The following is a 114531-nucleotide window of genomic DNA, read 5'->3' as shown; positions in this document are numbered from 1 at the left end:
GGGCAGTCTGGCGTTCGACTTCGAGGACATGAACGTCCTCGAGTTCTTCGACGGGACCGACCCCGCCCCGACCGCCGGTTTCCGCCGGATCCTGGTGACGGAACCGGAGCACCCGTACGTCGCGGCGTGGTGGCCCCCGGGCCACGGGCTCGGCTACGAACACGGCTTCGTCCACCAGGTCGTGGACCTGGTGAACGCCATCGCGTCCGGTGAGGACCCGGCGCCGTCCTTTGCCGACGGGCTACGGGTCCAGCGCGTGCTCGACGCCGTGCAGCGCAGCGCCGCGGCACACAGCGCGTGGACGGAGATCCCCGCTGACGGCCGCTAGCGCACACACCGTGTCCGACGCACCACCCGAAACTTCGAGCCCCCGTGACGAAAAGAGGCGACCGCATGCCCCGACCGATCACGCTGTTCACCGGCCAGTGGGCCGACCTCCCCTTCGAGAAGGTCTGCGCGCTGGCTTCCGAGTGGGGATACGACGGACTGGAGATCGCCTGCTGGGGCGACCACCTCGACGTCCATCGCGCCGCACACGACGACTCCTACGTCGAGGAGCGCAAGACGCTGCTCGACCGCCACGGTCTGTCGGTGTGGGCGATCTCCAACCACCTGGCCGGCCAGGCCGTCTGCGACGACCCCATCGACGAGCGGCACCGCGGCATCCTCAACGCCCGGGTCTGGGGCGACGGCGACCCGGAGGGCGTCCGGCGGCGCGCCGCGGAGGAGATGAAACTGACCGCGCGTGCGGCGGCCAGGCTGGGGGTGCGTACCGTCGTGGGCTTCACCGGTTCCAAGATCTGGAAGACGGTCGCCATGTTCCCGCCGGTCCCGGAGTCGATGATCGAGGACGGATACGCCGATTTCGCCGCCCGCTGGCATCCCATCCTGGACGTCTTCGACGAGGTCGGGGTGCGCTTCGCCCACGAGGTCCATCCCTCGGAGATCGCCTACGACTACTGGACCACCTGGCGCGCCCTCGAAGCCGTGGGCCACCGGGCGGCGTTCGGACTGAACTGGGACCCGAGCCATTTCGTCTGGCAGGACCTCGACCCGGTGGGCTTCCTGTGGGACTTCCGGGAGCGGATCTACCACGTCGACTGCAAGGACGCCAAGCGCCAGACCGGCAACGGTCGCAACGGACGCATGGGATCGCATCTGCCGTGGGCCGATCCCCGGCGCGGCTGGGACTTCGTCTCCACCGGCCACGGTGACGTGCCGTGGGAGGCCTGCTTCCGGATGCTCAACACCATCGGCTACCAAGGTCCCGTCTCGGTGGAGTGGGAGGACGCCGGCATGGACCGGCTGGTCGGCGCGCCCGAGGCGCTGGAGTTCGTGCGCCGACTGGCGTTCGACCCGCCCGCCGCCGCGTTCGACGCGGCGTTCTCCAGCGGCGGCTGAGCCCTGGCCCCGCTGCGAGCACCGGCGTACGGTTTCGGGGGAAATCGCAGGCGTGGGTGGTGGCCTGTCGCTGGCCGGCCCACGGTCAGGGGCTGGGCGAGATCGCTGATGCACCAGCCGGCGGGGAGCCGTCCAGGACGTTACATGCGCAGACCCGGCGGCGGCACGCTCGTCGCCGGCCCTGCTCGGCCGTCAGGTCGTCGCTGGCGCCCGCCCACCGGGGCCGCCGACGCCCCTCACCTGGCGCGACCGACCCGACGCCGGTGACCAGGTCTGCGTCGCCCGAAGCCCTGCCGTTTTCGGCTCTGCCCCTATACTTTCGGCGTGTCCAGGACGAACGACAGGCAGCTGAAAGCTCCCGGAGTGCGCGCCCCCCGCCAGGAGCGGAGCCAGCGGTCCTTCGACCTGGTTCTGGACACTTCGCTCGAGCTGCTCGCCGAGAAGGGCTACAACGGCTTCGCGCTCACCGAGGTCAGCCGCCGGTCCGGAGTCTCGACGGGTTCCATCTACACCCGCGTCGATGGCAAGGACGACCTGCTTCGAGCCGCGCAGGATCGCTTCCTCGAGCACATGGGACAGGAGCACCGCACCCTCACGGACCCCGAGCGGTGGGCGGGCATGGGGCTCGCGCAACTGCTCCCGCGGCTCATCGTGGAGACGGCCGACATGCTGCAGCGCAACGGAGCGGTCCTGGGCGCGTTCCAGCAGCGAGGCGCGCTGGACCCCGAGGTCGCACGCGCGGGCAAGGGCTCCTATCACGACCTCCGTGACCGCTTCATCGCTCTGCTGTTGCGCCGTTCCGAGGAGATTCACCGGGACGACCCCGTCCGCGCGGTCGGCTCGTGTTTCGTCACCGTCTACTCGGTGCTCGCACGCGCGCTGGCGCTCGACGTGGCCGCCGAGGCCGCCGAGGGCAGCCAGCTCGACACCCTTACGGAAGACCTCAGCGCCATGATGCTCGCCTTCCTCACCACCGGCGCCTGAGCGACGGGGACAGCCGGAGCGGGACCCTTGTCCTGCCTCACGGCGCCGGGCCTGCCTCACGTACCTCCGTGCCCCTCTGTGGAGTCCGGTGGTCATCGGCTCGGTACGGGCGCGGCGCCGGACGCATGGCGGTGGACCGCTGCTCCTGGACCACCATCCTGCGCCCGGGTCAGATGAGCACCGGCTCCGGTCCGTGGATCGGCGGAAAGTCGCCCCACCTGCCGCCCACGGGGTTGAGACCTGGCGTCGGCCGCGTAGCGTACTCATATGCAGAATGTTGATTCTTATGCGCGGATCCCGAAACAGGAGCGCAGCCGGCAGTCGTTCGACAAGGCGGTGGACGCCGCGGTGTCCCTGCTCGTCGAGCGCCAGTCGGACGCCTTCACGCTCGCCGAGGTGGCGGCCCTGGCCGGAGTCTCCACCGGGTCCATCTACTGCCGGGTGAACAGCAAGGACGACCTGCTGCGGACCGCGCACGCCCGGGAGATGGCGCGCATCGCCGAGGAGACCGAGCGCGTCTTCGCCGCCGAGCCGCCGCAGAACGAACCATTCGGCGACGCCGTCGGCCGGGTGGTGGGGCAGATGGGCGGCCTGCTGCGCGCGAACGCGCCCAGTCTGCGCGCGTTCATGCTCCGGGCCCACCAGGACCCGGTCATCGCCAAGGCAGGCAAGGCGGGCCACGCACAGATGGCCGGCCGTTTCCGCAGCGCACTCCTCGCCCGTCGCGCGGAAATCAACCACCCCGACCCCGACCACGCGGTCACCTGGAGTGGCACCGTCACCTACAGCGTGCTCGCCCGCTGGCTCGGCCTCGGCACCGCCCTTGACGCCGCCGGAGAGGGGGAGTGGGAGGAGATTCTCGCCGACCTCACCGAGACGGTGACGACCTTTCTCAGTCACTCGGGGCGCAGCAGCCGGCGTTGAGGCCGGATAGGAGTGGCGGCAGCACGGCACCACCCTCCGGATTTGGGTCTTGGTAGTGCCCGGGCCGTTTGCCTGGGCGCGTTCGGATCCTCGGCAGGCCAGGCCGGGGCGGCACCGCCGAATCGGCGCCCCGGAGTCGACGCAGGCCGTTGTCGCCGCGCCTGGAATGCGGCAGGCCGCCGATCGCCGGACGGAACAGTTCACTTCGGCTTCGCCCTGTCCGCACGTCACCTCACACACCGACGACGTGAGCGCGGATGCTTCCACCTCTCACCCAACCCTTGGCGGCGGCGTACGTGAGCATGGCATCCCACTGCTCGGCCCACTCCGGCGGTGCCCCGAAGGGCTCGGCGAGGGCGCGCAGGGAGCGGGTGGCCAGCCAGGCTCGGCCGGATGCGTCCATCCGGCCGAGCCCGGCGTCCGCCAGAGCGGCTGAGGCCGCCGTCGCGTCGAGGCCGGTTACCTCGACGTGCAACCGGTGGAAGTCATGCGGTTCCACCACGCTCACAGAAGGCAAGCCGTTCTGAACCAGGAGTCGCACGGCGATCACCGCCTGCCGGCCAACGGCAGTCTCTGGCGGCCCGGGATGCGGAACCCAGCGGACAGCACCTGTTGGTACGGCGAGTGGACCGGTGCCAAGCGGCTCATGGCGGACTCCTGGGGCGAGGGCGCTTTCAGCGCAGAATCAGTATCAGCATCTTGATTCTCTTATTCGGAGGTGTCAACGTGTTGCCCACGCCTTACGTCGCGAGAGAGGACGGCGATGCCCCCGCCGGACCGCCAGATCACAGAAGCCGTGTCCCCGGCCGACTTCCGCCGGGCCCTGGGCCACTACCCCACCGGCGTGGCCGTGGTGACCGCATGCCGGACCGACGGCGATCCGCTCGCGATGGTCGTCGGGACGTTCACCTCCGTCTCGCTCGACCCGCCGCTCGTCGGCTTCCTGCCCAGCCTCACCAGCACGACATGGCCTGACATCCGGGCGACCGGCGGCTTCTGCGTCAACGTGCTCGGCGCCGACCAGGAGCAGGTATGCCGCGCGTTCGCCAGCAAGGCGCCGGACCGGTTCACCGCCCACACCGACGGTGGCCCGGGCAATCCGCGTCTGACCAGTGCCGTACTGCGCGTGGACTGCGACATCTTCCAAGTCCTGCCCGCAGGCGATCACGAGATGGTCCTCGGTGCGGTCCGTCGTATCGAGGTCGCCGAGGAACCCGGTCTGCCACTGCTCTTCCTGCGCGGCGGGTACGGAGCACCCCACCTCGCCTCCATCCAGGCCGAGAGCGCTGGGCTCGCGGACCAGTTGCGCCTGGCGGACCTGATCCGCCCCGAAGCCGAGTCGATCTCCCGTGACCTGGGCCTCGAATGCCTGGTCACCGCCCCGGCGGACGACTCCATCGTGGTGCTGGCCGCCGCCGGAATCGGCTCCGAGACCCGTCGCAGCACCACACGCGTCGGCACCACCTTCCCGCTGGCCGCGCCGTTCGGCCCGCTTTTCGTCGCGTGGGCGGCGGAAGCCGAACGGAAGGCATGGCTGACGCGCGGCCAGACGCTCACCGGTATCACCGACCGTTCGCTCGCCGTCGCGCAACTCGCCGCGGTCCGGGAACTCGGCTACGGCATCACGACCGGCCGCGAGGCAGCGGACCACTTCGAACGCGTGGTCACCGGCATGGAGGAACCCGCGGCCATCGCGGAATTCCTCACCGCCCTCGAACGACGCGGGCCCGAGCCCGGACTGCACAGGCCGGTGGAGAAGCTCACCGACGTCACCTCCATGCACGTTCCCGTCCGCGACGCCACCGGGCAGGTCGTACTCGCCCTGCACCTCATCGGGTTCACGGGCCAGGAGACCCCGGGCCGGCTGCGCGCCTGTCTGGACCGGCTTCGCTCAGGAGGCCGCTCAGCCGACGCGCTGCTGAGCCGGAGCAGCCATGACGACGGAGCATGAGTGCGTGGAGACGCTGACAGGCGATGCGAAGCCGTCGGCCACACCGGACGAACGTCTCGTCGCGATGCGGGTTGATCGGGTACGTGGGCGGACTGGCCCCAAGGCAGACCAAGCGGAAGCTGTGGTCCCCTGAGGGTGCGTAATATCCACGGTCATCCACAGCGTGGATTGCGCGGATACGAGATTCGGATCGCTCGAGGGATGGCAGCGGGGCCGCGGGCGGCCCATAGTCGTCCCGACGCGCACGCCGCTGTCCAACCAGCGGCCGACGTCCGGCCATTCTCAGCATGCCGTGCGCTCTCGATGCCCACAGAGGCATGCCCGCTTCCGTACGCCGCCCCATGGAGTCGCCATGCCTGGTTCCGTACAGCCGTCTGCCGCCGTGGCAGACGATGTCGCGTCGTCGCCCGTCGCTGTCTCCGGCCCGGCCCATCTGCTGCGCCTGACACTGCTGATGGCGGGCAGCTGTCTGCCGATCCTCGGGGCGGTGCTGATCGCCCCGGTGCTGCCGAAGATGCAGGACCACTTCGAGTCGACCCCCGGAGCCAAGGCGCTGGTTCCCCTCGCGCTGACCACCCCGGCGCTCGCGCTGGCGCTGCTGGCGCCGTTCGCCGGAGTGATCGTCGACCGGCTTGGCCGCAAACGGCTGCTGATCGTGACGACTCTCCTGTACGCGGTGTTCGGAACAGCCCCGCTCTATCTGGACTCCCTGGGCGCCATCATCGCCAGCCGTGCCCTGGTCGGTCTCGCCGAGGCCGCCATCATGACGTGCTGCACCACGCTGATCGGCGACTACTACTCCGGGCACCGGCGGGTGAAGTACCTCGCCCTGCAGACCATGTGCTCCTCGGCGTCGGCCACCGTCTTCTTCGTGATCGGTGGGGCCGCCGGGTCGGCGGGCTGGCGGGTGCCCTTCTGGGTGTACGCCGTGAGCCTGGTGCTCGCCCCGCTGATGGCGACCGCTCTGCCCAACCCGGCGCCCCGCGCGACCGTGGACGAGCTCCCGGCCGAGGCCGCGCCCCGCCGCGTCTTCCCGTGGCGGCAGTTGCGGGGCATCTGCGCCCTCACCTTCTTCGGGGCGATGGTCTTCTACACCGTCCCGGTGGAGATGTCGTACCTGCTCGACGATCTCGGGGTGAAGAACTCGGGTGTGATCGGCCTGGCCACCGCGGTCTCGAGCGCCGCCACCGTGGGCGGAGCCGTCACCTTCGCTCGGCTGAAGCGCTCCCCGTCCTCGATGCTGCCCGCAGTCCTCGCGCTCTGCGGGGCCGGCTTCGGGGTGATGTTCCTGTCGGGCACTGCCCCGCTGCTGGTCATCGGGGCAGTGGTCAACTGTGTGGGTACCGGCATGCTGCTGCCCGCCCTCCTTACCAGCGCCATGTCGCGTCTGGCGTTCGAGCACCGCGGCCGGGGCACGGGGCTGTGGATGGCTGCCTTTTTCGGCGGTGAGTTCGTCTGCCCGCTCGTGTTGCTGGCCGTGCAGTCCGCGGTCGGAAGTCTGGCCGGTGCGGTGGGCGTGCTGGGGCTGGCCGCCGCTCTCGTCGCGGCGGGTCTCTTCGCGGCCCGCCGTCGCACCGGTGCCGTCGCCCCCCGGCCACTGCCGGAGCAGACGGCCTGACGGCCATACGCTCCAGGACTGCCACGATGTGCCGTGACGCGGTTGCGGTGCCATCCCGGCCGGTGCTGCGGCAGGCAACGTCCGCAGACGCTGCCTGCCGCGGCACTGAGGTGTCAGCGCGGCGCGGCCGCACGCGACGCACCCTCGCGCTGCTTGAGGACGTTGCCGTCGCCGTTGGCCGTCAACATCGCCCCCACCTCCGCCGCCTTCTCCCGCAGCCATATGTGCGCCGCGTCCTGGGCGTGCACGGGGTGCCACCACATCGCCTCCCGCACCGGCACCGCTTCGAACGGGCAGGGCAGGACGCGTACCGCGGCGGAGCGGACCGCTTTACGGGCGAGGCGTTCCTGGATCATCGCGATCCGGTGGGTGCCCTCGATCATGTGGGGAAGCAACTGGAAGGTCTGTACGGAGACCTCGACCCGGGGGCTGATGCCGATCATGCTGAGCTGGCGGGCGGCCGGAGCGTCGTAGGGGCGTTGGTAGACGGCCCAGGGCAGCCGGGCCAGATGGTCGAGAGTGAGTTCGTCGCCGACCTCGGGGTGGTCGTCGGCGACCAGGCACAGCCATCGGTCGCTGAAGAGGTCGACCGCGGGCAGACCGTCGATGACACCGTGCGGCATCAGCAGTCCGTCGACGGTGCTCAGCACGGTCGCGGTGTTCTCCACGACGGAGGGCGCCGGGTGCTGGAAGACAAGCCGGATCCCGGGCGCCTCCCGGTGCAGGGCGCGGGCGAGGGCGGCCCCGAAGACAGCCGCGCCGTAGTCGGAGGCGAGCAGGGTGAACTCGCGGGTCTCGGCCGCCGGATCGAAGTCGGCCTGGCTGGCGAAGACCCGCTCCAGCAAGTCGCACGCGGTGGCGCTGCGGTCACGCAGGGCGACGCCCAGCGGGGTCAGTTCGTAGGCGTTGCCGGTACGGGCAAGCAATTCGTCGTCGAAATGGCGCCGCAGCCTGGACAGCGCCGCGCTCATCGCGGGCTGGCTGAGCCCGATGCGCTCGCCGGCCCGGGTGACGTTGCGCTCCTCCAGCAGCGCGCGGAGGGCGACGACCAGGTTGAGATCGAGTCGGGACAGGTTCACCGGGCACCACCTGGAAAGAGACACATATTCGCGGCGTGGATGTGCGTCATCCACAGGATTCATTTCCGCGATCCGCGGATCCAGGCCAGAGTAGACCGCAACCCAGCGGGAGGAAATCTCATGGCAACACTCGCGCAATCCGCCGGTCCGTTCGCACTCGGCACACTGTCCACCCCGGACGGGAACCCGTTCCCGGGCCTGGTGGTCCGGGACCGGGTGCTGGACCTGAGCCAGGCCCTGGCCTGGAAGCCGGCCGATGTGCGGTCCGTGCTGGAACGGTGGGAGGAGACTCTCCCCGTTCTGCACACCCTCGCGGGCGAGGACACCCTGGAGTGGCAGCCGCTCGACGGTCTGCAGGTGCACGCGCCGGTCGAGCCCCGGCAGATCTTCCAGTCCGGCGCCAACTACCGCCAGCACGTGATCGACCTGGAGGTCGCCCACCGCTCCCCGGACGACCCGCGCACCGTCGAGGAGGCGCGCGCGGAGATCGCCGCGGTGATGGACCGGCGGGCAGCGGAGGACCTGCCGTACGTGTTCATCGGACTGGCGAGTGCGATCACCGGTCCGTACGACGATGTCGTACTCCCCGCCTGGGCCGAACAGCCCGACTGGGAGCTGGAGTTGGCGGCTGTCATCGCCAAGCCTGCCTACCGCGTCCCCGTAGAGGCGGCGCTGGAGTACGTCGCCGGGTACACGATCGCCAACGACCTCACCGACCGGGCCACCGTCTTTCGCCGGGACATGAAGGCCATCGGCACGGACTGGCTGCGCAGCAAGAACGCCCCTGGCTTCACGCCACTGGGCCCGTGGATCGTCCCCGCCGGATCGATCGCGGACCCGGGCGACCTGCGGGTGACGCTGAAGCTGAACGGCGAGACCATGCAGGACGAGTCGACCAAGGACATGCTCTTCGGCATCGCCCGCCTGGTGTCGTACGTCTCGCAGACCGCCCGGCTGCTGCCCGGTGACCTGGTGCTGACGGGATCCCCGGCCGGAAACGGCATCCACTGGGGACGGCTGCTGCGTGACGGCGACGTCATGGAGGGCTCGATCACGGGCCTGGGCGCCCAGCGCACCCGCTGTGTCGCCGAGGAGGCCGACGCGTGATCGACCGTACGGATCCCGAGGGTGCGATAGCCGAAGCCGCCAAGTCGTACTCGAACTGGGGCCGTTGGGGCGAGGACGATGTTCTCGGCACCCTGAACTTCCTCGACGAGGCCAAGCGGCGTGAGGGCGCGGCCCTCGTCCGGCGCGGGGTGAGTTTCTCGCTGTCCCAGCGGTTCGACATGAACGGTCCGCAGAAGGGCTGGCGTCGGCGCACCAACCCGGTGCACACCATGCTCGACACCGGCACCGACGCGGCCCTCGGCAACCAGGGCTTCCCGCACGGGATCGGCGGTGCCGACGACGTGATCGCGATGCCGTTGCAGTGCTCCACCCAGTGGGACGGGCTCGGGCACATCTTCGACCACGGCAAGGCGTGGAACGGGCGGGCGGCGGAGAAGGTCGTCACCTCCGACGGCGACCTCGTCACCGGCATCGAGCACATGGCGCCGTACGTCGCGGGGCGCGGCGTACTCCTCGACGTGGGACGGGTCAGGGGCACCGACGGGGAGCTGCCCGACGGCTTCGCCATCACCGAGGAGCATCTGACCGCGACCGCCGAGGCCCACGGCGTGACCGTCAGCCGCGGCGACATCGTCCTCGTACGGACCGGACAGCTGGCCCGCGCCAAGCGCGACGGCTGGGGCGACTACGCCGGCGGAGACGCGCCCGGCCTGTCCTTCACCAGCGCAGGCTGGCTGCACCGCACCGAGATCGCCGCGATCGCCACCGACACCTGGGGCTTCGAGGTACGGCCCAACGAGTTCGACCACGCCTTCCAACCCCTGCACCAGGTCGTCATCCCGAACATGGGCCTGCTGCTCGGCGAGATGTGGGACCTCGACGACCTCGCCGCCGACTGCGCGGACGACGGCGTGTACGACTTCTGGCTCGCTGCCGCGCCCCTGCCCATCACCGGAGCCGTCGGCTCACCCGTCAACCCCATCGCCGTCAAATAGCCCCCAGCGTCGGCCGGATGCCTCCTCCCCGGACAGCAGCGACGCATCCGGCCCTCACCCGCACCACCCGCCGACGGGTGATTCATCACAGCCCCTGGCCCGCCCTGGCGGCGGGCGAGCCGCACCCCGCCGCCCGAAGCCGCGCGGCCCAACCTCGGGAGGATCCCGACATGGCACACAGCCCCACCCTCCCCCACTCTCGGCTTCGCTCGAGCGGGGGGACCCCCACCGTCCTCGTCATCGGCGGCGGCGCCTCAGGCAACGCCGTGACCATTCTGCTGCGCCGCGCCGGCATCACCGTCGACCTGATCGAGGCCAAGCCCGACTGGAACGCCACCACCGGTTCCGGCATCACTCTCCAGGGCAACGCCCTGCGCGTGCTGCGCGAACTGGGTGTCTGGGAACGGGTGAGCGCCTCCGGTTTCCCCTTCGCAACGCTGGGCATCGTCGCCCCCGACGGCACCGTGCTGCACGTCGCCGAGGACATCAAGACCGGCGGGGACGATCTGCCCGCCACCCTCGGCATGCAGCGCCCCCAACTTCAGCAGATCCTCATCGAAGCCGTCCGCGCCTCGGGCGCCACTGTCCGGCTGGGTACCACCGCCGAGGCCCTGGAGCAGGACGCCAGCGGCGTCTGTGTGCGCTTCAGCGACGGCACCGAAGGCCGCTACGACCTGGTGATCGGCGCTGACGGTCTCAACTCCGCCACCCGCGCCGCGATCGGCATCGCCGAGAGACCCGAGCCGACCGGCATGGCCATCTGGCGCATCGCCGCCCCGCGCCCCGAGGGCGTGGAACGCAGCGACCTCGCCTACGGAGGCCCGGCCTATATCGCCGGATACACCCCCACCAGCGAGAACACCATCTACGCGTTCGTCGTCGAAGCGTGCCGCGACCGCGCCTCCATCGACCCGGCCACCTACGCCGACGAGATGTGCCGCCTGGCGCAGGCTTATGGCGGAGCCTGGCCGGAGATCACCAAACACATCACCGACCCCAAGAAGGTCAACTACACCTGGTTCGACCGGCTGCTGGTGGAGGGCTCCTGGCACCGTGACCGGGTCGTGCTGATCGGCGACGCCGCCCACTGCTGCCCGCCCACCATCGCGCAGGGGGCTGCGATGTCCCTGGAGGACGCCCTGGTGCTCGCCGAGTTGCTCACCAGCGGACGGGACTGGGACGGCGAGCTGCTCCAGAGCTACTACGAGCGCCGCATTCCCCGGGTGCGGACCGTCGTCGAGGCCTCCGTGCAGATCGGACAGTGGCAGCTGGACGGCGTGCGTGACGCCGACGTCCCCGGGCTGATCGGGCGCACGATGAACTTCCTGAAGGAGCTGCCGTGACAGTGCCCACCGTGGATGTGCACGCCCATGTCCTGCTGCCCGAGGTCGACGCCCTGGTGGCGGACCTGCCGGGACTGGCCGAGGCCCGGGCCCTCGACGCCCGCCGCAACGGCCCGGCGGCCCTCGCCGTCAGCGGCCCCATGGTCCGCGAGCGTGCCCCCAGGATGACCGACGTCACCGCACGGCTGGCCGCGATGGACGCCCAGGGTGTGGACGTGCAACTGGTCAGTCCGTCCCCCTCGCACTACCACTACTGGGCGGACGAGGAGACGGCCGAGAAGGTCTTCCGACTCGCCAACGAGGCGACAGCCGCCCACTGCGCCCAGGCTCCTGCGCGGCTGCACGGACTCGGCCTCGTCCCCCTGCAGCACCCCGAGCTGGCCGTACGCGCCCTCGAACATGCTCTGGAACAAGGTCTGTTGGGCGTCGAAATCTCCAGTCACGCCCCCGGCCGTGAGCTGTCCGACCCGACATACGCACCCTTCTGGTCCCGCGCCGAGGAGACGGGCGCCGTACTCTTCCTGCACCCCTTCGGCTGCACGCTCGACGAGCGCCTGGATCGCTGGTATCTGTCCAACGTCGTCGGCCAGCCCGTGGAGAACGCGGTGGCGCTGTCGCACCTGATCTTCTCCGGCGTGCTGGACCGGTACCCGGGGCTGAAGCTGATCGCCGCCCACGGCGGCGGCTATCTGCCCACCCACATCGGCCGTTCCGACCACGCGTGGTCCGCCCGTTCGGACGCGGGCGCCGGCTGCGCCCATCTGCCCAGCAGCTACCTCAAGCGTCTGTACTTCGACTCCCTCGTCCACGACCCGCAGGTGCTGCGGGAACTCGTCCGGGTGGCGGGCGCGGACCGGGTGCTGCTCGGCTCCGACTACGCCTTCGACATGGGCACCGGCGACCCGGTCGCCGGCCTGCGTGCCGCCCGGCTGCCCGACTCCGACTTCCACGCCATCCGCGGCGGAAACGCCGCCGCGCTTCTCAACCTCTCCTGAGGGGGCCCCACATGCCCAACCGCCTGCTTACCCACCTGCGGCACGTCGACCTCGCCGTGCCCGACTACGACAAGCAGCTCGACTTCTACGCCGGTGTCTGGGGCCTGACCAAGGTCGCCGAGGACTCCGGCATCTCCTTCCTGGCCGCAGAGGGCAGCCCCGAGCAGTACGTCGTGCGGCTGCGCAAGGCCGACGAGAAGCGCCTCGACCTGGTCTCCTACGGAGCCGCGAGCGCCGCCGACGTGGACACGCTCGCCGAGCAACTCCTCGCAGCCGGAGTGCAGTTGATCTCGCAGCCGGGCAAGGTCGACACCCCTGGAGGTGGCTACGGCTTCCGCTTCTTCGACGTGGACGGGCGCACCATCGAGGTCTCCGCGGACGTCGAGATGCGGCAGCACCGCAAGATCGAGGAGAAGGAGTCGATCCCGGTCAAGCTGTCGCACGTCGTCCTCAACTCCACGGACCTGGACAAGACCAAGGCCTGGTACGAGAAGCACCTCGGCTTCCGGCTGTCCGACACGCTCGGCCATCCGCACATCGGCGACGTCATGCACTTCATGCGGATCAGCAACCAGCACCACTCCATGGCCATCGCCAAGGGACCGCACACCTCCCTGCACCACATCTCCTTCGAGATGCGCGGCATCGACGAGTACATGCGCGGCTCCGGCCGCGTGATCCGCGCCGGCTTCAAGAAGATCTGGGGGCCGGGCCGGCACATGGCGGGCGACAACACCTTCACCTACTTCCTCGACCCGCACGGCAACACCGTCGAGTACACGACCGAGCTGGAGATCCTCGACGAGGACACCTGGCACCCGCACGTCTACGACTTCTCCCAGCCCGAGAACACCGACCAGTGGGGCACCGCCAACCCCATGAACGAACTGGTCACCAAGGAGTCCTTCAACGACGTCGACCGCGGCGTGTTCGTCGCCCCGCCGGTCTGACCGGCCAAACCCCAGTCCCCGGGGGGGGGGGGGGGCGGTTGCCCTGTCAACTGCCCTGACTACCATGCCGCGCCCCCGGCCTTCATGCCCGCCCCTCACGCCGACAGCCGACAGGAAGCCGCCATGCGTTTCGCCGCGTACGAGTACCACAACCGACGCCACGTGGCCGTCGTCGAAGAGGACGGCACGCTCTACCCTCTCCCGGCTGTCGGTTCCCTGACCGGCCTGCTCGCTCAGGGCGGCGGCCTGCCCGCGCTGCTGGAGGCGGGCTCCGCCAGCCTTGACGTCCCGGCCGGGCCAGATGTTTCCGAGGTGCTCCTGCTGCCTCCGCTGCAGCCGCCCACCGTAAGGGACTTCGTCACCTTCGAGGAGCACGTCGAAGGCGTACGGCGGTCGGTGGACGGGTCCGCGGGGGTTCCGGAGCAGTGGTACGCCGCCCCGACCTTCTACTTCACCAATCCCTACGCGGTGTACGGCCCGCACGACGACATCCCCATGCCGCCCGGCTCGAACGTGCTCGACTTCGAGCTCGAAGTGGCCGCCGTGATCGGCACCGAGGGCCGAGACCTCACCCCCGAGCAGGCCCGCGACCACATTCTCGGCTATACGATCTTCAACGACTGGTCGGCACGCGACCTCCAGTCCGCCGAGATGAAGGTGGGCCTCGGCCCCTGCAAGGGCAAGGACACCGCCACCACCCTGGGCCCGTACCTGGTCACCGCCGACGAACTGGACAAGTACCGCGACCACGACGGTTTCCTACGGCTTGCGCTCACCGCCTCGGTCAACGGCGAGGTCGTCGGCGAAGACCTTCTGACCAACATGAGCTGGACCTTCGAGGAGATGGTCGCCTACGCCTCACGCGGAACCTGCGTGCGTCCCGGCGACATCCTTGGCTCCGGCACCTGCGGCAACGGCGGCTGCCTCGCCGAGCTGTGGGGCGTGCGCGGGAGACAGGACCCGCCCCCGCTGAAGCCCGGCGACACGGTCACACTCACCGTCGAAGGCATCGGCAGCGTCTCCAACACGGTCGTCGCCGGGGCCGCCCCGGTACCGTTGCCGACCGGCCGGCGCCGCACGCGGGAGCGGCCGTGACCGACCTCCACCCCAAGAGGCTTCTCGGCAAGGTCGTCGTGGTCACCGGCGCGGCCCGGGGCCAGGGCGCCGCCGAGGCCGAGGCGCTGACCCGCGAGGGCGCCCGGGTCATCGCCACCGACGTGACCGACACATCGGGCTGCCGCCGCCTCGACGTCACCAGCGAGCAGGACTGGGCCGAACTCGCCGCCGAGCTGGAGGAGGCGTACGGACAGGTGCACGGCCTGGTGAACAACGCCGGTGTCACCTGGCGCGCCCGCCTCGACGACGTACGCCCCGAGGACATGGCCAGGGTCCACGCGGTCAACGTCACCGGGCCGCTCCTGGGCATCCAGCACCTGGCACCGCTGATGCGCCCCGGGGCATCCATCGTGAACGTCGGCTCCTCGGCGGCACTGACCGCCCACTACCCGGTCGCCTACACCGCCAGCAAGTGGGCGCTGCGCGGCCTGTCGGCCACGGCCGCCATGGAACTGGGGCCACGCGGCATCCGCGTGAACACCATCCACCCCGGTTACATCGACACCGAGATGACCGCCTCCGCCGCGCCCGCCTTCCGCGAGGCCAACCTCGCCGGGACACCGCTCGGCCGCACCGGAACCGTTGACGACGTCACCCCGCTCGTCACCTTCCTCCTCTCCGACGAGTCGTCCTTCATCACCGGAGCCGAGATCCCCGTGGACGGCGGCCTCACCGCACACGGCGGCGCCAAGCCGATCTCCGACGCCCTACGGCAATAGCAGCAGGTTCAGCAGGAACTGCGTAGGACACGGACGGTGGCGAGTTGCACGGGCGATAACCCAGGGTGTCCGTCGTGCGAGTGCCAGGCCTCGAAGCCCTTGTCCCGTCACAGTCCGTCCAGCCGGTCGTGTACCAACGTCGCCGTCGTCGCGCGGGGGTTGCTCGAGGGCGGGAATCTGTACACCGGAGCGGGGAGGGACGGACACCAGGCAGCTCGACGACGGTTGTTCATCTTCGAAATCGAGCCAAGCACGCCGGTTGACCACGCCCAGCCGTAGAGGATTCTCAAGATCCCAGACAGAGTCGCTCAGTGCGGCGAATCGGCCTCTCAGGGTGACGGGCAGGCGGGCGCGGCCACGGTCAGGCCAAGTTCTCGCAGTGCCGATCTCGCGGCGTTGTGGCCGCACATGCCGTGCACGCCCGCGCCCGGTGGCGTCGCCGCCGAGCACAGGTAGACGCCGGGGATGCCCGTTGCGTACGGGTCGAGGGCAGGGCGTGGGCGGAATGCGAGCGAGGCGAGGGAGTTGGCGCCGGTGAGGATGTCTCCGCCGACGTAGTTGGGGTTGTACGCCTCCAGCTGGACCGGGGAGCGGGTGGACAGGCCGACGACGCGGTCGCGCAGTCCGGGGGCGTACTGCTCGATCCGGTCCAGGACGGCGGCCGTCGCATCGCCGTCGTAGCCGTGCGGGACGTGCGCATATGCCCAGACGGGGTGGATGTCGCCGGCCGAACGCCCGGGGTCGGCGAGGTACTGCTGGGCGACCAGAACGAAGGGACGCCGGGGCATCCGCCCGCGGGACGCCGCCTGTTCGGCCTCCGCGATCTCCTCCGCAGTTCCGCCGAGGTGGACGGTGCCCGCCTTGCGGCACACCTCGGCACGCCATGGCACACCTCCCTCCACCGCCAGGTCGACCTTGTACGCGGCGAGCCCGTGCCGGTAGCAGGTGTAGGCGCGTCGGATGCGGGCGGGAAGACGCGGACCGCACACCCGCGCTGCCGCGCGGGGAGCCAGGTCGAGCAGGATCGTGCGGGCGGGAGGGGAAGGTCTCCCAGGGAACGAACGGGGGTGCCCGTTTCGATGGTGCCGCCGAGTTCAACGAGACGGGCGGCGAGCGCGTGGGCGATGGCCTGAGAGCCCCCACGGGCGACGGGCCAGCCGTGCCGGTGCGCGGCGGCGGTGAGCATGAGTCCGATGGCGGCGCTGCCTGGGGCGGCGAGCGGCTGCAGCGCGTGGGCGGCGATCCCTGCGAACAGGGCACGGGCCGCTTGGCCCCGCCATCGGCGCAGGGTCCACTGCGTAGGTTGGGCCGCCAGAAGCCCGAACCTGCCCGTCAGGACGGGGTGACGGGGCAGCCGCGCCAAGGGGCGCATGAGGTCTTCGCTCAGGGCGTCGTAGTGGGCGGTCAGGGGTGAGAAGAGACGACGCCAGGCCGGGCCGTCGACGCCGAGACCCCGCACGGTCGCGGCCAGATCGCGCTGGAGCACGGCCGCGTGGCCGCCGTCGAGGGGGTGGGCGAGGGCGGTCTCGGCGTGCTCCCAGCGCAGTCCGTGGCGTTCGAGGCCGAGAGTGCGCAGGTAGGGCGATGCGACGGCCATGGGATGCACCGCGGCGCAGTGGTCGTGGAGCAGGCCGGGCACGGTGACCTCGCCGCTGCGTGTCCCGCCGCCGATGGTGGCGGCGGCTTCCAGGACGGTCACGGAAAGGCCCGCCTGGGCGAGCGTGACGGCGCCCGCGAGACCGTTCGGCCCCGCTCCCACGACGATGGCGTCGGCGGTCACCGCAGGGCGCCCTTGGTGTGCTGGAACCAGCGCAGGTATCCCGGGGCGGGGGAGCCCAGGCCCGTGGCGTCGTCGTAGCCGCGGTGCGCGGACAGGCCGAAGTCATGGCCGAGCGTGTAGAGGATGTAGCGCTGGGCGCCGGTGGAGGTGTCGGTGTCGGGGCCCTCGTCGCGGACCACGGTGAGGGCGAGGATCCGGCGTTCGCGGGCCGGTCGGTGACGTCGTGGAAGACCTGGGTGCGGGAACCGGAGAGTACGTACAGGAGCGGGTTGGCGAAGCCGATCCGGTGCCCGGAGGCTTGTTCCGCGTCGGCCTGCAGGGCGGCGAAGGCGGGGGTCGCCGCCGATGTGCCGCCGAATCCGATGAGGTGGAAGGTTCCGGCGTCGGTGAACCCGACCAGTACGGGCAGTGCCCCATCACCCTCCATCGCGACGTCGGGTGTCGTGCGGTGCCCGGTGTCGCCGGTGCCGCGGTCGCGCTGGTACCAGGGCTGCGGGAAGTCGCTCGGGCCTCCTCCGCCGCCGAAGGCGAAGACGCCGGGGATGGGTCCCCAGGGTCCCTTGCCCGTGTCGGTGCGGATGGACAACTCGTCGCCCATGCTGGTCTCCCAGGCGTGGTCGCCGTGCCGGTCCAGGGCGAGGGTGGTGCCGCCGACCGAGGTGACCCACGGGGAGCCGCTGGGGAAGTCGGCCTGGGCACGGGTGGTCTTCGGGTCGCAGTTGACGCCGGTCTGAGCTGCCTGGGGCGAGGAGTCGCCGCAGTCACCCGCCGCGAAGTAGACCCCGATGCCTTCGGCGGCGGCCTGTTGGAACAGCAGGTTCCACGCGGCGACCAGAGTAGGGGTGAGATGCCCCGGGTCGGAGTGGATGATCTCGGCCCAGGAGTTCGAGATGATGTCCGCCCGGCGGCCGTCGATGACGTACGACTCGGCGTTCATCAGGTCGTTGTCGAGGCAGGAGTTCGCGCCGACGTAGAGAACGTTCGCGTCCGGGGCGAGGCCGTGGGCGAGGTCGATGTCGAGAGCCTGTTCGCCGGCCCAGGTGCGCGGAGGCGCGCACGCGTCGCCGATCTGCCACTGTGAGGGGGTGACCTGCTCGCGGTACTGGCCCGGCCGGAAAGGACGGTCGCCGGTGGCGCGGGCGTAGCGGGTCGTGTCGGCGGCCATGTCCGGTGATCCGTAGGCGTCGACGACGGCGACGGTGGCGCCGCGGCCGGTGGCGCAGCTGGGCGGGGATGTAGGGACAGGGCGCGTAGGTGGAGGTCCTGCCGTACGCCTCAGGCATGTTCGTGGCGGGCTTCTGACCGAAGTGGCCGGAGCAGACGGCACCGTCGGCGGGTACGTCGAGGGCGGGCGCCGGGGTGGACAGCGGGCGGGCCGCGCCGGGGAGGGACAGGCCGGTGACACCGAGCACGGCGGAGCCGAGGGAGGCGGGCACGCTGAGGTCGGCCGAGGGGGCGTCGATGGTGTCGCGTCCGGTGCGGTAGCGATGCAGGCTCGTGCCGAAGGCCTGCCGGACGGCGCGGGCGGGGCCCCCGATCCGCAGATAGTGGGGGGTGCGGCCGGTGACGATGAACCCGGACCTGGCCAGCCATGCCGTGACGGTCTGGATCTGACGGTCGGCCGGGCCGAAGCGGCGCTGGTACTGCGCGGGGGTGAGGAAGTGCCGGTAGTGCGGGCTGCGGGGGTCGGTGACATCGCGCAGGAACGCCGCCAGGCCTCGCGGGTCACGGGAGTTGAGGTAGAGCCGTGCGCTGACGCGCCGGTCGCCGGGCACTGGTCCCGCGTCGGCGGCCGGCGTCGCGTAGGCGGGCCGGGATCCCATGAGCGGATGCCGGTCGGCGGCGTGGGCGGTGGGCAGGAATCCGGCGGTGCACAGCCGGGCGGCACAGGAAGCCGCGACCACCGAGCTGCGCAGACGGCGCAGCGGGCGTATGGGGGCATGGAGGGGCACGGGTGAAGACCTTCTGGTGAGGGGGTGCCGAGGACGCGCAGGACGTGACGAGGCGGCCCGGGCCCGGGCACGTCGTCCGTGCGGGCCGGAGGGCTGCCTGCCGTGATGAAGGGCGTGGTGTGGTCTACGAGCGGACGGTCCGGCCCCGGCACAGCGGGCCCGAGACCCCCTCGAACTCCAGGTCGAGGCCGACGCCGTCGCGTTCGGCGTGGATGTGCAGGTGCGGCTCGGTGCTGTTGCCCGAGTTGCCGACCTCGCCGAGCACCTGCCCGGCGCGCACGGTGTCGCCCTTGGCCACGGTCACGGTGCCGGGGCGCAGATGGACCAGCTTGACGATCTCGGCGCCCGTGTCGATCCACACGTGGTTGCCGTAACGGGGCTGGTAGCGGATGAGGCCGGGTTCCTGGTCGTCGATGTGGTCGGCGGCGGAGACGACCGTACCGTCGCAGGGGGCGTGCACGGGCTGCCCGTACACGAGATAGCTCATGTTCTTTCCGCCCGCGCGGTCGCCTCGGGCGCGGTGGCGCGCCCGTGCACCGCCGGAGCCGACCTGGAGGATGTCCAGGGCACCCCGCTGTTCGAGGAAGGCGAAATGGTGGTTGAGGCCGCGCCCTCCGCCCTGCGCGATGTACCAACTGCCGCCCCGCAGGGGGAACACGAGGGGGTGGGAGACGGCCGTTCCCCAGCGGTGGCGTCGTGCCCGGACGAGCAACGCGCCGAAGACGCCGACCAGGACGAGGCCCACGACGGGTTCGGCGGCATTGCCACCGGAGACGGGCAGCCCGGGGAGACGCCACGCGGAGGCAAGAGCGACGAGCGCCCCGGCCTCCACGGGCCGGCGGATCCACCACGGGAGCCGAGCGGGGGTGAACCGGCCCTCCAGGGCCACGTAGCCGGCCACCACCATGAGCACCCTCCCGCACCAGACGATGCGGGAGGGTGCATCCCAGCACGCTTCGATGCGCAGGACGAGCAACAGTGCCAGGACGATCCACCCGAACGCTCCGCGTACCTCCGGCGGGATGCGCAGGCGCGGTGGCCGGTACGCCCCCGGCTGGATCAGGAACTCGTCCAGTCGCAGGCCGTCCTGGCTGACGGCGAAGGCGAGGGCTCGGCCGGTGGTGCCCTCGATCACCAGGCCGTCGCGGCTGTCGCGTATGCCGGTGACGTCTCCGATGCGCGCGAGCGTGACGTCCACGATCTCGGCGAGCCGTGCGCGGCCCACGGCGGCGACCACGCGCGGCGCGAGATGCTCCCGGTCGGCGGCCTCGGCGGTGAGGAAGCGGTACAGGGCTTGCGCCGCGGCACCTGCCGGTCCGGGATACGGCCGCCCCGCCTGGCGGGGCGTCGCCGATTCCCCGGTCGTGTCACGCATCGGGCGCACCGTCCTGTCCGGCCAACATGGCCACGGGGGTCATTCCGCCTTTGGGTAGCGGTGCCCAACGACGTTGCGACAGCAGGTCCTTTACGGACCGGAAGCGCCGGGCAAGCGACCGGTAGTCGTCGTCACGCAGGCCGGTGCAGTCCGCGCCGATCATCAGCAGGCCGAAGCATATGAGGCCCATGAAGGCCATGATGCCCAGGTGCAGGCCCTCCAGGGCCACGGTGTTGGCCTTCCGGACCCATGGGCGGGCGGACAGGATGGCGAAGGGCAGCGCGAGTTCGATGAAGATCGTGAAGTAGCAGACGGCGGTGCCCACGAAGGCGTTGTTCATGAGATGCGCATAGGCCGACGACATCTCGAAGCCGGTGATCCGGCTGATGTAGTACATGGCCACGCCGTCCTGCCACATCTTCCCCGTGATCTTCCAGTAGCCGGCGGCGAAGTACAGCACCGCGGTCTGGAAGACGATGAGAAAGGCGGCCAGGTTGTGCAGCACGGTTGGGACCGTCGGCTGTTCCTGCTCCCGCATCCGTGCGCGCCGCTGCTTCGCGCCGGGCGCGAAGTAGGCGTTGGAGACGGTGAAGACCATGAACAGGATGAGGATCTGGGCGAGGTTGTCACCGCCCTCCAGGATGTCCTGGTTGCGGTTGTGCAGCGACCACATCATTACGGCCTGCACCAGGGTGAGCGCCCGGCCGCCGAAGATCATGAAGGCCAGGGCGACCAGGATCGCGGCGTGGAAGACGATCTCGAACCAGAGCGTGGAATGACTCCACAGGAAGATCGAGAAGTTCCAGCGCGGCAGGGCGGCCTTCGCCGTGGAGATCGAGTCGTAGGAGTCCGGTCCCCACAGGAAGCGCCGCTTCGAGTAGTCGGACAGGCAGTACAGAACGGTGGCGAAGCCGATGACGCCGGTATGTAGGTCAGCCACGACGTCGCCAGGACCCGGTGCTCGTGCTGCGACGGCTTGGGTACCGCGTACCGCGCCGAGAACGGAACGATGGGCCGGGTTTTGAAGGTCGCCTGGACGGCGCCGATCCGCGCGCCGGGGTAGAGCGTCTTCGCCTGTACGGAGAAGAACCGCTGCATCCGCGCCCCCGAGCACGAGTTGCCGGCGGCCGAAGCCACCGCACCGGCCCTCTCGTAGCGCCACAAGGAGACGATCCCCGATGGCCATGATCCTGACGATCTCGGGAAGTCCCGCGCCCAGCTCCGCCACCGCGCACGTGCTGTCCTCGTACGCCGTTCCCCGGCTCGCGGCACACAGCCACGACGTCGTCCATCTCCCGCAGCTGGATCTCCCCTTCGCTCCTCTGCTGGCCCAGGACGCGGACCATCCGCGCCTTCGGCAGGCGGCCGGACTGCTCGCCGGAGCCGACGGCGTCGTCGTCGCGACGCCCGTGTACAAGGCGGCGTACTCAGGACTACTCAAAGCGTTTCTGGATGTCATGCCGCGGTACGGCCTCGAGGACAAGCACGTCCTGCAACTCGTGGTGGGGCACGATCCCGCCCAGGGGCGCCTGACGCACCGGGCCCTGCAGACCGTGCTGCTCTCCATGGGCGCACAGGCCCGCCCGGTCCGCTGCTTCCTGACCAGCACCGCCGCGCGGGAGCCGTCCCGTCTCCGGCACACCGAGGCCGTGCGGGAACTCGACGAGGCACTCGGTCGGATCTGCGCCCACTGGCAGGCTCCGTGCGAACGGGGGGCGGCATGACGGCCGGGCCGGAGCGCCGGGTCCGGCCCGGCCTGTGGGTTCTCGGCGAGGATACGCGGCCTCCGATCGTGCTCGTGCACGGCATCCGCCTCTCGGCCTCCATGTGGACCCCGCACGCCCGTTGCCTCACCCCGGCTTCCGGGTCAGCGCCGTGGACCTGCCGGGCCACGGCGCGCTGCAGGACTGTGCGTTCACGCTCGCTGCGGCCGTGCGCGAGCTCGACGACGCCGTCCAGGAGGCGGTCGCCAAGACGGGCCGGCGTCCTCTGGTGGCCGGCCTGTCCCTGGGCGGCTATGTGGCACTGGCCCACGCCGTGGCACGCCCGCACCACGTGGGCGGGCTCGTCCTGTGCAGTTGCACGGCACGCCCACGCGGCTGGAAAGGGCTCGTCTACCGTACGGCCGCGCGCCTGAACGAGCTCATGGGGCCGGAACTCAGCAGCGCGCGGGATGCCCGGCTGCTCCGGCGCAACGCCACCGCGGAGTGCGCGGACGCCGCCCTGGCCGGAGGACTGGCCGTGCACTCCTTCGGCGAGGCCGTGAGAGAGCTGCATCAGGTCGACTTCCTCGGCCTCACCGCACGTCTACGCTCACCCACCCTCTTCGTCAACGGACGATCGGACTTCGTCTTCCGCCGCGAGGAAGCCGACTTCGTGGCCGCGGCCCGCCGCGCGGGGACCCAGGCCGAGCTCCTGCACCAGCGCGGCGGCCACATCTTCCTGATGCAGCACCGCGAGCGCTTTGCCGCTCTGCTGGACCGCGTGCATGAGGGATTCACGGGCAATCACTGAGGCTGGTCAGGAGGGGCGTGACGGTTCATTTCCCGAGAGCCTCCCGGAAGTGTCATGGGGTGCCGCGTGAGCCGGCCGGTCATCTGCTGCACCGTCGGCGGCCGGGGCGGCGCCTCGGACCGAGCCCCGGCCTCGAGCTCCTGGGCGCCCGCAACTACGACCCCACTCAGGGCCGCTTCCTCACCCCCGACCCGATCTTCGAGCCCGACAACCCCGCAAGCGGAAGCGATCCCAGTGGGCTCAAGCTCAGCAGCAACGACGGTAGCAACGGTACGCAGTGCCACTGGAGCTGCACCAAAAAGAAAAAGGGCGACAATATCAAAACCTCCAGCGGCAGTGGTGGGAGCGGCGGCTCACCCGCACCCTCCACGCCGGCGCCTCCCATGGGTCCGACCCCGGCGTCCACGCAGACCCCGACACCGACGCTCGGTGAAACCCCTCGCCAGCCTGAGGATTTCGGCACTAACCGATGCCAGAGCTACGACGGCGGTCAAATCATCTACATGGCCATCGGGATCGTGGCACGGCCGCCTGCCGCGATGTGCATCGCTACTCTCCTGGAGTCGGGCGGAAGTGGCAGCCTGGGAAGCTGCAAGGAAGTCAAGTAATAAGGTTGAGCAGATTGATTTCCATGCGCCATACCGGGAGCTGTGTTCCAATGTTCGCGACAACTTCTATAGCAGGGATAAACTGTCGCTTAGTAATCCGGAATCAATGTGGTCGATGGTGATCGATGGCTTTGAGTAGCTGAACCCATTCGGTCCTGACCTTAGTCTTTCGCCGGTCGTCCCGCGGCTTCGTTTCGGAGTCCGATTGCCCGGACAGCGCTTACGTCCCGGGACTCAGGGGGTGCCACGGTGCGGGTGAAGGCCTTCGGGCCGGTCCACCGCTGCCGCCAGGTCATCGCCGATCGTCATGCACGCTCACCGTGGGTGATGATCTATGGTGCTGTCGCCACCGGTTCGGGTCCTCTTCCAGGGCCGCCCGGTCCCAGCCGCCGCGTTCCGCAGCAGCCTCGTAGGTCGTGTGCAGGAAACCAGCCAGTACCCGGTCCGGGTCGGCTGCAGTACGCACCGCCTCGTACGGGAGAAGGAACTGACCGTGGTCAGGGCTGTAGAACGCGTCGGCCGGGGTGACCGGCTGCGCGGCGAAGCCATCCGGCTCAGGATAGGCGTACGAGTAAAAGGCCCCCTCTTCACCGCCGCCGGGCCAGAAACCACAGCTGCTCAACTCGCGGGAGTAGCCTTCCACCATCACCCAGTCACCGCAGTTCGGGGCGCCGCCAGGATGCGGCGGCGCCGCCCGTCCAGAGAACCTCGTGCAGGCCAGGTCCATGGCACCCCAGAAGAAGTGCACTGGGCTGACCTTGCCGGCGAAGCACGAGCGGAATTCCCCCAGCACCCGGTTGGCCTGCAGCAACTGCTGCCAGAAGAGCTGTGCGGCGCTCGGATCGTAGGAAGCGTGCTGGTAGTCCTCGTCGAAGGGGATCGCCGGGTCCACCTCGTTCGGAGACGCCTGGATCTTTGTCTCAATTCCCAGCTCACCCAGGGCGTGCATCGTCTCGCGGTAGAAGTCAGCCACCGGTCTCGGCTCCAGGTCCACGCTGCGGCCGGCGCCGTCGCTGCTGCGGACACACAGCTGATGGTCGAGGAAGTCGAACTCGATGTCGAAGACCCCTGAGCGGTAGGGGATCGCCGACGTGGTCAGGCCACGCGGGCTGACGTACATGGTGACCTGCCACCAGTGGTTGACCAGGGGCGCGTGGGCCAGCCGGATCTTGCCGACGATCTGGGTCCACATGTGCAGTGTTTCCCGGGTCTCGGTCCAGTCGGCGACCCGCAGCCGCGGCCACATCGTCCGCGACGCCCCATGGGAGACCATGGCCACAGCACACTCCTCCCAGCACAGCTGACCGATACCGACCACGCTGCCCTCAGCCGAAGAATCAGGCAACCCGGCGCGCCTCACCGGCCATCGGTCCGGAACGCTTGGCATGCTCCACGAGCAGCCGCTGCGCCTGCCTCGCCAGGACAGTGATCCAACGGCCCGGACTCACCAGAGGCGGCGAGGCCCTGTAGGGCCGATTCGGAAGGAGTCTTCATCATGAATGTCGACCAGCCGGTGCTGGTACTGGGATCCACCGGGGGGCAGGGCAGTGCCGTCGTCAGCGCGATGCTGTCCCGCGGTGTGGCCGTCCGTGGCATGGTCCGCAACCTTCGATCCGCTTCGGCCCGGCGCCTGGCCGCCCGCGACGTCGAGGTTGTCGGCGGAGATCTCGGGGACCGCGAGTCCCTGGCCTCAGCCATGCGGGGAGTAGCCGGCGTGTTTGCGATGACCACGCCCTTCGAGTCAGGACCGGCCGCCGAGATCGCACAGGGCCGGGCCATTCTCACCGCAGCCCATGAGGCCCGTGTGCCGCATTTGGTCTTCAGTTCCGTCGCGGGTGCCGACCAGGACACTGGCGTGCCGCACTTCGAGACCAAGGCAGTGATCGAACGGGAACTGGCCGCCGGCGAGGTGCCCTACACGATCTTGGGTCCCACCTATTTCTTCGACAACGCCCTCGGAGACATGGACCGGATCCTCCAGGGGGTGCTCGATCTGCCGCTGCCCCCGGACCGCCCCCTGCAACAACTGGCACGCCCCGACCTGGGCGAGTTCACCGCTGCCGTCTTCGCCGCACCTGACACGTTCATCGGACAGCGCATCGAGCTCGCCGGCGACGCCCCCACGCCCGGTGAAATGGCTGCCACCTTGAGCACGGCGCTCGGTCGGACCGTTCGCCACAACGAAATGCAGCTCGACGAGATCGGCAACGACGACATGCGAGCGATGTGGGCATTCCTGCGTGGCCACGGCTACCGCGTCGACGTGCCGGCGCTGCACGCCGCCCATCCCGATCTGCACTGGACGTCGTTCGCCGACTGGGCCGAGAGCACCTTCTCATCGGCACCATGACAGGTCGCCTCGCAGGTGACGAGCACCGCCACCACTGGATTCAGCGGGACCAAGGACCCAGACGAGCGACTGAGCGCAGGCCGCAGCTGTGCAGCCGGGGCCACCAGGCCTGATGGGCCGGATGCCGAAGCCCTCGAAGCTGTGGAGGGCGTTGGCCCTCATACGCCGTTGACCGACAGGGATGCCCTGGGGCGCGCTCAGTCGAAGCGCAGATCGGAGAGAGCGCCGCCGACCTCAACCGCATAGTCTGGGCGGGCTCCTCCTGCCACCCGCTGCCCCTCAGCTTCGGTGTGACCTCCGCCCCATACGCGGACACAGACGCCTGCACCGCCTGCTCGAAGCTGTCACGGGTCCTGCGACGGGCCCCCATGCCGCCCCCGGTCACGCAGAGGCCTGCCAAGCAGCGGAATCTCCACCTCCGCGCGCCCGGGTGGGAATTCCCGGTCCGAGTGATCTGCCGACCGTACCGGTAGCCAGGCATCACAGCGTAGACACTGGTGCCAGCGAAGTCCGTCCCCGAAGTCCTTGACCAGGACGCCGACCTCGGGACGTACATGGGCCGCGTGCGTGCCTTCCAGGTGGTGACCGCGCCGCGCGCACCCGAGAAGTTCGGACCAGCACAACTGGTGTCGCTCGGAGCCGATGCCCGGGGGCGGATCCATACCAGTGTCTTCAGTCATGGTCCGTATCGTCTTGCCGCCAGGGGCGTCTGCGTAGCACACGTGGCCGTGACTCACTCTGCTTTGTCGGTAGCACCGCCGACCGTTCAGCCCCGACTGGGCGCGGTACATCACCCCATGCAGGGCGGGTAAACGCGCTGCGCGCGCGTCAATCACGGATCTGGGAGGTCGGGCCCATGACTATGTCGGACACAGTCGGCAACAAGTCTCTTGAAACGGAGGGCGGGGCCTGACCAGATCGAAGGGGGCGTCGCACCGGCCGGAGAAGGGACCAAGGACGCCGTCCGGGACATCCTCGACGAGGATCGAGTCCTCCGAGCGGCATCCGGACGAAGGCCGGCGGCAGGCAGGCGGACATCCGGCCGCCGCTCTGACGCCGGCCATCAACGCACCGCATACGGTGGTGGATGCCGGGATGCGACGAGAGGGCGGCCGGCGTCGGCCGCTGGTGGAGGGGGCGTGGACAGTGGGCAGCGAGAGCATCCGCGCCATGCGCAGGACCGGCAGCAGGATGGGCCAGTGGTGGGCTGCGCTGCGCCGGACACCTGTGGCGATCTGGAACGACGACGTGACGGACTGGGCCGCCGCTTTGACCTACTACGCGGTCCTGGCGCTGTTCCCCGTGCTGCTGGTGCTTCTCTCGGTGCTGGGGCTCACCATGCCCACGGCGAAGCCGGAAGTGATCGACCGGCTCACCCGCATGGCGCCTGCCGCATCCCGGGACTTGCTGCGCAGCGCCCTGGAGCAGATGGCCGGCCAGTCCTCTGCAGCCTGGCTGCTGGTCTTCCTCGGCGGGGCCGGGGCCCTGTGGTCGGGCTCCAGCTATCTGAGTGTCTTTCGCCGGGCCCTGCACGCCATGCATCACGTCAGCTCGCACCGGCCGGTGTGGCGGACGGCCCCACGCATCATCGCTACGGCCATCGTGCTGATCGCCCTTCTCCTGACCACGACGCTCGCCCTGCTGCTGAGCGGCAGCCTGGTACGACGTCTGGGCCGAGCGCTGGAGATGGGCAGCCTTCCCCGGGCTGCATGGGACACCTTGCGCTGGCCTGTTCTGGCAGCGGTGGCCATCGCCCTGGTCCTGGTGCTCTATCGTTCCGGTCCCGCGGCGTCGCGTCCGCTGCGAAAGATGGCGCCGGGTGGGGGGCTGGCGATCGTGCTCCTGCTGTCGACCTCCCTCGGTTTCACCGTCTATGCCTCTCATGTGAGCACCTACCACCGCCTGTACGGCTCCCTGGCCGGGGTCGTGGTCTTCCTCATCTGGCTGTGGCTGTCCAACCTGGCACTCCTGGCAGGTGCCCAGTTCAACGTCGAGCTCGCGCGGCAGGCCGTCAACGCTCATGCGCGCGGACATCGACAACCCTGATGGTCGGTGCCTCCCGGCGTAAGGCGCGCGTGAGCCTGGTGCAGAGCGAGCAAGAGCGAAGATCGGTGTGTGACGCGGACCGATCGGCCCTGCGGGCCGATGTCTTCCCCGGCACCGGCCATTTGACGGAGACGGACCAACTGATCGCAGAGTGCGCCAGTGTCGGGGCTACTGGTCAGAGAAAGTACGCCGTAAGGCTCAGGCCGCACGCCGCAGCCTGCACGTACCAGGCACCGGCAGATTTGCGGCGGGCTCATGGCGCCATCGTTGAGCAGACCACTTCCGGTGCCAAGTACGCGCCGGGGGACGTCTGGTCCGGTCGAGCAGCCGGCCTGACGCCGGCGAACGCGCCGTGTTTCGGTTGCCCCGCACGGGGGACTGCGACCACGGCGTTCATTCCCTCGTCCGTCCGCACAGGTGGCCGGTTCGGTCCCGGACCCGTGGGGTCAGGCCGTGGCCTCGACCAGTCGCTTCATGCCGGGCTGGTCGGTCACGCAGCCCACCAGGCCGAGGGTCCGGGCCAGCGCCAGGTCGCGCTCGTCGTTGACGGTCCAGGCCATCACGTCGATGCCGGCGGCGCCGCACTTGTCCACGATGGCCCGGTTCAGCTGGCGCAGTTCCACGCTGACCAGTGTGGAACCCACCTTCTGGGCGCGGCCGACGAAGGTGTCGCGGTGCGCGCTGGGGCCTGCCACCAGCACGGTGCGGGCCTGCGGCAGCAGGTTGTGGATCTCGATCAGCGCCGCGTCGTGGAACGACAGCACCGAGACCCGGTTCAGCAGGCCGCGGTCGGTGAGCACCCTGGCCAGCGACCGGGCGGCCGCCACGTCCTTGATCTCCGCCTGGATCGGCAGCGTCGGCCCGACGGCGTCCAGCACCTCCCCGAACGTGGGGGTGGGCTCGCCGAGGCCGGCGTCGAGCTTCTTGAGCTGCCGCAACTCCTGGTCGGCGATGGGCCCGGAGCCGTCCGTGGTGCGGTCGAGGGTCTCGTCGTGCATGACGACCAGCTCGCCGTCCCTGCTCAGGTGCAGGTCCAGTTCGATGCCGTCCAGCGCCTCGCGTTCGGCCCGCAGGAAGGAGCGCAGGGTGTTCTCCGGCTCGGCGGCCATGACACCGCGGTGGCCGATGGTGAAGAAAGACACTCGATTGCCGTCCTTGGGTGCGGTGGTCCGGGGCAGCCGCACGAGGGCCCTACCCCCGCCGGGCCCGAACGACCGCCCGTCGGAAGGCCCAAGCCTAACGGGCCCGTCCGGCCGCGCGCCCGGCCCGCCTGGAACCACGCCGGAGCGAGCCCCCATGGTGTTGCCACAGCGAGCCAGGAGACGCTGCCGGGGCCGCGAAACGCGGCCGCAGGTCAGCGAGTGGCACATCACCTGGGCATCCGTCACTCATGACGCCGGACGGCTCCCTCCCGCAGGACCGCTTCTTCAAGGACATCAAGTGACACTTCGTGCGGACCGGCGGCGCACAGCTCAACAGCGGCGGCTACGCCACCAGCCTCGCCGACTACCAGACCTGCTGGAACTCGCCCCTGACCCAGTACAAGCAGGCCGCCGCCCTCGGCGCCACCTTCGTGCTGATGCCGCACGACATGGCCGGCGGCAACGACGTCTCCGCCACCACCATCCGGCGCTGGCGCTACGAGCTGATCACCTTGCTGGCCGCCAAGGCCCCACGGCTGGACCGCGCCTTGAAGAAGATCGCCCGGCGGGGCGGCGAGGTCGTCCTGATCGACGGCACCCTGATCCCCACCCAGCGCGCACCGGGACGGCGAACCGGCCGAACTCCTCGGGCTGTGAGGATGATGGCCGTGTCGTTCCGGCCGTGGCCTGACTCGTACTCTGGCTGGCTGCTTGTGCCTTGTGTTTGATCTGTCGGCCCGGCCGGAGCGACGTGTACCGGCACCGGGCCGGCGGAGTGTGTCCCGATAGGGGCCTTGGCCTAGAAGGCACCGTCACAGTCCTGACCGCTCCACCGACCGGCGCTGGCCATCGGCACCACGTCGTCGAACAGGAGCACCGTGACCACCCTCAGCATGCCCGCTGCCGTCCGTGCCGTCCAAGATGCTGAGGCTCCGGCTGCGCCGCGTTCGGTGATGCTCGGCGTCGACACCCACAAGGACGTGCACGTCGCCGCCGTCCTTGACCACCTTGGCGCGCTGCTGGGCACCGGAGAGTTCCCGGCCGGTCGGCTACCGCCAGCTTCTGGACTGGGCAGGCCAATGCGGGACCGTTCTGCGGGCCGGGGAGGAGTGCACGGGCTCCTACGGAACCGGAAAGTCATATGCGGCGCGGTACGGCTCCGTCCTGCCAGCGGTAGAGGTCGCGCAGCAGGGAAATCTCGGCGCCGTGATGGATCAGCTCCCTGTTGACGTGCAGGACCCTGTTCTCCATGGGAAACCGCTCGGGACCCAACCTGGGCGGATTCTCCAGGTCAGCGTCCGAGAGCTCGCGGACCCCCGCGTTCCATCTCCCGTACATCTCATCGAGCTGTTTCAGCGCCTCGTCAGCGGTCCCCGCGTAGGCGAATGTCTGGGAGTCGACGTCCTGGCCGCCGAAGTACCATCCGACCCGATAACCCAGGCAGGAGACGATGATGTGCGCCAGCCGCCAGGCAATCGTGGTCACCGGCGCCGGCACCGGGTCAGGGGACGCGGAGTCCATCGTCCACTCCCCCGAACCTGCCGACATCGGTGCGGCCGACGTGCCACGTGGGCGGATGCTCCAGCAGCCGCGCACCGGCTCCCAGAAGTACTCCTCATCGGCAAGACCGTCCAGCCGCGGCCGCAGGTTCTTGTGCCAGTACCAGTCCACCTGCTCCGCGAGCCGCTCGCTTCTTGTCATTTCCGCACACTACATACAACGGAGACCTGGCTGCGGCCCTCGCGGACGCCGTCGCCGGCCTGGGCCGCGAGAGCGTACCGCACCGGGAGATGACGCTGGGGGCTGATGTGCCCCCGGGCCGCGCCGCCGCGAGCGGCTGTTTGACATAAACGACCCGGCTGGCTGGGTTGGGGTCAATGGCCCAAATGTGACAGCCTCGACCGATGACATGACGGATGATCAAGACCGCAGACTCCCGCCCGAAATCAGCATGAGTATCCCGAGCGAGCGCCACGCCAGAGCCTCCGACCTCCGACCTGCATGTTCGAAGATGGCGAAGACTCAAAGGAGGAACACGACGGCATGATGACTGATCCGTCCTCTTAAACGCCACTGGCGTGCGCAATTGGGTGGCATCCCCAGTGGCCCGGGAGCTGGATACGACTCCCGGGCCCCGCCACGTTCCTGCGGCGCGTGCGGCGGGTGGTACACGCGGCCGTCAGTTCACACCGTGGTCACCGTGACGATGCCGTTGTCCGTCTTGCCCAACCGGCCCAGCCACTGTCGGCCCACGTGCGCGGTCGCCGTCCCGTCCTTGCGGTCCCCGGAGCCGTCGATCACGATGACCCCGCCCTCGTGCGGAGCCGTCGCCCGCTGCTCGCGCAGCAGTGCCTCCGGTCGTTGACCTGCCCGACCTCCCAGGGAGACTCGGACAAGAGGAACTGCAGCCGCTGCACCCCCGCATCCCCGTACCCGCCATCGGCTCCGCCCCTGCCAGACAGGTGATCGTCTTGTTCCGCTCCCGTGGCGCCAGGGCCAGGTACTCGCGAGAACCCCGCCGTTGCGGCGGGCTGAAGAAGAGGTCGCCGAACCGGGCCGCGTACTCCTCCAACGGCCCCGGCGCAGGCGGATACGGACAGCGAGCGGTCATCTTCAGCCTGCGGTGAGGCAGTTGACTCCTTCCACCGGCCTGCGACCCGGGTGCGGGGTCGCTGGGTGGCCCGTTGAAGGGTGTCGCAGACCTACGACAGTGCGTGCCACGCCTTGGACAACGCTTGACGGAACTGGTCGGCTTGGTGCGGTGTGAGGTCGTGGATCATCCGCTCCTCCAGATCCCGTACCGGAGCCGCGAACCGGTCGAGCAGTTCGCGCCCGGTGTCGGTCAGCAGGATCAGCAGTTCGCGGCGGTTGCGAGGGTTGCGCTCCCGCCGTACGAGCCCCCGCGCCTCCAGCGACCGTACTAGATCGGCCATGGACTGTGCCGTGACGAACGAGTCCCGGGCGAGCTGGGCCGCCGACAGGCCGTCATGACGCTCCAGCACGGTGAGGGCGGTGTACTGCAGAGCCGTGATCCCCGCGGGCTTGACGAGCTCGTCCAGGTGCGAGCGCACGACGAGTTCCACCTGCTTGACCATGTAGAGCAACGACGGGTGTGTCCGTGTATCGACCATGCGTGCACCCTAGGCCATTGACAGGAAACCTGTCTTTAATCAGACTGCAGAACCAACAGGAATCCTGTTTGTTGAAAGCTTGCCGAACGACGCTGGGGAGTCGGTCATGGCCACCACCTTCGACACCGGTCCGGGACAGCTGTTCATCGGCGGCCAGTGGCGCGAAGCCGCGGACGGCGCCCGCATGGACGTCATCGACCCGTCCACCGGTCGTCTGATCACGACCGTCGCGGAGGCCGGCGCCGGCGACGTCGACGCCGCCGTGGGCGCGGCCAGGGATGCCTTCGATTCCGGGCCGTGGCCCCGGATGAGCGGGCGCGAGCGTGGGCGCGTGCTGCACCGGGTCGCGGAGCTGATCCGTGCCAACGCCGAGGAGATCGCGGCTCTGGAGAGCCTCGACGTGGGCAAGCCGATCTCCCTGTCCGCCGCGGTCGATGTGACGAACGCGGCCAGCGACTACGAGTACTACGCCTGCCTCGCCCAGAGCCAGGACGGCGCCACCCGCGACACCCCGCTCAACGCCTTCGCGTACACCAGACGCGAGCCGCTCGGCGTCGTCGCCGCCATCACACCTTTCAACTTCCCGCTGATTCTTGCCGGTTCGAAGCTCGCACCGGCCCTTGCGGCCGGCACCACCGTCGTCCACAAGCCCGCCGAGGAGACTCCTCTCAGCGCCCTCTACATGGGCCGCCTGCTGAAGGAGGCGGGCGTCCCCGACGGCGTGGTCAATGTCGTCACGGGTACAGGTCCGGTGGCGGGCGAGGCTCTGCTGCGCAACCCCGGCATCGACAAGGTCGCCTTCACCGGATCCACCGCCGTCGGCCGGCACGTGGCGAGTGTGGCGGGTGAAGGGCTGAAGACCGTCGTGATGGAGCTGGGCGGAAACGCGGCGCACATCGTCTTCGAGGACGCCGACCTGGAGAAATCGGTCGGCGCGATCATCAAGGCGCTCGTCTTCAACACCGGCCAGTTCTGCATGGCCGGCCCCCGGCTGCTGGTCGCCCGCCCGGTGCACGACACCTTGGTCGCCATCCTTGCCGAGGCCGTCGCGCAGGTGCCCGTGGGCGATCCACGCGATCCGGGGACCGTCGTCGGGCCGATGGCGGCACTGAAGCACCTGAAGAAGGTCGAGGAGTACGTCGAACTGGCGCGCAAGGAGGGTGCCAGGGTGGTCGCCGGCGGCGAGCGGCTCGACCTGGGCGGCGGCTACTACTACAGACCCACCGTGATCACGGGCCTCGCCAACGATTCCCGCGTCGTCCAGGAGGAGATCTTCGGCCCCGTCCTCACGGTCCAGCCCTTCGACACCGAGGACGAGGCCGTGGCCCTCGCCAACTCCACGCCGTACGGCCTCGCCTCGGGCATCCAGACCACCAGCCTCGCCCGCGCCCACCGCCTCGCCGAGCGGCTGCAGGCCGGCATCGTCTGGATCAACGACTGGGCCATGCTCGACCCGGCGGTCCCCTTCGGCGGCGTCAAGGACTCCGGCTTCGGCCGCGAGTACGGCCCCGAGGCCCTCGCCGCCTACACCAAGGTCAAGTCCGTGGTCGTCTCCCTCGACTGAGCGCCGGCGCAAAGGAGTTCACCGTATGACCACCACCACGCACGCCGCAGTGGTCGAGTCCGCAGGAGCGCCCTTCACGCTTTGCGACGTCGAACTCGACGCCCCCGGACCGGGTGAGGCCCTCGTGCGCCTGGTCGCCACCGGCCTGTGCCACACCGACCTCGCCGTGGCGAGCGGCGCTCTGCCCTTCCCGCTGCCGGGCGTCCTCGGCCACGAAGGAGCCGGTGTCGTGGAGGCCGTAGGCCCGGACGTGACCGGCGTCGAACCCGGCGACCACGTCGTGCTGTCCTTCACCTCCTGCGGCGACTGCTGCAACTGCCGAGACGGACACCCCGCGTACTGCGCCACCTGGCTCCCGCTGAACCTCATCGGCGGCCGGCGCGCCGACGGAACCAGCACCATCAGCCGCGACGGCAGCCCGCTCGGCGGGCACTTCTTCGGCCAGTCCTCCTTCGCCGAATGCGCGTTGGTGGACCGGCGCAGCCTGGTGAAGGTCGACCCGGATGTGCCGCTCGAGCGCATCGCCCCGCTCGGCTGCGGTGTGCAGACCGGGGTCGGTGCCGTGTGGAAAGTCCTCAAACCCCGGGCGGGCAGCACGCTCGTGGTCCTCGGCGCCGGAGCCGTGGGCCTGTCCGCGGTGATGGCCGCCGCCCTCACCCCGGCTGCGCGGATCATCGCCGTGGACCGGTTCGCCGAACGCCTCACCATCGCCGAGGAGTTGGGCGCCACCCACACCGTCAACGCGGCCGAGTCCGACCTCGGCGACACGCTCGCGGCGCTGACCGGCGGGCTGGGAGCCGACGGAATCGTCGAGACCACGGGCAACGTCGCCGTGCTGCGCCAGGGCGCCGACGCGCTCGCCGCTCGCGGCACCCTGGTCGTCGTCGGCGCCCCGCCCTTCGGCACCGAAGTCGCCCTGGACGTCAACGGGTTGCTGCCAGGCAAGCGGATCGTCGGGCTCACTTTGGGGGACAGCGAAACCCAGACCTTCATCCCCGCCCTCGTCCAGCTGGTCAAGGAGGGACGGCTGCCGCTGCACCGCCTGATCAGCACCTATCCGTTCACGGGCATCGACCAGGCGGTGCGGGACATGAACGCGGGCAAGACGATCAAGCCGGTGCTCACCTTCTGAACCGTCCCGACAGTCCGCCGAAGAGACCAGCGTGCCCGTCCGAGGCATGGCCTGGTGCCGGTCGTGCAGTGCGGCCACCGTCCGGACGGTTCCGTCCGGGCTGCGCAGTGGGTCTCCGGGCCGCAGGTCGGATGCCAGGGTCCAGCCGTGGCCGGCGACGTAGAAGCGATGTCCGGGTGTGCTGGTGAGGCGTCCGCCGTCGGTGAGATCGACATCGACCAGGTCGACGGCGGTGTGGTGGAAGGTCCGGGTGACCGGCTCGCCCTGGACGCGTCCGGTCGCCGGGTCGGTGGCCAGCAGCAGGTCACCGAGGCGCACGTCACGCAGCGCCTTGTGACTGCCGCCGGCGAGAACGACCTGGGTGGTGCCGGGGAAGCTGTTGAGCTTGCACGCCGTCCGCGCCTCCTCGTACACCTCGACCTGGTGCTCGATGTCCGCCAGCGTCTCGGCGTCGACGTCCAGCGTCTTGAGGGCCTTCAGCGCGTCGGCCACGCCTTCCCCGGACCGCAGGGCGGCGTCCACGCCTCGGATCGCCTCGGCGATCTTCCCGAGCGGACCGCCGAGCGGAAGCCAGGTGGCGGCCCAGGCACAGTCGCCGAGGCTGCCGTCGCCGTCACCGGTGACCTTGTGGTAGCAGCCGGTGAAGTCCCCCGCGATCGACTTGGCGATGCCCTTCCAGAGATCAACGGTCACGTCCCACGCGGAGATCTTGACCTTCTTGCTCAGGCCCTTGACCGTCACCGTCTTGAGGAAGACCGTGTCCTCGGCCGGGCAGCCGGACTCGGTGGCGGGAACGTCCGGGTTGAGGCACAGGTAGTAGCTGACCACCGCGTCGAAGTGCGCGATGTACACCAGGGTGTTGCAGTTGAAGTTGTGGCACTCGTTGGGGAGTTGTTCGGGATCCCCATCTTGCTTGATGTCGTCGATGACGGAGAACACTCCGCCGACACCGGTCGCCGCGCCCGTCTGGACCTGCTGGTTGGCCTTGTTCCGTTCGGCCTGGTCGGCGGCGTCCTGGGCTTCCTTGGCGTATTTGTCGGCGTCCTTCGCGGCTTGTTCGGCTTCGGTTGCGGCGGTGTCGGCGCGGTCGGCGGCGGCGCGGGTGTCCTTGGCGTCCTGTTCGGCCTGGCTGGCGGCGGTGCGGGCGGCGTCGGCGTCGAGTTCGGCGGTGTCTGCGGAGTTGCGGGCGTCCTTGGCGTAGCCGTCGGCGGTGTCGGCCGCGGTGCCGGCGGCTGCGGCGTCGTCGGCGGCCTGTTTGTCGTAGTCGACGGTCCGCAGGGGGCTGCACCGCATCCCCACCGAGGCAAAGCCCGAGAAGACCGCCGCCCCGGCGTAGCGGACCCGCGATCCACCCCGGACGGGGCCATCGTGCGGAGTGGCCCCCGTGTGCGCCGCCCTACGGGTACGGCAGGCGCACACCACCAGGGCTCGGCGACGGTACCTTTCCCCCGGGGGCCGTCGCCGAGCCTCTTGGCAGACGTCCCGCCGACCACGGAAACCGATCGGTTTATATTTCTCCCGAATCGAGTTAACCTCACAGTATGAGCACCGAAGTGAAGGCAAGTCCCCGAGAGCGGCTCCTGGAGGCGGCGGCCACGCTCACCTACCGAGACGGCGTCGGCATCGGCATCGAGGCGCTGTGCAAGGCGGCGGGCGTGTCGAAGCGCTCCATGTACCAACTGTTCGAGAGCAAGGACGAACTGCTGGCAGCGAGCCTGGAGCAACGCGCTTCCGCCTTCGTGACGACACTCCTGCCCGCGGCGGACGACGGCCGTTCATCCCGCGAGCGGATCCTGCACGTCTTCGAACAGGTGGAACTGCAGGCGGGTGCGCCCGAGTTCCGAGGCTGCCGGTACCTGGCCGTGCAGATCGAGCTCAAGGACCGGAGCCACCCTGCGAGCCGGGTGGCCCACCGGATCAAGGGAAACCTGACGGCCTTCTTCCGGGACGAGGCCGAACAGGGCGGTGCGAGCGATCCCGACCTGCTGGCCCGACAGCTCAGCCTGGTCTTCGACGGTGCCAGCGCCCGCGCGGGGATCGGAGCCGACAACCTCACCGGGCTCATCGCCCCCACGGTGGCCACCCTGCTCGACGCGGCAGGCGTGCGCTGACACATCACCTTTTCGGGGATGTCCGGCGACCGGTGCGCCCTCGGGGCTGACGCCCACCTCCGGCACCCGGGACAGGTCCGGCGGCCTTACCGCCCGGCTTCCCGGCAGTCGGCGGGAAGCCCGATGACCGTAAGGGTGTTGATCAGCATGCCGTGGGCGAGGAAGGCCGTGGCCTCGTCGGCATCCGCGCCCAGCGGCAGGCGCACGGTTTCCCAGAGCCTCGTCCAGCCGGCCCGGACGAGCTTGCCGATCCGATCATCGCCCTGCGCCTCAGTGGCTGCCACGAGGGCGTATCCCTGCATCTGCATCAGCAGCGTCTCTGGATGCGCCGAGCGTAGCCGCGCGTAGGCGCCTGCCATGGCGTAGAGGGCCTGCTCGCTGCCCTCTGCCCCTTCGGTCGCCCGCTCGAAAGCCAGCCGGGTGTCCTCCATGCTCCGCGTCAAGGCGGCGACGAAGATCGCCTGCCTGTCAGGAAAGAGCGGAAGAGGTACGGCTGCGTGACCCCCACGCGTTTGGCGATCGCCTCGGTGGAGGTGCCGTAGTAGCCCCTGAGTGCGAACTCGGCGATGGCCGCGCGGATGATGCTCTGACGTCTCTCCTGTGAGCTTGTCCTGCCCATGCCGCCCTCCTGTCCGATGCCGGCCCGACGGTATCTCCTGGGCTTGCGCGTTGTAAACCGATCGGTTTACGGTGGGCGAAACCGATCGGTTTCTAGTGTTCGGGAGTCCCTGATGAGCACGCATCGACCAGTAGCACTCGTGACGGGTGCGTCATCCGGCATCGGGAAGGCGGCCGCGCTCGCGCTGGTCGAGGCGGGATTCGAGGTGGTCGGCACAAGCCGCGACACCTCCCGCGTCACCCCGCTCGACGGCGTGACCTTCCTCGACCTCGACGTGGCCGAGGACACGTCCTGACACCAATCGAAGGCGCCACCGTCCTTGTCACCGGAGGCGGCCGGGGCATCGGCAAGATGCTGGTCGAGGAGCTCTACGGGCGCGGTGCCGGCAAGGTCTACGCCACGGCCCGTGACCCGCGCACGGTGACGCACCCCGATGCCGTTCCGCTGGCTCTTGAGGTCACCGACCCCGCATCCGTGACGGCCGCCGCCGAGCAGGCCCAGGACGTCACCATCCTGATCAACAACGCCGGCGCCTCGGTCCGCGCCTCGTACCTCGACGCCCCGATGGAGGACGTGCGCCGGGACCTGGAGACCAACTTCTACGGGCCGCTGCTGGTCACCCGGGCCTTTGTGCCGATCATCGAGCGCAACGGCGGGGGCCACATCCTCAACGTCCACTCCGCGCGGTCCTGGGTGGCCGACACCACGGCCTACGGCGCCTCCAAGGCCGCCCTGTGGTCGCAGACCAACTCAGTGCGTCTGGAGTTGCAGCCGCGCGGCATCGCGGTGACCGGACTCCACGTGGCCTACGTGGACACCGCTATGGCGGCGGGTGTCGACGGGCCCAAGGCCGACCCTCGCGACGTGGCCGTGGCCGCGCTCGACGGCATCGAGGCGGGGGCACACGAGGTGCTGGCCGACGACCTCACGCGCTGGGTCAAGTCGCAGCTGTCCGCCGATCTGGACGCCCTGTACCCGCAGTTGAACCAGTAATACCCACTCACCGATGACAAGGAAATTCCCGTGGAAAGTTCACTCACCCACCGCTTCGTCGACGTGAACGGAGTCAGACTGCACATCGCCGAGCAGGGGCAGGGGCAGGGGCCGCTGGTCCTGCTGCTGCACGGCTGGCCGGAGAGCTGGTACTCCTGGCGCCACCAGTTCGACGCGCTGGCAGCGGCCGGCTACCGGGTCGTCGCCCCGGACCAGCGCGGCTATGCCCGCAGCGAGCAGCCGCCGGATGTCACCTCCTACACCCTGCTCCACCTCGTCGGCGACGTGATCGCACTGATCGAGGAACTCGGCGAGGAGCAGGCGATCGTCGTGGGGCACGACTGGGGCGCACCCGTCGCCTGGACCGCGGCGATGCTGCGCCCCGACAAGGTCCGTGCGGTGGCCGGGCTCAGCGTTCCGCCCATCCTGCCCGGCGGGATGGTCCCTCCCTCGATCACCCGCACCCAGTACGGCGAGGGCTTCTACCAGGTCTACTTCCAGCAGCCGGGAGTCGCCGACGCCGAGTTCGCCAAGGACATCGCGGAATCCTTCCGCCGCCTCCTGGTGGGCGCCTCCGGCGACAACCCGCTCGGCAGGGAGCCCCGCCCGTTGGTCATACCCGACGGTCTGGGCCTCCTGGACACCATGCCGCAGGCGCCCGACCTCCCGGCCTGGCTGACCGAGGAGGACATCCAGGCATACACCGAGGACTTCGCCCTCCACGGCGAGCAGGCGTTCACCGGAGCCTTCAACTGGTACCGGAACATCGAGCGCAACAACGAACTGCTCGCTGCCTTCAAGGGGCGCGGGATCGACGTCCCGGCGCTGTACGTGGTGGGAGACCGCGACATGGTCACCTCACTGCGCTACCCGGAAGGGGGCCCCTCGCTGGGCGAAATCTTCCGAGGTGAGGACGGGTCGGGCAACCCGCTGACCGCTGTCGCGCCTCAACTGCACGATGTGGTGGTGCTTGAGGGCTGCGGGCACTGGACGCAGCAGGAACGTCCGGCGGAGACCAACGCCGCGCTCCTGGACTTCCTCGCCCACATCGACGGCCCCACGCCCCGATGACACTGCGCAGAGTCCGCCTGCCCGGCACGGTTCGGCGGGAGCAGGGCCCAAGGCCCGCGTGGAGGCGGCCGGCGAGCCAGGCGGCTTCGCCGTCATCGACCGCTTCCGGCGGGCCGGGTCACCTCCACGAGTCCGACCGAGACCCTGGCCTGCCACCGCGCCGCACGGCAGCGTAGCCGCCCCAGGCGACCGAAGCGGGCCAAGACGGTCGCCGACCACATCCTGTGGCCTTCCTTACAGCTGGCCCACCCCGACCAGACAGAGGAATCACCGATGTCCGAGCGCCATCCCATCCTGATCACCGGAGCCGCCGGCCATATCGGCGGCGTGAGCCGAACGATCGTCGACATGCTGCTCGAACAAGGGCACCCGGTGCGCGCGTTCGTGCGGCAGGAGGACGACCGCGCGCAGGCGCTCCGCGAGGCCGGGGCCGAGGTCTTCGTCGGAGACCTGCTCACCATCGCCGACGTGACAGCCGCGCTGAAGGGCGTCCGGCGCATCTACTTCAGCATGAGCCTGTCGCCGTACTACACCGACGCCGTCAGCCTGATGGCCGCAGCCGCGCGGGCCCAGGGTGACATCGAGGTCTTCGTCAACATGTCCGAGTTCGAGCAGTCGTTCATGACGTTCGAGAAGATGACCGCGCCGGACGAGGAACGGCGTGCATGGCTCGGCGGACTCGTCGCCAACTGGTCGCCGCAGCAGCGCGCCCACTGGATCGCCGAGCGGGTGCTGGAGTGGTCCGGCCTCCCGACCGTCAACGTACGGGCGGCCATGTTCGTCGAGAACCCCCTGATGACCTGGCTGGCGCTGGGCCCGCTGAGCAACGGCGAACTGCGCCTGCCCTTCGGCCACCACCGGCTCGCCCCCGTCGCGGGTTTCGACGTGGCGGAGGCGTGCGCGAAGATCCTCGCCGACCCGGCGCCGCACATCTCGAAGTCCTACGAGCTCAACGGTCCGGAGCTGAAGGACATGCACGGCTTCGCGGAGGACTTCGGGGCCGTGCTGGGACGCCAGGTCAGCTACGTTCCCGAAGAGGTCGAAACCTGGAACGAGACCTACGTGGACCCTGCCCTGGCCGATTTCCCGCACACCGCGGAGCACATGAAGACCCTCACCCGGCTGATCGGCGGCGGCGGGTACCGCGGCGTCACCGACCAGCTGGAAACCCTGCTCGGGCGCGCGCCGAAGAGCGTGCGCTGGGCCCTGGAGAACCATCCGCGCATTCAGAAGCTGGCGGCTGCCAGATTCGCCGAGCGATCGAGGAACTGCGGTCATGAGCGAGGTGTCGAGCGGTGAGGCTGCGGAGTCTGCGGAGGGACAACCTTCACACGGGTGGTTGGAGCGCGTCGACTTGGGAGAAGTACCCTACGCGGCGGCGCAGACGGACATGGCCCGCTGGGCTGAGGAGCGCAAACAGGGGCTCGCGGCCAACCGGCTGTTCCTGCTCACGCACCCTGCGGTGATCACCTACACCGCCCGAACGCCGAACGACCAGCTGCCCGACGCCGCCTCACCCATCGACCTGGTGCAGACGGACCGCGGCGGACATGCCACCTACCACGGTCCCGGCCAGCTCATCGGCTACCTCGTTCTCAACGTGCGCGAGCTCGGTCCCCGTGGCCTCATCCGCCGTGTTGAGCAGGCACTGATCGACGCACCGGACACCCTCGGCTTCCCAGCGGTCCGCCGCGAGACGCCGCCGGGGGAGGAGAGCCTGGTGGGCGTATGGACCCCTGATCAACGCAAACTCGCCTCGATCGGCATGCGCATCAGCGGGAGCAAGCCTCGTCTTCGCTGGTCAGACACCCTGACCGAGTTGATCACCTGCTGGTGGTCCGCCTCCGTGAAAGCCCAAGGCCAGTGGCAGGCGCTGCCGCCGACCAGTTTGCCCTTGGTGCCGGAACGAGGCCGTCTGCGGCATGAACGCTCTTCCTGCGGTGGCTCAGGGCTCCGCTTGACTTCGAGTGCACTTGAATCCGTAGCGTTCGGTGTATGAGCACTGCACAGCACAAGATCGGATCCGGTTTCGGTGCCACCAGCACCGCCGACGACGTCCTGCAGGGCGTCGACCTGACCGGAAAGCTTGCCCTCGTCACCGGCGGTTACTCGGGGATCGGCCTGGAGACCACCCGGGCGCTCGCCAAGGCCGGGGCCCACGTGGTCGTGCCCGCCCGCCGTCCGGCCACGGCCGAACAGGCGCTGACCGGCATCTCCGGAGTCGAACTGGACGAGCTGGACCTCGGCGACCTGGAAAGTGTGCGCGGCTTCTCCGAGCGGTTCCTCGCCTCCGGACGGACCATCGACATGGTGATCGACAGCGCCGGGATCATGGCGTGCCCGGAGACACGGGTGGGGCCCGGCTGGGAGGCCCAGTTCGCCACCAACCACCTCGGTCACTTCGCCCTCGTCAACCGTCTGTGGCCCGCGATCGCACCGGGCGGTGCCCGGGTCGTCTCCGTCTCCTCCCGCGGGCACCATTTCTCCGGCATCCGCTGGGACGACATCCACTGGCGGCAGGGCTACGACAAGTGGGAGGCCTACGGCCAGGCCAAGACCGCCAACGTGCTGTTCGCCGTCCAGCTCGACAAGCTCGGCCGCGATGCCGGCGTCCGCGCCTTCGCCCTGCACCCTGGCGGCATCATCACCCCGCTCCAACGGCACCTGCCCAAGGAGGAGATGATCGAGCGCGGTTGGATCGACGAGGACGGCAACGTGCTCAACCCCGAGGGTTTCAAGACGCCGCCGCAGGGTGCGGCCACCCAGGTGTGGGCGGCGACCTCGCCGCAGCTGGACGGGATCGGGGGCGTCTACCTGGAGGACTGCGACATCGCCGAGCCCGCGCCGGAGGACGACGCCGAGCGCTTTGGTGTGAAGGACTGGGCGATCGACCCGGAGCAGGCGGCTCGACTGTGGGAGCTGTCGGCGGAGCTGACGGGCGTCAACGCGTTCGCCGGCTAGAACTCCCGGGAGCCCGTGGCAGGTTCGCGGAGCGCCCGGTTCTCGGGGCCGGTACGGCGCGACTGGTGCGGCCGTCGCCAGGGCCCCGTGGGAATCGCCGGGGGTTCGGTCCCACCGTCGGTTGGGTGGTTGATCAGGCCGGCCACGCACAGTGCCGTACCCGGCGGCACGCGGTTGGCCCCGCCCGGTCGCCGTGCCGTGGTCGTCCAGCCTTACGGATACAGTACGGCGGTTGCTGGCCGTCCTGCGGGGCATGCCCGACGACCGGGCCGGAACGTTTGCCAAGGATGCGCCGACGATGGGAGTCATCCCCCAGGTTCTGCGGATCGGGCGCAGCCCCTGCTCGATGGCCTTCGAGCCCGGCGGCCGGCAGCCGCGACGAATGACGCCGCCCGAGGCAGGAGCCGGGCGACCCGGACGAGGCGCCCGGCGTCGAGGCGATGACTGACCAGGAACTGCGCGAGCGCCGGGACGGATGCGTACACCGATCAGGTGGCTTGGCCGGCTCTTGGCGTGCGCCGACAGCGATCTCAGAAGGTGAGGTTCCAATGTGGCGCCATGACCATATCGTCCACGGTCAACTCGCTCGGACACAGAGTCGCCCTGCCCCCTGTTCGTGGGCAGGGGACATCGGCACCCGCTTCCGGCTCACGGCCGGGGCGGGTGTTCGTCGTTGCGGTGCCTTGAGCCTGGCTTTTCCCCTGCTTCGGCGGTTCGGTGGGCTTCGGTCAGCTGATGGTGATTCCTTCTGCCTCGGGTGTGCCCGCGGTCACGGTTCTGGTCGCGGGGTCGTAGGTCAGGCTGATCTCCTCGCTGCAGGTGGGCGAGTGCCTGGGCCGCCGGGTCATGGCTCAGGGTCACCCACCCCGCAGCATCCAGGTGTATTGAGCTGAAGCGTCGTTCAGACGGCTGAGACGGAGGACTGCCGCGCCGGCCGCCACCTCCGAGTCGGCGGGGACTACCCCGTCGGGTCCAGCACCATCACCGCCCGTACGGATCACCTCCGCGTCGGCGGGGTCCACGAGCTCGTCCACGTCGAGGGCATGGCGTGGGACGGAACACCCCGCGTCGGCGGGACGGACTGGTCGAGCCTGAACGACCCGCCCTACGGCGACGGAGCACCCCCGTGTCCGGTCCCCGCTGGGCTGCGGCGAGGCCCCGTGCTCCTGACGCCCGCCGCTCAACACGTCTGGATCGTACGGCCGGTGGCGGCTCAGCCCCGGGGACCGCGGCCGAAGGCCCGGCGGACGAGCCGGACCAGGAACCAGACCAGCAGGGCGATGAAGAGGATGACGAGGACGACGACGACCAGGAGGAAGATGCCGAGTTTCTTGAAGAAGCCGCTCTTCTTCCTGGTCTTCTTGGTGTGGAACCGGGCCGACGAGGCGTGATGCCGGGACGTGTGGTGGCGGAGACTGACGTCGGACGCGGTGTTCGGAGACTCGGATCCACTGCGTACGGTGGTCACTGCGGCCGTCACCCGTTGCTGTGCGTCGGTTGCGGCGGCCGCCGGTGTCACCGTCAGGCCCAGCCCGAGCAGCAGTGTCAGGAGAAGCGTCGTCGCGCGGCCCTTCGTGTGGTGCGGGTATGTGGTGGTCATGTGTGACTCCCCGTTTCAGGTGTAAGTGCCGTTGCTGCCTTGCGCAATGACGCAACTATTATTCGCGGACAGGTGTCCGCGCCATCTCTCGATCTGAACGGGGCTTTTCCATGCGCTATCTGGTACGCGATCGCATGCTGGCGTTCCACGAGGAGGCCTGGGTCGAGACGGAGCACCGGCAGAAGCTGTTCAGGGTCGACCGCAAACTCCTGCGGCTGCGTACCACGTTCCACTTCGTGGACACCCAGGGCGAACACCGCCATGACCAGCGCAGTGCGCACCCATCTCGCCGACCAGCCGCAGGCGGTGGACCCGCGCGGCTATCTCGCCGCGAGCCGCAGTGCGATGATCCGTGCTGTCGCCGCCTTCATCGGTGCCCTGAACGGCGCGGCGGAGACAGCGCCCGCGCGCTGACGCCAAACTCGGCTCCATGTCGCCGCTCGCTCCCTGTCCTCAACCTCCCGCAGGTGCGTACTCAACTCTCATGCTGAGAGCCCGGCCTCCTATCTTGATCACGTAGCCGGGGTCCTTCGCCACGGCCCGGGTCGGTGGCCGACCCGAGGTGGTGCGCCGCCTGCTGCAGTTCCACTTTTTGGCGACGAGTTCGCGGTGCCAGCCAGGAGCGTCCCCGGCGTGACGGGGGAAGACCTGTACCCACTGCCGCCGGGGTAAGAGTGAGGACAGAGCCGCCAGCCACAGCCGGTCCGCATGCCGGTAGTGCACGGGACCGAGGAGTTGGCGCCGCAGCACAGCGTTTTCGTGCCGCAGCACCAGCAGCTCTGCGCTTGTGGAACGGCTGCGTACGCACCTGCTGACCGCAGCGCAGGCATGGCGGGCAAGGAGCTGACCGCCGATGATTGGCCTCGCCCGACCACTTTCCGACGCGCGTAGATGCGCGGCATCATGATCCTGCTGCGCCTGCCCAGTCCACCTTGCACCGGCCCGGGTGACTGGACGGGGTGCCCGCGGCCTGCTGGTCGCCGTCCTGCGCACCGGCCGGCGCAAGGTCCACGCGATCAACCCGATGGCCGCCGCCCGCTACCGCCACTCCGTTACGCGCAAGAAGTCCTGCGCCGGCGACGCCCTCGTGCTCGCGAACATCCTGCGCACGGACATGCATGCCCACCGGACTCTGCCCGACGACACCGACCTCGCCCACGGCATCGTCGTCCAGGCTCGGGCACAGCAGGACGCCACCTGGAACCGTCAGACCATCGCCACCAGCTCCGCTCGCTGCTGCGCGAGTACTACCCCCGTGGCCCTGGCCGCGGTCGAGCCATGGAAGAACGCCCTGTGCCGCCTCGCGGCCTCCGCCCTGCTCAAGGCCGCCTCCACCCCCACACCCGCGGCCGGCTGACTCGCACACCGCTCCGAGCCACCCTCAAGCGCGCCGGACGCCAGTGGCGGCATCGAGACGGAGGCCGACCGGTTGCAAGAGGTCCTCCGGCGCCGAGTGGGCCCATCAGCCTCCGCTCGTGGAGGAGGCCCTCGGCGAGCGGAGGCTGGCCCCCTTGATCCAGCTGGAGGCCGCCTGCACCGCCGCGGACCGGGTAGCGAAGGCGGTTGAGGAGGTGCTCCCTCAGCACCCGGACGCTGACATGTACCTGGACCTGAACCTCGAACCAAACAATCTCGCCGGGACAAAACGTTCTTTTCGGGTTCTGTTGGACGGCTCGCCGTGCAGGACTCGCACGTTTCTGCGGGCTCTTGCCGACGCAAGGCGAGGAAGGCCCGCGCCCTCCTGATGCCGAGCTCCGTCCGCCTGCTCGTACGTCCAGACGGTTGCGGCCCCGGTGGGGCCGGTCGGCGTGCGGCTCAGGCCGACTCGCGCAGAACCAGTTCTGTCGGCAGGACCACTTCGCGATGCCCCTTGCCCCGTTGGTCGATCTCGTCCAGCAGGAGGCTCGCCATGGTGTGCCCCATCTCCTCGATCGGCTGGCGGACGCTGGTCAGCGGCGGGTCGATGTGCCGGGCCACGATCGAGTCGTCGAAGCCGACGACGGCGACGTCGTCCGGCACCCGCAGTCCGCGCGTGCGCAACTCGTGCACGGCCCCCGAGGCGGTCACGTCGGAAGCGGCGAACACGGCGTCGAGATCGGGGCGCCGCTGCAGGAGATCGCGCATGGCCACGCGCCCGCCCCCCTCGGTGAAGTCGCCGTGTGAGATCAGCCCCTCGTCCACGGTGATGCCCGCACTCCGAAGCGCCTCGCGGTAGCCGTCGAGCCGCGCACGGGCGACGTCCATGTCCAGCGGCCCGGTGATGGTGGCGACGGTCCGGCGTCCCTTGTCCAGCAGGTGTTGGACCGCGAGTCGTGCGCCGCCGCTGTTGTCCGCGCGGACATGACCGACATGCTCGAGATCATGGCGTCGTCCGGCCAGCACCGTTGGCACGGCGAGGCCGTCCAGCAGGTCCGGAAGTGTGTCGTCGGAATGGACCGCCACCATCAGCACACCGTCCACCCGTTGCGCTGTGAGGTACGACGCGAGCCGTGCGTGTTCCTCACCGTCGCGCACCAGTACCAGCAGCAGCTGCATACCGGCGGTGCTGAGTCTGGAGGACACGCCCCGGATGATCGTCGAGAAGTACGGCTCCGAGAACAGGCGGGTCTCCGCCTCGGGCACGACCAGGGCGACCGAGTGGGTGCGGCGGGTGACCAGAGAGCGGGCGGCGAGATTGGGAACGTAGCCGAGTTCGTCGATCGCCCTCTCCACGGCGGCCCGCGAGCGCTCGCTCACCTTCGGCGACCTGTTGATGACCCGGGAGACCGTGCCGCGACCGACACCGGCCCGTGCGGCCACCTGTTCCAGCGTCGGACGCCGGCCCACGGCGGCTCGGGGCGGAGGTTCGGCAGAGGCCATCGTTCACCTTCCGGGGTCTACGAGTGGTGGTCCATTGTGACTCAGAAATTTTGCAACGCCGTTGACGAACCTTCCGGGTGGCTGACTGCACGCTCAGTATCAGGTCTGTGACCTGCACAAATTATCCCTGAGGCTGGCAGGTGTCCAATGGATGACTGGGGTCGTGGGACGCGCTGGCGTGATCTGCCGGACACATTCGGGCAACGGCCCTGACTTCAAGCCTTGACATCAGTGTGTCTGGAAGGAAGTCTTCCGGCAGGCCGCATGGGAGCGCTTCCACAGCTGGGGCGGAGTTCCTGCCCGGCGGCCGAAAAGCATCGATGGCCTTTCCCTCTCCTTCGCATGTCACACCGCTGATCAGCACGTTCTCCGCGCGCCGTGTGCGCCGCCGACCGCTGATCGCACCGCGAGGGCAAGTCCGGGCCGTCGACCGCGATGGCCTGATTCCTGAGGCCTCGTTCACCACTGGGACAAGGAGTAGTGGAATGCGCTTCACTGGCACTGCCGGCGGTCGCGGCCTGAGAACGGCTGCCCTGACCACCACGGTCCTGACCGCCTCGGCCCTGTTGCTCACGGCCTGTGGCAGCGGCGGTGGCAACTCGAGCGCCTCGAGTGGCGACGGGAAGATCACCCTCACGGTGGCCGACTTCGGGCAGTTCGGCCTCAAGGAAGCCGGCCTGTTCGCCAAGTACCACGAGCTTCACCCGAACATCACGGTGAAGGAGGAAGTCACCGCCAACGAGCAGGACTACTACCCCAAGCTCCTTCAGCAGTTGAACACAAACAGTGGTCTTGCGGATGTGGCCGGTGTCGAGGTCGGCCGCATCAAGGAGGTCGTCGACACCCAGGCGGGGAAGTTCGTCGATCTGAGCAAGTCGATCAATGTGGGTGACTGGGTGCCCTGGAAGGAGAAGCAGGCCACGGCCAAGGACGGCACGGTCATAGGCGCCGGCACCGACATCGGTCCCATGTCGCTGTGTTACCGCAAGGACCTGTTCCAGAAGGCGGGTCTGCCGACCGACCGCGAGGCTGTGGCCAAGGCCGTCGCGGGTGGCTGGGAGGACTACCTGAGGCTCGGCGAGCAGTACCAGAAGAAGGCTCCCTCGGGCACCTACTTCATGGACTCCGCGAGCGCCATGTTCAACGCGGTCGTCAGCTCCGATTCCCAGCAGTACTACGACGCCCAGGGCAACGCGATCTACAAGAACAGTCCCGCGGTGAAGAAGGGCTGGAACCTGGCCGCCGAGGCGGCGGCGAAGAAGCTGTCCCAGGGCCTGCCGCAGTTCACCGACGCCTGGACGGCGGCGCTGCGCAAGGGCACCGTGGCCACCGTGGCGTGCCCCGCATGGATGGCCGGGCAGATTTCCACCAACTCCGGTGATGCCTTCAAGGGCAAGTGGGACATCTCTCATGCGCCCGGCTCGACCGCGGCCAACTGGGGCGGCTCCTTCCTGACCGTCCCCAAGAGCGGTCAGCACGTCAAGGAGGCCACCGACCTGGTCAAGTGGCTGACGGCGCCCGCCCAGCAGGCCGCCGTGTTCAAGGCGATCGGTGTGTTCCCGTCGAACCAGGGCGCCTACCAGCTGGCCGACGTGAAGGACGCGAAGCTTCCGTACTTCAACAACGCCCCGATCGGCCAGATCTACGCCGAGGAGGCCAAGTCCATCCCCCAGGCCGTCCTCGGCGCGAAGGACGGCGTGATCAAGGACACGATCTCCACGCAGATCAACAACATGGAACAGCGGGGCACCAAGCCCGCTGACGCGTGGAAGGCCGCGACCGAGACGATCGACAAGGCGATCGGCTGACCATCGCCGCGGCCCCGGTGCCCGCGGACCGACTGCGGACGTGTGAACCGTCCGCAGTCGGTCGGGCGCCCGGCAGGCCCCAAGGCGGCGTCGGGCGCGCCGAATTCTCCGGCACGCGTCCGCGCATACCGATCCCTGTACGCCGGCACCCACCCGGTCCCGCGACCTTCGCCATCGGCCGCCGAACCGGGTGACATGCAGGCCGGCACCGCTCGGCCTCCGGCGCCGACCCCGCTCGCACGGACGTCGAGCCGGGGCGCCGGGCCCGATCGCACGCCAACACCGCAGAACAGGCGCTCGGGCCCTCCAACCCCCAGCTCCGTACTTGGCCGAACCTCCAGGGAAGGACTCCCCCCGTGGCAACAACGCCCCCCACGCCGGGTGCCTACGCCTCTCCGTCCGATGGCTCCGGCACGACATTGATGGGACGCGGTCACCCAACCTGGCGTACCAGGCTGTGGCGCTTCGACGACATGGCGTCACCGTACGCGTACATAGCGCCCTTCTTCCTCATCTTCGGCGCCTTCGGGCTCTACCCGCTCCTCTACACGGGCTGGATCGCCCTGCACCGGGTGGAGATGACGAGCCTCGACCAGTCCCAGTGGGTGGGCTTGGACAACTTCGCCAAGATCCTCCAGGACTCCGAGTTCTGGACCGCTGTCTTCAACACCTTTGTGATCGGCGTGATCTCGACCGTCCCGCAGCTGCTCGTGGCACTGGGACTGGCGCATCTGCTCAACTACAAGCTGCGCGCCAGCACGTTCTGGCGGACGCTGATCCTCACCCCGTACGCCACCTCGGTGGCGACCGCGGCTCTGGTCTTCGCCCTGGTCTTCCGTGCCGACGGAGGCCTCCTCAACTGGGTGCTGCACTTCGTCGGATTCGGCAACACCGACTGGGGTAACGGGACCTGGACGTCGAAGATCGCCATCTCGGTGATCGTGATCTGGCGTTGGACCGGCTACAACGCCCTCATCTACCTGGCGGCCATGCAGGCCGTGCCGACCGATCTGTACGAGGCGGCCTCGATCGACGGGGCGACGCGATGGCAGCAGTTCCGCAAGGTGACCATTCCCGCGCTGCGGCCCACGATCCTGTTCACCATCGTCATCTCCACCATCGGCTCCATGCAGTTGTTCGGTGAACCGCTGCTGCTGCAGGGGGGAACGCTCGGCTCCATCGGCGGCAGCGAGCACCAGTACGAGACGCTGAGCATTTATCTCTTCAACTACGGCTGGAAACTGGGGCACTTGGGCCCTGCCGCAGCCGTGGCCTGGGCGATGCTCGTGCTGCTGCTGCTCATCGCCTTTATCAACTGGATCGTCGGCCGGTTCGTGCGCAAGAGCGCGGTCTGATGGGAGTGAATTCGATGACCACGACAAGTCCCACCAGCGAGCTCCACCTGGCCTCGTCCCCCTTGCCCGCCAAAGGAGGCAGGGACCGCGGCGGGCGTCTCAAGCTCGGCGCCGGCCAGCAGCTCAAGGGCGGCCCGTTCACGTACGCGTCCCTGATCATCGTCGGTCTGGGATCGATCCTTCCGCTGTACTGGACCCTGGTCGCTGCCTCGCACGACCAGCAGAGGGTCCTCGACAACCCGCCCCCGCTCGTGCCGGGCGGCCGCCTGTGGAGCAACCTCCGGTCGGCCTGGGAACAGGCCCACCTGGGGAAGGCGATCGTCAACACTGTCGTCGTGGCCGGCTGCATCACCGTTGCGACTCTGTTCTTCTGTACGCTCGCCGGCTACGCCTTCGCCAAGATGAAATTCAGGGGGCGCGGCTTCCTGTTGACCGCGGTCATCGCCACCCTGACCATTCCGCCGCAGCTCAGCGTCGTACCGCTGTTCATGATGATGTCGAACATCGGATGGGGCGGAAAGCTGGAGTCGGTGATCTTCCCGACGCTGGTCGGTGCCTTCGGCGTCTTCTTCATGCGCCAGTACCTGTTGGAAGCCCTGCCCTACGAGCTCGTCGAGGCGGCCAAGGTCGACGGTGCGAACAACTTCCGCATCGTGTGGAGCGTGGTCCTGCCCGTGGCCCGGCCCGCGATGATGGTGCTCGGCATGCTCACGTTCGTGCAGGCGTGGAACGACTTCTTCTGGCCCTTCCTCGCCCTGAACCAGGACAACCCCACCGTCCAGGTGGCGCTCGGTCAGCTCAGTGCCTCGTACACCCCCGACCAGAGCATCGTCATGGCCGGCGCGCTGATCAGCACGCTGCCGCTGCTGCTGGTCTTCGTGATCTTCGGCAAGCAGATCGTCGGAGGCATCATGTCCGGCGCCGTCAAGGGCTGACACCAGGGCCATCCCCCGAAACCCTGTCGACCGATTCGTACTTTTGGAGCTTTCTCACCATGACCGCCGTGCAGCCCGAGACCACAGCCCAGTCGGACTCGGTCACCTCCTTCCCGCCTGGCTTCGTCTGGGGCGCGGCCACAGCCGCCTATCAGGTGGAGGGCGCCGCCACTGCGGACGGACGCACCCCATCCATCTGGGACACCTTCAGCCACACCCCCGGGAAGGTCCGCAACGGCGACACGGGGGACATCGCCGCCGACCATTACCACCGATACCGCGACGACGTGGCGCTGATGAAGGACCTCGGCCTCAAGGCGTACCGCTTCTCCATCTCCTGGTCCCGTGTGCAGCCCACCGGGCGGGGCCCCGCCGTCGAGCGTGGTCTGGACTTCTACCGCCGGCTCACCGACGAGCTTATGGAAGCGGGGATCACCCCTGTCGCCACCCTCTACCACTGGGATCTTCCTCAGGAGCTGGAGGACGCGGGTGGGTGGCCGCACCGTGACACCGCGCAGCGCTTCGCCGATTACGCCGACATCATGGCCCGGACCCTGGGGGACCGCGTAGGCGTATGGACCACCCTCAACGAGCCGTGGTGCTCGGCGTTCCTCGGCTACGGCTCCGGCGTGCACGCGCCGGGGCGCACCGAACCGGCCGCCACCCTGCGCGCCGCCCACCACCTCAATCTGGGCCACGGTCTGGCGATCGGCGCGCTGCGTTCGGCGCTGCCGTCGTCGGCGCAGACCTCCATCACCCTCAACCTGCACCAGGTGCGACCGCGCACCGCAAGCGCCGACGACGCCGAGGCGGCTCGCCGCATCGACGCTGTGGGCAACAGGGTGTTCACCGGGCCCATCCTCGACGGTGCCTACCCGGCCGACCTGCTCGAAGACACCGCACGCATCGTCGACTGGGACGAACTGGTGCACGACGGCGACCTGGCAGAGATCTCCCGTCCCATCGATGTGCTCGGCGTGAACTACTACTCGCCGACCGTGGTCTCCCTCCCCATCGACGGTGGCGGTACCACCAAGGACGACGGCCACGGCGCGAGCGACCACTCGCCGTGGACCGGTTCCGACCACGTGGCCTTCCACCTCGCCAACGACGATCTCACCGCAATGAACTGGGCCATCGACCCCAGCGGCCTGCACACGCTGCTGACCGAACTCGCGGCATCACACCCACGACTGCCGCTGATGGTCACGGAAAACGGCGCCGCCTTCGACGACTACGTCTCGCCCGAGGGCAAGGTGAACGACCCGCAGCGCGTCGCCTATCTCCATGCCCATCTCGACGCGGTGAGGCGCGCCATCGCCGACGGTGCCGACGTGCGGGGCTACTTCCTGTGGTCCCTGCTGGACAACTTCGAATGGGGCTACGGCTACTCGAAGCGCTTCGGCGCCGTCTACGTCGACTATCCGACCCAGCGGCGCATCCCCAAGGAGAGCGCCCACTGGTACGCCGACGTGATCCGCAGGAACGGGTTGCCGGGCGGGGCCTGAGCTTGATCATTGCGGCAGGTTGCGCCGCCGCTGTTCAGACCCTGCTGCCCGGCAGTCGTCACGACTGCCGGGCCCTTCAACAACGAGGCCGCCACCCAGACCCGCAGCTTCGCGACAGGCCTGCCGGCCGGCACCGACTGCGACGTCATCCACAGCGACTACGACCCGGCGAAACAGACATGCGACGGGCTCACAGTGGTCGTCGACGGCCCCGGCAACGCCAGTGTCTCCGTCGCAGCCAAGGATGCCGTCGCGCTCTACGGCGCGGTCTCCGGCGGCCCCGCAGATTGCGAAAGCCTCAGTGCCGTAGTTCCTCGGTATCCGCACGGCCCGGCTCTGCTGTGCGCTCTTCCCGCTGCGCCGTGGTGCGCAGTTCACTCGGACGGAAGCCCGCTGCTGCGATCTCTGCGTGCGCCCGCGCCGCGAGATGTTCCGCGCCGCACGTCTCCGCCAAGTCGGCGCCCTCGAAGAGTGGTTCCGCCGCCCGGTCGGCACGGCCACAGCGTCTGAGGCCAATGGCGAAGTCGACCAGTGCCTCGGCGTACAGGTGCTGGTTCGGGGACTTGCTGAGCGTCTCCACCGCGCGCTCCAGCAGCGCCAGGGCGTCCCCCTCCTCGGAGACCGCCGCGCTGAAGCGCAATGCCTCACCCTTGGCGGTGGGCGTGTCGTAACGCTCCGCTCGGCGCAGTGTCTGCGCTGCGAGAGCGCGGGCGCCTGCGGGGTCCTCCGGGGCGAGGGCGAGGGCGAGGTGTCCCGCCCAGGGACACCAGGTCGGATTGAATATGCCTTTGGCCTCCAGTCGCTCCCCGGCTGCGGTGAGTTGGGCGATGGCTTCCTCGCGACGGCCACGGACGAGCAGCAGACGCCCGTACAGCGTCCGGGGGTCCGGGAAGACCACCGCGTTGGGGTAAGGGGGCGCGAAGTCGTGCATCTCGGCGACGTTCAGCGCTTCCTCGATGTGGCCGCGGGACAGCAGGACATCGAGCAGCAGGCCGACGGCGTACCACTTGGCGGGCAACCTGGGTCCGACGCGGTCCGCCAGCCGGACTGCCTCACGCGCGCAGTGCTCGGCCTCGACGAGCAGTCCGCGCCGGAAGTGGACCAGCCCGAGGAGGCTGAAGGCGAAGGAGAGGTGGGCTCCGCTCCATCCGACCTGCTGGCACTCGGCGATGGCGGAGCTGAACAGCTCCTCTGCACGGTCGCACTCGTCGGCGTACATGTACCCGAGCGCGGTGAGGCTGGGCAGCTCGAAGCCCCAGTCAGGGTCGGTGTAGCTGAGCCCCACGGCGCGCGAGGCGACGGCCAGCCCGTGTTGGGCCGGCTCACCGCGCAGCGTGGCATCCCAGGTACGCAGGCACAACAAGGCCTTCTCTCCCACGTTCTGCCCGGACAGATGCTCGGCGAGCCGCGCGAGTCTACGGGAACGGACAGGCGCCTGTACCTCCCGCGTGTCAAAGACCCGCCACAGGTGGTGGGCGGCCTGCAGGCGCAGCCGCGCCCTGGACGTCCGTGCGTGGGCAACCTCGGCCCCCACCACGGCAGCTGCTTCGCCGAGCTGGTCGTTGTGGGCGAGAGCCTGGGCCAAACGGAAAGTGGCGTCCTCTCTGAGCCTGGGGTCGAGGTCGGGAAGCTCCAAGGCCGCCGAGAGGTGGTTGACCGTGGTGGCCGGGGAGGTGAGCAGGGCAGAGCAGCCGAGCTCGTAGAGCACGGCCGCGCGCTCCTCGGCTGGGGGTGGTTCGCGCAGCGCACGCTCCAGGCAGCGATGTGCGGCGTCCGGAGCACCTTGGCGAAGGTTCTCCCGCGCGGCCGCGCGCAGCTGCTCGACGGTCTGTGGGTCGTTGCTCGGATGAGTCTCCAGCAGATGCCGGGCGGCGACAGTGATGTTCAAGCCCGCGTCGGTTACCGCGCTGGCGGCCTGCCCGTGTATGGCGGTGCGCATCGCCGAAGGGATGGCCCGGTACACGGCAGTGGCGATGAGGGGGTGGACGAACTCGAGCGTCCTGGTGCCGGTCAGGATACGAGCGACCCGCAATGTGTCCGTGGCGTCCTGAGCCTCGGCCGGTGGCAGCCCGGCCACCGAAGCCGCCAGTTCGGGGGAGATCTCGGTACCGAGTACCGCCGCCGACCAGGCAAGCCGCACGGCCCGGTTCCCGAGCCTCTCCAGTCGTTCGACCAGTCCGGTGCCGCGGGACGACGCACCGAGGTCTCGCAGCAGATGGGCCGACTCCTCGGAGGGGGTGAGACCGCGGTCCTGGACCTTGGCGACGAGTTCGACCGTCTCGTAGGGGTTGCCGCCGGTGACGGCCCAGCACTCGCGGCAGAAGGGATCGTCCGCTTCCGGCCCGAGGGCGTCACGGACCAGTTTCGCGACCGACTCAGGGCTGAGAGCGTGCAGGGTGATCGGGTGTGACCCGCGGCCGCCGACCAGTTCACGGAACGCCGCGGCCTCGGCCGGCAGTTCGTTCGGGCGGTACCCCAGGACGATCAGGACCGGAAGTTCCTGCACGCGCACAGCGAACGTGGCCAGCCAGGTGAGGGACTCCGCATCACCCCAGTGAGCATCGTCAACGACCGTGACGATCGGCGCCTTGCGCACGGCGAGCTGCGTGAGGACCCAGTCCAGACCGTCCCGGACGCCCTGTGGATCCGGCACGGCGGTACCGGCCTGCTGAGCGAAGAGGCCGACGGCCGGCCCCGCGATCTCGTACCAGCCCCCGAAGATCTCGCGACGCTCGGCCTCGGCGCAGGACGCCAGCACAGGTTGCAACAACTGCCGGACGACGTGGAAGGGAACCGTGTGTTCCTGCTCGCTGCCGCGCGCGGACAGGACCGTGCACCCTCGGGAGGCGGCCATGCCTCGGATCTCGGCCAGCAAAGTCGTCTTGCCCAGTCCTGCCGCACCGCTCAAGAACAGCAGCCCGCCACGTCGACCACCGCTGTCCGCCGAGCGGGTGCAGAGCGCCTCCACTGCCTCCCGCGCGGCGGCCACCTCATCGTCACGCTCATACAGGGGCGTCCCCGCCCGGCTGGGGCCCACCGAACCAACTCGTCTCTCGTCGCGCTCCTGCTCCGGCACGCTATTCCCCTCGCTCACCAGCCTGTTGGTCAGGCTAGCGAAGTGGGACGATCCGCGACAGAAATGTGCAGGAACCGTGTCGGTAGCCTTCCCAGCAGGGAGCCGAAGTGGTAGGTCGTGAGCGCCGTCGCAAGGCGTGCCGGGCGGAGTCGCAAGCCGGCGCTCGCCTCGGCACGGGCACACGCCGACGCGCCGGTGCTCGTCTTCACCGACGTCCTCGACGAAGCGGGCGAGATCACTCGATGTAACAAAGCGCCATCAAGGGCTCGGAACGACCGGCGCCAGATCGGTGCTGGGGCTTGCTCCGCGCGCGAGCAGCTCACCTTCGCCCTGAGCGGTGGCTCCGGCGCCCGCCCGACCCGACAGCCGGACCACCCCGGCCGGCCAGGCAGCGCCAGCTTTCGCCCCTCTCCTCGGGGTCGAGGTATCGCTCCCGCAGCCGCGAAGCAGGCTGGTAGTTCGGTCCTGCGGTTTCGTCCACGCGTGCGAGCAGCAGATTGCAAGGGGCTCGAGGCGCTCCGCGAACTCCCTGGAGAAATCCACCCCGAGCAACTGCCATGGCAGAACCGTCAGACCCCTTCCGCGACAACGTGTCCCAGCCTTCGTCGATCTCCTGTTCGACCCGACCCCGGGATTTGCTCAGCCAGTCGTCTTTGTATCCCAGCCCTGCGTTGTGAACGATCGATGCCTCCGAGGAGGTCACACCACCGCTGACCAGTCTCTGTTGACGTGTCAGAGGGCGTCGACGCCGCTCACCTTCCAGCCGTCGGAGGTACGCGTGAGCGTCAAGCGCACCCGGTTCAGGTCCAGTCGGGGCGTCGGGACCTGGGTGCTCCGGGTGACCTGGTTGACGAAGAGCAGGACGACGGCCTTGTCCGGTGTGGCCGACACGACGGACGCGGCAGGGGTGCCGCCGTCGGAGGGTGTGGCCACGGTCGCCTTCACCACGGCGTGGTACGTCGTCGCCGTCGGCGCGACCACCGTCTTCGTCGTCCTGCCGTACTGGTCGCGGAAGTGCCCGGTCAGCAGGGCGCGGGCCCGGGCGAAGTCCCGGTCCAAGTGCCGGTAGTCGTACGACAGCACGACCGGCGCCGCCTTCCGCGCGGCCGCGAGGGCCTCGCCCCGGGCCTGCTCCGCCTGCCGCCCCTGCCGGTACTGCCACCCGAGGACGGCGGTCACGACCAGGGCAGTCACGAGGACGAGGCCCAGCACCGCGGTGAGCAGGCGCCGTCCGACCCTGCGCGAGGGCGCGCCGTCCTCCGGCTCATCCTCGAAGGGCTCGGGCGCGGGCTCCGGCGGGTCCTCCCAGCCGTCCGCCGGGGGCTCGACGAGCAGGGTGCGCCCGGGGACGGCTTCCTCTTCCTGGCGGGCGGCGCGCTTGGCCGCCGCGCGTGCGGCCGCGGTCATGGTGCGGCGGGCCGGGGAGCCGGTGCCGCGGGTGCGGGAGGTCGGGTTCGCCACGGTGTCTCTCCTCATTGACGGCCTCACAGTGGGGTCAGCCCACGAACGTGACATCGGAGGTCAGCCAGCGGCCGGCCACGCGCACGAGGTCGAGCTGGAGCCGGTACGTGCGCGCCTGGCCCTCGGGCGCGGCGGTGTTGGTCACCTTGCTGTCGGCCACGACCAGGACCCGGGCCGAGCGCGCGTCGGACCGCACGATGCCCGCTTCCAGGACCTGCCCCTCGGACACCGACTTGTTCTGGGCGACGAGCTTCGTCAGCTGCGCGGTCTGCGCGGCGAACTGCTTCTTGAAGTCGCCGGTGGCCCCCTGCAGCACGGTGCGGCTGTCCCGGTCGTAGTGCCGGTAGTCGAGTGAGGTGAAGTTCAGCGCCGACTGGCGGGCCGCCGCCAGGATGTCCTGACGGCGGTGCTCCGCCCCGCGCTGGTCGGCCAGCTTCAGGCCCAGCCAGACACACAGCACGGCCGTCAGCACGGTCGCGGCGACGAGTCCCGCCGACAGCAGCCTCGCGCGGCCCCCTGTCACGCCATCGGTCCCACGAGCAGCCATTGCCACGACTCCTTTCCGAACAGGGTCTGTTCGCCGCCCGTCGAGCCGATCTCGACGGGCGCTGCGTCCGGGCCGGTCACGGTGCCGGTCTCCGGGTCGTACGGGGCCACGAACGCGGCCTGGTCGGCGCCGTACCGACCGGTGGCCGGGCCGGGCGCGTTCTGGGCACCGCGCACCGAGGTCTTGCTGCCGCGCGGTGCCGTGCAATGCGCGCCGGTGTTCGCCGCGCGCGTGCCGGTGTCGGCGGGGTCGCGCCGCTGGGTGCCGTAGCCCTGGGTGCACGCGGGCGGGTCGTCGGCGTTCACGGTCAGCCCGAAGTGGGTGGTGCCGTCGCCGGGGATGACCGTGTAGCTGCCCGCGACCGTGAGCGGGAGCGTGACCAGGGCCTGTTCGACGCCGGGCAGCCGGGCCAGGGTGATCTGGCCGCCGCTGATGAGGTTGGCCAGCAGGACCGGTACGTGCGGCCGGGTGGACTTCAGCAGGGAGTCCAACTGCTCGGCGGCGGGCGCGGTGTTGCCGATCAGCCTGCGCAGATCGCCGTCGCTCGACTTCAGCTGCTCGGTGAGCGTGGCCAGGTCGCGGGAGAACGACTTGATGGCCGAGCCCTGGTCGGCCTGTGTCTTGAGCACCTTCCGCGAGTCCTCGATCAGCGAGACCGTCCGGGGGAGCGACTCGGATGCCGATTCCACCAGCGCGTTGCCGGAGTCCACCAGCCGGCTCAGGTTCGGTCCGGTGCCGGCGAAGGCCTTGCCCAACTCGTCCACGGTGACCCGCAGATCGTCCTTGCCGACCGAGTTGACCAGCCGGTCGAGGCTGAGGACCAGGTCGGTGACCGGCAGCGGGGTCCGGGTGCGGCTGCGCGGGATCGGGCTGCCGTCCATGAGGTACGGCCCGCCCGACCGCCGCGGCTGGAGGTCGACGTACTGCTCGCCCACCGCCGAACGGTCGGCGACCACCGCGAGCGTGTCGGCCGGGATCCTCGGGGCGCCGTCCTCGATGTTCAGCGCCACCGAGACCCCGGACCCGGTCAGCTGCAGATCGCCCACGCGGCCCACCGGCACGCCCCGGTAGGTGACCTCGGCGCCGGGGAAGACACCCCCGGACTCGGCGAAGTCGGCGCGCACGGTGTACCCGCGGTGCAGGACGTCGTCCACGAGGCCCGTGTACCGGGCGCCGACGTACGACACCCCGAGGGCGGTGACGGTCGCGAAGGCGAGCAGCTGGGCCCTGACCGTACGTGTGATCACGGCATGATCCCCTTCAGCATCAGCTCGGCGAGGCCGAGATCGATCCCGGGTGGCAGGCGACGCGAGCCGCCCCCGGTGCCGTAGGCCGCGGTGCACACGGGCGGGCACAGCAGGGTGCTGCCGTCGGACGGCGTCGAGGGCACGGTGGGTGCGGAGGGCACGGGGGGCACGGACGGGGTGCCCGGCAGGGACGGGACGGACGGGAGAGGGGTGGGAGTGGGGAGGCCGGGAAGGTGCGGGGTCCCGGGGGCCGGCGACTTTCCGCCCTTGCCCGGCTTGCCGGTGACGTTGCCGTACAGGTCCGCCAGGTCGAGGTCGGCGGTGATCTTCAGGTTGACGTAGTCGCCCTTGACGGCGTCCGTCGCGTTGCGCGGGAACGGGTAAGTGGTGAGGATCTCCAGGGAGTTGGGCAGGTCGTCGCCCGCCTTGTTCAGCTCCTGCAGGATGGGCCGGAGCTTCTTCAGGTCGGCGACGGTGTCGTCGTGGGAGGCGTTCACCACCCTGGTGCCGGTCTTGCCGAGTGTGGACAGGGAGGTGAGCATCTTCGTCAGGTTCTTGCGCTGGTCGGCGAGGGCCTTCAGCGCGGGCGGCATGGTGTCGACGGCCAGGGCGATCGTCTTCTTCTCCTTCTTCAGCCGCTTCGCCAGCCGGTCGACGCCCTTGAGTGCGCGCACGATCTCCGCCCGCTGGCCGTCGAGGCCGCCGAGGAACGTGTCGAGCTGCTTCAGCAGGGACCTGACCCGGTCCTCGCGGCCGCTGAGGGCCTTGTTCAGCTCGACGGTGATCGTCTTCAGCTGCGCGACCCCGCCGCCGTTGAGCAGTGCGGACAGGGCCGACAGGACCTCCTCGACCTCCGGGTTGCGGCCGCTGCGGGACAGCGGGACGATGTCGCCGTCGTGGAGCCGTCCGACGGGCGCGGTGCCGGCCGGCGCGGACAGGGCGACGTACTTCTCGCCGAGCATGCTCGTCTGCCTCAGGTCGGCGACCGCGTTGCCGGGCAGCTTGACCGAGTCGGCGATGCGCAGCCGTACCCGTGCGTGCCAGCCGTCCAGTTCCACCTTCTCGACCGCGCCCACGGTGACGTCGTCGACCTTGACCGCCGACTGCGGCACCAGGTCCAGGACGTCCCGGAACTCGACGGTGACGTGGTAGGCGTGGCCGTCCGAGGCGGCGCCGCCGGGGAGCGGGACGTCGTACCAGCCGTTGAACTCGCAGCCGGTCAGCAGCAGCGAGCCGACAGCCGTCCAGGCGGCCACCCGCGCCATGCGCTGCACGCTCATGCCGGTGCCCCCAGGATTCCGCCGAGGGTCTTGTCGACCGTGCCCGTCGACGCCGGGGCCGACGGCACCTTGGGCAGGGAGTCGAAGAGCTTCTTCAGCCCGGCGCAGTTGTCGTGGTCGTCGCCGGTCGTCTTCAGGATCGAGCAGAGCAGCGATGACGGATCCTGGGAGGCTTGTGCGTTGTTGCGGGTGTCGAGGGTGCCGGCGGCGGGGTTGTAGGCGTTCTGCAGGTTCGACAGGCCCGTGGGGGCGACGGTCAACAGCTCCTCCAGTGCGGCCCGTTGGGTGACGAGGACCTTGGTGACCTTGGCCAGGCCCGTGACGTCCGAGGTCAGCGCCTTCTTGTTGCCCTTCACGAAGCCGGCCACGTCACCGAGTGCGGCGGCCAGGTACTTCAGCGCGGCGGCGAGATCCTTGCGCTCCCCGGCCAGTTGCCCGGCCACGTCGGCGAGGTCGGTGTCGAACGACCGCACGCTGGTGTCGTCCGCCGCGAGCGCTGCCGTGAACACCTGAAGGTTCCGTACGGTGCCGAACAGGTCGCCGCGCCCGTCGGACAGCGTGGTGACCGCCTGGGAGAGGTCCTCGACCGTCTGGTTGAGGTTCTTGCCCTGCCCCCGGAGGTTGTCCGCGCTCACCCCGAGCAGCCGGGACAGCGAGCCCTGCTTGTTGGCGCCGTTCGGGCCGAGCGCCTCGGCGGTGGTGTGCAGGCTGTCGAAGATCCGGTCCAGTTCGACGGGGACGGCCGTACGGGACTCGGGGATGACGTCTCCGTCCCGCAGGACAGCGCCCTTGCGGTACACCGGCAGCAGCTGCACGTAACGGTCGCTGACCACCGAGGAGTTCACGATGGCGGCCTGTGCGCCGGCGGGGACCTTGCGCCCCCGGTCGTACTCCAGCTCCACCCGGACCCGGTCGCCCTCCGGCGTGATCTTCCTGACCTCGCCGATGCGGACGCCGAGGACGCGGACGTCGGAGCCGGGGTAGATGCCGACGGTGCGCGGGAAGTACGCCGTGACGTGGACGGGGGCGGGGCCCGGCCAGAGGACGACGGCGAGGCCGGCGACGACGGCGAGCGCGGTGAACAGGGCCAGCAGTCTGCGGGTCACCGGGTGCCTCCCGTCCGTGGTGTGACCGGGGCGGCGACCAGGTTCTGGACGTAGGAGTCGAACCAGCGGCCGTTGCCCAGGGTGTTGGTGAAGAGCCGCACGTACGGCGCGAGGAGCTGGACGCTGCGGTTGAGGCTCGCCTGGTTGCGTTCGAGCATCTTCAGGAAGGTGTTGAGGTTCTTCAGCGCGGGCCCGATCTCCTTGCTGTTGTCGTCGACCAGGCCGGACAGCTCGATGCCCAACAGCGCGGAACTCCTGAGCAGCGCGTGGATCGCCGCGCGCCGCTTGTCGATCTCCTTGAACAGCGCGTCACCGTCCTTCACCAGCGCGGAGAAGTCCTTGGTGTGACCGGCCAGCACCTTGGTGACCCCGTTCGCATGGTCGAGGAGCCCACGCAGCGCCTTGTCCCGGGAGGCGACGGTCCGGGAGATCCGTGACAGTCCCTTGATCGACGCCCGCACCTCCTCGGGGGAGTCCCGGAAGGTGAGGGAGATCGTGTCCAGCGCCTTCGCGAGCCGGTCGGTGTCGACCGCCTCGGTGGTGGTCGTCAGGTCGCTGAAGGCCTGGACGACGTCGTACGCCGAGACGGTCCGGCCGAGCGGGATCTCGCTGCCCGGCTTCAACTGGCCGGGCCCCTTCGGGTACAGGGCCAGGTACTTCGCGCCGAGGATCGTCTTGACGCGGATCGCCGCGCCCGTGTCGGTGCCGAACCCGGGGTGGCCCTTCACCTTGAAGGTGACCTTGACGTGGTCGCCGTCCAGGTCGACGCCGTCGACCTTGCCGACCTTGACCCCGGCGATCCGTACCTCGTCGCCCGGCTTGAGCCCGCCGGCCTCGGAGAAGGCCGCGGTGTAGGTGTCGCCGCCGCCGATCAGCGGCAGGCTGTCGGCGTTGAAGGCGGCGAATGTGAGCAGCGCGAGGACGGTGAGGCCGACGGCGCCCACGACGACCGGGTTCCTCTCACGGAAGGGCTTCAGGCGTGGGCGCCCCAGCCGGATCCTGGGCAGCTTCGGGGGCAGGACGCGCACCTTGACCAGCGGCTGGGGGCGGGGCTTGCGCTTCGGTAGCAGCCGGGGGAGTTTGGGCAGCTTGGGAGGCAGGACGCGCACCTTGACCAAGGGCTGGGGGCGGGGCTTGCGCTTCGGCAGCAGCCGGGGGAGTCTCGGCAGTTTCGGGGGCAGGACCCGTACCTTCACCAGCGGCTCAGGACGGCGCTGCCGTGGGACACGCAGTTTCATCCGCCGCACCTCGCCCGTGCCACGTGCAGGTCCGGGGTGATCACCTGCTTGGTCTTCGGCAGCACGATCCGGCCGTCGAAGTCGCAGAGGTAGAAGTTGAACCAGGAGCCGTAGGACGCCGTCCCGGTCAGCGCGTTGAGCTTGTTCGGCAGCCGCTTCAGGACGCCCTCCACGGTGTGCTCGTTCTTGTTCAGGGTTCCGGTGAGACCGCCGAGCCCGGCGATGTCGTCCTTCAGCGGTGGACGCGCGTCCTTCAGCAGCCCCGACGTGACGTCGTTCAGGTCACCGATGCTCACCAGCGACTCCCCGATGGGTCCCCGGTCGGCGGCCAGCCCCGAGACCACCCGGCGCAGCTGTGTGAGCAGCCCGGAGAAGCGGGAGCCGCGCTTGTCGAGCGTGTCCAGGACGGTGTTGAGGTTGTCGACCACCGAGCCGATCAGCTTGTCGCGGTCGGCGAGGGTCGTGGTCAGCGAGGCCGTGTGCGCGAGGAGGCTGTTCACGGTGCCGCCCTCGCCCTGGAGGGTCTGGACGATCTCGGTGGCGAGCTGGTTGACGTCGCTCGGGCTGAGCGCGGCGAACAGCGGCTTGAAGCCGTTCAGCAGGGCGTTGAGGTCCAGCGCCGGCTGGGTCCGGGACAGCGGGATGGTGCCGCCCGGCCGCAGCCGGGCGGTGATGTCGCCGGGGCCCTCGGTGAGCGCGATGTACCGCTGCCCGACCAGGTTGCGGTAGCGGACGACCGCGTGGGTCCCCGCGAGCAGCGGCCGGTCCGCGCTGACGGTGAACGTGACCTCCGCCAGGGTCCGGTCCTTGATCCGGATGCCCTCGACCTCGCCCACCCGCACTCCGGCCACGCGGATGTCGTCGCCGGTCTCCAGCCCGGTGACGTCGGTGAACACGGCGTGGTAGGTGTCCTTCGGGGTGAAGGAGATGTTGACGATGGTGGCGCCGAGGAGCGCCGTCGCCGCGATCGTGACCAGTGCGAAGAGGCTGAACTTGATCAGTGGGGCGGCGGTCTGGCGGGCTGCTGACCTGCTCATGCGACACTCACCGCCGTTCCGCGCGCGAGCGGGCCGAACAGCAGGGTCGCGACGGGCGGGACCCGGTCGGCGGGGACGCCCATGACGGGAGCCACGAGCGAGCCGACGGCCCGCTGCTCGGCCCGGGTGGCGGACACGTTGACACCTCCGGGGAGTGCGCCGCCGGAACCTCCGGCCGACGTACCGTCATCGAGATGGGGTTTCGGGCCGGGCACCTGAGGGTGCGGCAGGCCACGGCAGTTCGGGCCGGACCGCTCGCCGTACACCGGCTCCTCACCGGGCCGGTACGCCCCCTGCGGCCGGACGACTTCGAGGGTGATCCGCATCTCGCCGCCCCGGAACGCGTCCTCCGAGGCCTTCTCCTGCCGGACCAGTCCCGTCAGCAGGCACGGGTACTCGGGGGAGTAGCGGGCGAACAGCTCCAGCGTGGGGCGGGAGACCCGGCCCAGGGTGATCAGCCGGTCGCCGTTCTCGGACAGGAAGCCGTTCGCCGTGTCCGCCGCGGAAGCGGTCGAGCGGAGCGCGGCGGCCAGCTGGTCCTTCTTGTCGACGATCGTGCGGCTGGTGGTGACCGTGTTGCGCAGGATCCGCATCAGGTCGGGCGCGGCGTCGCCGTACACCTCGGCGACGTCCGCGAACCGCGAGATGTCCTCCTCGAGGGAGGGCATGTGCGGGTTGAGACGGCGCAGATAGCCCTCGACCCGGGTGAGGTTGTCACCGATCCGGTCGCCGCGGCCCTCCAGTGCTGTGGCGAACGCCGAGAGCGTGGCGTCGAGCTCACCCGGCTGGACCGTGCGCAGCAGCGGCAGCAGGTCGTTCATCAGCTGCTGCACCTCGATGCCGACCTTCGTGCGGTCCTGGGTGATGACGTCTCCGGCGCGGATGGGACGGGCCGAGGAACGCGGGGGCGGCACCAGGTCGACGTACTTCTCGCCGAACAGCGTCTTGGGCAGCAGGCGGGCGTGCACGTCCGAGGGGATGTACGGGACGTACCGGGGATCGAGCGCGATGTCGAGCGTGGCCTTCGTGCCGTCCGCGTGCACCTCGCGCACCTCGCCGACCAGCAGCCCGCGCAGCTTGACGTCGGCGCGCGGATCGAGCTGGTTGCCGAGGGTGCCGGCCTGAAGGGTGATGGGCACGACGGACGTGAACGCCTGCTGGTAGACGGCCACCGCGAGCGACAGCAGCAGCGCGAGCACGGCGAGGAAGGCGATGCCGTACAGCCTGAGTCTCATTCTGTGCATGCGCACCGCTCTCACCCCGCTATCCGTACGGTCGTGGTGGCGCCCCAGATCGCGAGGCTCAGGAAGAAGTCCAGGACGTTGATGGCGACGATCGAGGTCCGCACCGCACGGCCCACCGCGACACCGACGCCCGCCGGGCCGCCGCTCGCGTGGTAGCCGTAGTAGCAGTGCACCAGGATGATCAGCACGGCGAAGACGATCACCTTGCCGAAGGACCAGAACACGTCGACGGGCGGCAGGTACTGGTGGAAGTAGTGGTCGTACGTGCCCGTCGACTGCCCGTAGTAGCCGGTGGTGATGGTGCGGGCGGCCAGGTACGAGGAGAGCAGCCCGATCACGTACAGCGGGATCACCGCGACGAAGCCGGCGATCATCCTCGTCGTCACCAGGAACGGCAGCGACGGGACGCCCATCACCTCCAGCGCGTCGGTCTCCTCGCTGATCCGCATGGCACCGAGCTGCGCGGTGAACCCGGCGCCGACCGTCGCGGACAGGGCGAGCCCGGCCACCAGCGGGGCGATCTCCCGGGTGTTGAAGTACGCCGACAGGAACGCCACGAAGTTGGAGGTGCCGAGCTGGTTGAGGGCCGCGTAGCCCTGGAGGCCGACCTCGGTGCCGGTGAAGAAGGACAGGAACGCGATCACACCGACCGTGCCGCCGACGACGGCGAGCGCGCCGCGCCCGAAGCTCACCTCGGCGAGCAGCCGCAGGATCTCCTTCTTGTAGCGGCGCAGGGTGCGGCCCGTCCACGCGAGCGAGCGCCCGTAGAAGGACAGCTGGGTGCCCAGCTCTTCGAGTGAGCGCAAGGGGCGGTCGAGGACTTTCCTCGGTCTCATCGGCTAACCCCTCTGCGGGACGACCTGGAAGTACACCGCGGTCATCACGAAGTTGGTCACGAACAGCAACATGAAGGTGATCACCACGGACTGGTTGACGGCGTCGCCCACGCCCTTCGGACCGCCCTGTGCCGTCAGCCCCTTGTACGAGGCGACGATCGCCGCGATGGCCCCGAACACGAGTGCCTTGATCTCCGCCGCCCACAGGTCGGACAGCTGGGCGAGGGTGGTGAAGGAGGCCAGGTAGGCGCCGGGCGTCCCGTGCTGGAGGACGACGTTGAAGAAATAGCCGCCCGCGACACCGACGACCGAGACGAGGCCGTTGAGCAGCACGGCCACGACCATCGACGCCAGCACGCGCGGTACGACGAGCCGGTGGATCGGGTCGATGCCGAGCACCTGCATCGCGTCGATCTCGTCGCGGATCTTGCGCGCCCCGAGGTCCGCGCAGATCGCCGTGCCGCCCGCGCCCGCGATCAGCAGCGCGGTGACGATCGGCGAGGCCTCGCGCAGCACCGCGAGCACGGACGCGGCACCGGAGAAGGACTGTGCGCCGAGCTGCCGGGTCAGGCTGCCGATCTGCAGCGCGATGACCGCCCCGAAGGGGATCGAGACCAACGCCGTCGGCAGAATCGTGACACTCGCCACGAACCACGCCTGCTGGATGAACTCCCGTGCCTGGAAGGGCCGTCGGGGCAGGGCCCGGACGACGTCCAGTGCCATCGCGAAGAGGTTGCCCGAGTGCCGGAGCGCACCTGTCGGGGAGAGCCTCATGGGCTGCTCACCCCCGTCCCGTGCAGCTCCGCCTCGCGTCTCGCGATCGCCTCCCAGCGGGGCGGGCGGGTGATGCCGGGGCCGGGCAGCAGGCGGGGAGTCAGGTCCCGGACTCGTGGACCCTCGTCGATCTGGGCCAGCTCCTGCTCGACCTGGGCCGCGTCCTTCTCCTCCGCCATGCCGATCGGCCCCTGCATCCGGCCGTTCAGGAACTGCCGTACGACGGGCTCGTCACTGGTCAGCAGCTCCTCGCGGGGCCCGAACAGCACCAGCTCGCGCCGGAACAGCAGCCCGATGTTGTCCGGGACCAGGCGGGCCGAGGCGATGTCGTGGGTGACGATCAGGAAGGTCGCGTCGATCTGTGCGTTGAGGTCGACGATGAGCTGGTTGAGGTAGGCCACGCGGACCGGGTCCAGGCCCGAGTCCGGCTCGTCGAACAGGATGATCTCCGGGTCGAGGACCAGGGCGCGGGCGAGCCCGGCACGCTTGCGCATACCGCCGGAGATCTCGCCGGGCAGCTTCTCCTCGGCGCCGATCAGCCCGACCATGTCCATCTTCTCCAGCACGATGCGCCGGATCTCGCTCTCGGACTTACGGGTGTGCTCGCGCAGCGGGAAGGCGATGTTGTCGTACAGGTTCATCGAGCCGAACAGCGCGCCGTCCTGGAACAGCACGCCGAAGAGCTTCCGCACCTCGTACAGGTCGTGCTCTCGGAGCCTGGTGATGTCCCGGCCCTGGATCGTGATGGAGCCGCGTTCCGGCTTCAGCAGCCCCACGAGCGTCTTGAGGAAGACCGACTTGCCCGTCCCCGAGGGGCCGAGCATCACCGAGACCTCGCCGGCGGGCAGCGTCAGCGAGACGTCCTGCCAGATGACCTGGTGGCCGAAGGACTTGGTCAGCCCTTCCACACAGATCTCGACACCCATCCGGGTTCCACCCTTCGCCCGTGGAGCAGCTCCGACATCTGCTCTACGGGGAGGGGCGGGGCGTCCGTCGCGGCGACCGGGAATTTTTTTCGGACGCGTTTACGGCGTGCTACGGCAGCTTCGGGGCGGTCACGCTCGCGGTGGGTACGGGGAGGGAGGCGGACGGGAGCGGGGGTGCCGAGGGCAGTGAGGGCAGTGAGGGCAGTGAGGGAACCGGCGGCACCGACGGCACCGCGGCCTTCACCGGCAGGTCCGGAAGCGGAGGCGTCGAGACCTTGGGCAGGGGCGGTGCGGAGAGAGGTGCGGCGGACTCGCCGGCGGACGGCCGGACCGTCGTCCGCGTCGGGGCCGTCGACGCCCAGCGCGTCCGCGGAGCACGCACCGGCTCCCTGGTGTGGTTCCGGAGCTCCTGCGCCACCGCACGGGACTTCGCCGGGTGCGGCGCCGGAGCGGTCGCGGCACCGCCCCCGCCGAGCGCGTACGGCAGCACGAACCCCGCCACCACCAGGGTCGCCGCCGTCGAGGTCACCGCCACCGCCTGGGCCTTGCCACCCCCGCGCAGCCGCCCGCGCCCGACCAGGAACAGCACCAGCCCGAGCGTCCCGGCCAGCGAGGCGCGCAGCGTCCGCCGGGCCCGGGCGAGCAGCGACTCGACGGTCCGGTAGCTGAGCCCCATCCGCACCGCGACCTGGCTCACGTCCAGGTCCTCGGACTTCAGCCGGAGCGCCTCCGCCTGCCGGGCGGGCAGCTCACCGCTGCGCACGGCGAGCCACTTCGCCTCGGCCCGGTCGCACACCGCCTCCTCGACGGGTACCGGGCCCGGCGCGACGAGCGTGGGGCGGGTGCTCACCTCGGCCTCGCGGTTGACCTGCCGGTACCGGTCGACGCACAGCCGCATCGTCACCGTCGTCAGCCAGGCGCCGAGCCGCTCGTCGTCGAGGTCCGGGCGTTCCGCGGCCCGCAACATCGCCTCGTGCACGGCGTCCTCGGCGTCCTCCTGGCTCATGGAGCGTCGCCGGGCCACCTTCAGCAGTTGCTCGCGATGGCTCCACATGCGCTGCCAACGCTCCTCGGCGGCCGCTGTGTCCGCAGGCATGTCCGTCGCCATGAGGGCCCCTTCGCACTCACCCGCCGGTCCTGTGCTTCCGGCGGGTGGCGACATTACCGCCGGGTAGTCGTGCTTGTGGAGGGGGAGACGCCCATCGTGTTCTAGCCGTTGCCGATGGTCAGCGGCCCCGCGTCGGGCAGCACACCGCCGCCGGGCAGCGTGAGAGTCGGCTCGGGGACGGGGACCGGCGGCATCCCGGACGCCTTCGGCACGCCGGCCGGACCCGACGGGCTGGGGGAGGGTGAGGCGGGCGGCGCCGACGGCGTGCGCGAGGGACCAGGGCCCGGCTTACGGTCGTCCGAGGGCTTCGAGGGCGAGGGCTTCGGCCTCTTGGGGCGGGACGGCTTCGGCCGGTCCGACCGGGATCCGGTGGACGCGTCCGGCACCACGCGGTGTCCGGTCAGGTAATACGCGTACCAGGCCTTGACGGTGCGCAGATAGGCGTCCGAGTGGTTGTAGCCCAGGATCGCCCGGTCCAGGTCGGCGGGGTTCGACAGGTCCCGGCCGCCCGCGCACAGGTAGCGGCCGGCGGCGAGCGCCGCGTCGTAGACGTTGTTCGGGTCCGACCGTCCGTCGCCGTTGCCGTCCGCGCCCCAGCGGGCCCAGGTGGACGGAATGAACTGCATCGGGCCGACCGCGCGGTCGTACACCGCGTCCCCGTCGTACGCGCCGCCGTCGGTGTCCGGTACGACGGCGAAGGCGCCGCCGGTCAGCCGCGGGCCGAGGATGGGCGTGACGGTCGTACCGTCCGGGGTCACCCGGCCGCCCCATGCCTGCCCGGACTCCACCTGGCCGATCGCGGCCAGCAGTTGCCAGCGCAGCCGGCAGCCGGGCGCGCTGTGCGCCAGTTCCTCCTCGGCACGCCGGTATGCGGCGAACACGCTCGCGGGCAGGGCGCCGCCGACCGTCGCTCCCGGTGACGAGCCGTTCTTCCGCGTCCGCAGTGGGGGAAGGCCGGTGCGGTACGGGGTGTTGCCGGACACGCTGGGGCCGTGCTCGGCGGGCGCCGCCTTCCGCGCGGGCTCGGCGGCCTCGGCCGAGACCGCCGCCGGCGCCTGCGACGCGGTCAGGACGGCCATCGCCGCCGCCGCGACCGCCGTACCCCTGGCACCCCTCAGTGCCCCCTTGAGTGCACGCCCTGTCACTGTGCAGTCCCCTCCGTGGGTGAATCCGTCGTCTGCTCTACGCGGCCGGAGGGCCGGTCCGTCGCACGGAACCGGGCGGATGGGGCGGGCGCCTTCCTCGTAGTGCTTCGTCAGGCTCGGGTTCTGCTGGTCGGCAGACGCGTACCGACGATCACGCTGAGGTCTGCCGCGAGGCGGAGTTCAGCCGCTCGGAGTTCGGGATGTTCGAGCCAGTGAAGTCGGGATTCGTCGGGCGCGCCATCGAAGTGCGGTGGCCAGGTTGTGGCCGGGGTGAAGTCGTCGATCACGACCGTGCCGCCGGCGGCGAGCAGACGTGCGGGGTCTGCGGTGCCGTCGCCCTTGGCCTGGCCCCCGCCGTCGAGCACGAGCAGGTCGTAGGGGCCGTATTCCTCGATGCGCTGCCAGTCGCCGTGGAGGACCTCGACATGGTCGCAGTCACGGAAGACGTCCGCGGCGATACGGGCTCGTCGCTGATCCCGTTCGATGCTGATCAGCCGGGTGCCCGGAGAGGCGCCCGAGGCCAGCCAGGCAAGGCCGACACCGCAGCCCGTGCCGGTCTCGGCGATGCTGTGGGGTGCTCCTGCGGCCAGCACCTGGAGCAGACGCCCCTGTTCGGGCCGGCAGGAGAACGCGAACCCGTGTGTGCGCGCCGCCTCGACGGCTCGCCGGACCAGCACAGGCAGTGCGTCGTTGCCCCTGTATGCGTCGGTTCCGTGAAGCGACATGCCGTGCATTATGGCTGCGCAGCCGCCCGGTTGAGGCGTCGGTGGCAATGCGGGTGGCGGCGATGGACGACGAAGGCGAGGACGTGGTCCGATGTGCGCTCGAATCGCCCGCGCGGGAGCCGGATGCCGCTCAGTCGACTGACCGTGCCCTCGGCAGCCGACCGATGTCGCCCGGACGGGCCGCCGGCTCGATGCCCATTCGGGCGACGGGCGACGGGCGACGGGCGACGGGCGACACGCGGCACGATGGTGCGGCGGCGGAGCCAACGGCGCAGGCGGCAGTCGTAGTCGTATCCCCTTGTCCGCACGGGGCTTGGCGGGGCGCCGCCGCCGGGGTCCGCGGCGGGACCGGACGGGCGGTGTCCCGGGCACCCGAGCGCGAGGGCCCAGACTGTCGTGGGTGCTCGCGGCCGAGATGCCGACGCGGAGCGGCAGGCCCGCCCCCCTCCGTGATCAAGTGGACCTCCGCCGTGCCCGGAGAAGCATTGCCGTACGAGGGGTGTTGACGGGCCTCGCCGACACCTTAAGATCCCTGCTGCTCGAAGTATCGATCACTGTCCGGTATCTCGAACAAGGAGCCGCAGCCGCATGTCTTCACAAGCCGGAGTGCCGCGCAGAACCGTCCTCACCGTCCTGGGCGCCGCCTCCCTCGCCGGGACCTTCGCCGCCGCCGCTCCCGCCGGGGCCGCGGAACTCACCGGCACCACCGCACGTGCCACTGCCGCGGACCTCCCCGCCGCAGCCGCCCACTGGACCTTCGACGAAGGCTCCGGCACCTCGGCCGCCGACTCCTCCGGCAACCAACGCACCGCGACGCTCCAGGGCGCGGCCGGCTGGGACACCGGCAAGGTCGGCAGCCACAGCCTGAGCCTCACGGCAGGCGGCAACGCCACGGCGTCCGGGCCGGCCCTCGACACCTCCAAGGCGTTCTCGGTGGGCGCCTGGGTCAACCTCGCGCAACTCGGCGGCTACCAGACCGCCGTCAGCATCGACGGCAAGGTCGTCAGCTCCTTCTACCTGGGGTTGCGCGACGACACCGGCACCTTCGCGTTCGCCCGGCTGGCCTCGGACGCCACCCAGAGCGCCGCGGTGGCGGCAGCCGCCTCGGCGCCCAGCACCAACACCTGGACGCACCTGGCCGGCGTCAGCGACCCGACCGCCGGCGTCATCCGCCTCTACGTCAACGGCGTGCTGGAGGGGGAGACCGCCTACACCGCGGGCTGGGCCGGCAGCGGGGACACCGCCATCGGCCGTGCGCTCTACGGCGGTGGGCACGTCGACCAGTGGCACGGCCTGATCGACGACGTACGGATGTTCCCGACCGCCCTCACCTCCGACCAGGTCGCGGCGCTGGCCGGGGTGCCGGTGGAGACCACGACACCGCTGCTCAGCGTGGACGTCGCCAACCCCGCGCACGCCGTGTCCCCCATCCTCCCCGGTTTGATGTTCGAGGACATCAACCACTCCGGTGAGGGCGGCATCTACGCCGAACTGGTCCAGAACCGCTCGATGATGGCCAGCGACACCACGCCCGTCCACTGGTCCGCCGTCGGCGCAGCGACCCTCGCACTCGACACCACCACCCCGCTCAACGCCGCGCTCAACCGTTCCCTCAAGGTCGTGCTGCCGAGCGGCACCGGCGCCGGAAACCGGGCCGGCGTCGCCAACGACGGCTTCTGGGGCATACCGGTGCGACCCGGAACCACCTACACTGCCCGGCTGTTCGCCAAGGCCTCGCGACGCATGGGCCCGCTCACGGTGGCCATCGAGTCCGCGGACGGCGCGACGGTGTACGCGTCCGCCCACGTTCCGCACGTCGGCACCGCCTTCCCCGACCGCCCGTTCGAGCTGACCCTGCGCACCGGTTCGCGCACCCCCGTGGCCGGCGACGCGAGGCTGACCGTCACCACGGCCGACCCCGCGGCCGCGGGCGAGACCCTGTGGCTCCAGCACGTGTCCCTCTTCCCGCCCACCTACAACGACCGGCCCAACGGACTGCGCATCGACCTGATGGACAAACTGGTCGCTCTGAAGCCGAAGTTCCTGCGCTTCCCCGGCGGCAACTTCCTTGAGGGCAACACCATCGCGACACGGTTCAACTGGAAGAACACGATCGGTCCGGCCTGGGAACGCCCCGGCCACATGGACGACGCCTGGGGCTACTGGTCCACGGACGGCCTCGGACTCCTCGAATACCTGGAGTGGGTCGAGGACATGCACGCCCAGCCGGTCCTCGCCGTCTACGCCGGCTACGCGCTCAAGGGTGACCATGTCACCGGCGACGCGCTCAAACCATTCGTCCAGGACGCACTCGACGAGATCGAGTACGTCACCGGTCCCGTCACCAGCACGTGGGGCGCACGGCGTGCCGCCGACGGGCATCCGGAGCCGTTTCCACTGGAGTTCGTGGAGATCGGCAACGAGGACTGGTTCGACTCCTCGGGGTCGTACGACGAGCGGTTCGCGGCCTTCCACGACGCGATCAAGGCGAAGTACCCGCATCTGAAGCTGATCGCCACGACGTCCGTGACCAGCCGCACGCCGGACCTGATCGACGAGCACTACTACCTCGCGCCGTCCGCGGCCCAGGCCTCCACCCACAAGTACGACAACCGGGACCGCAGTTCGACGAAGGTCTTCGTCGGAGAGTGGGCCGCGCAGGAGGGCCGCCCCACACCCGACCTCAACGCGGCGCTCGGCGACGCCGCTTGGCTGGCCGGGCTGATCCGCAACTCGGACCAGGTCCTCATGGAGTGCTACGCGCCGCTCTTCTCGCACGTCAGGAACAACGTCTGGGCCACCAACCTGATCGCCTACGACAACCTGACCAGCTACGTGTCGCCCAGCTACTGGGCACAGCACATGCTGACGAACAGGCTCGGCAACACGGTGCTGCCGGCCACCGCACGTGCGCTGCCCGGCCTCGCCACCGTGGCCACCCGCTCCGGGAATCGCCTCTACCTCGCGGTCGTCAACAGCGGGACGGAGAAGGTGAACGTGCCGGTCGAACTGAAGGGGCTGGCCAAGGGAGTCAAGAGGCAGGCCACCGCGACGGTCCTGACCGGCCCCTCGCGCACCGCCACCAACACGCTGACGGAACCCAACACCTTGGTGCCCAGGACGAGCACAGTCACCGGTGCGGCAGCGTCCTTCACCAGCACCGTGCCGCCGCTCTCGGTCACCGTACTGGAACTCGTCCTGACCTGATCGTTCTGTACCACCAGGACCGTGTCGTCAGCGGTCGACTCGCCCCTCGGACACCGAGTTACTCCTTATAGCGATACGGAATCGAGGGCCTCGACCTGACGGTCGCGGTCCTCGTTGCGCTGTCGTAGGCGATCGTGATGCCCAGGGCCTCGTAGAGGGGCCCTGGTAGCGAGCAAGACGCCGCTCGCACTCCTTGATCGCCTGGCGGGCTCGAGCCTGCTCGGGGGTTTGTGGCTCTACTGCGATCGCTGCGATGTCAGTCAAGTCATGTTCGTACAGTATTGACTTCGCTGGCCAAGGAGGCTGACCGAGGTCATTCCGGTACGCCCGGCATCGTTCCGCATCCCTGCTTGCAGACTGAGCGCCCGTGGGCGCCTCGGAAGTAGCGTGAACCTCAGCTCTTGCTCAGGAAAAGCGCCGGAAGCCGGCAGTCCGCCCGATCGCACTGACATGATCTCGTCAGTTGCGGCTCAATCATTGGTCGCGCTGCGCCACGACTCCCTTGACCAAGGAGCATTGTCATGCGCATACCTAGACGGGCTTTGCTCGCTCCCGCTGTCGCTATAGCCGTACTGGCCGGTGCTGGCCCGGCCTTGGCGGACGACCCGACTCCGACATCGAGCGAGACCGTCGCTACCGCTCCGCCGGATCAGCCGGAAGAGTCGGACCTTATCGAAGGTGCTCCCGAAACCCCTGCTCCCGCACCGTCCGACGCCGTGAATCACACGGGCAACTCGCCCGACGGGCGCGGCTGCGAGCAGGGTTGGTACTACTACCCCACAAGCAAGAACAAGGACTACCACAAGGGCGTGGGTGCCGATCAGGCCAACTACAACGGCACTTCACGCACGGCCAAGTCGACCTTCACGGCTGAGGTGTCCGGCACCGTAGGCATTGCCTATAGCGGCGAACTCAACGTGAAGGGCAGCGTGGCGGCCGTAGAGATCTCGGGCAAGTTCGGCGTGTCCGTCTCCGCCTCCCTCACCGCCAAACTCGGCAACTCCATCAGCGCGGACACTCCACCGCACAAGACCACGTACGCCAGCTACGGTGTCTACCGATTGAAGAGCTACGGGTACAGCCAGTACACGTACGTGAATTGCGGCAAGGGTGGCAAGAAGAACGTGACGATCTACACACCGCATCGCGTCGGCTGGGCCATCTGGGAGTCGTGACATGTCTCGCCGAACCCTTGCAGGGTTGAGCATCGCGTGTGCCGCTGTGCTCCTTCCGGTCTCTGCCTGCTCGTCGGATCATTCCGACGCCAAGCAACCTACGCAGTCCGCGCGCTCCTCCGAGTCGGGTTCGGCGACGATCACCGCCACCCCCAGCGCCACGCAGCCCCCCGTGAAGAAACCACCGGAGCTGGACGACGGCGAAACACTCGCCGGCCGCCAGAACGTGACCAACGGGAATGCCAGTACCGCGTTCAGCAAGGGCAAGAAGAGCGATGCGCTCATCGTCGCGGTGCGTTGTCAGGGCACCGGGAAGATCAAGGTCGTGGTGCAGTCCGTCCATGTCTCCTTCCCGCTGGAGTGCGTCGCCAACGAGGTGAACACCACGTACAACCAGGTGGCAGTGACGGGAGTGGAACGCAGCGGGGTCGTATCCGTCGAAGCACCGTCAGTCGTGCGCTGGTCCATGACCATCGGTCGGGGCCCAGCGGCGCAAGAGGAGACGCCCGGAGCCGGTTTGAATTCGGCCTGACAGCGTAAGACTCACGCATGGGTTCGGGGCCCTGCTGCCTGGCGGTGGCAGGGCCCCGAACTGTCAGTCGTCGAGTCAGAAAGGGAGTTCTGGCCTGGCTGCGCCTCGCCTGATGGTCACGATCCGCTCGTGCAAGTTGGTCGTGCATCCGGCCGGGACGCATCGCGCTGGACCACAGGGTGCGGCCGGCCCTGCTGATCGCTGATCGTGGTGGTCTTGATGGTGTTCTGCCTGCGCTTGCCGGAGACGAGAGCTTGCCTGCCGGGCCGGTTGGCCCTGGGGCGCCGGACCTGGGTCTCGATGCCGTCGATGCGCAGGGTGATGTTCTCGGCGGCGGCGTAGGCGAACACGTCCTCCAGGGTGTGCAGCCGCAGGCCGAGCCGGTCGGGGATGGCGAATCCGCGCTCCGCCAGGAGCGGGCGGATCTCGCGGATGGCGCGGCCGATGGTGGAGGAGCCCACCTCGTAGATCACGCCGAGAGCCTCGTGGGTGAGGCCGGTGCGCAGGTGAACCAGGGTGGCCAGCAGCCGGTCGGTGAAGACGAGTTCGTACCTCGGGCCGGCTCCGGCCTGCCGCCGGCGCGCGCCCCGGCGCCGCTCGTGCCGCGCGGACTCGCAGGGCGCTTCCCAGCGTGGCGCGAGTTCTTCGATCAACTTGCCGAGATGTCGGCGCGCCACGCCGCAGAAGGCAGGATGAGCCATGGCCGCGCGGGCCTGCTTGATCTTCACACCTCAAGAACCCGCACGGCCGTCGTGATGTCACGGCCTGCCCGGGAAGCTGGTCAGACCCGGTCCAGGGGTCGGTGCGGACCGCTGGGATGTTCCATTTCGACCGTGTCTCCAGGGCGCACCACACCGCCTTCCCTCACAATGCTCATGATTCCGGCTTTGCGCACGATGTTCCCCGCCTCGTCGCGGCCGACGACCTGCTTCAGCAGCCCGTCCTGGAAGTTGTGGATCTGCAGGCAGGGATTGCGGAGGCCGGTCACTTCCAGGACTGCGGAGTCGCCGATGCGCAGCAGTGTGCCGACCGGCAGACCGAGCAGATCGATGCCGCGCGTGGTGATGTTCTCGCCGAGTTCGCCGGGCGCCACTTTGAACCCTTCACCGCTGACCTCGGCGAAGAGCTCTTCATGGATGAGGTGGACCTGGCGCAGATTCGGCTGGGTGGGATCCTGCGCGACGCGCGAGCGGTGCTTGACCGTCACACCGGCGTGCACGTCCCCCTCCACACCGAGCCCGGCGAGCAATCTGACGCTGTCCCGGTTCGGCTTGGTGAACGAGTACTCCCCGTTGCTGCTGACCGCCGTCACTTTCCCGCTCATACCTTGGAACCCCCTCGTCGGTAACCGTGATCAGCCACGAGCCTAGCCCTGGCCCCTCAAGGCACAACATTTACGATCAATCGCGGGTGGGGTCGTAACTCGTCGGCGACCAAAAGCAGGGACGGGAGGAGCTTGCGGTCAGTTACGAGAGCCGTGGTGCCCATGCCGATGGCTTCTTCGATGTCGCCGGTGCGAGGCGGCGGCCACTCCGAGGGTGAGGCGGGCTCCGGTTGCGGGCATGGGGACATCTCGGCCTGGCTGAGTGCGGTGATGGTGGCGGTGAGCCGCTCTGACTTGGCGCCGACCACCAGCCCACCGGCCTCGCCGACGTCTCCGACTACCCCGTTCTGCTGCGCGAAGTTGCCGACCGCGGCTGGTTCAGCGCCGACCTGGAGGCACTCACCGGCCGCAACGGCCTGCGCGTCCTGCGCGACGCCGAGGAGGGGGCGACGGAGCTGCTGTGGCCGACGTCCCCGCTGTTGGTGAGGCGTGAACGCCGGTGGGGCGACGTCTTCGCCCGCTGGACACCGGGTCTGCTCGCGATGGGCTGCTGCCTGCGGGGGGCTTCCGGTGCTGGAGGTGCCGGTCCGGGAAGGGGCGGCCGGGCCACCAGGCGGGCGGTGTGCGCGCCCCGTTCGCTGACCGGGTAGGACCTGGTGCTCGACCAGCGGGACAGCGGTAGCGAGGAGGTGGGTTCCCCCTGTGCGGGGCGTCCCAGAAGTACTGGAGCGCCCGCTTGTTGCCCCGGTTGCCCCAGTCGAAGAACAGCCGCCTGCACCGCCGTCGAGAGGGACGCAGGATCTCGACGTCCCCGCTGCAGCACACCTTGCCGGTGACGTCGGGCGGCACGAGGTCGAGGTCGGGGATCGCGCGGTTGGCGGCTGCCTTCGGGCCCACGGCGTAGTGGGCGGTGGCGGTGAGCACTTCGTACGCCCCGCGTGCACCTCGAGCCGGACCGGGAGCTCCGGGACAGGACTCACCGGCCCGCCTCCTGAACCGCTGAGGAAGCGGGGCGCCAGCCCAACTCGGGTGCGATCAGGTGCCGGACGTCGTGCAGGATCTGTTCGTACTCCTCGCGATGGAACTCGTACGGCAGCTCCAGGCGCAGCTCAGACACCTGCGCGAGGACGGGATCGGCCGCCAACCGCTCCAGGATCTGTTCCGCGGTGCCGACCACGTCCGGGGCGAACAGGAACCGTTTCGGGCCACAGCGCCGCAAGGGTCTGCGGCTTCAGGGTGCGTTCGTGCCGACTGGCTGCGTAGTCCCGGTAGCGGGCCCGGGTGGCCGGGCGGCGCTGTCGAACGGCACGATCACCCGCCCGAGTGCCACCCGCGCCGTCGGCCGGTCGTCGGCCAGGCTGCGCCGGTACTCGGAGAGCAGGTTCAGCTGGGCGGTGGTGAAGTCGTCGGTGTCCTCGCCGGAGACGATGTTGCCGGACAGCAGGTTGAGACCGTTCTCGGCGGTCCAGCGGACCGAGCGCAGGCTGCCTCCGCCGTACCAGATCCGCTGTACCAGACCGGGGTTGTGCGGCTGCAGCCGCGGCCGCTGGATGTTGCCGGGCGAGTGGATCACCGTGTCCGGGCCGCCTAGGTAGTCGCCGCGCAGGTTGTCGACGAGGCGGGCGATCCTGCCGTACGACAGGTCGAAGCCGCGCCAGTCGCCGTCGTACACCAGGTCGCCGAGCAGGTCGGCGTGCGGCATACCGGTGCTGAAGCCGACCTGGAGGCGACCGCGGGACAGGACATCGGCAAGCGCCAGGTCTTCGGCCAGGCGGAACGGGCTCTCGTAGCCGATCGGGATGACCGCGGTGCCCAGCTCGATCCGCTCGGTGCGCTGGCCGGCCGCTGCGAGGAATACGGCAGCTGAGCCGACGCCGTGTTCGAGGTGGCGCTGGCGGATCCAGGCGCCGTCGTAGCCGAGCCGTTCGCCGTACTCGAAGAGTTGGAGTGTCTCCTCCAGGCCGGTGTACGGGTCGTCGTCATCGAAGTTGCCCGGGGTGAGAAGGGCCGGCGAGGTGATGGTGGGCGTGCTCATGCGACCGTGGTCCTCAGCTCGTGGTGGTCTCGGCGGCGGGGGTGGCGCCGCGGCCGCCGGGGATGGCCGCGAGCAGCTGTCGGGTGTACTCGTGGCGGGGGCGGGCGAACAGTTCCTCCGGCGGGCCCGTCTCGACGACGCGGCCGGCCCGCATGACGGCGACCTGGTGCGCGATCTGACGTACGACGGCCAGGTCGTGCGAGATGAACAGGTACGCCACGCCCGTGTCGGCCTGCAACTCGGCCAGTAGATCCGGGACTTGGGACTGCACGGACACGTCGAGCGCGGAGACCGGCTCGTCGTAGACCACCAGGTCGGGGGAGAGGGCGAGGGTACGGGCGATCGCCACGCGCTGCCGCTGCCCGCCGGACAGCTCCGCCGGCCGGCGCTCCAGCGTCGCGGCCGGAAGGGCCACCCGGTCGAGCAGATCACGGGCCCGGACGAGCCGGGAGGCGCGGTCGCCGACCTTGAGGGCGCGCAGCGGCTCGGTGATCACCTCGCCGATGGAGAAGCGCGGGTCGAGCGAGGCGTACGGGTTCTGGTAGACGAGCTGGGCGCGGCGGCGCAACTGCCTGGCCCGGGCACCCTTGGCGGTGGTGACGTCGGTGCCGTCGAACAGGATCTGCCCGGCGGTCGCGTCGGCGAGGCGGAGCACCAGGCGGGCGGTCGTGGCTTGCCCGAGCCCGACTCGCCGACCAGGGCGAGGGTCTGGCTCCGGTGGAGGGTAAGGCTGACGTCGTCGACGGCGCGCAGGGTGCGGGGCCCTTCCCCGGTGCGGGGCAGCCTGAACTCCTCGACCAGGTTGCGCACTTCGACCAGGGGCACCGTCTGCCGCGCGCGGCCCTACGCCGCCTCCTCGACTACGGTCCCGACGTCGAGGTGCTTGAACCTCCGGACATACGCGACGACTTGGCCGAGCAGGGCGCCCGCACAGCCGCCCGGTACCGGTCAGCCCGATGCCAGGCGGTGGAGGAGGAGAGCCAGTGACTGTTGTGGGCTCTGTCCCGCGGTGTCGACGACGACGCGCTTGCGGTCCCACGGCTCGTACTCCCGGTCGACGACCTGCTGCCAGTACGGCAGCGGCAGACCTGGAATGTCGGCTGACCGCGAGGTCACGCGGCGCCGGTGCTCCGCCGGATCCGCGCACACCACCTCCACCTCGACGACACGCACGTCTGCCCCGACGGCCGTGTCCCGCCAGGCGTCACACGGGTTCTCCTGCAAGTACGTCAACTACACCCCGCTGATCGTCGGCGGCACCCTGCTCGCCCTCTGGCTGGCCTGGGAGCTGTGGATGAAGAACAGCTACACGGGACCCCGCTCCACCGTCGACCTGCCGGCCGAGGTACTGTCGGTGGCCCCGAACTCCTGGCACCCTCGTCGGCCTGCAGCGCCGACTCGGGCCGCCGCTGCGAGCGACCCGGCTGCGGCGACGACACCGGCTCGAGCACGCACGTGCGCTGACGGGCTGCCCAGGTCAGGCGGTGGACGTCACGCGGGGGAAGAAGACGCGAACGGGCAGCAGTAGCCCGGCGAGCGACAGAACGATGAACACCACCTGGTGGACATGATCCTTGCCCGGCGGCAGCCCTCCCGCCAAGTGGGCGATCCAGAAGGCCGGATAGTACCACTGCGCATACCACGCCCACCGTTCCCCGCGGCGGAACGGTACGAGGGTGATCAACACACCGAACAGCCCCATACCGGTCGCGGCCACACCGTCGGCCCGCATGAGTTGCTCGTCGCCGGCCCCCGCTGCGACCGCGGCGACGACACCGAAGATCAAGATGCCGACACCGACGATGAGAAGGCATATCCACGCTGCCTTCATGCGGGCGCTGTTGTGCTGCATGCGCGATTCGTACCCGCTTCCGGCGAAGAAGACGCAGACCGTCTGCCGTGACCGAGGCTGCCGAGGCCGGAATAGGCGATGGAGGCGGAGTGCTACCGGCTTCCGGGTGCGGAGGAGGTGATCCAGCCGCCTGCCTTGAGTCACGAAGACCATATCGTCAGCCGCCAACTCACCCCTCAGGTAGGACCATTGACGACACGGTGACCAGGTGATCGTGATGCCCAGGGCTTCGTAAGCCGTCGGACGTGCACCGGTCGAGCACGGCTTCGCCCACGCTGGGGAAACTCCCCTGTATGAGGGGCTGGGCGCACAGACGACTCTGGAAGGCCGGCACCAGGCCCACGACCCGCTCGGACAGGGCGTGGGCCTGCTCGATGTGCCCGCCGCCTGCAACTGGCCCTGAACACCGTCAAACGCCACGCCCGAGCTGACGGGCCCGAGCGGCTGCTCCACGTCCCCGAACATGGCGTCAGCCTCATCGGCCCCTACCGCGAGCACTTGTGTAAACGCCGGGCCGAGCACTCTGCTGTCCCCGTCAAGTCCGCGGCTCGACCAGTCCCGCCGAGACGCCGCGGGCAACCCGCTGCGGGACCATGACACCGTTGGTGGTGAAGGAGCTGGTCCGGTCTGGTGTGTGAGCGGGGACGGAATGGACGTTCTGGGTGTCGATGCGTGCGGAAGGCAGGGGTGGGTGGGGATCCGGCTCACGGACGGCGCTTACGCGGGGAGCCTGGTGGGAGGATCGCTCGACACGCTGGTCGAGCGTGCCGGCGACGTGGCGGCGATCGCCGTGGACATGCCGCTGGGCCTTGTGGAGAAGGGCTGGCGTGCCGCTGATCTTGCGGCCAGGGCTCTGCTCGGGATGCGACGGAGCAGCGTTTTCCTCATCGCGCCGAGGCCGGCATGGCAGGAGCCTGATTATGCGAGGGCCGCACAGCGATGCCAGGAGCTCGCCGGGAGCCGGTTGAGCCGGCAGGCGTGGGCACTGGCGCCGAAGCTTCTCGAGGCCCGGGCGTGCTGGCTCGCCGACGAACGCATCCATGAGGTGCACCCCGAGGTGTCCTTCTATGCCTTGGCCGGCGGGGTGCCACTGGCGTACGCCAAGAAGACCTGGCGCGGTCAGAACCTGCGCAGCGCACTGCTGGCCGAGGCCGGAGCCGGGCTCCCGGACGAACTCGGAGAGGCCGACCGCATCGCGGCGGACGACGTGCTGGACGCCGCTGCTGCCGCTTGGTCGGCGCACCGGATTGCGCTCGGGATCGCGGAGCGGGTTCCCACGGTGCCCGAGCTGGACCCGGAGGGCCGCCGTATCGAGATTCGGTACTGACCACGCATCAGTGACAGGGTCTCGCGATCACACGAGGAGCCCATGATTCCGGACACGCCGGACCTGCGCTCGGCTTCCCGCCCCTCGCCCTCTACCACCCCGACCGCGCGGACGCGGTCCGCGGACAGCACGACCACCAGCTCACCTTCACCAGGACGGCCGTGGCGGATCCCACCAACGGCCTGTTCTCCGCCACGCTGTGCCGGAAGGGCGCCACACTCGGCATGATGATCGAGAACCTGGAGAACGACATCGTCTTCGGCCGCAAGCCCGTCTCCGCGTGGAAGCCCGGGGTGCGGGACTGGCTGAACGCGGGCGGCCGGCAGATCGCCGACGAGTTCGGCGCCGCCCACCGGAGCGCCCGCCGGTGAACGCACGCCCACCACGTCCGCTGTCCGCCTCCTTCAGGCCGCGACGCCACGAACCGGACGCACACGCCCGCCGGATGAGCACCGAGGCGACCGCGTGGATGGACACCCTGTGGGACCCGGAGGCCCGCCTGCTGAGAACCCCTCGCCCGGCGGACCCGCCCACCCACATGGTCCGCGAGACCGTCTGGTACGCCGTCGGTCTCCTCACCCGCCGGTCCACCGGAGACCTGGAGCGCGCGACCGAGGCGCTCCACGCCGTCCTCGGCCACCAGTACGACGTACCGGGCACGGTCTTCCACGGAACCTGGCGCCGCAGCCCGGACGAGGCGGACCCCGGCGCCGAGCCGGTCGAGTGGCGGGACTACGACCCGAACTGGCGTGAGTTCATCGGGACCGCGCTGCTGCTCATCCTGCACCACTTCGAGACCGACCTGCCGGCCGACCTGGTCGCGAGGATCGACAGCGCCCTCGTTCTCGCGGCCGAGGGGTCCGTGCGACGCGGCGTGCGGCCCGACTACACCAACATCGCGGTCATGGCCGCCTACCTGTACGACTCCGTCGGCCGCCGCTTCGGTCTGCCGCCGGCGATGCGGGCGGGGGAGTCGCTGGCCCGCCGCGTCCACACCCTCTGGTCCGCGACCACCGCTTTTCCCGAGTTCAACTCCCCGACGTACTACGGCGTTGACCTCTACGGGCTGGGTCTGTGGGGCGCCGCTTCCGGATCCCCGGTCCTGTGGTCGCTCGGCACGGACATGGAGACGGCGCTCTGGCGCGAGATCGCCGACCGCTATCACCCCGGCCTGCGCAACATCGCCGGGCCGTACGACCGCGCCTACGGCATGGACATGCAGCAGTACGCGGCCCTGCTCGGCCTGTGGATCGGACTGGTCGCCGGGCCGGACGCCGCGCCGCTGCCCAGCGGCGGACCCGAGGCCGCCGGTCACGCCCACGACTGGTGCTTCGCTCCCTGCTTCGCCCTCCTCGGCGTCGTACCGCCCGAGGACGTGACCGCCCGGCTCGGCCAGGACGTGGTCCGTCCCCGGTACATGGCGACGACCATCAGCGAGTCCCCGCGCCGCGTCGCCACGTCATGGCTGGGCGAGCGGCTGATGATCGGCGCGCTGGACGCGGCGGGGGAGGGGACCCCCTGGGGCGACCAGCACTGCCCGGTCACCGTGCACTGGCGTGCCCCGGACGGGGGACCTGTGCGGTGGCTGCGGGCCGCGCCGCAGAGCCCGGTCGACGCGGCGGTGGACCGTGACGGCTGTCTGCGCCTGAGGATCCGCTCCAGTGAACCGGTGCGCTTCGAGGTGCACACGCCCGGCTCGGCACCGGCGGTCCTGGCGCCCGGGCATTGGCGGTTGCCGGGGCTCGGGGTCCGCGCCGTCGAGTCGCAGGAGTGCTTCGACGTGCGGACGACGAGCTCGCGGGACGGCACGTTCGTCGAGTACCGGCCGACAGAAGGCGCACCGACGCTCTCGCTGCGGTTTCTGACGAGTTGAGGCTGCTCGAATGCGACCAAGGGGTACACGGATGCCGCTTCAGCGGCTGGAGGCGTCTGTCGCGGCGGCCGGGGGAGGGTGCACCGAGTCACGGACTCCGGGACGGCCGCTCGTCCGGTCGCCGGCCTGGCGGGGGAGGGACCGGTGGTGGCGGATCCCGCCGCGGTCGATCGACTGGGGGCGCATGGGCCGGGTACGGCCGTCCGTCCGGTCACCTCCGCCGGCCATACGCCGAAGGATCTCCTGGATGCCGACACCGCCGTCGTCGGCGCCGACTTCGCGGTTGCCGACACCGGCACGGGGGTCGTCATGCACTGCGCCCCCGCAGCGCGGGGAGTTCGCTCGGAGGATCGCCTGGTGCGGCGCCACGGTGTTCCGCACCACGCGGGAGCACGACGTCGCCTCGCTCGTCGCGTCCCCGAGGGCTTCCCGGCGTCGACCTGCTCGTCCTCGTGGAACGTCGTCAGCATCAGGACATGGGGCGGGTGGGGCAGCCCCCGCAGCTCGCGCAGCGCCGTCAGTCCGTCGGTCCCGGGCATCCGGATGTCCGGCAGGACGACGTCCGGCCGCAGCTCGACGGCACTCCTCCGCGGTGCGGGACGACCGCGCTGACGCGGACACCACCTTCGTACGCTCCCGCAGTTCAGAGTCCCGCCGAGCAGTTCCACCCGCTCGCTGGGACCGGCGAGACCGTGCAGTCGATGGTTACGTCGGCGTCGGCTTCCGGTGCGTGACAGGCGGAGTCGGTCGGGGACTCCCGAGCGAAGTTCGGGAGTCCCGGTGATACTGGGATACGCGAGCGAACCAGGTCAGCGCGGGAATGGTCGGATCGGGTGGCGTCGGTGACCGGGGCCCGTGCCGCGACCATTGGTGTGGCGCGGCACGTCGCGTGCATCCTTGGGGCGTACGGCTCCGGGACCGGGCGCAGCCTGTGATCCTTGCATGCGACAGTGGGCTGGTGGTGCCGCGCGGCACCCGGTGCACGGACGGCGAAGTGATCAGTACTCCAGCTCGGGGCGCAGCGGGCCGCCGACCGCGTGGAGGTACCGCAGTACCTGGGCGTAGGAGTTGAAGAGCCCGGTCTCGTGGTAGGCGATGCCGTGCCGGGCGCAGTACGTGCGCACGAGTTCCTGGGCATGGCGCAGGCTGGGGCGCGGCATGGAGGGGAACAGGTGGTGTTCGATCTGGTAGTTGAGCCCGCCGAGCGCGAAGTCCGTGAAGCGGTGGCCGCGGATGTTGCGTGAGGTCAGTACCTGCCGACGCAGAAAATCGATCTTGTCGTCCTTGGCGAAGACGGGCATGCCCTTGTGGTTCGGGGCGAACGAGCACCCCATGTAGAGCCCGAACAGCCCCTGGTGCACGGCAAGGAAGCACACGGCCTGGACGGGGGACAGGACCAGGAACACAGCGGCGAGGTAGCCGCCGAGATGCGCCGTCAGCAGGCCCGCGTCGGCCAGCTTGGTCGCCCGCGAGGTCGCGGTGCCGGTGCGGTCGAGCAGCGCCCGTACGCCGGCGACGTGCAGGGCGAGTCCTTCCAGGAGCAGCATCGGGAAGAACAGCCGGGCCTGGTGACGGGCCAGCCAGGCGTACGCCCCGCTGCGGACGCGCGCGTGGTCCTGGGTGAAGGCGATCGCGCCGTCGGCGATGTCGGGGTCGCGGTCGACGTGGTTGGGGTGGGAGTGGTGCCGGTTGTGCTTGGCGATCCACCAGCCGTAGCTGAGGCCGATCAGCAGGTCGGCGTGCACGCGGCCGAGCAGGTTGTTGACGCGCTTGGAGGCGGCGATCTGGTGGTGTCCGGCGTCGTGCCCGATGAACCCGGTCTGGGTGAACATCACCGCCAGGAAGGCGGCGGTCAGCAACTGCCACCACGACTGCCCGATCAGCGCGAACGCGGTCCAGCCGCCGGCCAGCAGAAGCAGGTTCGCGCCGATCTTGACGGAGTAGTAGCCCGGTCGTCGTTTCAGCAGCCCGCTCTGCCTCACCTCGCGGGACAGCGCGGCGTAGTCGCTGCCGCGGCTGCTGGGCGGGGGCTTGGTCATCTCGGCGTGGCCCGCCGGATCGGGGCTCCGCTCGCTGACGTCAGTGGTCACAGTGTTCCCTTCGGGAGAGTCGGCGCCGCCCACGGCGCGATGGGCGGGGTCACCTCACAACGCGCGGACCTGGTCGGCCTGCATGCCCTTGGGGCCCTGGCTGGCGGTGAACTCCACCCGCTGGTCCTCCTCCAGGGAGCGGAAGCCGTCGGTGTCGATCGCCGAGTGGTGGACGAAGATGTCGGCACCGGCCTCATCAGGGGCGATGAAGCCGAAACCCTTCTCCGCGTTGAACCACTTCACTGTTCCTCGAGCCATGTGATGTCTCCTTCGAGATGGCGGCTGGGTCGGAATGCGCGCGATCACGCGATCCCGGGCTGTTGGTCGCCGGCCGTCGAAGAAAACCCCGAAACGACGAAACGCCCGCTGTCAGAACTCCGCGGGCGCTTCCACGATCGCAAACTTCAACTACAACCACTGCCCCAACGTCCGGAGCGCCGGGAAGGTTCCCGCACGAGCCGGGAAGAGCCCGGTGACGCCCCGGCGAGTCGGCTCCGGGGTCCGGGATCCGGCACGTGACGGGCGCCTGAAGGGGTACGGTTGGCGCTCCGAGCGCACCGCGCGTTTCGGCGTCGCCCTCGGGCAGGGCACAGGCCGGCTTACATCGGATCCGGCCGGAAATGAGCCGCACCATGCCTCGTGGCCCGCACTGACACGCCGTCTTCCGTATCCGCTCCCGCGCAGCGCGGTAGCGGTTTTCCCGGCATCCGGATCGCCACGAGGCACCAGGACATCGCGCGCACGGCCCTGGACCGATCAGCACAGCTGGACCGATCAGCACGGCCGGACCGATCAGCACGACTTTGAACCGATCAAGAGGATGCGGGATTCATGTATTCACAGGACTCGATCGCCGGCCGCCGCCGGGGCCGTCCCGAACCGACCGCGGAGATGCTCTCCGGACTCGCCTGCCTCATCTGCGGCACCGACTACCGCAACGCACCCGACCCGGAGGCGGTGGTGGTTTCCCACCGGGAGGACAGGCAGCTCCTCGCCTGCCGCGGGACGTGTGCACGCATGGCCGGCGGATCAGCCGACGGCCTGGACGAACCGCCCCTCCCGCTGGCCGAGCGCGTCCGCAGGCACCGGGCCGACGGCATCTGACCCGGATATCGGGCAGCCACACCAAGCACGCCGAGAGCGAAGCGAACGAAATGATGAGGAAGCGTATGAGCCTGATGAGTCTCGGAGTACTCGCCTCCTCCCGCAAGGAGAACGAGTTCCGCCTGCCGTTGCACCCCGCTCACCTCGACCGGATCGCGCCGGACGTACGCGAGATGATCTTCCTCGAACAGGGCTACGGCGAACGGTTCGGCGTCGCTGACGACACGCTCGGACCGCTCGTGGCGGGCTTGCGCTCCCGCGAGCAACTCCTCGCCGAGTGCGACGTGTTGCTGCTGCCGAAACCCATGCGCGAGGACGTCGCCGCGCTGCGTGAGGGCCAGGTGCTGTGGGGATGGCCGCACTGTGTGCAGGACGAGGAGCTGACCCAGCTCGCCATCGACCGGCGGCTGACCCTCATCGCCTGGGAGGCCATGAACCACTGGACGTCCACGGGCGCCTTCAGCGTCCATGTGTTCCACAAGAACAACGAGCTCGCGGGCTACTGCTCGGTGCTGCACGCCCTGCAGCTCGGCGGGCTGACCGGCAGCTACGGGCGGCGTCTGCGCGCTGTGGTCGTCAGCTTCGGCGCCACGGCGCGCGGCGCGGTCACCGGCCTGGGCGCCATGGGGGTCTCCGACGTCACCGTGCTCACGCAGCGCGCCGCTGCAGCGGTGGCCTCGCCCATGCCCTCGGTCGTGATGGGCCATTTCGAGCAGGAGGAGGGCGATGCGTCGCGCCTGCATGCGGTCACCGCGGCCGGTTCCGTGCCGCTGGCGGAGTACCTGGCCGGGTTCGACATCATCGTCAACTGCGTCTTGCAGGACACCGACGCGCCGCTCATGTTCGTCACCGAAGAGGAACTCGCCCTGTTCCGGCCGGGGACCTTCTTCGTCGACGTCGCCTGCGACGAGGGCATGGGCTTCGCGTGGGCCCGTCCGACCACCTTCGGCGAGCCGATGCCCACGGTGGGGGCGGGCTGCCACTACTACGCAGTGGATCACAGCCCGTCCCACCTGTGGAACTCGGCCACGTGGGAAATCAGCGAGGCACTCCTGCCCTACCTGCGCAAGGTCATGAGCGGCCCCGCGGCCTGGGAGGCCGACCCCACACTCGCAAAGGCCATCGAGATCCGCGACGGCGTCGTCCAGAACCCGAAGATCCTCTCCTTCCAGCACCGGACAGCCGCCTACCCCCACATCCCCGAGCTCCCGGCCCCCGCCCTGACGCCGCCGCTGCACTCTGCCGCGCGGCCGGCCTGACACACCTCGAACCGAGCATGGCCCTTCCCCTGCGGGGGTGTCACCGCGGCCACCCCCAGGACTGGCGCGCGGCGCGGGCGGCCCAGCCGTACGGATGCACCAGGGTGTCCCCGAGCACGGCGCACCGGTCGGGTCGGCAGGCGTTCCCGCAGGCGACGCTCAACGTCATCCGCCGGTCGGTGCGGGCGGGACGGCGGTGAGCACGGAGGAGTCGCCGGCGCCGCATGCAGCCGCGCGGTCTGCGGGGACGGGTGGGGCAGCTGCAACGACGCGTGGGTCTCGGTGGCCGCCTGGCACCCCCTGCGCCGTGCTGTCCGGCAGCCTGAGCGCGCCCTGCCGATGACATGGCCCCTGTACCGCTCCGCATGACACGGACGTACCCCTGTCTACGGCAGTGTCCTGGGCGCCGTCGAGGCGGTGCTCTGCGGGCGGGCCGTCTGCCCCGCACCGGCGGATCCGGGTACGGCCGTGGGTCGGGACCGGAGATTGGCGGCCACCATGGCGGCGAACACGACAGCCCAGAACACCGCGGCGATCCAGACCTCCCAGCGGCCCACGCTCGTCATCCACGAGGTTGCGGTCGCGCGTCCCAGTTCGTGCGTGGTGACCGCATACATCCCGACCGGGAAGACGAGGTTCCACCAGCCGAGCTCGTAGCGCAGCGGGATGCGGCGCAGCGCGTGCCGCCATACGCCCAGAGCCAGCAGGAGCGGGATCAGCCAGCTCGAGAACGCCCACAGGACGACGGACGACCCGATGATGAGCGGGCGCGACAACATCGTGCTGCCGGGTGGGAGCGCGATCAGCCGCACTCCGGCGAGCACGGCGATCGCCGCCGCCCCCATGAAGATCCATACGGACGTCATGAGGCCTTCCGGCTGCACCGGCCGGGCCAGCAGCCGGAGCAGGACCAGTGTGGCGGTCAGCAGGTACTGCACCAGCCCGACGGCCCAGCACACCACCGCCAGCACGGGCAGTACGTGTCCCGGGGTCACCCGGGCCAGCGAGGCCGCCGCGACCGCCACCGACTGCGATCCCACCGCCCACAGGAACCAGGTGCCGTTCACCTGGTCGAGCGAGGGGCCCCGCTTCAGGGTGGTGATGAGTGCGAGGGGGATGCCGTAGTCCAGCACCACCCACCCCAGCGTCCCGAACGCCAGGAACGCCCCGGCGGCTGCGGTGTGGCCGTCCGGCACAAAGCGCGCGGCCAGCACGTTCGAGGAGATCGCGAGGGTGAGGAACGCGAAGGCACGCGGCCCGAGGAGATCCGCGACGAACCGCTCGCGCCGGCGCAGCAGCCGCCAGCCGTAGGCGGGCACCAGCACCGCGAAACCGGCCAGGGCCACCCACAGCAGTACGGCGGAGGCGATGCCGGCGCCGTTGACGTACAGGGCCGTGGAGACGATGCCGGTGCCCATCACGAACGCGAGCGCGCCCGCGTTGAGGTTGGCCACCGCGGCGGAGGCGGCCGCGCGGTATCCGGGCGGCCGGGAACCGGGAACGGCACGTCCAGGTTGGGGAGGGGCGGCATCCGGACGCTGGTCATCGTGAGGGCCGGGTTCGGTGAGCCATTCGGCCAGGACCACGGTGTGGCTGTGGTCCACGTCCTTTGTGGCGGTCAGCAGGGTGAGGCTGTGGTGTTCGGCCAGGTCCCGAAGTCGGGCAGCCGCGTACCGGTGCCGTTGATCGCCCAGTTCGGTGAGGTAGCGGCGGCGGAACTCACCGAACTGCCGGGGGTTGTGGCCGTACCAGCGCTGCAGCTCGACGGACGGTGCGACCTCCCGCAGCGACTCGTCGAGCGGTGCGTCTTCCCGGCGCATGCCTTCCGGCCAGGCCCGGTCGACCAGCACGCGCTCACCGACCACGCCGTCCTCGCTCGGCCTCTGCTCATCGATTCTGCGGCAGCTGATCTCGGCCATGACACATCCTCCGGCCGCACTCGAGGTAGCAGTAGTTTACCGGTATGCGATTTTCAGTACCTTTTGAGCGCGGGGATGGTGCCGGGTACGTACTGGGGCGTGTCTCTATGTCCTTCGTCAAGGACGTGGTGCCGGGGTTGAGGCTGTTTGAGGTGGTCATGCGTCGAGGGTGACGCTGGGGGTCCGGCTGCCGCCCGTTATCTCCCGGCCACACGCTTGCCGATCTCGACCTGCCGGTCGAAGAGATGTTCATCCACCTCAACGATCTGGTCACCGCTCTCGGCGACGACTTCTACGCCACCTGTCTGTACGCCGTCTACGACCCCACCAGCAGCGGCTGCACCATCCTTACCGCTGGGCACCCGCCCCTTGCCGTGGTGCACCCCGACGGAGCGGTCCGCTTCCCCGATCTCCCGCTCAACCCGCCGCTCGGCGCCGCGAGCCCGCCCTTCGAGTCGGGCTCACTGGAACTTCCCCCGGACAGCCTGCTGGTCCTCTACACCGACGGTTTGATCGAGCCCCCGGAACTCGGCCTGGACCTGGGTATGGCCCTGATGGCCCGACAGCTCGGCTCCGCCCAGGTCCTCGCGGCTCAGGCCGAGCCTACGGCCGCACGGCTCAACGCGGTGTGCGACTCAGTCATCGCCACCGTGCTCCCCGCCCCGCAGCAGGCCAACGACGATGCGGCCCTGCTTCTCGCCGGCGTCCATCCGCTTCCCTCCGACGACATCGCCACCTGGACCCTGCCCGCAGATCCCCAGGCCGCGAGCCAGGCCCGCTGTCACGTCCGCCACCAGCTCGCCCGATGGGGCCTTCATGACCTGGAGATGACCACCGCACTGCTGGTCAGCGAGCTCGTCGGCAACGTGGTACGGCCCGTCGGCGGACCGTCCACTCTGCGGCTGCTGCGCAGCAACTCGCTGATCTGCGAGGTCACCGACAACGGTCCCGCCATGCCTCATATCCGCCGCGCGGCGGATACCGACGAGGGCGGCCGAGGGCTGCAGTTGGTCGCCGCGCTCGCCGAACGCTGGGGTGCCCGCTACACCTCCTCGGGCAAGTGCATCTGGACCGAACAGGCCCTGCCCGAGGCCGCCTGACTGCGGTGGCGAGTTACGTCGGCCTGTCCCCGCTGGTGGTGGCCGTGCGCGACATTCGGCTGGTGGACGGCGTGGTGCACTACGCGGCCGTGGAGCGGTTCCGGTTGCCACGGGTACTGCGGTACGTCGACGTCATCCGGGTCAGCTCGTCAGTTTTCGGGCCCGCTGCGGGCGAATGGCGCAGCGGCGGGCGTCGAGTGAAACACACCACGGCCATGCCCGTAGGCACGGGCGGTCCTGACGGGTAGGTTCCCACGGCCGGTGTCCACGAGGACGAACCCTGTGGACGCCTTTGATCGCGGATAGCCCGTCAAGCCCTCCTCCCGGGAGAGAACACGAGAAATGTCTGCACAAGAACCTGCGCACCAGCCGGCCCAGCGCATCGGTGTGGTGGCCGAGTCCGTCTCCGGCGAGACGCGTGTCGCGGCGACGCCGGCGAGCGTGCGTCAGCTGCTGGGTCTCGGTTACGAGGTCGTGGTGGAGTCCGAGGCCGGCGCGGCGTCCGGCTTCAGTGACCAGGCCTACCTGGATGCCGGCGCCGAGATCGGCGAGGCCTGGGACGCGGATGTCGTCCTGAAGGTGAACTCCCCCTCCGACGCGGAGATCGCCCGGCTCCGGCAGGGCGCGACCGTGGTCGCCCTGCTCGCACCGGCACAGCGGCCCGAGCTGCTCCAGACACTCGCCGACGCCGGCATCACCGCACTGGCGCTGGACGCGGTGCCGCGCATCTCGCGCGCTCAGTCGATGGACGTGCTGTCGTCGATGGCGAACATCGCCGGATACCGGGCGGTGATCGAGGCCGCGCACGTCTTCGGCCGGTTCTTCACCGGCCAGGTCACCGCGGCGGGCAAGGTGCCGCCCGCGAAGGTGCTGGTCGCCGGCGCGGGCGTGGCCGGTCTGGCGGCGATCGGCGCCGCCTCCAGCCTCGGCGCGATCGTGCGGGCCACCGACCCGCGGCCCGAGGTCGCGGATCAGGTGAAGTCACTGGGCGGCGAGTACCTCCCGGTGAACGCCGCCCAGGAGACGAGCACCGACGGCTATGCCAGGGCGACCTCCGCCGACTACGACCGTGCCGCCGCCGAGCTCTACCACCAGCAGGCCGCGGACGTGGACATCGTGATCACCACCGCACTCATCCCGGGCCGGCCGGCGCCGCGTCTGCTGTCCGCCGAGGACGTGGCCGTCATGAAGCCGGGCAGCGTCGTCGTCGACATGGCCGCCGCCCAGGGTGGCAACGTCGAAGGCACCGTGCCGGGGCGCGCGGTGGTCACCGACAACGGGGTCACCGTCATCGGCTACACGGACCTGGCCTCCCGGCTGCCCGCCCAGGCCTCGCAACTGTTCGGCACCAACCTGGTGAACCTGCTGAGGCTGCTCACCCCCGGCGCGGACGGGCGGCTGACGATCGACTTCGACGACGCCGTGCAGCGGGCCGTGACCGTGGTGCGGGGCGGTGACGTCACCTGGCCGCCGCCGCCCGTCGCCGTCACGGCCGCACCCGCCGCGCAGCCCGCGGCCGCACCCGCCGAGCCCGAGCCGAAGCAGTCGAAGCTGACACCTGCGCGGCGCTTCGGCCTGACCGGGCTCGGCATGCTCGCGGTGTTCCTGCTGGTTGCCTTCGCACCCACCCAACTCGCGGAGAACTTCACCGTGTTCGCCCTCGCGGTGGTGATCGGCTTCTACGTCATCGGCAAGGTGCACCATGCGCTGCACACCCCCCTGATGTCGGTGACCAACGCGATCTCCGGGATCGTCGTGATCGGCGCTCTGCTGCAGATCGGGCACGAGAGCAGGGTCGTCACCGCGCTGTCCTTCGCGGCGATTCTGCTGACGAGTGTCAACATCTTCGGAGGTTTCGCCGTCACCCGCCGCATGCTGTCCATGTTCTCGAAAGGCTGAGCCCAGATGACGTCCCTGACGGCCTCCCACGCTGCCGACCTGGTCGCCGCCCTGTTGTTCATCCTCAGCCTGGCCGGACTGTCCCAGCACCGCACCTCCCGCGCCGGCGTCGTCTACGGCATCGCAGGCATGGCCCTCGCCCTGGTCGCCACCGTCGTCGCGGCGGCGCAGAGCATCACCGCCGCGGCGGTGGCCCTGATCGTGCTGGCCATGGCGCTCGGCGCGGCGCTCGGCCTGTGGCGGGCCCGCCGCGTCGAGATGACGCAGATGCCCGAACTGATCGCGGTGCTGCACAGCTTCGTCGGCCTCGCCGCGGTGCTGGTGGGCTGGAACAGCTACCTGGAGGTGGAGGCGCACGGCACGGCGCAGACCCGGATCGGCGCCGACCTGCTGGGCATCCACCACGCCGAGGTGTTCATCGGCATCTTCATCGGAGCGGTCACCTTCACCGGCTCGATCGTCGCGTTCCTGAAGCTCTCGGCGCGCATCAAGTCGCGTCCGCTGACGCTGCCCGGCAAGAACGCGCTGAACCTCGGCGCGCTCGCCGCGTTCGTCGTACTGACCGTCTGGTTCACGATCAGCCCGGACCTGCCCCTGATGGTCACCGTGACCGTGCTGGCGCTGGCGCTCGGCTGGCACCTGGTCGCCTCGATCGGCGGCGGTGACATGCCCGTCGTCGTCTCCATGCTGAACAGCTACTCGGGCTGGGCGGCGGCCGCGGCCGGTTTCCTGCTCGACAACAACCTGCTCATCGTCACCGGGGCGCTGGTGGGCTCCTCCGGCGCCTACCTGTCCTCCATCATGTGCAAGGCGATGAACCGGTCCTTCCTCTCCGTCATCGCGGGCGGTTTCGGCATCGAAGCCCCCTCGGGCGGAGGCGAGGAGCAGGGCGAGCACCGCGAGGTGCTGGCCGCGGAGGCGGCCGAGATGCTCGCGCAGGCCCGCTCGGTGGTCATCACCCCCGGTTACGGCATGGCCGTCGCCCAGGCCCAGCACCCCGTCGCCGAGTTGACGCGCCGGCTGACCGAGCGGGGAGTCGAGGTCCGCTTCGGCGTCCATCCTGTCGCCGGGCGCCTGCCCGGGCACATGAACGTGCTGCTGGCCGAGGCGAAGGTGCCGTACGACATCGTCCTGGAGATGGACGAGATCAACGACGACTTCGCCGACACCTCGGTCGTGCTGGTCATCGGCGCGAACGACACCGTCAACCCGGCCGCGACCGACGACCCGAGCAGCCCGATCGCCGGCATGCCGGTGCTGCGCGTCTGGGAGGCGGAGCGGGTCATCGTGTTCAAGCGCTCCATGGCCTCCGGCTACGCGGGCGTGCAGAACCCGCTCTTCTTCCGCGAGAACAGCAGCATGCTCTTCGGTGACGCCAAGCGGAGCGTCGAGGAGATCCTGGCCGTGCTCGGCGTCGACGGCAGTCCGGGGGCGGCCCCGGCGGCCGCGCGCCAGGCGACGGTGGCCGGCCGGTGAGCCGGTCCCCTACGGCCTGAATCCCCGGCGGCGACTTGCCCCACCCGGCCATGGCCTCACCTGTCGGTGATCTCGGCGAGCCATGCCGCGTCCTCCGGGTCCGGCGCTTCGGGGCCGGGTGCGGGCAGCCGGCGGATGTCGCCCGTGCGCAGGGCGATCGTGGCCCGTGGCCGCATCGGTCCGTGGCCCCTGCGTGAGAGCAGGACGAGTTCCCAGACCGTCGCCGTCATGGCGTCGAGCCGGGTGGCGCAGTCGGCGCTGACCCCGCACGGATCCCGGGTCCGGCCCAGGGACAGATGGGGGGTGAAGTCCTCGGCGGGCCCACGACAGCGCGGGAACCGCCGCCGCAGTGCGCGGTGCAGATCCGTCCACGGCGCCTTGCCGGCCGCCGTCGGGTCGAGCCACACGGTGAAGTACTCCCGGTGCCGGAAGGTGCGCACCCCCTCCAGCCGGGCGGTGAAGACCGGCGTCTCGGCCGTCGCCGCGGCGAGCAGCGGGACGGCCCGCGCGAAGTCGGACTCCGGCACGAAGCCGAAGAGGACGTTGACGTGCGGCGGCCAGCGGTGGATCTGCGGGTCGTAGTCCCGGCGGATGTCCTGGATCGCCGGCCACAGCTCCGCGGGCGGGATCCAGGCCACCGCTGTGCGGGCGGTCGGGGACACGCCGAGGACGCCGCCAGGTGCGCCCCCGCCGAAGCTCAGGTCCGCCCGCGGGTCGTGCGCACGGCCGGCGCCCGACGTGTCGATGCGGTCCATTCCCGTGGCCCGGTCCCAGACCACCTCGCCGTCCGCCTCGATGAACACCACCCGGTGCCACGGGATGTCGCCTCCGGGCACGAAGGAAGTCAGCGAGATGCGCTTGCAGGCTTCCCCGCGCTGGCTGATCCCCAGCACGAACCGGGCCGGATCGAACCGCGGGTCCCAGCGGACCCGGTGATAGATCTCGTCGCTGGTCCGCATCACGCCTCCTCTCCCGCCGTCACACCTCCTCCTCCAGGGTGCCGCCCACCCTGTCCTCGACGCCTGCTCGTCACGCATCGCGGCCGGTCGGGTGCGGTGCGTCATGGCGCGCGAGTGCGCACACCGTCCACCCTCGTCCGCCTCACCGGCTGCTCGCGCGCTTCGGCCCACCTCCCGTGGGTGCCCCCGGCGGCCAGGCATAGACTCGGGCCGCCATGCCCTTGGGCAGGGCATGAGGCGGGGAGTTGGTGTGCATGAGCGGGGACTGGACGGGGGCTGGGCTGCCCCCGGCGGCGGCCGCGCGCATTGCGGAGGCGCGGGGCAGCGGGACGTGGTCCTCGGCGCTGTCCACCGGTGAGTTCGCCGCACTGCGTGCCGTGGGGTTCGAGCCGGTGGGCCAGGTCATGGGCTCGGCCGTCTACCACGTGGGCCGCAGTGGCCGGTACTGGGGCTATCACGACTGTCTCTACGGCGGCATGCAGTACGCCTTCAGCAGCGCCCCGGCGCCCACAGCCCTCTCCGGACGCGGCGCCCCGTCCGCCGGGCTCGTCGAGGTGCTCGACCGGGCGCGCCGCTCGGCCCTCGACCGGATGACCGCCGAGTGCTCGGCTCTCGGCGGTGACGGAGTCGTCGCGGCACAGCTGACAGTCGCGCCCTTCGTGGCGCAGCCCAACTGCCTGGAGTTCAAGGTGATCGGGACCGCGGTGCGCGCGGCCGGGGCGGTGCGGGCGCCGCAGCCGTTCACCTGCCATCTCGACGGCCAGGGGTTCGCGAAGCTCATGACCGCGGGATGGGTCCCCGTCGAGCTGCTGTACGGGATGTCCGTCGGCGTACGCCACGACGACTACACCACCCGCGCACAGACGCGCTCGTGGAGCAACACGGAGGTCGGCGGCTGGAGCGAGCTCGTCGGGGCGGTGCGCTCCGACGCCCGTGCGCACCTGCGGGCGCAGACGGGGCGGCGGGGCGGCGACGGCGTGATCCTGTCCGCCGGCCGCCTGCGCATCTGGGGCGAGCCGTGCATGCGCGGGAGCAACTCCGACCAGCAGGACCACGTGGCCGAGGCGACGCTGCTGGGTACCACCGTCGCCCGCTTCACGGCACGCGAGGAGCCGCCCCGCACACTCACCGTGATGCCGCTCGACCCGGAACGACGCCGGCGGACCATGCGCCGCACCGCCACCGACAAGCGATGAGGGGAACCCGTTCATGAGCGTCTTCAACCCCGCCGATGGAACCCCTGACGGCCTGTCCGCCCAGGGTGTGCCGGCCGACGCGATGCGGCGGCTGGCCGAGCTGCAGCCGGGCAAGCCGGGTTCGATCTTCACCAGCGACCTGTCGGTCAATGAGTTCCTGTTGGTGCGCGAGGCGGGATTCCGGCCCATCGGCCTCGTCCTGGGCAGCTCCATCTACCACGTGGGCATCCAGCTGGGCCGCTGGGGCAAGAACCAGGAGCTGACGACGCTCAGCCAGGCGATGTACCACGCCCGTGAGCTGGCGATGACCCGAATGGAGGCGGAGGCGGCCCAGCTGGGCGCGGACGGCATCGTCGGTGTGCGGCTGAGCGTCGAGGCCCGTGAATTCGGCAGCGACATCGCGGAGTTCATCGCGATCGGTACTGCCGTGAAGGCCGAGGAACCCGCGCCGGGCGGCAATGGCGGCAGCTGGCGCAACCTCAAGGGCCAGCCGTTCACCTCGGACCTCAACGGCCAGGACTTCTGGACGCTCATCCGCGCCGGCTACGCCCCGCTGGGCATGGTGATGGGCACCTGCGTCTACCACATCGCGCACCAGAAGATGGGGCAGATGTTCTCCAACATCGGCAAGAACGTGGAGATCGAGCAGTTCACACAGGCGCTGTACGACGCGCGGGAGCTGGCGATGGCGCGGATGCAGCACGAGGCGGAGGAACTGCGGGCGGAGGGCATCGTCGGCGTGCAGCTCAATGCGCACAACCACCGCTGGGGCGGTCACACCACCGAGTTCTTCGCGATCGGCACGGCCGTGCGGCCGTTGCGCGAGGACCATGTCATCGAGCGCCCGACGATGGTGCTCAGCCTGGACGGCTGAGCGCCCGCCCAGCAGACTCGGACCCACCGCACACCACGAGAGGCCCCGGATGACCTCGCCACACGACCCCGTCCCGTTCGAGCCCGACGGGGAACCGGACTCCATCGACCTGCTGACGGCCGCGCTGCGCCGGGACGCCGCCGACCTGGAGGTCTACGCCCAGGTGCTCACCGGGACCCTTGCGGAGGCGCTGCCGCCGGGCTCCGTCACCGTCGAGCGCAAACGGAGCATGGCTGACCGGCTCGCGGGCCGCGCCGGCCGCGTCGACCGGGTCGAGGTCTTCCTCGGCGAGCAGCGTCTCGTGCTCGACCTGGCGGGCGGGCACCCCAAGGGCGAGGTGTGCAAGGAGGTCCGCGGCGTGGTGCTCTCGCGGCGCCCGGTGCCGCTGGACGAGTGGGTACGAGAACTCGCCGTCGCGCTCGCGGCCCGCGCCCGGTCCGACGCGCGGGCACGGGTGGCGCTGGAGCGGCTGGTGCTCGGGGAGTGAGGTCCTGGTCCGGCTGCCGGCCGTCCTCCGCGACGCCTTCGGCGCCGGGAGCTCGGCCGTGACTTCGAGCGGCACACGGTCGACCTATAGTTGGCCGCATGAGCCGTTGGAGGGAGTTGACCGGGGGGACGTCCGGGCAGGACTACGCCGCACGGTTCGCGGACCTGGCGCGTAGCGGGAAGGACGTGCATGGTGAGGCGCGGTTCTGCACGGCGCTCGTGCCTGCCGGAGCGCGGGTGCTGGACGCCGGGTGCGGTACCGGACGGGTCATGATCCGGCTCGCGGAGCTCGGGTACGACTGTGTCGGAGTGGACCTCGATGCGTCGATGCTGGCAGTGGCGCAGCGGCAGGCGCCGGAACTGCCTTGGTTCCAGGCCGATCTGGCCGGGTTCGAGCCGGACGCGCTCGGTGTCGCAGCTGACTTCGATCTCGTCCTCGCCGCGGGCAACGTCTTCCCGCTGCTCGCCGCCGGCACCGAGGCCACGGTGGTCAGGCGCCTGGCCGCGGCCCTGCGCCCGGGCGGTCTGCTGGCCGCCGGCTTCGGCCTGGACGAGGCTCACCTGCCCGTGCCGCCCGGCATCACCCTGGCCGAGTACGACGACTGCTGTGCCGCGGCCGGCCTCGCCCTCATCGACCGCTTCGCCACCTGGGACGCCGACCCCTACGACGGCGGCGGGTATGCCGTCAGCGTCCACCGGCGGTGAGGTCGTACGGGACGTCCTGATCGGCACGCCCGTCGGGCCGCGCCAAGATGCCTGACTTCCGAGTCGGGCGCCGGCCCACGCTCGTCAGGGGCGGCCGATGGCCGTCCGTGTGTCGCCGTGGGCCCGGTCGAGGCGCCGGTCGGCCTCCGCGGCCGTGCAGTGGGCGAGGAGCATGACGATGGCGGTCTTGGCGTGGCCGTCGGCGGCCCGCAAGGCCTCGGCGGCGGTGTCGGGGTCGGTGCCGGTGGCCTGGACGACCATGCGGCGGGCGCGGTCGACCAGCTTGTTGTTGCTGGCCCGGACGTCGACCATGAGGTTCCCGTAGACCTTGCCCAGGCGCACCATCGAGGCGGTCGAGAGCATGTTGCAGACCATCTTCTCGGCGGTGCCGGCCTTCAGCCGGGTCGACCCCGTGAGGACCTCGGGGCCGGTGGGTACCTCGATCGGGATGTCGGCGTGGCGGCTGACGACCGCGTTGCGGTTGCAGGCGACCGACACGGTGACGGCGCCCTTGGCGGCGGCGTGCTTCAGGCCGCCGATGACATAGGGCGTACGGCCGCTGGCGGCGAGACCGACGACCGTGTCCCGCTCGTTCACACCGATCTCGTCGAGGTCCGCGACTGCCCTCGCGGGTTCGTCCTCCGCTCCCTCGACCGCCACGACGAAGGCGCTCGGGCCGCCGGAGAGCAGTCCCACGACCTGCTCGGGGGAGGTGCCGAAGGTCGGCGGGCACTCGACGGCGTCGAGCAGGCCGATGCGGCCGCTGGTGCCGGCGCCGATGTAGATCAGCCGTCCGCCCCGCCGCAGTGACGCGGTGATCGCCTCGACGGCGGCCCCGATCTCCGGGACGGCGTCGCGTACGGCGAGGGCGACGGTCTGGTCCTCGGCGTTCATGACCGAGAGCAGTTCCGTGACCGGCATGCGGTCCAGATCGGCGGTCCGCTCGTTTCGGGTCTCGGTGCCGAGTGTGCTGAGGTCCACGGCGCGGTCGTCCTTTCGGGTGCTGCTCGGGGGCGCTGCTCAGGGGGTGCTGCTGGAGGAGGGGAGGGGAGGGTGACGGTCAGTGGTCGGCCGGTGTGCGGCGCTGCGGCTGCGGGCGCCTGCGGCGCTGGACGGCCCCGTAGGTCTTCTGCAGCGCCGCGGTCGTGGCGTCGTAGGAACGCTGGGCGACGCCCACGAACAGGCAGTCGATGAGGGCGAGTTGGGCGATGCGGCTGACGGTCGCGCCGGAGCGGAAGGGGGTCTCCCGGGCGCAGGTCGTCAGCACGAGGTCCGCGCTCTCCGCGAGGGCCGAACGCGGGGCGTTGGTGAGAGCGATCGTGGTGGCGCCGCGTTCGGCGGCGGCCTGGAGGGGCTCGACGGTGTCCTCGGTCTCCCCGGAGTGGGAGATGGCCAGGGCGACATCGCCGGGCCGGAGGAGGGCGGCGGCGGTGAGCGCGGCGTGCCGGTCGGTCCAGATGAACGCCATGTGGCCGATGCGGTGCAGCTTCTGGTGCAGGTCCTGGCCGACGAACGCGCTGGCGCCGACGCCGAAGATGTCGATCCTCCGGGCTCCTGCCACGGCGTCGACCGCCCGGCCCAGCACCTCGACGTCCACTCCGGCCCCGGAGTCCTCCAGGGCGCGCACCTCGTTGTAGATGATCTTGCCGACGATCTCGCCCAGGGTGTCGGTGGGGCTGATGTCGGTGCCCGGCGCCGGGCGTTCGCCACTGAGAGCGTGCTCGCGGGCGGCGGCCGCGGCCAGTGCCAGGCGTAGCTGCGGGTAGTTGGCCATTCCTGTGGCCCGGCAGAAGCGCATCACGGTGGCCACCGACGTGTCGGCCCGCTTGCCGAGGGCGCTGATGGACAACTCCGCCGCCTGTGCCGGATCGGCCAGGACGGCCTCGGCCACCCGCCGCTCGGACGGGGCGAGGGACGGCAGGGCCGCGCGTATGCGCGCCAGTGTCTCGGCGGGGGAGGTGTCCTCCGCGGGCTGAGCCGGTGTGTGAGGTGCTTCCTGGCGGGCCATGGGCCGATCCCCTCCTGAGTCGGTGGCGACACACTAACCACGGCCTCAGGAGTGCGTCAAAAAGTTACGTAAGGAATTGCGTGAGGTTACTTATTGACATGCGGAGGTCTGCGTCCTGATACTCGCGGCACCGTGGTCCGCTCCGGTCACCGGCCTACCGGCCGTCCCGTGGCCTCCCGACGCGACGGATCCTGCAGACACGAAGGCGTGCCGTATGACAGCAGCAGTGGCGGTGGACCTGGGCAAGACCGGCTGCCGTGCCGTTCTGTGGAACGCCGGCGCCGGTCCCGGCCGGCCGGTCCACGAGGTGGCCGGGGCCCCCGGGCTCGCCGCCGACAACGGAGTGGCGACAGCGCGTGCCGCCGTGCGCGCCGCCGTTCTGCCCCTTGTGGAAGGGCAGCCCTCACTCGGGCTCGCGGCGGTCTGTGTGGGCGCCGCGGGGGCGGCCGCCGCACCGGAGGCGGCCCGCGAACTGGCCGGCCTGCTCCTCGACGACCTGCCCGCGGACGAGGTCGCCGTCACCAGCGACGCCGTCACCGCCCACGCGGGCGCCCTCGGCGGCCGTACCGGCGTGGTGCTCGCGATCGGCACCGGCTCCGTCGCCATCGGGATCGGTGACGAGGGCTCGTACGCCCGGGTCGACGGCTGGGGACCCTGGATCGGCGACGAGGGCAGCGGCGCCTGGATCGGCGCCGCCGGACTGCGGGCCGCGCTGCGCGCTCACGACGGACGCGGACCGGACACCGCGCTGCTGGCCGCCGCCGCCGAGCGCTTCGGCGACCCCGACCGGCTGCCCTCGGCCGTCGGCCGGGACGGCAACCCCGCCCGTACGGCCGCGTCCTTCGCCCCGGACGTGGCGCGCGCGGCCGCCGCGGGTGACGCCGCCGCCTCCGCCATCATCCGGGACGCCGCCACAGCGCTGGGCGAGGCCGTGCTCGCCGCCGTCCGCCGGATCGGCGGCGGCGACGCTCGCCCGCCCGTCCCCGTCACCGTCACCGGCGGGCTCACCGGCCTCGGCGAACCGCTGCTCGGTCCGCTCCGGTCGGCGCTCGCCGCATCTCCGCGCCCCCTCGACCTGCGGCCCCCGCTCGGGGACCCGCTGGACGGCGCACGCCTGCTGGCGCTGGACGCCTCGGCACCGCATGAACCCCACGTCATCCGCGTACGGCGGACGACGCCCCGTCCCACCGTCCCCACCCCGCCGGCCACCCCGCCGGCCGTTGTTCAGGAGTGAGCGTGCGCCAACTCGACCTCGTGGTGATCGTCGTCTATCTGGTGGCGATCGCAGTGATCGGACTGCGACTGGCCGGCCGGCAGAGGACCGCGAAGGACTACTTCGTGGGCGAAGGCCAGATGCCGTGGTTGACCGTCGCGTTCTCCGTGGTGGCCACCGAGACCAGCGTGCTCACCGTCATCAGCGTGCCCGGCGGCGCGTACAGCGGGCAGGGATTCGGCAACGTCGAACTGGCCCTGGGCTACGTCATCGGCCGCGTCATCGTGGCCACCGTGCTGATCCCCCTGTACAAGCGCGGCGGCTTCGTCAGCGCCTACCAGTACCTGGGCAGCAGATTCGGTCTCAAACTGCAGGGGCTCGCCTCGGTGACGTTCGTCTTCACCCGGCTCCTGGCCGAGGGCGTTCGGCTGTTCGCCTCCGCGATCCCGATCAAGCTGCTGCTCGACGAGTTCGGCGTGCACGCGAGCTACCGCGTCATCATCATCGTGCTCACGGTGATCACCGTCGTCTACACCTACCTCGGCGGCATCAAGGCGGTCATCTGGACCGACGCCATCCAGATGGGCCTGTACCTGGGCGGCGCGATCCTCACCATCGCCGTACTGTCCGGCCATGTCGGCGGCGCCGGCTTCTCACGTGCCCTGCACGCCGGCCAGTTCCGGCTCTTCGACACCGACTTCGACCTGGCGCACATCCTCACCAGTCCGTTCGCCCTGCCGACCGCGATCATCGGCGGTGCCATCTTCGCGATGGCCAGTCACGGCTCCGACCAGCTGATCGTCCAGCGCATCCTGGCCACCCGCTCGCTGCGCGACGGTCAGAAGGCCATGATCGCCTCGGGCGTCTTCGTCACCCTTCAGTTCGCCGCCTTCTCCCTCGTCGGCGCACTGCTGTGGTCCTACAACCAGGGCAAGAGCTTCAAGGACCTGGGCCTGTCCAGCTCCGACAACCTCTACCCGCACTTCATCCTGCACGGGCTGCCCGTGGTGATCTCCGGCCTGCTCGTGGCCGGAATCCTGGGCGCCGCGATGGGCTCGCTGTCCTCGGCGCTGAACTCCATGTCGAACTCGACGGTCGCCGACATCATCCACAGCTTCTTCCGCACCACGCCCTCCGAGGAGTCGCTGCTCAAGCTCGCCCGGGTGATGACGCTGGTGTGGGCGACGCTCATGGCGGTCTTCGCCTGCGCCTTCAGCACCAGCACGGGCAACGTCTACCTCACCGGTCTGACCATCGCGGGCTACACCTACGGCGCACTGCTCGGCGCGTTCCTGCTCGGCCGGATCGTCCGGCGCGCCAATCAGATCGACTCCGTCGTGGCCTTCCTGGTGACGGTCGGCGTGATGACGTACATCGTGCGCAATGTGAAGATCGACGTCACGGTGGCCGGCGCCACCGTGCCGACGGGGATCGCCGCCCAGTGGCTGGTGCCGATCGGCGTGCTGATCACCCTGGTCGTCGGCGGCCTGATGAGCCTGTTCCACCGCGCTCCCGAGATCGCCCAGGTCTCCGTGGGCGACGGCGAGCCGGGTGCCGGTCCCGACCGCGCCGCGGCCGCCGCCGGCCGGAAGTAAGGGCTCGTCCACTCCACCGGGTGCGGGGCCGGCGCGGCCGCCCCGCACCCGCGACACCCCAGGGAGAACCCATGTCGCTGCCGACCCCGCCCACGTGGCGGAACGTGCGCCGGGAGCTGCCGTGCGTGTGATCGGCCTGATGTCGGGCACCTCGTACGACGCCATCGAGGCCGCCGCCACGGACCTCGCCCTTAACGGCGAGACCCTGCTGCTGCGGCCCCTCGGACACCTCTCCGTCCCCTACCCCGACGACCTGCGCAACCTGATCGCTGCCACCCTGCCGCCGGCCGCGACGACCACCCAGGCCGTCTGCGCCCTGGACACCGGCATCGGCCAGGCCTTCGCCGGCGCCGCCGAACAGGCCCTGCGCACACTGTGCGACGGCACCGCCGACCTCGTCGTCTCGCACGGCCAGACCATGCACCACTGGGTCGAGGACGGCACTGTCCGCGGCACGCTCCAGCTCGGCCAGCCGGCCTGGATCGCCGAGGCCACCGGGCTCCCGGTCGTCTCCGACCTGCGCAGCAGGGACGTGGCCGCGGGCGGGCAGGGCGCGCCTCTGGTCGGCATGACCGACACCCTGCTGCTGCGCACCTTGCCCGGCACGCCCGCCGCGCTGAACCTCGGCGGTATCGCCAACGTCACCGTTCTCGCGCCCGGCGCCGAGCCACTGGCCTTCGACACCGGCCCCGCCAACGCCCTCCTGGACGCGGCCGTACGGCACTTCACCGGCGGCGCTGCCGCCTACGACGAGGACGGACGCAGGGCCGCCGCCGGCCGGACCAGCCCCGAACTGCTCCGCGCACTCCTGGACGACCCGTACTACCGCAGGCCCGCCCCGAAGAGCACCGGCAAGGAGCACTTCCACCTGCCCTACCTGCAGCGTGCGCTGGACGCGGTGCCCACGCCCGCCGCCGACGACGTCCTGGCCACCCTGACCCGGCTCACCGCCGTCACCGTGGCCGACGCATGCCGCGCCCACGGGGTCACCGGGCTCGTCGTCTCCGGCGGCGGCATCCGCAACCCGGTGCTGATGCGCATGCTCGCCGAGGAACTGCCCGGCGTGCCGCTGCGCCCCAGCGACGCCCTGGGCCTGCCCTCCGACGCCAAGGAGGCCCTGGCCTTCGCCGTGCTGGGCTTCCTCACGGTCCACGGTCTGCCCGGCACCCTCCCCTCGGGTACCGGGGCGCGCCGGGCCACGTTGCTCGGCAGCATCACCCCCGGCCTGACGCCGCTGCGCCTGCCGGAGCCCGTGGCACAGCCGCCGCGGGTGATGCGGATCAGCGGACCCGCCCCCTCCACCCACTGACCCCGCCCCCCAGCACCGAGGACCCATGCGCCCCACCGCCGCCACACCCCCTGCCGCGCCGACCGCCCCGGACCGGTCCGCGCGCCTGGCCGAGCTCCTGGCCTCGTGCGTCGGCGACCCGGCCCGGGTGACCACCGACCTGCCCCGCAGGGCCGCCGCCGCCCATGACGCGTCGCCGTACCTGTTCACGCCGCAGGCTGTCGTGCGCGCCGCGTCCGCGGCCGAGGTGGGCGCGCTGATGGCCGGGGCGCGCGCGGCCGGGCTGCCACTGACGCTGCGCTCGGGCGGCACCAGCCTGGCGGGGCAGGCGGGCGGCGACGGCATCCTCGTCGACGTCCGCAGTCACTGGCGCACCGCCGAGGTCCTGGACGAGGGGCGGCGCATCCGGCTGCAACCCGGCCTGACGGTACGGCAGGCGAATGCGCGGCTCGCCCGGTACGGCCGCAGGCTCGGCCCCGACCCGGCGAGCGAGTCCGCCTGCACCATCGGCGGCCTGGTCGCCAACAACTCCAGCGGCATGAACTGCGGCACCCAGGACAACGCCTACCGGACCATGGAGTCCCTGCAGTTCGTGCTGCCCTCCGGCACCGTCGTGGACACGGCGGGCCCCGACGCGGACCGGGCGCTGCGCGCCCAGGAGCCCGAACTGCACGCGGGACTCGTCCGGTTGCGCGACCGCGTCCGCACCTCGGCCGGCTCCCGCGCCACCGTCGAGCGGCTGTTCTCGATGAAGAACACCATGGGCTACGGGCTGAACTCGTTCCTGGACCACACCGATCCGGCCGACATCCTCGCCCACCTGATGATCGGCAGCGAGGGCACGCTCGGCTTCGTCGGGGAGGCCGTCTTCCGCACCGTCCCCCTGCTGCCGCACACCGCCACCGGCCTGCTGGTCCTGCCCGGCCTCGCCGAGGCCACCGACGCGCTGCCCGCACTGCTGGCAGTCGGCGCCCGCACCGCCGAACTCCTCGACGCCGCCTCGCTGCGGGTGGCGCAGCAGTCCCCGGACCCCGTGGACGAGCTGCGCGGACTGCGCGTGGAGCGGCACGCCGCCCTGCTGGTCGAGTTCGCCGAGGACAGCGCCGAGGCGTTGGAGGAGAGGGTGGCCGCCGCGCGGCCGGTTCTCGACCGCCTGCCCGCCGTCAGCGGGACCTCGCTCATCCGCGACCCGGGCGTCAGGGCCCGACTCTGGCATCTGCGCAAGGGCCTGTACACGGCGGTCGCGGGGGCGCGCCGACCCGGCACCACCGCGCTGCTCGAGGACATCGCGGTGCCGATGGAACAGCTGACCAGTACCTGCGAGGGTCTCATCGGCCTCTTCGAGAGGCACGGCTACCAGGACGCGGTGATCTTCGGCCACGCCCGCGACGGCAACCTGCACTTCATGCTCACCCAGGACTTCGACTCCGCCCCGGAGATCGAGCGCTACGCCCGGTTCACCGACGCCATGGCCGACCTCGTCCTGGACGCCGGCGGCACGCTGAAGGCCGAGCACGGCACCGGCCGGGCCATGGCCCCGTTCGTCCGCCGCCAGTACGGCGACGAACTGTACGACGTCATGCGCGAGGTGAAGCGGCTGTGCGACCCGCACGGGGTACTCAACCCGGGCGTGCTCCTGGAGGACGACCCGGCCGCCCACCTGCGCAGCCTCAAGAGCGTCCCCGAGGTCGACCCGGCCGTCGACGCGTGCGTCGAATGCGGCTACTGCGAGCCCGTCTGCCCCACCGCGGACGCCACCACGACGCCCCGTCAGCGCATCGCCCTGCAGCGGGAGATCGCGCTCGCCGTCGCCGCCGGTGACGACGAACGCCGCCGTACCCTGGAAGCCGACTACGCCTACGCCGCCGTCGACAGCTGCGCCGCCGACAGTCTCTGCGTCACCGCCTGTCCCGTCACCATCGACACCGGCGCGGTCATGAAACGCCTGCGCGCGGAACGCCACGGCGCCGCCGCCCAGCGCGCCGGGAGGACCGCCGCCCGGCACTGGGGCACCGCCGTCAAGGGCGTGCGCGCCGCCCTGAACACGGCCCGAGTCGTGCCCGATCCCGCCCTTCGTGCCGCCACCGGTGCCGTCCGCCGTCTCGGGGCGAGGGAGCTGGTCCCCGCCTGGGCCGACGACATCCCGCGCGGCGGGCCGGTCCGTCCCGCGCCGCGACGGCCCGCCGACGCGCGCGCGGTGTTCTTCGCCGCCTGCATCGGCAGCATCTTCGCCCCCGAGGGGACCGCCGACGGGGCGACCGGCTCGGCGGCCGCCTTCCTGCGCCTGTGCCGGCGGGCGGGTGTGCCCGTGGCCGTGCCCGACGACCTGGCCGACCTGTGCTGCGGCACCCCCTGGCAGTCCAAGGGCTACACCGCCGGGCACCGCACCATGGCCGTCCGCACGCTGGAGGCCCTGTGGAGGGCCGGCGACCACGGCCGGCTGCCCGTGGTCTGCGACGCCTCCTCCTGCACCCACGGCCTGGAGCAACTGCCGGACGCCCTCCCGGAGTCCGACCGCGCCCGCTTCGCGTCCCTGCACTTCGTCGACAGCGTCGCGTTCACCGCCGAGCACCTGCTCCCCGCGCTGCCCGAGCCCCGTCGCCTGGGCAGCCTCTCCCTGCACCCCACGTGCTCCACCGTGCACCTCGGCATCGACGCCGCCCTGCGCACCGTGGCCGCCGCCGTGAGCGACGAGGTCACCGTGCCCGACAACTGGGGCTGCTGCGCGTTCGCCGGCGACCGCGGCCTGCTCCACCCCGAGATCACGGCGAGCGCCACCGCCGCCCAGGCCGCCGAGGTGAGAGCAGGCTCGTACGACGCGTACGCCTCCTGCAACCGCACCTGCGAGATGGGCATGACCCGGGCCACCGGCCGCCCCTACCGGCATGTGCTGGAACTCCTGGACGAGGCCACGGCCTGACCGCTAACCCGGGGACGGCGTGCCGGGCCTGCCGGTCGGGGGCGCATGGGTCTCGCCGGAGGAGGGCTCCGGTGGGCACTCCTTGAAGGGGGTGCTGCTCACGGCACCGCTGGGCAGCGCGGTGCAGGAGTAGCACCGGGCCCAGTCGGATGCGGCGATCTGCACCACGAGAACCGTGCGCGCCGCGCTGCGAACGAGGGAGCGGGGACGTCTGTGGCTCAGTGCCTCGTCGATCTCGTGATCGGTGAGGACGCCGTCGGAGTCGGCGTCGCGAAGCCGCGCCCTGAGGTGTTCGGCCGAGGCGGCCACGGCGGCCTTCGAGTCGTGGGAGCGCGTCTGCCCGGTGTGGTGCAGCCCGACGAGGAACCAGGCCACCAGGGCCACGGCGGCCAGTACGCCGGCCAACAGGCTGCCTCGTTGTCGTACCGCGGGGGTCACGCTGTCATGCTCCCGTATACCCGATGGCGGTCAGAGCGTTCTCCACCACGTGCTCGTACCCGGTGGTGCCCGCATTGTCGGGGTGGAACGCCTCTCGGCTCAGGCACGTCTGGCCGATGCCGTAGACGGCTGTGCACGCGGCGTACGGGTCACCTTCGTGGAAGTCGCCGTCGCCGTTGGGCCCGAGCACCACCTTGTTGATCCACTCGTCGGTGTCGCAGCCTCCATGGCCTACGCACGCGTCGACGGGATTGGCGTACGCCACGTCGAGTCCTGCCGCGTGCAACTCGTCGCTGACGTACAAGACCGCCCGTCACGGCGGCACCCTCCACAAGGTCCCCCCGAACACCTCCAGGCGCTGCTCGGCCTGCGGCTTCATCACACCAGGCTGCCGGGAGGACCAGGCCACGTTCGTCTGCAAGAACCCGGACTGCGGATGGTCGGGCAACGCCGACCACAACGCCGCCCGGAACATCTTGCACCTGTGCCGGATGGGCCACGCGCTCATCCCGGCTGCCGGAAGGGCAGTCATCAGGATCGACAGTTGGACGGTCGCCCCGACAGGCCCCCGCCATCCGGCCGGTTCCGTACCCACGGAGACGGACCGCCTCTCGCCTCATCGCACGGGGAAGCCGAACGCGTAGCCCTGGGTCCTCAGCCGGGGCAGCAGCGTGGTGAGCGCCGCGACGGTCTGGGAGCGGTCGCCGCCGCCGTCGTGGAAGAGGAGGGTGGGGCCGTTGGGCAGCTCGCGTTCCACTGTGTTCAGGATCGTCCGCGTGCCGGGCCGCTTGTAGTCGTCGGTGTCGATGTTCCAGCCGAGCGGGCGCATCCCCATCGAGGCGGCGATCTGCCGGCTGTAGGGGGTGAAGGCGCCGCCCGGTGCGCGGTAGTACAGCGGTTTCACACCGCCGGAGGCCTGCTCGATCATCCGTGCGGCTCCGGTGATCTCGGCCTGCTGGTAGGAGCGGGGTTTGTGGTCCATCGTCGTGTCGTGGTGAACGCTGTGGTCGCACAACCGGTGTCCCTCCGCGACGACCTGCCGCACCACGGCGGGATGTTCGGCCGCCTGTGTTCCGATCATGCAGAAGACGGCCTTGACTCGGTTGTCCCTGAGCACCTTCAGGACCCGCGGCGTCCATACCGGGTCCGGGCCGTCGTCGATGGTGATGTCGACGGAGTGCGGGCCCTTGTCCGAGGCGTGGGCGATGTCCATGCTGACGACCGGAGAGGGCAGTCCCGGGTCGGGTACGGAGGTCTGCCCCGCGACCGGCCGCGGCGCGGTGTGGTGCGCCGGTGATGTGGGCGAGGCGGTCGGCCGGGGGCGGTCGTCGGTGCGGCTTCCGGCCGCGCCGCCCGCGCTCGTACCGCTCAGTGTTCCCAGCACGGAGGCCCCCACCACGGTGGCGACGGCCGCCGTGACCGCCACCCAGCCCGACCCGCCCCGCCTCGCACCGCGCCGCATCACGCCCCCTGGTCCTCTCGTGCGCCTCGTACCTTGCACACTGCAAGACGGGCGGAACGGCGTCCCGGATCCGTCGGCCGCGAACCAGGAATGTAATGGCGCGGGCGACCGCGGCCAAAGGCACCGCTGCCGTGGGCATCGAGGGCAGGCGGGAATGCGAACCGGCTCGCACCGTCCGATGCGAGCCGGGCCCTTCTCACTCGTCGGTCCGCTTGCCTGCGAGCGCGTCGCGGGCCGGGGCTGAGCCTGGCTCTCGGCCAGGACGTCAGGGGTGCCTGCGGCGGGCCTTGAGGGCAAATGCCGTAGCTCCAGCCCCCACGGCGACGAGGGTGGCTCCCGCCGACAGGGCGTAGGGGGTGAGCCCGGTGCCGCCGGTCTTGGCCAGGTTGCTCTCGTGGGCGGCCTGTGGGCGGGGCGCCGAATGCCCCATCGCTACGGGGGCGTTCGACTGGGGGAACCGGCAGGTGGCTTGTGCCAGGGTCACGGTGCCCTCCACCTTCTCGACGCCCAGATGCAACGGATCCACCGAGACCTGCAGCTGGATCGAGGTGGCGGCGGCCGTGCTGCTGGTCGTCTCCTTGTGGGAGAGCGCGAGCCGCACGCTACCCACGCCGGGAACCTCCACGGTTGTGCCGTCGCCCGCCGGCGGCAAAAACTTGCCCAGGGCCGTGATCGGGCCGAGAACCTGGGAGTCGGCCGCCGGCTTCTGTCCGGCGGTGCAGGTCGCTGTGGCAGTCACCTCCTGCACTTCCACCACGGGCAGCAGCGGCAGCCCCGGCACGTGGACCCGAGCCCGCACGAGGTGGGTGGTGCTCTGCGCCCGGCCCTTCGCGACATCGGCCCTGGCCATGGCGACGTCTGCCTGCAGAAGAGTGTTCGGGAGGCCGCCGTTGACTCCGTCGAGAGCGACGTCGAGGGTCTTCTTCTCGGCCGTCGCCGGAGCCTTGACCTCGTTGAGCGAGGCGTGCAGGGGCACCGTGCCGGTCGGCCCGGAGACGTCCAGCGCGGCGCGGAACGCCGCTGCGGTGGCGCTGCCCTTCGGTGCGTCGGCCGACGGAGCCGCGGTGGCCTCTCCCGCGAGGGCCGGGCAGGCCGCGAGGAAGCCCGAGGCCGCGAGGGCGGCGAGGCGGCGGGCAGAGGGGGTCAGGGCTGAGATTCTGGTCAACGTGCATGATCCTTGCGCGAGATGAGAGTCCCCAGAGGTCCGCTCCTGCACCGGCCGGTGACCGACGCAGACAGCGGGGCCCCATCCTGCAGAGTCACGGCGCGTCCGACCGGATGCCACACGGAGGGTTCACCACAAGGTGGACGTTTGGGAACTTCTGTCGGATTCACGGCGCGTGTGGCCGGTGCGCACCGGGCGGCTGTGCGCGGTCGAGGAGTTTCCTCAGGATCAAGGAAGGATCATGGCCCGGTAAAGGCTGCCGTGCGACGATGCGGTGATGCGTCCCTTGGGGAAGTCACCGGGCGGCGACGCGAGCGACGGTACGGCCTCCTGTCTCGACCACGCCGTGTCCCGACGCCCGGACCGGCCCCTGGAGATCGTTCTCTTCGGTCCCGGCCGGCAGACGGTGGCTCGGCTGCGTTTCCTGGTGTGTGCGGACTGCCGCACAGGCCGGATCGTCGACATCTGGGTCAGCGAGGACTGGCAGCGACAGGGGCTGGGGCGCGAAATCCTGCACTCCCTGCTCGCCCTCCACCCGGACCACCGATGGAGCACCACGACACAGTCCCGGCCGGGGCGGTCCTTCTTCGCGGCGATGACGCGGGAGACACAAACCGGCTTCCCCGCCTCGGGTCCGCTGTGTCCGCATCTGCGCGGCTGGTTCGGACGGCTCACGAACTGGGTCTTCGCCTCGGTTCGCTCGACGTGAGGATGTTCGCTGCGCTGCGTCTCTTCTTCACCGGGAGCAGCGGGCACATCTGCGACCACTGGCAGCTGGACGGCGAGAAGTTCGTCACGGCCGTCCTCGCCGAGGTGAGCGACCATCAGGTGACGTTCCTCGACTTCGGCCGTCCCGCACCGATGCTGCTGCTCCACACCGACGGCATCATCGAGGCCCGCGACGGCCAGGGGCGCTTCCACCCCCTCACCGAACGCGCCCAGTCTCCGGTCGAAGGCGTCGTCCGCACTCGGCCGCCAGGTGCGTCGGATGGGGACCGCCAAGGAGGCATCAAAGCGCCGTCAGGAACCCATACTTGATCGTGCGGGAAGGTCTCGCGTTGGTTCTGAGGGGGAGCGGCAAGGTGCGTGGCGGGACTGAAGTGCTGGGCAAGGTCGAGGTCAGGCTCAAGTGGGATCCGAGCCCGCTGGGGGAGGCGCCCAGGCATCTCGACATCATCGCCGCGACCTACTCGGCGGACGATCCCCATGGGCGCCCGGCGTACGTGGTGCACTACGCCAGCCGGTCGCCGGACGGCACCATCAACATGACCCGGCACAGCCGGACCGGCATGGGCTTCGGGTTCGTCGAGGTGATGGTCCTGGAGTTCGACCGGCTGTCGCCCGTGTTCGGGCGTGTGGTGGTCGGTGTGGCCATCCATCAGGACGGTGGACCGCGGATGTTCGGGGACATCTCCCGTGCGGGCGTGGTCGTCGTCCAGGGGTACGAGCAGCTGCTGGCGGACGACTTCACACAGGTCGCCGACTCCACGGCCGCGACGGTGGCCGAGTTCGTCCGGGACGCCTCCGGGGCGTGGGTGATGCGGGACATGATCCGGGGCTTCGACAGTGACCCGGTGCTCTTCACCGCTGAGATGGGCAGCCGGCAGCACTGACCGCTGCTCGGGGCTTCTCGATCACCGGCGCTTTCTCTACCTTTGATCTTGGCAGTGGTCCGGCGGTTACGCCGGGGGTGAAGGCGATCTCAGAACTGCTCTGACTGTGAGGATGATCGTGTTCCGCACGGGACCGCGGCCTGACCTGGTCTGCGACTGACCAAGGTGTCTTGGGCTCCGATCTGTCGGTCACGGTCCTGTGCGGGGCTTGCTGCCGCCGGCCCGGCGGGCGTGTCCCGATAGGGGCCTTTGCGACAGGCACCCTCACAGTCCTGACCGCCCGGCCGGTCCGGTGACGGCCATCCGTCCCGCACTGGTCGAGGAGGCACATGACCGTCCTCAGCATGCCGCACCACTGCGGCAGCGCGCAGCCGTCCACCGATTCCGCCACTGTGGTGCTTGGTGTCGACACCCATAAGGACGTGTACGTTGTGGCCGTGGTCAGCATCCTCGGCGCCTTGCTTGGTACACAGGCGTTCCCCGCTACAGCAGCCGGAAACCACGAACTGCTTTGCTAGGTAGGCTCGTTGGGCGTTGTCCGGCAGGCCGGCGTGGAAGGGACCGGCTCGTACGGGGCCGGTCTGGCCCGGCACCTTGCTGCTGAGGGCGTTGAAGTCATCGAGGTCAACCGGCCGGACCGAGCAGTCCGGCGCCGCTCGGGAAAGACCGACGCGGTCGACGCGGAGGCCGCAGCCCGGGCGGTGCTGGGCGGACGGGCCGCCGGGGCCCCGAAGAGCAAGGACGGGCCGGTGGAGGACCTGCGTGTCCTGAAAGTCGTCAAGGACTCCGCGGTCCGCAACCGAACCCAGGCCATCAACCAGCTCAAGGCTCTCCTGGTCAGTGCATCGCCGCAGCTTCGTGAATCCCTCGCAGGGCTCTCGAACCCAGCCCTGTTCAAGGCGTGCGCCGCCCTGGACCCGCAGGCTGGCGCCGTGCACCAGGCCCTGCACCTGCTGGCCCACCGCATCAAACAGCTCTCCGCCGAGGCGACCACGCTCACCCGCAAGATCACCGCCATCATCCAGGCGCACAACCCGCAACTGCTCAAGCTCACCGGCGTGGGACCGGACAGCGCCGCCATCTTGCTCATAGCGGCAGGCGACAACCACGACCGCCTCCGCGACGAAGCGTCATTCGCCGCCTTGTGCGGGGTCAGCCCGGTCGAACGGTCCTCGGGCAAGAGCCAGCGCCGACGCCTCAATCGTGGCGGGAACCGGCAGGCCAACGCAGCTCTCTACCGCATCGTTCTCTCGCGTCTGCGCTGGGAAGAACGCTCCCGTACCTACCTGCAGCGACGCACAGCAGAGGGTAAGACAAAGCGCGAGGTCATCCGGTGTCTGAAGAGGTACGTCGCCCGCGAGATCCACCGCGCCATCGCCTTGGCACCGCTACCCGTTCCCGACCAGCTGGCAGCTTGACGAACCATAGGGGCATCCCGCGCGTGGGTATGGGTCCGCAGTGTTCAGCTCAGCCCACCGGGTGCTTCTGGTTCTCGATGTACTGCTTGACGACGGTCAGGTGTGCCCCGCCGCAGCTTGTGGCGAAGTAGGAGCCGGACCAGAGGTGTCCGCCCCACAGGTACCTGCGGACGTGCGCGTCGTACTCCTTGCGAAGCAGGCGGGCTGAGAGTCCCTTGAGGGAGTTGACCAGCTTGGAGAGCTGGACCTTCGGCGGGTGGTGCACGAGCAGGTGTACGTGATCCGCGTCGCCGTTGACCTGCTTCAGGTCGGCCTCGAAGTCCGCGCAGACCTCCCGCGTGGTCTTTTCGTGGCGCGTCAGCATCTCGTCGGTGAACGCCTTCCGCCGGTACTTGGTGACAAACGCCGGGTGGACGTGAAGGTTGTGGACGACGTGGTGGCCGGTTCTGACACCGGGATGCGGATTCCAGCGCGGCGACATGAACCACGTGCAGTACAGTGATCACGGTGAGTGAACTCGGTGTGGTGAAGCGGCAGTTCGGGCACCGTGCCCGACTGGCACTCAGCCCTGCCGAGGTCCGGGTAATGGACGACCAGGCGCACGCGGCCCGCACGATGTGGAACTGTTTGCACGCCTGGTGGCAGATGATGCCGAAGGACAAGCGGACCCTCGCCGCCGCTGATGCGGCGATACGCCAAGCCCGTACAGACC

At 70.2% G+C, this 114531-nt stretch carries 102 protein-coding genes and 16 pseudogenes (1 of these 118 only partly in view); 65 read left to right on the top strand and 53 right to left on the bottom strand.

The genetic code is table 11. The features are described from left to right. The 4 genes from SRB17_RS39850 to SRB17_RS39835 all read left to right on the top strand — a co-directional run. Window positions 1–328 carry the end of a Gfo/Idh/MocA family protein gene (locus tag SRB17_RS39850; RefSeq protein WP_153546433.1) on the top strand. The gene continues 845 nt to the left of window position 1, outside the view, so 328 of the gene's 1173 nt are visible here — the last part of the coding sequence; the start codon falls outside the window, past its left edge; the stop codon is at window positions 326–328. 65 nt (window positions 329–393) lie between these two features. Next, window positions 394–1401 carry a sugar phosphate isomerase/epimerase family protein gene (locus SRB17_RS39845; protein WP_153546285.1) on the top strand — a complete coding sequence of 336 codons (1008 nt, stop codon included), beginning with the start codon at window positions 394–396 and terminating at the stop codon, window positions 1399–1401. A gap of 324 nt (window positions 1402–1725) precedes the next feature. Beyond that, window positions 1726–2385, top strand: a complete 660-nt coding sequence (locus tag SRB17_RS39840; protein ID WP_194294277.1) for a TetR/AcrR family transcriptional regulator — start codon at window positions 1726–1728, stop codon at window positions 2383–2385. A 267-nt stretch (window positions 2386–2652) separates the two neighbouring features. Further along, window positions 2653–3309, top strand: coding sequence for a TetR/AcrR family transcriptional regulator (locus SRB17_RS39835; protein ID WP_153546281.1), 657 nt, complete (start codon window positions 2653–2655; stop codon window positions 3307–3309). A gap of 232 nt (window positions 3310–3541) precedes the next feature. Here SRB17_RS39835 and SRB17_RS39830 read toward each other — a convergent pair whose 3' ends face one another. Continuing rightward, complete coding sequence (locus tag SRB17_RS39830) at window positions 3542–3811, bottom strand: hypothetical protein (RefSeq protein WP_153546279.1); 270 nt, start codon at window positions 3809–3811, stop codon at window positions 3542–3544. A 261-nt stretch (window positions 3812–4072) separates the two neighbouring features. On the opposite strand from SRB17_RS39830, the gene SRB17_RS39825 reads away from it, so the two are divergent. Together SRB17_RS39825 and SRB17_RS39820 are read left to right on the top strand one after the other, a co-directional pair. Continuing rightward, complete coding sequence (locus SRB17_RS39825; protein WP_153546277.1) at window positions 4073–5260, top strand: flavin reductase; 1188 nt, start codon at window positions 4073–4075, stop codon at window positions 5258–5260. Window positions 5261–5612: 352 nt separating this feature from the next. After that, on the top strand, window positions 5613–6878 hold the full coding sequence (locus SRB17_RS39820; RefSeq protein ID WP_153546275.1) for an MFS transporter: 1266 nt from the start codon (window positions 5613–5615) through the stop codon (window positions 6876–6878). A 113-nt stretch (window positions 6879–6991) separates the two neighbouring features. On the opposite strand, the gene SRB17_RS39815 is transcribed toward SRB17_RS39820, so the two are convergent. Next, complete coding sequence (locus SRB17_RS39815) at window positions 6992–7957, bottom strand: LysR family transcriptional regulator (protein WP_323377343.1); 966 nt, start codon at window positions 7955–7957, stop codon at window positions 6992–6994. A gap of 120 nt (window positions 7958–8077) precedes the next feature. On the opposite strand from SRB17_RS39815, the gene SRB17_RS39810 reads away from it, so the two are divergent. From SRB17_RS39810 to SRB17_RS39780, 7 genes are all read left to right on the top strand, one after another. After that, a complete protein-coding gene (locus SRB17_RS39810; RefSeq protein ID WP_153546273.1) occupies window positions 8078–9064 on the top strand; it encodes a fumarylacetoacetate hydrolase family protein in 987 nt (328 codons plus the stop codon). Next, window positions 9064–10020, top strand: coding sequence for a cyclase family protein (locus tag SRB17_RS39805; RefSeq protein ID WP_323377380.1), 957 nt, complete (start codon window positions 9064–9066; stop codon window positions 10018–10020). Before SRB17_RS39810 ends, SRB17_RS39805 begins: the two co-directional genes overlap by 1 nt. A 170-nt stretch (window positions 10021–10190) precedes the next feature. Beyond that, window positions 10191–11363 (top strand): FAD-dependent oxidoreductase, encoded by a 1173-nt coding sequence (locus SRB17_RS39800; RefSeq protein WP_153546269.1) that lies wholly within the window; start codon window positions 10191–10193, stop codon window positions 11361–11363. Continuing rightward, the gene (locus tag SRB17_RS39795) at window positions 11360–12358 is read left to right on the top strand and encodes an amidohydrolase family protein (protein ID WP_323377341.1); all 999 of its coding nucleotides are present in this window, start codon (window positions 11360–11362) and stop codon (window positions 12356–12358) included. Before SRB17_RS39800 ends, SRB17_RS39795 begins: the two co-directional genes overlap by 4 nt. Before the next feature lie 11 nt (window positions 12359–12369). Next, window positions 12370–13308 carry a VOC family protein gene (locus tag SRB17_RS39790; protein WP_153546267.1) on the top strand — a complete coding sequence of 313 codons (939 nt, stop codon included), beginning with the start codon at window positions 12370–12372 and terminating at the stop codon, window positions 13306–13308. Window positions 13309–13431: 123 nt separating this feature from the next. Then, window positions 13432–14403, top strand: coding sequence for a fumarylacetoacetate hydrolase family protein (locus SRB17_RS39785; protein ID WP_153546265.1), 972 nt, complete (start codon window positions 13432–13434; stop codon window positions 14401–14403). Continuing rightward, a complete protein-coding gene (locus SRB17_RS39780) occupies window positions 14400–15143 on the top strand; it encodes an SDR family NAD(P)-dependent oxidoreductase (protein ID WP_323377339.1) in 744 nt (247 codons plus the stop codon). Before SRB17_RS39785 ends, SRB17_RS39780 begins: the two co-directional genes overlap by 4 nt. A 329-nt stretch (window positions 15144–15472) precedes the next feature. Here the strand turns inward: SRB17_RS39780 and SRB17_RS39775 are convergent. The 6 genes and pseudogenes from SRB17_RS39775 to SRB17_RS39750 all read right to left on the bottom strand — a co-directional run bounded on the left by SRB17_RS39775 (window position 15473) and on the right by SRB17_RS39750 (window position 21190). Then, window positions 15473–16923, bottom strand: a pseudogene (locus SRB17_RS39775) (phytoene desaturase family protein). Continuing rightward, window positions 16920–17102 (bottom strand): hypothetical protein, encoded by a 183-nt coding sequence (locus SRB17_RS39770; protein ID WP_153546263.1) that lies wholly within the window; start codon window positions 17100–17102, stop codon window positions 16920–16922. The pseudogene SRB17_RS39775 and the gene SRB17_RS39770 overlap by 4 nt, the downstream one beginning before the upstream one ends. 176 nt (window positions 17103–17278) lie before the next feature. Further along, window positions 17279–18088: pseudogene (locus SRB17_RS48675) on the bottom strand (serine protease); the annotation flags it as partial. A 235-nt stretch (window positions 18089–18323) separates the two neighbouring features. Continuing rightward, window positions 18324–18746 (bottom strand): annotated as a pseudogene (locus SRB17_RS48670) (protease pro-enzyme activation domain-containing protein); the annotation flags it as partial. A gap of 253 nt (window positions 18747–18999) precedes the next feature. Continuing rightward, complete coding sequence (locus SRB17_RS39755) at window positions 19000–20250, bottom strand: M23 family metallopeptidase (RefSeq protein ID WP_153546259.1); 1251 nt, start codon at window positions 20248–20250, stop codon at window positions 19000–19002. Further along, window positions 20243–21190: a hypothetical protein gene (locus tag SRB17_RS39750; RefSeq protein WP_153546257.1), complete on the bottom strand. Its 948-nt coding sequence runs from the start codon at window positions 21188–21190 to the stop codon at window positions 20243–20245. Before SRB17_RS39750 ends, SRB17_RS39755 begins: the two co-directional genes overlap by 8 nt. A gap of 238 nt (window positions 21191–21428) precedes the next feature. On the opposite strand from SRB17_RS39750, the gene SRB17_RS39745 reads away from it, so the two are divergent. The 3 genes from SRB17_RS39745 (at window position 21429) to SRB17_RS39735 (ending at window position 23372) form a co-directional block, all read left to right on the top strand. Continuing rightward, entirely contained in the window at window positions 21429–21974 is a 546-nt protein-coding gene (locus tag SRB17_RS39745; RefSeq protein ID WP_153546255.1) for an NAD(P)H-dependent oxidoreductase, read from the top strand. Between the two features lie 103 nt (window positions 21975–22077). Then, the gene (locus SRB17_RS39740) at window positions 22078–22764 is read left to right on the top strand and encodes an alpha/beta fold hydrolase (protein WP_153546253.1); all 687 of its coding nucleotides are present in this window, start codon (window positions 22078–22080) and stop codon (window positions 22762–22764) included. 59 nt (window positions 22765–22823) lie between these two features. Next, window positions 22824–23372 (top strand): hypothetical protein, encoded by a 549-nt coding sequence (locus SRB17_RS39735; protein WP_153546251.1) that lies wholly within the window; start codon window positions 22824–22826, stop codon window positions 23370–23372. 292 nt (window positions 23373–23664) lie between these two features. Here SRB17_RS39735 and SRB17_RS39730 read toward each other — a convergent pair whose 3' ends face one another. Continuing rightward, the gene (locus SRB17_RS39730; RefSeq protein ID WP_153546427.1) at window positions 23665–24645 is read right to left on the bottom strand and encodes a DUF5996 family protein; all 981 of its coding nucleotides are present in this window, start codon (window positions 24643–24645) and stop codon (window positions 23665–23667) included. Window positions 24646–24867: 222 nt separating this feature from the next. Here SRB17_RS39730 and SRB17_RS39725 point away from each other — a divergent pair, with 222 nt between their 5' ends. After that, window positions 24868–25722: an NmrA/HSCARG family protein gene (locus tag SRB17_RS39725; protein ID WP_153546249.1), complete on the top strand. Its 855-nt coding sequence runs from the start codon at window positions 24868–24870 to the stop codon at window positions 25720–25722. Between the two features lie 1170 nt (window positions 25723–26892). Beyond that, window positions 26893–27768 carry a YihY/virulence factor BrkB family protein gene (locus tag SRB17_RS39720; protein ID WP_153546247.1) on the top strand — a complete coding sequence of 292 codons (876 nt, stop codon included), beginning with the start codon at window positions 26893–26895 and terminating at the stop codon, window positions 27766–27768. 446 nt (window positions 27769–28214) lie between these two features. On the opposite strand, the gene SRB17_RS39715 is transcribed toward SRB17_RS39720, so the two are convergent. Continuing rightward, window positions 28215–28910 carry a glycerophosphodiester phosphodiesterase gene (locus SRB17_RS39715; protein ID WP_323377336.1) on the bottom strand — a complete coding sequence of 232 codons (696 nt, stop codon included), beginning with the start codon at window positions 28908–28910 and terminating at the stop codon, window positions 28215–28217. 308 nt (window positions 28911–29218) lie between these two features. On the opposite strand from SRB17_RS39715, the gene SRB17_RS45680 reads away from it, so the two are divergent. Then, on the top strand, window positions 29219–29638 hold the full coding sequence (locus SRB17_RS45680) for a hypothetical protein (RefSeq protein ID WP_194294276.1): 420 nt from the start codon (window positions 29219–29221) through the stop codon (window positions 29636–29638). A gap of 409 nt (window positions 29639–30047) precedes the next feature. Here SRB17_RS45680 and SRB17_RS39705 read toward each other — a convergent pair whose 3' ends face one another. From SRB17_RS39705 to SRB17_RS39695, 3 genes and pseudogenes are all read right to left on the bottom strand, one after another. After that, window positions 30048–30611, bottom strand: coding sequence for a DinB family protein (locus SRB17_RS39705; protein ID WP_153546245.1), 564 nt, complete (start codon window positions 30609–30611; stop codon window positions 30048–30050). 486 nt (window positions 30612–31097) lie between these two features. After that, window positions 31098–31521: pseudogene (locus SRB17_RS48665) on the bottom strand (transposase); the annotation flags it as partial. A 91-nt stretch (window positions 31522–31612) separates the two neighbouring features. Continuing rightward, window positions 31613–32041, bottom strand: a complete 429-nt coding sequence (locus SRB17_RS39695; RefSeq protein ID WP_153546243.1) for a MarR family winged helix-turn-helix transcriptional regulator — start codon at window positions 32039–32041, stop codon at window positions 31613–31615. Window positions 32042–32147: 106 nt separating this feature from the next. Between SRB17_RS39695 and SRB17_RS39690 the strand changes: the two genes are divergently transcribed. Continuing rightward, a complete protein-coding gene (locus SRB17_RS39690) occupies window positions 32148–33605 on the top strand; it encodes an aldehyde dehydrogenase family protein (RefSeq protein WP_153546241.1) in 1458 nt (485 codons plus the stop codon). Between the two features lie 25 nt (window positions 33606–33630). Further along, window positions 33631–34737, top strand: coding sequence for an NAD(P)-dependent alcohol dehydrogenase (locus SRB17_RS39685; protein ID WP_153546423.1), 1107 nt, complete (start codon window positions 33631–33633; stop codon window positions 34735–34737). A gap of 81 nt (window positions 34738–34818) precedes the next feature. Here the strand turns inward: SRB17_RS39685 and SRB17_RS39680 are convergent. Continuing rightward, window positions 34819–36030 (bottom strand): annotated as a pseudogene (locus SRB17_RS39680) (Hint domain-containing protein); the annotation flags it as partial. 248 nt (window positions 36031–36278) lie between these two features. On the opposite strand from SRB17_RS39680, the gene SRB17_RS39675 reads away from it, so the two are divergent. Next, entirely contained in the window at window positions 36279–36848 is a 570-nt protein-coding gene (locus tag SRB17_RS39675) for a TetR/AcrR family transcriptional regulator (protein WP_153546239.1), read from the top strand. 86 nt (window positions 36849–36934) lie between these two features. On the opposite strand, the pseudogene SRB17_RS39670 reads toward SRB17_RS39675, so the two are convergent. Further along, window positions 36935–37467: pseudogene (locus tag SRB17_RS39670) on the bottom strand (TetR/AcrR family transcriptional regulator). Window positions 37468–37579: 112 nt separating this feature from the next. On the opposite strand from SRB17_RS39670, the pseudogene SRB17_RS39665 reads away from it, so the two are divergent. The 6 genes and pseudogenes from SRB17_RS39665 to SRB17_RS39640 all read left to right on the top strand — a co-directional run. Continuing rightward, window positions 37580–37759: pseudogene (locus SRB17_RS39665) on the top strand (SDR family NAD(P)-dependent oxidoreductase); the annotation flags it as partial. Beyond that, complete coding sequence (locus SRB17_RS39660; RefSeq protein ID WP_153546237.1) at window positions 37759–38460, top strand: SDR family oxidoreductase; 702 nt, start codon at window positions 37759–37761, stop codon at window positions 38458–38460. The pseudogene SRB17_RS39665 and the gene SRB17_RS39660, both read left to right, overlap by 1 nt. Before the next feature lie 30 nt (window positions 38461–38490). Next, window positions 38491–39531: an alpha/beta hydrolase gene (locus SRB17_RS39655; RefSeq protein ID WP_323377332.1), complete on the top strand. Its 1041-nt coding sequence runs from the start codon at window positions 38491–38493 to the stop codon at window positions 39529–39531. A gap of 273 nt (window positions 39532–39804) precedes the next feature. Further along, entirely contained in the window at window positions 39805–40830 is a 1026-nt protein-coding gene (locus tag SRB17_RS39650; protein ID WP_153546235.1) for an NmrA family NAD(P)-binding protein, read from the top strand. Continuing rightward, the gene (locus tag SRB17_RS47020; RefSeq protein WP_228396540.1) at window positions 40808–41530 is read left to right on the top strand and encodes a lipoyl protein ligase domain-containing protein; all 723 of its coding nucleotides are present in this window, start codon (window positions 40808–40810) and stop codon (window positions 41528–41530) included. The genes SRB17_RS39650 and SRB17_RS47020 overlap by 23 nt, the downstream gene beginning before the upstream one ends. Next, window positions 41527–42492 carry an SDR family NAD(P)-dependent oxidoreductase gene (locus SRB17_RS39640; protein WP_153546233.1) on the top strand — a complete coding sequence of 322 codons (966 nt, stop codon included), beginning with the start codon at window positions 41527–41529 and terminating at the stop codon, window positions 42490–42492. Before SRB17_RS47020 ends, SRB17_RS39640 begins: the two co-directional genes overlap by 4 nt. 1213 nt (window positions 42493–43705) lie before the next feature. Here the strand turns inward: SRB17_RS39640 and SRB17_RS39635 are convergent. Then, complete coding sequence (locus tag SRB17_RS39635; RefSeq protein WP_153546231.1) at window positions 43706–44092, bottom strand: hypothetical protein; 387 nt, start codon at window positions 44090–44092, stop codon at window positions 43706–43708. Window positions 44093–44353: 261 nt separating this feature from the next. Here SRB17_RS39635 and SRB17_RS39630 point away from each other — a divergent pair, with 261 nt between their 5' ends. Both SRB17_RS39630 and SRB17_RS39625 read left to right on the top strand, forming a co-directional pair. Further along, complete coding sequence (locus SRB17_RS39630) at window positions 44354–44506, top strand: hypothetical protein (protein ID WP_153546229.1); 153 nt, start codon at window positions 44354–44356, stop codon at window positions 44504–44506. 532 nt (window positions 44507–45038) lie between these two features. Next, the gene (locus SRB17_RS39625; protein WP_153546226.1) at window positions 45039–45449 is read left to right on the top strand and encodes an IS110 family transposase; all 411 of its coding nucleotides are present in this window, start codon (window positions 45039–45041) and stop codon (window positions 45447–45449) included. Window positions 45450–45907: 458 nt separating this feature from the next. Here SRB17_RS39625 and SRB17_RS39620 read toward each other — a convergent pair whose 3' ends face one another. After that, window positions 45908–46951, bottom strand: a complete 1044-nt coding sequence (locus SRB17_RS39620; RefSeq protein WP_153546224.1) for a LacI family DNA-binding transcriptional regulator — start codon at window positions 46949–46951, stop codon at window positions 45908–45910. Window positions 46952–47436: 485 nt separating this feature from the next. Here SRB17_RS39620 and SRB17_RS39615 point away from each other — a divergent pair, with 485 nt between their 5' ends. The 5 genes and pseudogenes from SRB17_RS39615 to SRB17_RS48660 form a co-directional block, all read left to right on the top strand. Beyond that, window positions 47437–48759 (top strand): ABC transporter substrate-binding protein, encoded by a 1323-nt coding sequence (locus SRB17_RS39615; protein ID WP_153546222.1) that lies wholly within the window; start codon window positions 47437–47439, stop codon window positions 48757–48759. A 356-nt stretch (window positions 48760–49115) separates the two neighbouring features. Continuing rightward, a complete protein-coding gene (locus tag SRB17_RS39610) occupies window positions 49116–50114 on the top strand; it encodes a sugar ABC transporter permease (RefSeq protein WP_323377328.1) in 999 nt (332 codons plus the stop codon). Between the two features lie 14 nt (window positions 50115–50128). Further along, window positions 50129–51049, top strand: a complete 921-nt coding sequence (locus SRB17_RS39605; RefSeq protein WP_153546220.1) for a carbohydrate ABC transporter permease — start codon at window positions 50129–50131, stop codon at window positions 51047–51049. A 59-nt stretch (window positions 51050–51108) separates the two neighbouring features. Then, complete coding sequence (locus SRB17_RS39600; protein WP_153546218.1) at window positions 51109–52557, top strand: GH1 family beta-glucosidase; 1449 nt, start codon at window positions 51109–51111, stop codon at window positions 52555–52557. 9 nt (window positions 52558–52566) lie between these two features. Beyond that, window positions 52567–52806: pseudogene (locus SRB17_RS48660) on the top strand (alpha amylase C-terminal domain-containing protein); the annotation flags it as partial. A 49-nt stretch (window positions 52807–52855) separates the two neighbouring features. Here the strand turns inward: SRB17_RS48660 and SRB17_RS39590 are convergent. The 15 genes from SRB17_RS39590 to SRB17_RS39520 form a co-directional block, all read right to left on the bottom strand. Beyond that, the gene (locus SRB17_RS39590; RefSeq protein ID WP_323377326.1) at window positions 52856–55651 is read right to left on the bottom strand and encodes an ATP-binding protein; all 2796 of its coding nucleotides are present in this window, start codon (window positions 55649–55651) and stop codon (window positions 52856–52858) included. 714 nt (window positions 55652–56365) lie between these two features. Next, window positions 56366–57094: a hypothetical protein gene (locus tag SRB17_RS39585; protein ID WP_323377324.1), complete on the bottom strand. Its 729-nt coding sequence runs from the start codon at window positions 57092–57094 to the stop codon at window positions 56366–56368. Between the two features lie 34 nt (window positions 57095–57128). Beyond that, window positions 57129–57641 carry a hypothetical protein gene (locus SRB17_RS39580; protein WP_153546214.1) on the bottom strand — a complete coding sequence of 171 codons (513 nt, stop codon included), beginning with the start codon at window positions 57639–57641 and terminating at the stop codon, window positions 57129–57131. Next, window positions 57614–58888: an MlaD family protein gene (locus SRB17_RS39575; protein WP_323377322.1), complete on the bottom strand. Its 1275-nt coding sequence runs from the start codon at window positions 58886–58888 to the stop codon at window positions 57614–57616. The genes SRB17_RS39580 and SRB17_RS39575 overlap by 28 nt, the downstream gene beginning before the upstream one ends. Further along, window positions 58885–60168, bottom strand: a complete 1284-nt coding sequence (locus SRB17_RS39570) for an MCE family protein (protein WP_153546212.1) — start codon at window positions 60166–60168, stop codon at window positions 58885–58887. The genes SRB17_RS39575 and SRB17_RS39570 overlap by 4 nt, the downstream gene beginning before the upstream one ends. Continuing rightward, entirely contained in the window at window positions 60165–61274 is a 1110-nt protein-coding gene (locus SRB17_RS39565; protein ID WP_323377321.1) for an MCE family protein, read from the bottom strand. Before SRB17_RS39565 ends, SRB17_RS39570 begins: the two co-directional genes overlap by 4 nt. After that, window positions 61271–62272: an MCE family protein gene (locus SRB17_RS39560; RefSeq protein ID WP_416237128.1), complete on the bottom strand. Its 1002-nt coding sequence runs from the start codon at window positions 62270–62272 to the stop codon at window positions 61271–61273. Before SRB17_RS39560 ends, SRB17_RS39565 begins: the two co-directional genes overlap by 4 nt. Window positions 62273–62508: 236 nt before the next feature. Continuing rightward, complete coding sequence (locus SRB17_RS39555) at window positions 62509–63549, bottom strand: MCE family protein (RefSeq protein ID WP_153546210.1); 1041 nt, start codon at window positions 63547–63549, stop codon at window positions 62509–62511. Further along, on the bottom strand, window positions 63546–64793 hold the full coding sequence (locus SRB17_RS39550; RefSeq protein ID WP_153546208.1) for an MCE family protein: 1248 nt from the start codon (window positions 64791–64793) through the stop codon (window positions 63546–63548). The genes SRB17_RS39555 and SRB17_RS39550 overlap by 4 nt, the downstream gene beginning before the upstream one ends. 11 nt (window positions 64794–64804) lie before the next feature. Beyond that, window positions 64805–65629 carry an MlaE family ABC transporter permease gene (locus SRB17_RS39545; protein WP_153546206.1) on the bottom strand — a complete coding sequence of 275 codons (825 nt, stop codon included), beginning with the start codon at window positions 65627–65629 and terminating at the stop codon, window positions 64805–64807. A 3-nt stretch (window positions 65630–65632) separates the two neighbouring features. Beyond that, window positions 65633–66403 carry an MlaE family ABC transporter permease gene (locus tag SRB17_RS39540; protein WP_153546204.1) on the bottom strand — a complete coding sequence of 257 codons (771 nt, stop codon included), beginning with the start codon at window positions 66401–66403 and terminating at the stop codon, window positions 65633–65635. Beyond that, window positions 66400–67329 carry an ABC transporter ATP-binding protein gene (locus SRB17_RS39535; RefSeq protein ID WP_153546202.1) on the bottom strand — a complete coding sequence of 310 codons (930 nt, stop codon included), beginning with the start codon at window positions 67327–67329 and terminating at the stop codon, window positions 66400–66402. The genes SRB17_RS39540 and SRB17_RS39535 overlap by 4 nt, the downstream gene beginning before the upstream one ends. Before the next feature lie 109 nt (window positions 67330–67438). Next, entirely contained in the window at window positions 67439–68437 is a 999-nt protein-coding gene (locus SRB17_RS39530) for an RNA polymerase sigma factor (RefSeq protein WP_153546200.1), read from the bottom strand. A 101-nt stretch (window positions 68438–68538) separates the two neighbouring features. Further along, window positions 68539–69582 carry a lytic transglycosylase domain-containing protein gene (locus SRB17_RS39525; protein WP_416237124.1) on the bottom strand — a complete coding sequence of 348 codons (1044 nt, stop codon included), beginning with the start codon at window positions 69580–69582 and terminating at the stop codon, window positions 68539–68541. 110 nt (window positions 69583–69692) lie between these two features. Then, on the bottom strand, window positions 69693–70307 hold the full coding sequence (locus SRB17_RS39520; protein WP_194294275.1) for an O-methyltransferase: 615 nt from the start codon (window positions 70305–70307) through the stop codon (window positions 69693–69695). A 588-nt stretch (window positions 70308–70895) separates the two neighbouring features. Here SRB17_RS39520 and SRB17_RS39515 point away from each other — a divergent pair. The 3 genes from SRB17_RS39515 (at window position 70896) to SRB17_RS45675 (ending at window position 75221) form a co-directional block, all read left to right on the top strand. Continuing rightward, window positions 70896–73514, top strand: a complete 2619-nt coding sequence (locus SRB17_RS39515; RefSeq protein ID WP_153546197.1) for a LamG-like jellyroll fold domain-containing protein — start codon at window positions 70896–70898, stop codon at window positions 73512–73514. A 521-nt stretch (window positions 73515–74035) separates the two neighbouring features. Continuing rightward, window positions 74036–74689 (top strand): hypothetical protein, encoded by a 654-nt coding sequence (locus tag SRB17_RS39510; RefSeq protein ID WP_153546195.1) that lies wholly within the window; start codon window positions 74036–74038, stop codon window positions 74687–74689. Between the two features lie 25 nt (window positions 74690–74714). Further along, window positions 74715–75221, top strand: coding sequence for a hypothetical protein (locus SRB17_RS45675; protein ID WP_194294274.1), 507 nt, complete (start codon window positions 74715–74717; stop codon window positions 75219–75221). A 116-nt stretch (window positions 75222–75337) separates the two neighbouring features. Here the strand turns inward: SRB17_RS45675 and SRB17_RS39500 are convergent, their stop codons facing one another. Together SRB17_RS39500 and SRB17_RS39495 are read right to left on the bottom strand one after the other, a co-directional pair. After that, window positions 75338–75949 (bottom strand): helix-turn-helix domain-containing protein, encoded by a 612-nt coding sequence (locus SRB17_RS39500; protein ID WP_153546193.1) that lies wholly within the window; start codon window positions 75947–75949, stop codon window positions 75338–75340. 53 nt (window positions 75950–76002) lie between these two features. Then, window positions 76003–76545 (bottom strand): MOSC domain-containing protein, encoded by a 543-nt coding sequence (locus SRB17_RS39495; RefSeq protein ID WP_153546191.1) that lies wholly within the window; start codon window positions 76543–76545, stop codon window positions 76003–76005. Window positions 76546–76853: 308 nt separating this feature from the next. Here SRB17_RS39495 and SRB17_RS39485 point away from each other — a divergent pair. Next, a pseudogene (locus tag SRB17_RS39485) lies at window positions 76854–77195 on the top strand (hypothetical protein); the annotation flags it as partial. Between the two features lie 326 nt (window positions 77196–77521). Here SRB17_RS39485 and SRB17_RS48285 read toward each other — a convergent pair. The 5 genes and pseudogenes from SRB17_RS48285 to SRB17_RS39465 all read right to left on the bottom strand — a co-directional run bounded on the left by SRB17_RS48285 (window position 77522) and on the right by SRB17_RS39465 (window position 80432). Continuing rightward, window positions 77522–77722, bottom strand: coding sequence for a hypothetical protein (locus SRB17_RS48285; protein WP_323377319.1), 201 nt, complete (start codon window positions 77720–77722; stop codon window positions 77522–77524). Between the two features lie 54 nt (window positions 77723–77776). Next, on the bottom strand, window positions 77777–78580 hold the full coding sequence (locus tag SRB17_RS39480; protein ID WP_323377318.1) for an LLM class flavin-dependent oxidoreductase: 804 nt from the start codon (window positions 78578–78580) through the stop codon (window positions 77777–77779). 13 nt (window positions 78581–78593) lie between these two features. Beyond that, window positions 78594–79405, bottom strand: a pseudogene (locus SRB17_RS39475) (ATP-binding cassette domain-containing protein); the annotation flags it as partial. Window positions 79406–79528: 123 nt separating this feature from the next. Next, the gene (locus SRB17_RS39470; protein ID WP_323377316.1) at window positions 79529–79813 is read right to left on the bottom strand and encodes a hypothetical protein; all 285 of its coding nucleotides are present in this window, start codon (window positions 79811–79813) and stop codon (window positions 79529–79531) included. Window positions 79814–80057: 244 nt separating this feature from the next. Further along, window positions 80058–80432, bottom strand: coding sequence for a hypothetical protein (locus SRB17_RS39465; protein ID WP_153546189.1), 375 nt, complete (start codon window positions 80430–80432; stop codon window positions 80058–80060). Window positions 80433–80712: 280 nt separating this feature from the next. Between SRB17_RS39465 and SRB17_RS47010 the strand changes: the two are divergent. The 4 genes and pseudogenes from SRB17_RS47010 to SRB17_RS47005 all read left to right on the top strand — a co-directional run. Beyond that, window positions 80713–80972: pseudogene (locus tag SRB17_RS47010) on the top strand (ISL3 family transposase); the annotation flags it as partial. Window positions 80973–81081: 109 nt separating this feature from the next. After that, entirely contained in the window at window positions 81082–81759 is a 678-nt protein-coding gene (locus tag SRB17_RS39460; protein ID WP_153546187.1) for a DUF429 domain-containing protein, read from the top strand. 161 nt (window positions 81760–81920) lie between these two features. Continuing rightward, window positions 81921–82130 carry a hypothetical protein gene (locus tag SRB17_RS39455; protein WP_153546185.1) on the top strand — a complete coding sequence of 70 codons (210 nt, stop codon included), beginning with the start codon at window positions 81921–81923 and terminating at the stop codon, window positions 82128–82130. A 74-nt stretch (window positions 82131–82204) separates the two neighbouring features. Then, window positions 82205–83632 carry a hypothetical protein gene (locus tag SRB17_RS47005; protein WP_153546183.1) on the top strand — a complete coding sequence of 476 codons (1428 nt, stop codon included), beginning with the start codon at window positions 82205–82207 and terminating at the stop codon, window positions 83630–83632. Between the two features lie 39 nt (window positions 83633–83671). Here SRB17_RS47005 and SRB17_RS47000 read toward each other — a convergent pair whose 3' ends face one another. The 4 genes and pseudogenes from SRB17_RS47000 to SRB17_RS39430 form a co-directional block, all read right to left on the bottom strand. After that, window positions 83672–83947 carry a hypothetical protein gene (locus SRB17_RS47000; protein ID WP_153546181.1) on the bottom strand — a complete coding sequence of 92 codons (276 nt, stop codon included), beginning with the start codon at window positions 83945–83947 and terminating at the stop codon, window positions 83672–83674. A 131-nt stretch (window positions 83948–84078) separates the two neighbouring features. Continuing rightward, window positions 84079–84300 (bottom strand): annotated as a pseudogene (locus tag SRB17_RS48655) (response regulator); the annotation flags it as partial. Window positions 84301–84630: 330 nt separating this feature from the next. Then, window positions 84631–85671: an acyl-CoA desaturase gene (locus SRB17_RS39435; protein ID WP_153546407.1), complete on the bottom strand. Its 1041-nt coding sequence runs from the start codon at window positions 85669–85671 to the stop codon at window positions 84631–84633. 105 nt (window positions 85672–85776) lie between these two features. Beyond that, window positions 85777–85980 carry a cold-shock protein gene (locus tag SRB17_RS39430; protein ID WP_153546179.1) on the bottom strand — a complete coding sequence of 68 codons (204 nt, stop codon included), beginning with the start codon at window positions 85978–85980 and terminating at the stop codon, window positions 85777–85779. Between the two features lie 573 nt (window positions 85981–86553). Between SRB17_RS39430 and SRB17_RS39425 the strand changes: the two genes are divergently transcribed. Together SRB17_RS39425 and SRB17_RS39420 are read left to right on the top strand one after the other, a co-directional pair. Further along, window positions 86554–86826: a hypothetical protein gene (locus SRB17_RS39425; protein ID WP_153546178.1), complete on the top strand. Its 273-nt coding sequence runs from the start codon at window positions 86554–86556 to the stop codon at window positions 86824–86826. Window positions 86827–86891: 65 nt separating this feature from the next. After that, window positions 86892–88085, top strand: a complete 1194-nt coding sequence (locus tag SRB17_RS39420) for a N(5)-(carboxyethyl)ornithine synthase (protein ID WP_153546176.1) — start codon at window positions 86892–86894, stop codon at window positions 88083–88085. Between the two features lie 386 nt (window positions 88086–88471). On the opposite strand, the gene SRB17_RS39415 is transcribed toward SRB17_RS39420, so the two are convergent. Next, window positions 88472–89539, bottom strand: a complete 1068-nt coding sequence (locus SRB17_RS39415; protein WP_323377378.1) for a tellurite resistance/C4-dicarboxylate transporter family protein — start codon at window positions 89537–89539, stop codon at window positions 88472–88474. A gap of 96 nt (window positions 89540–89635) precedes the next feature. Then, a pseudogene (locus SRB17_RS45665) lies at window positions 89636–90004 on the bottom strand (DUF488 domain-containing protein); the annotation flags it as partial. A 221-nt stretch (window positions 90005–90225) separates the two neighbouring features. Between SRB17_RS45665 and SRB17_RS48650 the strand changes: the two are divergent. The 5 genes and pseudogenes from SRB17_RS48650 to pntB form a co-directional block, all read left to right on the top strand. After that, window positions 90226–90699 (top strand): annotated as a pseudogene (locus SRB17_RS48650) (PP2C family protein-serine/threonine phosphatase); the annotation flags it as partial. Then, complete coding sequence (locus SRB17_RS48645; RefSeq protein WP_416237127.1) at window positions 90694–91104, top strand: ATP-binding protein; 411 nt, start codon at window positions 90694–90696, stop codon at window positions 91102–91104. The pseudogene SRB17_RS48650 and the gene SRB17_RS48645, both read left to right, overlap by 6 nt. A 5-nt stretch (window positions 91105–91109) precedes the next feature. Continuing rightward, complete coding sequence (locus SRB17_RS39405) at window positions 91110–91352, top strand: hypothetical protein (protein WP_153546172.1); 243 nt, start codon at window positions 91110–91112, stop codon at window positions 91350–91352. Window positions 91353–91446: 94 nt separating this feature from the next. Next, window positions 91447–93003 carry a Re/Si-specific NAD(P)(+) transhydrogenase subunit alpha gene (locus SRB17_RS39400; RefSeq protein WP_153546170.1) on the top strand — a complete coding sequence of 519 codons (1557 nt, stop codon included), beginning with the start codon at window positions 91447–91449 and terminating at the stop codon, window positions 93001–93003. A 6-nt stretch (window positions 93004–93009) separates the two neighbouring features. Next, window positions 93010–94479, top strand: a complete 1470-nt coding sequence (gene pntB, locus SRB17_RS39395) for a Re/Si-specific NAD(P)(+) transhydrogenase subunit beta (protein ID WP_153546168.1) — start codon at window positions 93010–93012, stop codon at window positions 94477–94479. 56 nt (window positions 94480–94535) lie between these two features. Here pntB and SRB17_RS39390 read toward each other — a convergent pair whose 3' ends face one another. Beyond that, window positions 94536–95438 carry an RNA repair domain-containing protein gene (locus SRB17_RS39390; protein WP_153546166.1) on the bottom strand — a complete coding sequence of 301 codons (903 nt, stop codon included), beginning with the start codon at window positions 95436–95438 and terminating at the stop codon, window positions 94536–94538. A gap of 254 nt (window positions 95439–95692) precedes the next feature. On the opposite strand from SRB17_RS39390, the gene SRB17_RS39385 reads away from it, so the two are divergent. The 4 genes from SRB17_RS39385 to SRB17_RS39370 all read left to right on the top strand — a co-directional run bounded on the left by SRB17_RS39385 (window position 95693) and on the right by SRB17_RS39370 (window position 98699). Continuing rightward, on the top strand, window positions 95693–96634 hold the full coding sequence (locus tag SRB17_RS39385; RefSeq protein WP_153546164.1) for a heavy metal-binding domain-containing protein: 942 nt from the start codon (window positions 95693–95695) through the stop codon (window positions 96632–96634). Between the two features lie 13 nt (window positions 96635–96647). Beyond that, window positions 96648–97508 (top strand): heavy metal-binding domain-containing protein, encoded by an 861-nt coding sequence (locus SRB17_RS39380; RefSeq protein WP_228396539.1) that lies wholly within the window; start codon window positions 96648–96650, stop codon window positions 97506–97508. Between the two features lie 49 nt (window positions 97509–97557). After that, a complete protein-coding gene (locus tag SRB17_RS39375; protein WP_153546161.1) occupies window positions 97558–97995 on the top strand; it encodes a hypothetical protein in 438 nt (145 codons plus the stop codon). Window positions 97996–98093: 98 nt separating this feature from the next. Next, window positions 98094–98699 (top strand): class I SAM-dependent methyltransferase, encoded by a 606-nt coding sequence (locus tag SRB17_RS39370; RefSeq protein ID WP_153546159.1) that lies wholly within the window; start codon window positions 98094–98096, stop codon window positions 98697–98699. Window positions 98700–98783: 84 nt separating this feature from the next. Here the strand turns inward: SRB17_RS39370 and murQ are convergent, their stop codons facing one another. Together murQ and SRB17_RS39360 are read right to left on the bottom strand one after the other, a co-directional pair. Further along, window positions 98784–99680 (bottom strand): N-acetylmuramic acid 6-phosphate etherase, encoded by an 897-nt coding sequence (gene murQ, locus SRB17_RS39365; RefSeq protein ID WP_323377311.1) that lies wholly within the window; start codon window positions 99678–99680, stop codon window positions 98784–98786. Window positions 99681–99759: 79 nt separating this feature from the next. Then, window positions 99760–100707: a MurR/RpiR family transcriptional regulator gene (locus SRB17_RS39360; RefSeq protein WP_153546157.1), complete on the bottom strand. Its 948-nt coding sequence runs from the start codon at window positions 100705–100707 to the stop codon at window positions 99760–99762. Window positions 100708–100921: 214 nt separating this feature from the next. Between SRB17_RS39360 and SRB17_RS39355 the strand changes: the two genes are divergently transcribed. The 4 genes from SRB17_RS39355 (at window position 100922) to SRB17_RS39340 (ending at window position 107723) form a co-directional block, all read left to right on the top strand. Continuing rightward, a complete protein-coding gene (locus tag SRB17_RS39355; protein ID WP_153546155.1) occupies window positions 100922–101941 on the top strand; it encodes an N-acetylglucosamine kinase in 1020 nt (339 codons plus the stop codon). A 2-nt stretch (window positions 101942–101943) separates the two neighbouring features. Beyond that, window positions 101944–103515 carry a sodium:solute symporter gene (locus SRB17_RS39350; protein ID WP_323377309.1) on the top strand — a complete coding sequence of 524 codons (1572 nt, stop codon included), beginning with the start codon at window positions 101944–101946 and terminating at the stop codon, window positions 103513–103515. A 121-nt stretch (window positions 103516–103636) separates the two neighbouring features. Then, window positions 103637–104824: an anhydro-N-acetylmuramic acid kinase gene (locus SRB17_RS39345; RefSeq protein ID WP_323377307.1), complete on the top strand. Its 1188-nt coding sequence runs from the start codon at window positions 103637–103639 to the stop codon at window positions 104822–104824. 25 nt (window positions 104825–104849) lie between these two features. Continuing rightward, window positions 104850–107723 carry an FAD-binding and (Fe-S)-binding domain-containing protein gene (locus SRB17_RS39340; RefSeq protein WP_153546154.1) on the top strand — a complete coding sequence of 958 codons (2874 nt, stop codon included), beginning with the start codon at window positions 104850–104852 and terminating at the stop codon, window positions 107721–107723. A gap of 3 nt (window positions 107724–107726) precedes the next feature. Here the strand turns inward: SRB17_RS39340 and SRB17_RS39335 are convergent, their stop codons facing one another. Together SRB17_RS39335 and SRB17_RS39330 are read right to left on the bottom strand one after the other, a co-directional pair. Next, complete coding sequence (locus SRB17_RS39335) at window positions 107727–108161, bottom strand: hypothetical protein (protein WP_153546152.1); 435 nt, start codon at window positions 108159–108161, stop codon at window positions 107727–107729. Between the two features lie 4 nt (window positions 108162–108165). Then, window positions 108166–108465 (bottom strand): hypothetical protein, encoded by a 300-nt coding sequence (locus SRB17_RS39330; protein WP_194294289.1) that lies wholly within the window; start codon window positions 108463–108465, stop codon window positions 108166–108168. On the opposite strand from SRB17_RS39330, the pseudogene SRB17_RS39325 reads away from it, so the two are divergent. Beyond that, window positions 108455–108697, top strand: a pseudogene (locus tag SRB17_RS39325) (zinc ribbon domain-containing protein); the annotation flags it as partial. The gene SRB17_RS39330 and the pseudogene SRB17_RS39325 overlap by 11 nt on opposite strands. An 80-nt stretch (window positions 108698–108777) precedes the next feature. Here the strand turns inward: SRB17_RS39325 and SRB17_RS39320 are convergent. Both SRB17_RS39320 and SRB17_RS39315 read right to left on the bottom strand, forming a co-directional pair. Continuing rightward, window positions 108778–109623 (bottom strand): polysaccharide deacetylase family protein, encoded by an 846-nt coding sequence (locus SRB17_RS39320; protein ID WP_153546148.1) that lies wholly within the window; start codon window positions 109621–109623, stop codon window positions 108778–108780. Between the two features lie 265 nt (window positions 109624–109888). Beyond that, a complete protein-coding gene (locus tag SRB17_RS39315; RefSeq protein ID WP_153546146.1) occupies window positions 109889–110788 on the bottom strand; it encodes an SCO1860 family LAETG-anchored protein in 900 nt (299 codons plus the stop codon). Between the two features lie 277 nt (window positions 110789–111065). Here SRB17_RS39315 and SRB17_RS39310 point away from each other — a divergent pair, with 277 nt between their 5' ends. The 5 genes from SRB17_RS39310 to SRB17_RS39295 all read left to right on the top strand — a co-directional run bounded on the left by SRB17_RS39310 (window position 111066) and on the right by SRB17_RS39295 (window position 113819). Then, window positions 111066–111497, top strand: coding sequence for a GNAT family N-acetyltransferase (locus tag SRB17_RS39310; protein WP_153546144.1), 432 nt, complete (start codon window positions 111066–111068; stop codon window positions 111495–111497). Then, window positions 111494–111826 carry a hypothetical protein gene (locus SRB17_RS47785; RefSeq protein ID WP_153546142.1) on the top strand — a complete coding sequence of 111 codons (333 nt, stop codon included), beginning with the start codon at window positions 111494–111496 and terminating at the stop codon, window positions 111824–111826. The genes SRB17_RS39310 and SRB17_RS47785 overlap by 4 nt, the downstream gene beginning before the upstream one ends. 44 nt (window positions 111827–111870) lie before the next feature. After that, window positions 111871–112401, top strand: coding sequence for a TerD family protein (locus SRB17_RS39300; protein WP_323377305.1), 531 nt, complete (start codon window positions 111871–111873; stop codon window positions 112399–112401). Between the two features lie 329 nt (window positions 112402–112730). Continuing rightward, window positions 112731–112919 carry a hypothetical protein gene (locus SRB17_RS46985; protein WP_228396538.1) on the top strand — a complete coding sequence of 63 codons (189 nt, stop codon included), beginning with the start codon at window positions 112731–112733 and terminating at the stop codon, window positions 112917–112919. Window positions 112920–112928: 9 nt separating this feature from the next. Continuing rightward, window positions 112929–113819, top strand: a complete 891-nt coding sequence (locus tag SRB17_RS39295; RefSeq protein ID WP_228396537.1) for an IS110 family transposase — start codon at window positions 112929–112931, stop codon at window positions 113817–113819. 49 nt (window positions 113820–113868) lie between these two features. On the opposite strand, the gene tnpA is transcribed toward SRB17_RS39295, so the two are convergent. Continuing rightward, window positions 113869–114300, bottom strand: a complete 432-nt coding sequence (gene tnpA, locus SRB17_RS39290) for an IS200/IS605 family transposase (RefSeq protein WP_153546140.1) — start codon at window positions 114298–114300, stop codon at window positions 113869–113871. Between the two features lie 26 nt (window positions 114301–114326). Here tnpA and SRB17_RS39285 point away from each other — a divergent pair. Beyond that, window positions 114327–114531 (top strand): annotated as a pseudogene (locus SRB17_RS39285) (RNA-guided endonuclease TnpB family protein); the annotation flags it as partial.

This window comes from Streptomyces sp. RB17 (genome assembly GCF_009604455.1).
Lineage (GTDB): Bacteria > Actinomycetota > Actinomycetes > Streptomycetales > Streptomycetaceae > Streptomyces.
The sequence above is the reverse complement of the archived record's forward strand: the minus strand, read 5'-3'. Positions and strand labels throughout refer to the sequence as shown.

Coding starts and splice junctions, on each gene's coding strand:
- SRB17_RS39685 (WP_153546423.1), top strand. CDS start 33,631: ATGACCACCACCACGCACGCCGCAGTGGTCGAGTCCGCAGGAGCGCCC.
- SRB17_RS39465 (WP_153546189.1), bottom strand. CDS start 80,432: ATGCAGCACAACAGCGCCCGCATGAAGGCAGCGTGGATATGCCTTCTC.
- SRB17_RS39360 (WP_153546157.1), bottom strand. CDS start 100,707: ATGGCCCGCCAGGAAGCACCTCACACACCGGCTCAGCCCGCGGAGGAC.
- SRB17_RS39630 (WP_153546229.1), top strand. CDS start 44,354: ATGACCAGCGCAGTGCGCACCCATCTCGCCGACCAGCCGCAGGCGGTG.
- SRB17_RS46985 (WP_228396538.1), top strand. CDS start 112,731: ATGACCGTCCTCAGCATGCCGCACCACTGCGGCAGCGCGCAGCCGTCC.
- SRB17_RS39555 (WP_153546210.1), bottom strand. CDS start 63,549: ATGAGCAGGTCAGCAGCCCGCCAGACCGCCGCCCCACTGATCAAGTTC.
- SRB17_RS39380 (WP_228396539.1), top strand. CDS start 96,648: ATGAGCGTCTTCAACCCCGCCGATGGAACCCCTGACGGCCTGTCCGCC.
- SRB17_RS39535 (WP_153546202.1), bottom strand. CDS start 67,329: ATGGGTGTCGAGATCTGTGTGGAAGGGCTGACCAAGTCCTTCGGCCAC.
- SRB17_RS39705 (WP_153546245.1), bottom strand. CDS start 30,611: ATGACAAGAAGCGAGCGGCTCGCGGAGCAGGTGGACTGGTACTGGCAC.
- SRB17_RS39480 (WP_323377318.1), bottom strand. CDS start 78,580: ATGAGCACGCCCACCATCACCTCGCCGGCCCTTCTCACCCCGGGCAAC.
- SRB17_RS39400 (WP_153546170.1), top strand. CDS start 91,447: ATGTCTGCACAAGAACCTGCGCACCAGCCGGCCCAGCGCATCGGTGTG.
- SRB17_RS39810 (WP_153546273.1), top strand. CDS start 8,078: ATGGCAACACTCGCGCAATCCGCCGGTCCGTTCGCACTCGGCACACTG.
- SRB17_RS39385 (WP_153546164.1), top strand. CDS start 95,693: ATGAGCGGGGACTGGACGGGGGCTGGGCTGCCCCCGGCGGCGGCCGCG.
- SRB17_RS39420 (WP_153546176.1), top strand. CDS start 86,892: ATGAGCCTGATGAGTCTCGGAGTACTCGCCTCCTCCCGCAAGGAGAAC.
- SRB17_RS39675 (WP_153546239.1), top strand. CDS start 36,279: ATGAGCACCGAAGTGAAGGCAAGTCCCCGAGAGCGGCTCCTGGAGGCG.
- SRB17_RS39695 (WP_153546243.1), bottom strand. CDS start 32,041: ATGGTCGATACACGGACACACCCGTCGTTGCTCTACATGGTCAAGCAG.
- SRB17_RS39430 (WP_153546179.1), bottom strand. CDS start 85,980: ATGGCTCGAGGAACAGTGAAGTGGTTCAACGCGGAGAAGGGTTTCGGC.
- SRB17_RS39755 (WP_153546259.1), bottom strand. CDS start 20,250: ATGCGTGACACGACCGGGGAATCGGCGACGCCCCGCCAGGCGGGGCGG.
- SRB17_RS39510 (WP_153546195.1), top strand. CDS start 74,036: ATGCGCATACCTAGACGGGCTTTGCTCGCTCCCGCTGTCGCTATAGCC.
- SRB17_RS47005 (WP_153546183.1), top strand. CDS start 82,205: ATGAGCACCGAGGCGACCGCGTGGATGGACACCCTGTGGGACCCGGAG.
- SRB17_RS39340 (WP_153546154.1), top strand. CDS start 104,850: ATGCGCCCCACCGCCGCCACACCCCCTGCCGCGCCGACCGCCCCGGAC.
- SRB17_RS39520 (WP_194294275.1), bottom strand. CDS start 70,307: ATGTCGCTTCACGGAACCGACGCATACAGGGGCAACGACGCACTGCCT.
- SRB17_RS47020 (WP_228396540.1), top strand. CDS start 40,808: ATGAGCGAGGTGTCGAGCGGTGAGGCTGCGGAGTCTGCGGAGGGACAA.
- SRB17_RS39845 (WP_153546285.1), top strand. CDS start 394: ATGCCCCGACCGATCACGCTGTTCACCGGCCAGTGGGCCGACCTCCCC.
- SRB17_RS39820 (WP_153546275.1), top strand. CDS start 5,613: ATGCCTGGTTCCGTACAGCCGTCTGCCGCCGTGGCAGACGATGTCGCG.
- SRB17_RS39690 (WP_153546241.1), top strand. CDS start 32,148: ATGGCCACCACCTTCGACACCGGTCCGGGACAGCTGTTCATCGGCGGC.
- SRB17_RS39600 (WP_153546218.1), top strand. CDS start 51,109: ATGACCGCCGTGCAGCCCGAGACCACAGCCCAGTCGGACTCGGTCACC.
- SRB17_RS39745 (WP_153546255.1), top strand. CDS start 21,429: ATGGCCATGATCCTGACGATCTCGGGAAGTCCCGCGCCCAGCTCCGCC.
- SRB17_RS39390 (WP_153546166.1), bottom strand. CDS start 95,438: ATGCGGACCAGCGACGAGATCTATCACCGGGTCCGCTGGGACCCGCGG.
- SRB17_RS39785 (WP_153546265.1), top strand. CDS start 13,432: ATGCGTTTCGCCGCGTACGAGTACCACAACCGACGCCACGTGGCCGTC.
- SRB17_RS39540 (WP_153546204.1), bottom strand. CDS start 66,403: ATGAGGCTCTCCCCGACAGGTGCGCTCCGGCACTCGGGCAACCTCTTC.
- SRB17_RS39460 (WP_153546187.1), top strand. CDS start 81,082: ATGGACGTTCTGGGTGTCGATGCGTGCGGAAGGCAGGGGTGGGTGGGG.
- SRB17_RS39355 (WP_153546155.1), top strand. CDS start 100,922: ATGACAGCAGCAGTGGCGGTGGACCTGGGCAAGACCGGCTGCCGTGCC.
- SRB17_RS39515 (WP_153546197.1), top strand. CDS start 70,896: ATGTCTTCACAAGCCGGAGTGCCGCGCAGAACCGTCCTCACCGTCCTG.
- SRB17_RS39375 (WP_153546161.1), top strand. CDS start 97,558: ATGACCTCGCCACACGACCCCGTCCCGTTCGAGCCCGACGGGGAACCG.
- SRB17_RS39550 (WP_153546208.1), bottom strand. CDS start 64,793: ATGCACAGAATGAGACTCAGGCTGTACGGCATCGCCTTCCTCGCCGTG.
- SRB17_RS39650 (WP_153546235.1), top strand. CDS start 39,805: ATGTCCGAGCGCCATCCCATCCTGATCACCGGAGCCGCCGGCCATATC.
- SRB17_RS39640 (WP_153546233.1), top strand. CDS start 41,527: ATGAGCACTGCACAGCACAAGATCGGATCCGGTTTCGGTGCCACCAGC.
- SRB17_RS39320 (WP_153546148.1), bottom strand. CDS start 109,623: ATGCGGCGCGGTGCGAGGCGGGGCGGGTCGGGCTGGGTGGCGGTCACG.
- SRB17_RS39730 (WP_153546427.1), bottom strand. CDS start 24,645: ATGGTCTCCCATGGGGCGTCGCGGACGATGTGGCCGCGGCTGCGGGTC.
- SRB17_RS39495 (WP_153546191.1), bottom strand. CDS start 76,545: ATGAGCGGGAAAGTGACGGCGGTCAGCAGCAACGGGGAGTACTCGTTC.
- SRB17_RS39615 (WP_153546222.1), top strand. CDS start 47,437: ATGCGCTTCACTGGCACTGCCGGCGGTCGCGGCCTGAGAACGGCTGCC.
- SRB17_RS39635 (WP_153546231.1), bottom strand. CDS start 44,092: ATGACCACCACATACCCGCACCACACGAAGGGCCGCGCGACGACGCTT.
- SRB17_RS39310 (WP_153546144.1), top strand. CDS start 111,066: ATGCGTCCCTTGGGGAAGTCACCGGGCGGCGACGCGAGCGACGGTACG.
- SRB17_RS39790 (WP_153546267.1), top strand. CDS start 12,370: ATGCCCAACCGCCTGCTTACCCACCTGCGGCACGTCGACCTCGCCGTG.
- SRB17_RS39620 (WP_153546224.1), bottom strand. CDS start 46,951: ATGGCCTCTGCCGAACCTCCGCCCCGAGCCGCCGTGGGCCGGCGTCCG.
- pntB (WP_153546168.1), top strand. CDS start 93,010: ATGACGTCCCTGACGGCCTCCCACGCTGCCGACCTGGTCGCCGCCCTG.
- SRB17_RS39605 (WP_153546220.1), top strand. CDS start 50,129: ATGACCACGACAAGTCCCACCAGCGAGCTCCACCTGGCCTCGTCCCCC.
- tnpA (WP_153546140.1), bottom strand. CDS start 114,300: ATGTCGCCGCGCTGGAATCCGCATCCCGGTGTCAGAACCGGCCACCAC.
- SRB17_RS39725 (WP_153546249.1), top strand. CDS start 24,868: ATGAATGTCGACCAGCCGGTGCTGGTACTGGGATCCACCGGGGGGCAG.
- SRB17_RS39530 (WP_153546200.1), bottom strand. CDS start 68,437: ATGGCGACGGACATGCCTGCGGACACAGCGGCCGCCGAGGAGCGTTGG.
- SRB17_RS39370 (WP_153546159.1), top strand. CDS start 98,094: ATGAGCCGTTGGAGGGAGTTGACCGGGGGGACGTCCGGGCAGGACTAC.
- SRB17_RS39435 (WP_153546407.1), bottom strand. CDS start 85,671: ATGACCAAGCCCCCGCCCAGCAGCCGCGGCAGCGACTACGCCGCGCTG.
- SRB17_RS39425 (WP_153546178.1), top strand. CDS start 86,554: ATGTATTCACAGGACTCGATCGCCGGCCGCCGCCGGGGCCGTCCCGAA.
- SRB17_RS39720 (WP_153546247.1), top strand. CDS start 26,893: ATGCGCAGGACCGGCAGCAGGATGGGCCAGTGGTGGGCTGCGCTGCGC.
- SRB17_RS39570 (WP_153546212.1), bottom strand. CDS start 60,168: ATGAGCGTGCAGCGCATGGCGCGGGTGGCCGCCTGGACGGCTGTCGGC.
- SRB17_RS39835 (WP_153546281.1), top strand. CDS start 2,653: ATGCAGAATGTTGATTCTTATGCGCGGATCCCGAAACAGGAGCGCAGC.
- SRB17_RS39580 (WP_153546214.1), bottom strand. CDS start 57,641: ATGGCTGCTCGTGGGACCGATGGCGTGACAGGGGGCCGCGCGAGGCTG.
- SRB17_RS39545 (WP_153546206.1), bottom strand. CDS start 65,629: ATGAGACCGAGGAAAGTCCTCGACCGCCCCTTGCGCTCACTCGAAGAG.
- SRB17_RS39825 (WP_153546277.1), top strand. CDS start 4,073: ATGCCCCCGCCGGACCGCCAGATCACAGAAGCCGTGTCCCCGGCCGAC.
- SRB17_RS39800 (WP_153546269.1), top strand. CDS start 10,191: ATGGCACACAGCCCCACCCTCCCCCACTCTCGGCTTCGCTCGAGCGGG.